The organism is Corynebacterium genitalium ATCC 33030, assembly GCF_000143825.1.
GTDB classification, from domain to species: domain Bacteria; phylum Actinomycetota; class Actinomycetes; order Mycobacteriales; family Mycobacteriaceae; genus Corynebacterium; species Corynebacterium genitalium.
This window is the reverse complement of record NZ_CM000961.1, coordinates 113,589-228,196: the sequence shown is the minus strand read 5'-3', so window position 1 is coordinate 228,196 and position 114,608 is coordinate 113,589. Positions and strand designations below refer to the sequence as shown.

Genomic DNA, 114,608 nt, shown 5'->3' with positions numbered 1-114,608 from the left:
CGCGACATCATCGGCACTCGAGTGGAGCTCAAACTCACTGAGTCGATGGATTCTGTAGTCGACCGCAAAAAGCAGGAGAAACTTCCCGCATTGCCCGGCCGCGGACTCACTCCCGACGGGATGAGCATGCTGGTGGCGGCAACCGCAAAGGAAGATATCGCACACATTGCAGCCACGACTGCGCACCAGCCGCGTGTACCTGCCTTGAGGGTTCTGCCGGAGAGGGTGACGGTGGGGCAGGCGCGCCAGACTCAGACGTCGATAAGCGACACGCCGCTGTTGGGCATTGGTGGACGTGCACTGGAACCTGTGCACCTGGATGGCCAGCATCTCGTCGCTATCGGCGCGGCGGGCTCTGGCAAATCGACGCTGGTGAACACTGTGATCACACAGATCGCCGAGCTCCCGCGGGAACAGGCGCGCATGGTGGTCATCGATCCACGGCGTGTCCACCTGCGCCACGCGGACCACCCCATGGTCGCAGCGTATGCGGGCTCTTCTGACGCGGCCGCTACAGCGGTGACCGACACCGTGGCCACGATGTCGTCGCGTCTGCCGGGGCCAGATGTCACGGCCGAGCAACTCGCCGCTCGCAGTTGGTGGACTGGTCCAGATATCTACCTTGTGATCGACGACCTAGAACTTGTTCCCGACGAGCACCTGCGTCCGCTCGTCGCGCTCCTTCCTCATGCCCACGACATTGGGCTGCACATCATTGCCGCCCGCAAGTTCGGCGGCAGCGCCCGCGCTTTGTTCTCTCCGTTCTTGTCCACGTTGAAAGATCAGCTTCCTGACGCTGTTCTGCTCTCCGGGAACCGGGAAGAAGGACAGCTTTTCGGTGTTCGACCGATGCCGCTTGCGCCGGGGCGCGGGATCCTCGTGCGCGACAACGACAACGCCGGCCCAATCCAGATCGCAGTAGGTGACGCAGCATGACTACACGGTTGACCACACCGCAGCTCACGGTGACTATCCGCCCCGACAGCGTCGTTTTCGAAGGTGCTGCCAACGTGCATCGCCACGACAGTCCGAGCACCAGCGAGATCGCCGCCGCGATCTGCAAATGTTTGGGTAGTGATCCTGCCGGTGCCCACGTGCACATTGTCGGGGATGAAGAAACCATCGACGACCTCGTTGTTCTGATGAGCGGATACGACGTCGTGCTCACCAGCGAGACCACGAAACCGCGCGGAAAGCATGCCCTGCGCCCCAATGCGAAAGCGGGCGCTGCCGAAACGGCGGATTCGAGTACGGACTCCGAAACTGAAACAAATCCGTCCACAAACGAATGGGAGGAAATCACGCTGCGTCGCCCGACGCTTTACGACGGCTCACGCGACACCTTCCTACCCGCACGCCCCCTCCTCATTGTGGCGGTGGTCGTCATCGGCGCACTCTGCGCTGCCGCTGTGTGGGCCGTTGCGCGGTCTGGTTCCGATGCGTTAGAGCACGCGGCCGGATCTGGCGCCTCCATTGGCGCGACGACGAGTGAGGTGACATCGGCTCCTTCGCTTGATTCATCCGCGCCTTCTACGCAGCCAGCCCCGCAGCCCGAGTTCGTCACTCTCACCCAGGACGGTCTGAGCGTGGAGGTGCCGGTCGGCTTCACCCTCGAGCCCGATGAAGATATGTGGCGCGCGACCGGCCCTGATCCGGATTTCCGCTTGCAGCTTGCCGTTGATCCGCTCTACGGAGTGGCAGGAGAAGCCGTGATCGCCCAGATTGAGCAGGAGATTCTCGGCGACCCCGAGTTACGCCTCATCGAGCGTGATGAGCACAGCATCACCTACAGGCACTTGCTTCCAGACGGCTCCCAAGCCCACTGGCGCGCCTGGGTCGATGCAGACCACCAAATCTCCATTGGTTGCCACACCCGGAAAGCTCCCACGTCAGTCCAGCAGGCCACATGCACCATGGCTAACGACTCGGCCCGGTACAGCCCTCCTTAACCGTCTCACCAAAGGGGCAGGTACCGGCCCGCACGGAGAAAAACTCCAAGAATTTTCACCGCCGAGGGAACCAAACAGGGGCCTGCGGCAGTCCAATAAGGGTGGAAAGGTCACGAACGGCTCGCAAAGGTGCTTCACCGACTACGCGCCACGTGCCCGGACCGGCCTTTGTCCGTTAAGTCACACACCGATATCGGGGGAAAACATGAGCAACATGCAAACAGAAGCCGACGTGATGCGCGCCGCCGCCAAGGAAGTCGAAACGACCAATGAAGAAATCAACGGTGAACTCAACCGTCTGCAGACTCTCGCAGAGGGGGCGCGCAGCCACTGGGGCGGCACCGCACAGGTCAGTTTCAACGAGCTGATGATGCGTTACGACGATGCCGAGCGCCGTCTCGGGGAGGCACTGACCGCCATCGCAATGAACATCCGCGATAACGCGGGCAACTACGAAGACGTCGAGGCCACTAACGCGGATAGCTTCTCGTCGATCGCGCCGTCCTCAGGCCTGGCCCTGTAAGCCCACGAAGAGAATTCAGAGAGTTAAAGGAGAACACCATGACTGTCATCAAGTACCAATTCGCCTCGATCTCAAACACATCCCAGGACATTCTGCAGTCGGCACTCACGATCGACGGCCAGCTCGAGGACCTGAAGGCGCGGTTGCGCCCCATGGTGGACAGCTGGGACGGTGAAGCAGCTGAGGCGTACCAGATCCACCAGGCGAAATGGGATGCCGCGGCAGAGGAGCTGAACGAGATCCTCACCGTCATCGGCAACACCGTCGAAAACGGCAACTCCCGGATGAAGGCGGTCAACACCGCCGCCGCTAACAGCTGGGCCTAAGTACGCCACACACTGCCGTTCCCTTTTTGCAAGCGTCTTAAAGCTGCACTGACCGTTCCTATTCGGTTGGCGTGGGCGGACGCGACGTTGGGCACCGACGCGTGGCGCGGACAGAGGGGGATCAGGTTTTGCCGCGCCGCCGCAGGGAAACTTCTGCGGCGGCGTTTTGGTGTTTCGGCAGGTGGTGCTCTAGGGTTAACGGTCTGTGTGTTGTCTCCGACCGGCGCTCGCTCTGCGGTAGCTGGTCACCTCACATCCGGGTCTCCACCGGCCGCCGGAATGTGAGGGGGGAGCGGGCGCACATGGCCGGCAGCCTCTAGATACAGACTTCAAGGAGTCCATGTATGTCTACTTACCACCCGAAGAGCGGTGACATTACCCGTCAGTGGTACGTCATCGACGCTACCGACGTGGTGCTGGGCAAGCTTGCTTCTACCGTGGCAGACCTACTGCGCGGTAAGCACAAGCCGCAGTTCGCACCGAACGTCGACACCGGCGACCACGTCATCGTGATCAACGCCGACAAGGTCCACATTTCGTCCAACAAGCGCGATCGTGAGATGCGCTACCGCCACTCCGGTTACCCGGGTGGCCTGAAGTCCATGACCCTGGGCCGTGCTCTCGATGAGCGCGCGGACCGCGTCATCGAAGAGGCTGTCAAGGGCATGATGCCGCACAACCGCCTCTCCCGTGAGTCCATTAAGAAGCTTCACGTCTACGTCGGTGCCGAGCACCCGCACGAGGCGCAGAAGCCCGAGAACTTCGAGCTTAAGCAGGTGGCGCAGTAATGACCGAGCCGAACAACACCCCCGACAACATCGCTGACGCAGCCCTTGAGACTGACCTCACCGACGTCGACGCCGCAACCGCTGCGACCGAAGAGTTCAACTACACCATCGGCGACGCCGTGGCAGTCGAGGATGAGACCGCTGGCGCTGAGGAGACCGTCGAGGTCGCGTCCTTCCACGAGGGCCCGATCCAGACCGTCGGCCGCCGCAAGCGCGCCATCGCCCGTGTCACCGTCGTCGAAGGCGAGGGCAAGATCACGGTCAACGGCCGCGAGTTCGAGGACTACTTCCCGAACAAGCTGCACCAGCAGGACATCCTGTCCCCGCTGACGCTGCTGGAGCGCGAAGGCCAGTTCGACATCAAGGCCAACATCAACGGTGGTGGCCCGACCGGCCAGGCTGGTGCTCTGCGCCTGGCCATCGCCCGCGCCCTGAACGTGTACAACCCGGCTGAGCGCCCGACCTTGAAGAAGGCTGGCTACCTCACCCGCGACGCACGTGCCGTCGAGCGCAAGAAGGCTGGTCTGCACAAGGCCCGCCGTGCCCCGCAGTACTCCAAGCGTTAATCGCGGTTACTGCTTCACAAGCGCCGTCACCCTTTGCGGGTGGGGGCGCTTTTCGCTTATCGACGCATTACCAACCTGAAAATCCCCTAAGGCATAATGGTGTCTCATGACTCGACTGTTTGGAACTGACGGTGTCCGTGGCTTGGCCAATGAAGCTCTGACCGCGCCTTTGGCGCTGAAGCTGGGCCAGGCAGCGGCCACGGTGTTGACGCAGACGAAGCGTTCCGACCAGCGTCGTGCGACCGCCATCATCGGCCGCGACCCGCGCGTGTCGGGGGAGATGCTGGCGGCGGCAATGGCAGCCGGTATGGCATCGAAAGGTGTGGACGTGCTCCGCGTCGGAGTCATCCCGACGCCGGGCTTGGCGTTCCTCACTGACGACTACGGCGCGGATATCGGCGTGATGATCTCCGCGTCCCACAACCCCATGCCGGACAACGGCATCAAGTTCTTCTCCGCCGGCGGCAAGAAGCTCCCTGACGACGTGGAGAACGACATCGAGGAGGAGATGGCCCACATCGATGAGGGCGGACCAACCGGCACCGGCATCGGCCGCATCATCGAGGAGTCCCCGGAAGCCCACGACCGCTACTTGGACCACCTCAACGCCTCGGTGACCACTCGTCTCAACGGCCTGAAGGTCGTCGTAGACTGCGCCAACGGTGCCGCCTCCCGACTTGCGCCGGAGGCCTACGCAGAAGCCGGGGCGAAGGTCATCCCGATCTTCAACAAGCCCAACGCCTTCAATATCAACGACAACTGCGGATCTACTCACATCTCCCAGGTGCAAAAAGCCGTTGTCGAGCACGGCGCTGATTTGGGCCTGGCCCACGACGGCGATGCCGACCGCTGCCTGGCTGTCGATGCCGAGGGCAATGTTGTCGATGGCGACCAAATTATGGCGATTCTGGCTTTGGGCCTGAAGGAGAAGTCGTCGTTACGCAAAAACACGCTCGTGGCTACCGTGATGAGCAACCTCGGGCTGAAGCTTGCCATGGAGCGCGAGGGCATCGCTGTGCTGGAGACGAAGGTGGGCGACCGATACGTGCTCGAGGAACTCGCGCGCGGCGATTACTCACTCGGCGGCGAGCAGTCCGGCCACATCGTGCTGCCGTCCCGCGCGACGACGGGCGATGGAACGTTGAGCGGCCTGATGATCATGGAGCGCATGGCCGAAACCGGCGCGACACTGAAAGAGCTGGCCAGCGTGATGACGGTGCTGCCGCAGGTGCTCATCAACGTGCCCGTGTCGGACAAGTCGCTCATCCTGGACAACCCCGAGGTCAAGGAAGCCACCGCCGCCGCAGAGGCCGAGCTTGGCTCGAGTGGCCGTGTGCTGCTGCGCCCCTCTGGTACCGAAGAGCTCTTCCGCGTCATGGTGGAAGCAGCGGAGGAGGAGCATGCGCGCAAGGTAGCTGGCAAGCTCGCCGCCACTGTCGCCTCTGTCTAGCGCGAGTGCGCTGAAAATGCCTTAAAGTAATTGGGGCAGCAGGGAACCAAAGGGGGGTCCGCGGCAGTCTAACTCTGTGTGAGGAATTCGACTGCCGCATGCGCGGCTTCATTTACGCGGGGGGATTGAACGTGAATGCACCTTTAGAGCTAGACACGGGTGAGATGCGGGAAGCGCTACGGGGCGCGATATCCCGGTATACCGAAGCGGTGGAGCTGCTCCGCCAGCAGCGGCCGAGCGTGGATCCGGCCTGTTTGGGGGAGGGGTTCACTAGCGACGCGGAACGCTTGGGGGCGGCCATGACCGCGGTCCATGAGAACACTCTCGCGCGTTTGCAGGAGCGGATACGCCATTACGAGTCGATTCTCGCGCTCACCGACGATGTCGAGTCCACGGATGAGGGCAACGCCGCACCGATGGAGGCTGTGCTGAGGAGGTTCACCCGTGGGTAACGCGCAGGTCAAAGACCGCCTCAACGCTGTCACGCGGGAAGTAGCCGCAATAAATGGTGTCTCCTCCGGAGACTTGAACCAGATCAACGCCAAGGTGAGTGACATCTCGGCGAAGTTGGACTATACCAACGGGAAAGACACCAGCGCCCTGCCCACCGAAGCCGCGCGGGTCAACCCCAAAGGGGACCAACCAGGCGGCAAGTCACTCCCTGGCGGCCGCTCGGGCGGCTGGGGCATTGTGGGCCTTCTCGTCGAGCTGGCGCCATTGGCGTTCGGCGCGATCAATTCCGCAGGCGACTGGCTGCGGGATATTGGGATCACCGGCCATGAGGATGACCTCGATGAGGGCCAGCGCGAACTAGATCGCTGCCTTGAGGATCTGCGTACCGAAACAGGAGAGTGTGTCAATGCCGTCGATGAGATCGATTCCAACGCGGAAGACGGCGTGCTGGCGATCCTGGATACGTTGCTCAAGTTCCTCCCCTTGGCGCGCGCTGTATCGTCGCCGCAGAACGAGGCTGCCGCGCTCTTGCCCGTCGTCAAAGCGCTGATGTACGTCGAGAAAACCATCGACGACCGCAATGAGAGCATGCGCCAATGCTACGAACACCTGGAGTCCCTCTACGACGAAGTTGGCCAGCTCCCATCCCCGTCCGCGAAGGAGTACTACCCGCCTAACGGCGGCGCACCTACTAGCCCAGAGGGCGAACCGGACACGCCAAAACAAACCGAACAGCCGGAGCAGAAGGAACCGCCGGTTGATGGACCACCGCTGAAGGAGCAGCCCCCGACTGGAGCGACGGAAGCGCCCGTGAAACCGGCTGGACCCCAGGCAGCACCTGCCCCAGAGCCCGCCCCGGGACCTGCTCCGGTTGCTGCACCTGCCCCGTCGGTTCAGGCCGCGCCCCCAAGCGCCGAGTCTGTGACCATGCCGACTATTCCGGCGAGCGTGGCGACGGAGCCCGCAGGGTTCACCGCGAGTGCTGGCGGAGCGAACCTCAACGTGAATATCAACGTCGGCCTGGGTGGTGATCTCGGAGGAGTCCCACCCGCTCCTGCGGCTCCAACGGCACCTCCCGTGCTTCCCACACCGCCCTCTCTTCCCGCGGTCCCTCCGGTGGGGCCGGTGGGCCAAGCCGCAATCGGCCAGTTCATTGCTGGGGTGGAGGAGTTCAAGAACATGGTGATGGACTGTCTCTCCGAAACGGAACTCCCGCCGGCGGCAGACTGCGAATGCCCGCCGGAGGCGCCCGAGACGGAATCGGACACCCTGCCTGAAAAACCGGCACCGGACCACCAGGCACCGGAAAAACCCGCACCGGAGAACCCAGCAACTGAACAACCAGCAACTGAACAACCGGAGGAGAAGCTGGCCCCGCCACCCGAGCTTGCTGAGGTCAAGGAGCCTCCGCCACCGCCGAAACAGTCAGTGGCACCCGCCGGTGCGGGCGAGCCGGGCCAAACGAGCGACGCAACCGACGTTGCCCCAGAGGAGCCGCACCAGCCAGCCGAACCTGCAGCGCCGCACACCGACTCCAGCGGCATTGACACCGGTTCTGACACAAACGAGCGCACGAGGAAGACGAGGACGTGGTGATGGACTTCAAGGATTTTGTCGATCAGTTCAACCAGCGCACCGCGCGCCGCATGGCGGAGTTCGAACTGGTGCTGCAGCAGACTCAACAGCAAATGGAGCAGACTGCACGGCAGCAGGCTCTCGCCAAGGAAATGAATATTCAGAAGCCGCCGACCACCACCCCGCGCGGAGGTTACCGTGGTGTCCGCCACGGCAAAGTGCAGGGTGTGCTGCGGAGGGAAGGGCCGACAGGGGCCGGATCCGAGCAGGGCTAACGCCAGGCGGCAGGGCGAACCCGCACGCTGGAGTTAGAAGATGCTCTTCGTGTCCGAGCGTGCGAAGCCGGCGTGATCGGCGAGGTCCTTGCCCACGATGGATTCCACACCCTTGCCGGCGGCATCCATCTCGGAGAAGTCTGCATACTTCTTCTCGTCAGCGAGCTGGTGCAGGAAGAACCCGGTTAACAGGCCGCGGATGGTCTCTTGGACGCTGGTCTTGGACTTGCCCACGCCCAGCAGCATCTTGCGGAAGTTGTCCTCGGTGAGTGCTTGCTGGTTGCCCTTCTTCACCGTGCGGTAGGCGACGGGGCCAGCCCAGTTGTAGGCCAGCTTGGCGGGGTTGCCCGGATCGAAGATCGCGTCCGAGTCCTCATCGGGGCCGATGATCATGCCCGGCTTGAACATGGTGCGGGACGCCTCAACGGCGGAAGGGGCGACGGATGCCGGGTAGACAGGTGCAACTGCCTTGACCTTGTCGTTGTCCACGCTGGCGAGGACGGCGCAGCCGCCGCCCATGCCGTGGCCGGCCACACCGAGCTTGCCCGGGGAAATGGTGACGTTGCCGTTGCCCATGCGCACCCCACCCAGGATCTGCAGGCAGGTCTCCAGGTCGGCGGCGTAACCGGCGTGGTTCGGGTTGAAACCGCGCTCCGTGTCCGGCACGGCGACGGCGATGCCCCAGCTAGCCAGGTGGCGCAGCGTCTTCTCGTAGTTGGCGGCGCTCGTCATCCAGTCGTGGCCGAATGCCACGCCGGGGATGGCGGTGCCTTCGGCAGGCAGGTAGACCTTGCCGGGCAGGCCGGTGTATCCAAGGTCGCCCTCCATGACGCGGTAGGGGCCTCGCTTGGACAGTTCGCTGAGCTTCTTCAAGTTCGCAGACACGCCCCCAAGACTACTGCATACGCCGGGCGGAGGGAGCAGCTGACGTTGGTTAGTAGTGATGGGTCAGACATGGCTATCCTTAAGCGCATGTGTGGAATCGTGGGATACGTAGGAGACCAGCAGGCACTCGGCATCGCGCTCGACGCCCTGAGGCGCATGGAGTACCGCGGGTATGACTCCGCCGGTATCGCTGTAGTGGGTCAAGGCAGCTTGGACGTCGCAAAGCGTGCGGGCAAACTGCAGAACCTCGAGGACAGAATCGAAGAAATTGGCGCAGAGAACCTGGCTGGCACCACGGCGATCGGGCACACCCGCTGGGCTACGCACGGCCGCCCGACGGATGAGAACGCCCACCCCCACATGTCGTTCGACGGCAAGGCTGCCATCGTCCACAACGGCATCATCGAGAACTTCGCGTCCCTGCGCGAGGAGTTGGAGCGCTCCGGGATTGAGATGCAGTCCGAAACCGACTCGGAGGTCGCTGCCCACCTGCTCGCTCTCGCCTATAACGAGGGGGAGACGGCGGGGGACTTCAAGGAGTCGTCGCTAAGCGTGCTGCGCAAGCTCGAGGGCGCGTTCACCATTCTCTTTGTGCACGCTGACCACCCGGACCAGATCATTGCCGCGCGCCGCTCGACCCCGCTCATGGTCGGTGTGGGCGAGGGCGAAATGTTCCTCGGCAGCGACGTCGCCGCATTCATCGAGTACACGAAGAACGCCGTGGAGCTCGAATCGGATTCCGTCGTGGTGATCACGAAGGACGACTACGAGGTGCTGCATTTCGACGGCACTCCGGCCCAGTCCAAACCCTTCACCATCGACTGGGACTTGGAAGCTGCAGAAAAGGGCGGCTTCGATTCCTTCATGATGAAGGAGATCTACGAGCAACCGGCAGCTGTGCGCGACACCCTGGCCGGCCACTGGGACGGCGAGCGCGTCATCCTCGATGAGAACAGCATCTCTGAGCGTGAACTGAAGTCCTTCAACCAGGTCTTCGTGATCGCTTGTGGCTCCGCCTACCACTCCGGACTGGCTGCGAAGTACGCCATTGAGCACTGGGTGCGCATTCCGGTGCAGATCGAGGTGGCGTCCGAGTTCCGCTACCGCGACCCGGTGCTGGATGAGCGCACTTTGGTGCTGGCCATCTCCCAATCCGGCGAGACCGCCGACACCCTCGAGGCTGTCCGCCACGCCAAGACGCAGGGCGCGAAAGTGCTGGCAGTGTGCAACACCAACGGCTCCCAGATCCCGCGCGAGTCCGACGCTGTGCTCTACACCCACGCCGGGCCCGAGATCGGTGTGGCGTCGACGAAGGCGTTTTTGGCGCAGGTCGCCGCGAACTACATCGTCGGCCTGGCACTCGCCCAGGCGAAGGGCACGAAGTACCCGGATGAGATCCGCGATATCTGGGCGGAACTCGAAGCCATCCCGGAGAAAATCGAAGCCGCGCTGGGCAACCACGACACGTGCAAGCACATCGCGGAGACCCTCGGTGCTGTGAAGACCATGCTCTTCCTCGGCCGTGGCGTCGGTTTCCCGATCGCACTCGAGGGCGCGCTCAAGCTCAAGGAGCTGGCGTACATCCACGCGGAAGGCTTTGCCGCCGGCGAGCTCAAGCACGGCCCGATCGCGCTGATCGAAGACGACCTGCCCGTCGTGGTCATCGTCCCGAGCCCGCGCGGCGTGTCCCAGCTGCACTCCAAGATCGTCTCCAACATCCAGGAGATCCGCGCCCGCGGTGCCAAGACGATCGTCATCGCGGAAGAAGACGACACCGCCGTCGAACCGTACGCGAACTGGCTCATGCGCATCCCGCAGTCACCGACGATCATGCAGCCGCTGCTGGCCACCGTTCCGCTGCAGTTCCTCGCGGCGTTCATTGCACGCGAGTGCGGCAACGAGGACATTGACAAGCCGCGCAACCTGGCCAAGTCGGTCACTGTCGAGTAGCGCTTACAGATGCTTTCGGCCCTCGGGTTCGCCTTCGTCGACTCGATCAACCTCCTACTCATCGGGGTGATCGTGGCGGTGGGCATCATTGTGCCGCGCGGCAGCAGCCAGTACGCGCGCACGGTGAGTCTGCTCATCGCCGGGGACTGGCTGGGTGTGGCGTCGCTCGCCTTCATCATGCTGGCGCTTTTCGACGGGCTCGGCTCGGTCGTCCACCGCTTCGTCGAAGGACCGATCTTCGGAATTCTGCTCATTGCCACCGGCCTGGTCACAGGGCTGTTGGCGCTGCGCGGTGGGGACAACTCCGCCCTGGTGTCGCGCATTCTGGAACCGCTGCGCACCCCCTCGCCGACGACTGTTGTGGTCGGTTTCATCCTCGGGTTGATCCAGTCGGCCACGTCCGTGCCGTTCTACGGCGGATTGGCCGTGCTGTCGACGGCGGGGGTTGAGCTGGCGACCCGGTACACCTTCCTCATTCTCTACGCCACCGTTGCGTTGAGCCTGCCCACCGTGTGCGCTCTGCTCGTGGGGTGGGTGCGACGGGCCCCGCTCAGCCCCGCTGGCCGCGCCTTCGACTGGGCTCGCGACAACTCCGAAAAGGTCTCTCTTGGCGCGACCTGGTTCGTGGCGGCACTGCTGGTCTTGCTCGGTGTGATCCACTTCGTGTAGCCCGTGCGGGTGCGTGTGCGTACGCGGCGGGCCCTAAGCCTGCTCGCGGCGCCTAGAAGACTGCTGGCGCTTATTAGCCGCATCGCATACTTCTGACCAGCAGGTTCAGTTGAGCAGTATTCTGAAAAAGCCCGAGCAGTATTCCGGCAAGCGGGCCTTTGGCACAATATTCCCCATGAGTCCCGCCACACTCCACATCGACCTGGACGCGATCGCGCACAACACCGCCCTGCTCAAACGGGGTGCCGGTGCCGCGAAACTGATGTGCGTGGTCAAGGCGAATGCGTACAACCACGGGGTGGAGCGCGTCGTTCCGGTCATGGACAAGGCTGGAGCGGACGCGTTCGGGGTGGCCACCCTCGCCGAAGCCTCCCAGGTCAAACGTCTCACCGACAAGCCAGTCCTCGCATGGATGTGGGCCCCCGGCGAACCCATTCCTGCAGGCATCGAGGTCGGTGCCCCCACACTGACGCACCTGCGCACGCTTATCGACGTTTCCCCCCACACCCCCGTCCACCTCATGCTCGACACAGGCATGAACCGCTCCGGAATTGACGAGGAGGACTGGGCCGATGCGTTCGCGATAGCCACGAACGCTGGCCTCACTGTCAGGGGCGTGATGTCCCACCTTGCCTGCGCTGATGAACCGGGCAACCCGTTCAACACGGAGCAGTACGAGTCCTTTCAGCGTGGCATTGCCCTGGCCCGCAGCATGGGGCTGGACGTGCCGTGCAACCACCTGGCGAACTCTCCCGGCACGCTGTCCCGCAAGGAGCTGGCCTTCGAGCAGATCCGGGCAGGAGTGGCGCTGTACGGGCTTGACCCCGTCGCGCCGGAAACAGGGCCGGAAGCAGCGCCCGGAACCGCGCCGAACACCGACTTCGACCGCGCCCAGCTGCGCCCGGCGATGACGTGGTCGGCGGAGATCGTCGCCGTGAAACTCATCGGAAAGGGTGAGGGTGCGAGCTACGGGCTGACGTGGACTGCGCCGGAGGACGGGTACACGGCGGTCGTGCCTGTTGGGTATGCCGACGGGCTTCCGCGCGCCTGGCAGGACGCGGTCGAGGTGACGGTGAACGGTGCGCGATATCCGCAGGTCGGACGGATATGCATGGACCAGTTCATCGTCTGGCTCGGCGACAACCCAGCCGATGTGCAACCAGGAGACACCGCCGTCATTTTCGGCGAGGGCGGCATGACTGCGGCTGAGCTGGCGGACCGCGCCGGGACGATCCACTACGAGGTGGTGTGCTCCCCCTGCGGGCGAGTTGAGAGACAATACAGCCATGAAACCTCCCTTTGATCAGCCCGGGCGCACGGAATGCGCCACCGCCGAGGACACGCGCGCGTTCGGTAAGCAGCTCGGTGCGAGCCTGGAAGCAGGGGATATGGTCATCCTCGACGGCCCACTCGGGGCGGGCAAGACCACGCTGACGCAGGGAATTGCTCAGGGGATGGGGGCGAAAGGCCGGGTGACCAGCCCGACCTTCATCATCGCCAGGGAGCACAAGAACACCGGTGACGGCCCAGCGCTCGTGCACGTGGACGCCTACCGTCTTCTCGACAGCGTCGGTGGAACTGGCACGGCGGATCCGCTGGGAGAGCTCGACGCTCTCGACCTCGATTCGGAGTTGGAAGATGCCGTCGTGGTGGCGGAATGGGGTGGTGGGCTGGTGGAACAGTTGACCTCCCGCTACCTGTTGGTCACCCTCAACCGCGACGCTCTCGACGAGGGGCGGGTTATCTCGTGGGCGCCAGCGGGGTAGGGTTGGACGCATGCAAAAGCTCTCAGCAAGCCAGAAGGGCTGGACGGGAATCGTCATCGCTCTGTGGATCATCGCGTTGGTGGCCATGATGTTCCTCATGCCTAAATCCTCGTCGTCGAAGAACGCTGCCGGGGAACCGACGCCCGTGTCGGAGGCGGATGCATCCGGTTCGCTTGTTTCTACGTTGGAGGAGATGGAGCCGTCGACGAGCGATGCGGTTGCGGCCGAGGTGATTGACCTGCGCTATGTCTACGGTGAGGACATCACGGCGTTCATTCCGCTGTGCAAGGAAGAGCCGCAGGAGCTTATCGACGCAAAGTTGAAGGCCGCTGAGAGCGTCAAGGACCAGATCGATCTCGAGTCCGGCAACAGCTACGTCCTGCTCACCTCGGATGTGGAGAAGGGTTTCGAGGCCGTGGACACCATCCCGAACGACGTGATGGACCTGTGCAACGGCAACTACTTCAACCAGTACGTCAGCACCGAGAACGGGTTCCCGGTGCACTGGGACGGCGGCAAGTGGCGCTTCGGGCCGCGCGTGCAGTAGATGAACGTTCTGGCGATCGACACTGCGACGACGGATCTTGTCGCCGGGATCGTCGACACGGATACCGGCGCTGACGCCCGCGTTCTCGCGGAGGCGGTGACGGAAACCCGCGCGCACAACGAGCTGCTGGTGCCCACCGTCATGGAGCTGCTGTCGCAAGCAGGGCTCGAGTTCAGTGATCTTGACGCTGTGGTTGTCGGCTGTGGCCCTGGCCCATTCACGGGCCTGCGCGTGGGCATGTCCACGGCTGCTGCTTTTGGGCAGGCGCTGGGCATTCCGGTGCATGGTGTGTGCACCCACGATGCGGTCGCGGCGCTTGCGCAGCAGGAGCACTGGGAGGGCAGCAGCCTGATCGTCACCGATGCCCGCCGCCGCGAGGTGTACTGGGCCCGCTACGAAGCCGCGCGGCGCATGGCGGGGCCAGATGTCGTTGCACCCGCCGCGCTGGACGTGGCCCGTGCAGACGTGATCAGTTGCCCGGAAAGTTTGCGCGGACAGTTGCCCGCCGAGCTTATCGACGTCGCCCGCCACATCACCTACATCCCCCCGCATCCCGCGGGCCTTGTCGCAGCGGCTGACTTGGCCGCAACTCCCGAACCGCTGGCGCCGCTGTATCTGCGTCGTCCGGACGCGAAGGAACCGGCTCCGAAGCCGAAGTCGCCGGCGATCCCGGACGTGGACGTGTAGATGTTCCTGCGTGAGTTGAAGAAGGCCGACGCGTCTGCCGTCGCCGCAATCGAGGCCGACCTGTTCGCTGACGAGAGTCCGTGGTCGCGCGATGTTTTCCTGGTACAGTTCGCGCACCCGCACACGTTCTACGTCGGAGTGTTCGCAGGGGCTGAGCATGCGGAGGCGGAGCTGGTCGGCTACGCGGGCCTGGCTAAGCTCGGCCCCCGCAACGATCCCGAGTTCGAAGTGCACACCATTGCCGTGGCCCGCGAACACCAGGGCGAGGGGATCGGGCGGGTGCTCATGGAGGAGCTCGTGCACGTTGCGGATGCGTACGACGGGCAGATGTTTCTCGAGGTTCGCGTGGACAACACCGCGGCGATTAGGCTTTATGAGCAATTCGGTTTCACCGAGATCGGCCTGCGCAAGGGTTATTACCAGCCATCTGGCGCGGACGCGTACACCATGATGCGGCACAGTCTGAGCGAAAGGAGTGGAGCATGATCATTCTCGGCATCGAGTCCTCCTGCGATGAAACAGGCGTCGGCATTATCCGTCTCTCACCGGACGGCTCGATGGCGGTGCTTGCCGACGTTGTCGCGTCGTCGATGGCCGAGCACGCTCGCTTCGGCGGTGTCGTCCCGGAGATTGCTTCGCGTGCCCACCTGGAGGCTATGCCGCCGGTGATGGAGGAGGCGCTGGGGCAAGCGGGCGTCGATAAGCCAGATGCTGTCGCCGCGACTGTCGGCCCAGGGCTCGCCGGCGCTTTGCTCGTGGGGGCCTCTGCCGCGAAGGCGTACGCCGCAGCGTGGGGTGTGCCGTTCTACGGGGTCAACCACCTCGGCGGGCACGTCGCGGTGGCCAACTTGGATGGGGCTGAGGAATTGCCGCACTCCATCGCGCTGCTTGTCTCCGGCGGGCACACGCAGATTCTTGAGGTGGATGCCGTGGGCAAGCCGATGCGCGAATTGGGCAGCACGCTTGACGACGCTGCTGGCGAGGCCTACGACAAAGTCGCCCGGCTTTTGGGACTCGGGTATCCGGGCGGGCCGGTGATCGACAAGCTGGCGGCGCAGGGAAATCCGGACGCGATCCGGTTCCCGCGCGGGCTGTCGCGTGCCGAGGATCTGCGCGGCGAGCACCGCTACGACTTCTCCTTCTCCGGATTGAAAACTGCTGTAGCGCGGTACGTTGAGGCGGCGGAGCGGGACGGCGCCGTCATCTCCATCGAGGATGTGTGCGCCTCGTTCCAGGAGGCTGTCGTCGACGTGCTCACCGCGAAAGCAATGATGGCCTGCGAGGACACCGGTGCGCGCACGCTGCTGCTTGGCGGGGGAGTCGCGGCGAACTCCCGCCTGCGGGCAGTAGCTGAGCAACGCTGTGCGGCTGCAGGAGTTGAACTGCGTGTGCCGCGATTCAAGCTCTGCACGGACAACGGGGTCATGATCGCGGCGTTGGCCGCACAGCTGATTCACGAGGGTGCAGAACCGTCGCCGCTGTCGACGGCCACAGACACTGCCCTCGAGGTGGAAACGCCACTGGTCACCGGCTAGGTGGTGCCAGCGATGCGCTTGCCGAGCGCACGTGGGCATTTAGAGCTAACGTGAAGATGATTCACGCAGAAACACCACCCATAAACTGTGAAAGGACCTCTAGCTATGAGCTCTCGTAAGGACCACGAGCGTTTCGGTTTCCTGGTGTACCCGGACCTGACCTACCACCGCATTGTCTTCGGCACCGGTAGCGCCGAGCAGTTCCTCGGCCCGACCGTGCAGGAGCAGGTCGAGGTCGCATTCGTCCAGCAGGACAACGAGTTCCAGGCGATCTACTCCCCGGAGGCCCGTGAGCAATGCGCAGCCCCGAACCCGGTCGCGTCGATGGCCCGCAACCAGGCAGCCACCGACAACCCGAACTTCCTCACCGACCCGGTGCACGCTATCTCCGGTCCGGTGATCTTCACCGGCCGCGGCGGCAAGAGCATTGACGACGAGATTGTCACCCAGATCAAGCAAGCCATCCGTGCTGTGCGCAACTTCATCAACGACAACGGTGAAGAGTACGAGCTGTGGCGCAACGCCGTGCTCAACATGGGCTCCCCGCAGGAGTAGACCTGCTGTAGAGCTTCGGGCCTTAACCTTCGGGCCGGGTAGACGTGGAGTTCGCTGCAGGCGGACACTGCGGACTCGGCCCTTGTTGTTACCTAGCACTCGCGAGGGTAGAGTGCTAACCAGGTTTTGGGCACAGTTTGTTCACCCGCGACGACGGCTGCGCACCGACCGAAGAAGAAACCAAGTCTGAAACGAAAGGTTTTCAAACCGTGGCAAACGTCAACATCAAGCCCCTGGAGGACAAGATCCTCGTCCAGATCGTCGAGGCTGAGACCACCACCGCCTCCGGCCTGGTCATCCCGGACTCCGCTCAGGAGAAGCCGCAGGAAGCGACCGTCATCGCCGTCGGCCCGGGCCGCTGGGACGACGAGGGTGAGCACCGTATTCCGGTGGACGTCAAGGAAGGCGACACCGTGATCTTCTCCAAGTACGGCGGCACCGAGCTGAAGTACGACGGCGAGGAGTACCTCCTGCTGTCTGCTCGTGACCTGCTGGCCGTCGTCGAAAAGTAAAAGGCGGGATTAATCCCCAATGGCAAAACTGATTGCATTTGATCAGGAGGCCCGCGAGGGCATCCAGCGCGGCGTGGACACGCTGGCTGACTCCGTGCGCGTCACGCTCGGCCCCCGCGGCCGCAACGTCGTGCTGGACAAGGCTTTCGGCGGCCCCGTCGTGACCAATGACGGCGTGACCATCGCCCGCGAGGTCGACCTCGAGGATCCCTTCGAGAACCTCGGTGCGCAGCTGGTCAAGTCCGTCGCTGTGAAAACCAACGACATCGCCGGTGACGGCACCACTACCGCGACACTGCTCGCTCAGGCCCTGGTCAACGAAGGTCTGCGCAACGTCGCTGCTGGCGCCAACCCGATTGAGTTGAACAAGGGCATCTCCGCAGCCACTGAGAAGGTTGTCGAGGAGCTCAAGGCCCGCGCCACCGATGTCTCCTCCAGCGAGGAAATCGCGAACGTGGCCACCGTCTCCTCCCGCGACCCGGAGGTCGGCGAGATGGTCTCCGGCGCCATGGACAAGGTGGGCAAGGACGGTGTTCTCACCGTTGAGGAGTCCCAGTCCATCGACTCCTACGTGGACGTTACCGAAGGAATCTCCTTTGAGAAGGGCTTCTTGTCCCCGTACTTCATGACCGACCCGGAGGCCGGCCAGGCTGTCCTGGAGAACCCGCTGGTTCTGCTGGTGCGCAACAAGATCTCCTCCCTGCCGGAGTTCCTTCCGGTGCTGGAAAAGGTCGTGGCCACCTCCCGTCCGCTGCTCATCATTGCCGAGGACGTTGAGGGTGAGCCGCTGCAGACCCTCGTGGTCAACTCCATCCGCGGCGCCCTCAAGGTCGTTGCCGTGAAGTCCCCGTACTTCGGTGAGCGCCGCGCTGCATTCATGGACGACCTCGCTGTGGTCACCGAGGCCACCGTGGTCGATCCGGAGCTGGGCATCAACCTCAAGGACATCGAGCTCGACGTCCTGGGTAGCGCTCGCCGCGTCACCGTGGACAAGGATGACACCGTCATTGTCGACGGCGCAGGTTCCGCCGAGGCAGTGGAGAACCGCCGCGGCCAGATCCGCCGCGAGATCGAGAACACCGACTCCACCTGGGACAAGGAAAAGGCCGAGGAGCGCTTGGCCAAGCTCTCCGGCGGCATCGCCGTCATTCGCGTCGGCGCGCCGACCGAGACCGAGGTCAACGAGCGCAAGTTGCGCGTCGAGGACGCTATCAACGCTGCCCGCGCCGCCGCGCAGGAAGGCATCATCGCCGGCGGTGGTTCCGCACTGGTGCAGATCGCGAACGAGCTGCAGAAGTATGCGGAAGAGTTCGACGGCGAGCAGAAGGTCGGCGTCCAGGCTGTCGCGCGCGCACTGACCAAGCCCGCTTTCTGGATCGCCGAGAACGCCGGTCTGGACGGATCCGTGGTCGTGTCCAAGATCGCTGAGCTGCCCAACGGTGAAGGCTTCAACGCCGCCACCCTCGAGTACGGCAACCTCATCGAGCAGGGCATCATCGACCCCGTCAAGGTCACCCACTCCGCAGTGGTCAACGCTGCGTCTGTGGCACGCATGGTGCTCACGACCGAGGCATCGGTCGTGGATAAGCCTGCCGAAGAAGACGAGCACGCAGGGCACCAGCACTAGAGCTGCACGCCCGCGCGTGATCGCGCAGCAAACGCCCCATCGGAACACGGTGGGGCGTTTTGCTGTGCCGGACGCGCCTAGCGTGCGGCGACGGCGACCTTCTTGCCGCCGCGGCTGCGGTTGCCGCGCAAAGTGGCGTGACGCTCAGACTCGCTCATACCGCCCCAGATGCCGTACGGTTCAGCGACAGCGAGAGCGTGGGCGCGGCACTGCTCGAGCACCGGGCAGCCCAAGCAAATAGCTTTCGCCCGGTTCTCGCGCTGGGTGCGGGCACGGCCGCGCTCCCCGTCCGGGTGGTAGAAGACATCGGACGCCTCTCCGCGGCAAGCGCCGTGGAGCTGCCAATCCCAAAAATCAGCGTTGGGGCCGGGCAGTTGCGAAGGCATGGACATCGTAGGCATTCTTTGCGGTCTCCTGAGGTAGCGATCCGTTCGTGCTTTGCTTGATGGGGAGCCAAGCACCGACAAGGGAGTGTTCACTGTGCGGGTAAACAACGGGTTTCTGTCAGGTGTCGCCCAGTTTGAACACAGAGAGTTCGGCATTCTGGCGCGTCGATGAGCAGCGAAAATGTGCCAAGGTTAAAGCTCGGTGAATTATTCTTAGTTTTCCAGTTGGGGGTGTCGGGGAGTATGCGTACGATGGACGGGTCCCTGGCAACGAGCGAGCAAAGGAGAGGCGTGTCAGGAGTAGACACCGACAGCCGGCTGGCTCATCTTGTGCCGCGAGCACAAGAGGGGGACCGTCGAGCGTTAGAAGACATCATTCGAGTCGTGCACCCCATGGTGCTGCGGTACTGCCGTGCGCGCATCAACGGCGGCCGCACACCCACGGCGGAAGACGTCGCTCAAGAGGTGTGCCTCGCTGTGGCAACGTCTGTGGACAAGTACAAGGACACGGGCAAGCCGTTCATGGCTTTCGTTTACGGCATCGCGTTCAACAAAGTCACTGACGCTCATCGGGCCCTTTCGCGCGACAAAACAAACCCCACAGATGAGGTTCCTGACCAGGAGTTTTCCGGTCTCACGCCCGAGGATGCGGCGATGCAGATGGAAGGTAGTAACGCTGCGCGTGAATTGCTCGATCAACTAAGTGAGAAGGCGCGTGAGATTATCGTTTTGCGCGTGTTTGTCGGTCTTTCCGCCGAAGAGACAGCGGAAATCACCGGCAGTACAGCCGGTGCAGTCCGCGTCGCCCAACACCGAGCCTTGGCCACCCTGCGCAAGGCTCTCGAGAAGAAGCAAGGAGGGTAGCCGTGAAACCTCAAGATGCACACCGCAGCGATGAATTCCTGACAGCGCTGTCCCACGGTATTGACCCGTCCGACGGCCAAGACCAGCTGGCTACTCTCTTCTTGGAGCTGCGCGACGACGTTGAAGCGCCGATGCCGGAGGCTCCGACGTTGGAGGCCCCAGCGACGGAGGAGCTGATGCCGGTGGCCCCGATGCCGGAGGACCCGACGGTAGGGGAGCCTCTGGCGGGGGAACCGTTCTTGGACGAGTCGCTCTCGGACGAGCTGCTTGACGACGACTTGCTTGATGACGACGTGGATGCGGCCGTCGCCCCGGTACCGCTCGACGTTGAGCGCAAGAAGCGCCGCAGTTACCGCACCAGCCCATGGATGGCAGGTCTGGTCGGTGCAGCCGCCGCCACGGTCATGGTGGCCGGCACCGGTGCTGCGCTGTACAACGCCACCCCGGATTCACCGCTGTGGGGCCCGTCCCAGAAGCTGTTCGGTGGAAATACCGATTATGTGGAGCTGGCCAGCACGCTCGATGAGATCGACTCGAAGGCTGAAGAAGGCGACATCGAAGGTGCCCGCAGCCTGATCGAGCAACTGCGCTCGAGTTTGAAGGCGGAGCGCAGTGACCGCGGCGATCGCGGCAACTCGCAGCGCGGTACCACCTCGACCCCGCGTCCGGACAAGGAAACGGTCACGGTCACCACTGAGCGGAAGAAAGACGACGCAGAACGTCCGGCTTCCCAGCCGCCTGCACCAGATACCGTCACGGTGACAGTCGTGGTCACCGAGCCAGCAGCGACTGCGAACCCGGGCACTCAGCCGGCACCATCCAACGCTGCAACGCAAGCCCCGGCGCCGGCGCCGGCACCTGCGCCAGCTCCGTCTTCGGCCCCATCCGGGCCAGCACCGTCAGCGGCCCCGTCGAGCCCGGCCGCATCCTCCGACCAGGCAGGCTAACTAGCTGCGGTCTCGTGCTGCGTTAGCGCGCGTCGAGTCCGTCCAGGTAGCCCAGGGCGTAATCCCACGGCACATAAGCACGCTCGTTCGGTTCCGCGCTCGGCTCGTGGACCGGCGGCAGCTCGTTGTTGAGGTTGGCGATCATGTTGTTGATCATGATGTCCCAGTCATAGAAATGCACTTCATCGCAGTCTTCGCACATGAAGTAGATGCCTAGGATTCCGCGGGGGCCCAAGACTTCCTTGAACTCGCGGGTCTGGGCGAGGTCGCGGATGACGGCCTGGCGCTCCTCGGGCGTCAGTGGCTCCACGACCTCGTCGTCTTCGATGAAGGATGCCGGATCGTTGGGATCGTCGGCGAAGGGGTCGCGCGGCATCATGGAGTCAAAGTTCACGCCTTTCACCCTATTGCGGATCGGGGCGGAAGGACAATCGCGGGGTGTGGGCGCAAGGCACTATGCTATCTGCGTAAGTGCTTGAAGCGGTTGTAAGAAAGGGAGCGATAGGGCATGTCCAGCGAAGCCAATCAGCGAGTACACACCGGTGGGGACGACCCGAACAAGATCGCCCTGCGCGGCCTGACTTTCGACGACGTGCTGCTGCTCCCGGCAGAGTCCCACATCGTTCCCGGTGAAGTGGACACCTCCGCCCAGTTCAGCCGCAACATCCGCCTGGGCATCCCGGTTGCTTCCGCCGCAATGGACACCGTCACCGAGTCCCGCATGGCTATCGCCATGGCCCGCCAGGGCGGCATCGGCGTGCTGCACCGCAACCTGTCCGCCGAAGATCAAGCAGAGCACGTCGATGTGGTGAAGCGTTCGGAATCCGGCATGGTCACCGACCCGGTCACCGCGTCGCCGGACATGACCATCGCTGACGTGGATGCGCTGTGCGCCCGCTTCCGAATCTCCGGCCTGCCGGTCGTCGACGGCGACGGAGTGCTCGTCGGCATCATCACCAACCGCGACATGCGTTTCGAGCCGGACTTCTCCCGCCCGGTTGCCCAGGTCATGACTCCGATGCCGCTCGTCGTCGCCGAAGACGGCGTGAGCAAGGAAGAGGCGCTGAAGCTGCTGTCCGCCAACAAGGTGGAGAAGCTGCCAATCGTCGATAAGCAGGGCAAACTCACGGGCCTGATCACCGTGAAGGACTTTGTGAAGACCGAGCAGTTCCCGAACGCGTCCAAGGACTCCGAGGGGCGTTTGCTGGTCGCTGCGGGCATCGGCACAGGCGAGGACTCCTACTCCCGCGCGGGGCTGCTTGTCGACGCTGGCGTGGACGCCCTCATCGTCGACTCCGCCCACGCCCACAACAACCGGGTTTTGGACATGGTGGCGCGCGTGAAGAAGGACTTCGGCGACCGCGTCGATGTCGTCGGCGGTAACCTAGCCACCCGCGAAGCCGCCGCCGCGATGATCGAAGCCGGTGCGGACGCCATCAAGGTCGGCATCGGCCCGGGCTCCATTTGCACCACGCGTGTTGTCGCCGGTGTGGGCGCCCCGCAAATTACTTCCATCCTTGAAGCGTCCGTTCCTGCCCACCAGGCTGGCGTGCCCATCATCGCCGACGGCGGTATGCAGCACTCCGGTGACGTGGCTAAGGCGCTCGCGGCTGGTGCATCGACCGTCATGCTCGGCTCGATGCTCGCCGGCACGAAGGAAGCCCCAGGCGAGATCGTCGTTGTGGGTGGCAAGCAGTACAAGCGCTACCGCGGCATGGGTTCCATGGGTGCGATGCAGGGCCGCGGCCTGACAGGGGAGAAGCGTTCCTTCTCCAAGGACCGCTACTTCCAGGCTGACGTCACCAGCGAGGACAAGCTCGTGCCAGAAGGCATTGAAGGCCGCGTGCCCTACCGCGGCGAGCTGGACTCCATTACCCACCAGATCGTCGGCGGCCTGCGCGCAGCCATGGGCTACACCGGCTCCGCCTCCATCGAGGAACTGCAGACCAAGCGCTTTGTGCAGATCACCGCCGCCGGCCTGCGCGAGTCCCACCCGCACGACATCACGCAGACTGTCGAAGCTCCGAACTACAAGGGTTAATGCATGCGCGACTACGTTGAAATTGGCATCGGCCGCGAAGCCCGCCGCGCCTACAACCTGCGGGATATCGGGATCGTGCCTGCGCGCCGCACTCGTTCCTCGAAGGACGTGGACCTGAGCTGGCATATCGATGCCTACACCTTCGAGATCCCTTTCGCCTCCCACCCGACCGACGCTCTGGCCAGCCCTGAGTTCGTCATCGAGATGGGCAAGCAGGGTGGGCTAGGCGTGATCAACGCAGAAGGTCTCTGGGGCCGCCACGCCGATCTCGACGAAGCGATTGTGAAAGTGATCGCCGCCAAGCTCAATGCGGACGACACTGGCAAGCGCTCGACCTCTGCCGAGGACAGTGCTGTGAAGACCCTCCAGGAGCTCCACGCGGCGCCGCTGAATCACGACCTCTTATCGGAGCGCATCGCCCAAGTCCGCGACTCCGGTATTACCGTTGCGGTTCGCGTCAGCCCCCAGAACGCCCGCGAGCTAGCTCCCGTCGTGGTCAAGGCCGGCGCTGAAATCCTATTCATCCAGGGCGAGATCATCTCCGCCGAACACGTCCAGGAAGGCGGCGAGCCGCTCAACCTGAAGGAATTCATCGGCTCACTCGACGTTCCCGTCATCGCCGGCGGCGTGGCCGACTACACCACTGCGCTGCACCTGATGCGCTCTGGCGCAGCAGGCATCATTGTCGGGCAGGGGACAACGACGTCGGGTTCCGCGTTGGGCATCGGGACCCACATGGCCACCCAGATCGCCGACGCGGCCGCCGCCCGCCGCGAGTACCTCGACGAGACGGAAGGCCGGTACGTCCACATCATCGCTGACGGAGGAATCCACACCAGTGGAGATATTGCTCGGGCCGTAGCCTGCGGCGCCGATGCAGTCATGCTGGGCACCGCCCTCGCCTCTGCATCAGAGGCCGCAGCGTACGGTTACTACTGGCAGGCGCAAGCTGCGCACCCGCGGTTCCCGCGCGGCATCATCAAGAACACCAGCAGCTCATTCAGTTTCGGTTGGGGCCTCGACGACGCCGATGCCACCCAGGACGTGCTGAGCAATCTCCGAGAGAACAGCCCGAGCCTGAAGACCATCCTCCACGGCCCGAGCACCAGCACCTGGGGCGGCCACAACCTCGCCGGCGGCTTGCGCCGCGTCATGGCCAAGTGCGGCTACACCGACATCAAGAGCTTCCAGAAAGTCGACATCACCGTTTCCGGTTAGCGCGCCTGCTTCGGCGCGCTCCCGCGGTCTGGATCACCGACGCGCTGACCACCAGCACGATCGCCACCGTCTTGAGCCCCGTAATGGTCTCTTCGAGCAGGAGCCAGCCGAAGAATGCGGCGAAGACGGGTTCAAGGGAGAGCAGGATGGCGAAGGTGTTGGGGGTGAGGCGTCGTAACGCGATGAGCTCGAGCGAATAGGGGATGAGCGACGCGAGAATGCCCGTGCCCACTGCGAGGGCGAGGAGATTACTGTCGCTGAGGATAGTCAGCGAGCCCTGCCAGCCCAGCGGCATGAGCACAAGGCCACCGACCGTCAGCGCGACCGCGAGCCCGCCCTGGCCGGGGACAAGGCCGCCTGCGCGTTTCGACGCCAAAATGTACATCGCCCAGAAAAACCTGCAGCCAGGACAAACCCGACCCCGACAGGGTCCAGGGGGTGGCCGTTGTACGAGTTGATGCCCAGCAGGACCATGCCCGCGAGCGCGAGGACGACGCAGACAATGTCGCGCGCGGTGCGCGACAGCACCGCCGCAAGCGTGAGCGGGCCCAAGAACTCGATGGTCACAGCTGTGCCGAGCGGGATGCGTTCGATTCCGGTGTAGAAGCAGCCGTTCATGAAACCCATGGATAGACCGAAGGTGATGATCGCCCACCACTGTTTGCGCGTCCACGTCCGGAACTTCGGGCGGGTGACCAGCACCAAGATCACCGCCGCGATGAGCAGACGCAGCGACGCCGTCGCCCAACTTCCCGCGTGCGGGAACAACTGCACTGCCAGCGCTGCGCCGAGCTGGAGCGCAATGCACGAACCGAAAATGCAGGCCACGCCCATAGCGGTGCCGGTGGGCGCGGTGGTGCTAGCGGTTGAGGTGGGGGCCGACATGGCGACGATCTTGCCCGAGGTGTCGCGCTCCGTACAATTTCAATATCGCCTTCTAGCGCGTTCACGGAATTCTGACCTGCGGAAACGTCTTGGGTTAGGTGCGAAAGGCGATACTAAAAATCTATCTCCGGTCACAAGAAGCGAGATTGGGTATCGCACGAGCTGTGCACGGGAGCATCAGAATGCCCCAGCGGGCCATGCGATAGGATTTGGAACGTGACCAACCCCGCGCAAGACCCTGCAGAGACCCCGACCGCTAACGCGCATCCGCGCCCGGTTCTCGTTGTCGACTTCGGCGCTCAGTATGCCCAGCTCATCGCCCGTCGCGTGCGTGAAGCGCGCGTCTATTCCGAGGTTGTCCCGCACACCATTTCGGCGGCAGAGTTGAAAGAAAAGGATCCGGTCGCCCTTGTGCTGTCTGGCGGCCCGTCCTCCGTCTACGAGGACGGCGCGCCGCAGCTCGATCCGGAGATTTTCGAGCTGGGCCTGCCGACCTTTGGCATTTGCTACGGGTTCCAGGTGATGACGCAGGCGCTCGGCGGCACCGTGGCCAAGACCGGCTCGCGCGAGTACGGCCGCACGAACATGGACGTACGTGGCGGGGTCCTTCACTCTGGCCTGAATGAGCAGCACCCAGTCTGGATGAGCCACGGTGATTCCGTGACTAAGGCTCCGGACGGTTTCGATGTCACCGCCGCGACCGAAGGCGCGCCCGTCGCCGCCTTTGAGAACGCGGAGTCGCGCATGGCCGGTGTCCAGTACCACCCGGAGGTCATGCACTCGCCACACGGTCAGCAGGTGCTTACGCGATTCCTCACCGAGATTGCCGGGCTGGAGCAGACGTGGACGGCGTCCAACATTGCCGACCAGCTTATCGACGCGATCTCCGAGCAGATCGGCCCCGACGGCCATGCCATCTGCGGCCTGTCCGGCGGTGTGGACTCCGCTGTGGCCGCCGCTTTGGTCCAGCGTGCGATCGGCGATCGTCTGACCTGTGTCTTCGTTGACCACGGCCTGCTGCGCAAGGGCGAACGCGAGCAGGTAGAGACCGACTTCGTCGCCGCCACCGGTGCGCGACTTGTGACGGTCGACGAGCGCGAAGCTTTCCTGTGCAAGCTCGCCGGTGTGACCGATCCGGAGGAGAAGCGCAAAGCCATTGGTGCTGAGTTCATCCGTTCGTTCGAGCGCGCGGTGGCTGATGTCGTCTCGCACTCCGCTAGCGGGCAGCAGGATGTCGGTTTTTTGGTGCAAGGCACCCTGTACCCGGACGTTGTCGAGTCCGGCGGCGGCACGGGTACCGCGAACATTAAGAGCCACCACAACGTCGGCGGCCTGCCTGATGATGTTGAGTTCGAGCTCGTCGAGCCCCTGCGCACCTTGTTCAAGGACGAGGTTCGTGCTGTCGGCCGCGAGCTGGGCCTGCCGGAAGTGATCGTGAACCGCCAGCCCTTCCCAGGCCCGGGCCTGGGCATCCGCATCGTTGGTGAGGTCACCGCTGAGCGGCTGGAAACCCTGCGCGCGGCTGACGCCATTGCGCGCGAGGAGCTTACCCGCGCCGGTCTCGACGACCAGATCTGGCAGTGCCCGGTCGTCCTGCTTGCAGATGTCCGCTCCGTCGGTGTCCAGGGTGACGGCCGCACCTACGGCCACCCGATCGTGCTGCGCCCCGTCACCTCCGAAGACGCGATGACTGCGGACTGGGTTCGCGTCCCGTACGAGGTCCTGGAGCTCATCTCCACCCGCATTACCAACGAAGTCGAGGACGTCAATCGTGTGGTTGTGGATATCACGTCCAAACCGCCGGGAACCATTGAGTGGGAGTAAGAACCGGCCCGCTCGGCTTACCTGGTTTATTCAGGTCACGTGACCTGGATCCTGCCAACTCCTTCGTGGATGTTGAGCGTCAGCGTTTCCCCTTCGCCCTGTGTGCTTGACGGCGGGCATGCGGTTTCGCCGATGTTGATGGAGCAGTTCACCTCGTAGGGGATCTTCGCCTTCGGCATGGTCACGTTGACGGTGCCGACTTTGTGGTTGATGTCCAGCGTCGCAGGTTCTTTCAGCGGAGGCAGATCGGTTAGGTCGACGTTGAGTTCGCCGACGTAGCCGTCGATGGGGAAGATTGTCTCTTCGTCGCTGACGACGACTGTGGTTTGCCCGAAGCCGGACCAATCGCGATTTCGTAGATTGCTGCCGACGGCCATGGTGAGGAACACGCTCACGGTCAACAGCACCGCGACCGGAATCCAGATCCACAACGGCCGGTTCGGCTTCATGCGGGCCTGTTGCGGGGGTTCGTAACCCGGGTCCGGGAGGTGCCACAGCTGGGGTGCTGTGCCCAGCGGGTCCCACGACGGGGGAGTGGTGCGGCCGTGGGCCGGGTGGGGGTAGCCCTCCGGGGCAGTGAACCGGGCGGTGACAATCGGGTCCACGGGCTGTTGCTGCTCGGGTTGCGGCTCGGGCTGGGGCTGGGCGCCCGGCTCAGGCTGCGGGTGCCGGACGCGCGATGGCACGATGAGCCCGGCCGGCGGTTCGGGTTGGCGCTGGTGCAGCGCCCACCAGGCGAGGGCGGAAAGGGCTAGCCCGGCGAGCGCGGAGGCGGTTGCTTCGGCCCAGGTCCACGCGCTGATCGTCGGGAAGAAAATGAACAGCAGGACCAGCAAACCCCAGCCCGTGTCTCGTTCTTTGACCTCCACGGCGTCGAGCTGATGCTTGGGGGTTGAAATGGCTTGGGCGGGGGACGTCGATAAGCCGAAGCGCGGCATGAGGAAACCGCACAGGGTGTAGACGAACAGCCCCACTCCGAATACGAGGGACAGCGCGGCGAACGCAACGCGCACGAGGGTGGGGTCGATGTGGTAGCGGACGCCGATTCCTTCGCAGATGCCGGCGACCATGGCGTCTCCGCCTTGTTTCTTCGGGATCCGCGGTGGGCGGGTGTCCCACATCAGTTTCAGTGTCTCGTTCATGGCTTCAGTATGCGAAGTACTGGGTGCAAGCGGTATCGGGATTCACCCTGAAATCCCAAGTTCAGGGTTTGCCCTGATTCCCCGCCGCATGCCGCGTGCCAAGATGAACAGCATGCCCCAGCACTATGCCTCCGAGCCGCCCCGGCCCTACCCGCGCTTTGTGCGCGAGCAGGAGCACCGGGTTGTCGCTGGTGTCGCGGCGGGGTTGTCTACGCATCTGAACATCGAGGTCGTGTACATCCGCCTTTTCCTCTCCCTGTCCTCCCTCTTCGGCGGGCTGGGCGTCATCCTGTACGCCGCTCTGTGGATCTTCACCCCGCAGGGTGAACCGGAGCGGCCTGTCGTGGACGGCAAACGGATCGGAGGGATCCTCAACCTGCTGCTGGTCGTCACGGCGTTTGTGCTGTGGTCGATGTCGACGTCGGCGGTGGGGGATCCCGGTAATGGCGCGTTCGTCGCGGTGGTGGTCATGGTCGCGGTCGGCGCGGTGCTGGCCTGGCGGGCGTACGACCGCGACATGCGTACCGCGGGTTCGATCGCCTCTCTGCTCGTCGGCGGTGTGCTGGTCATGGGGGGTGTCATTGTCATAGCGCTCATGGGCGACCGCGGCGGGATCATGGGCGTGGTTGTGGCTGTGCTGGTGGCTGTGCTCGGGGTGGGCATTCTCGTGGTGCCGCTCATTGCGCGTCTGCTCCGCTCGCTCGTCGAGGAGCGCCAGGATAAAGCTGTCGCCGCGCAGCGTGCCGACATCGCCGCTCACCTGCATGATTCTGTGCTGCAGACGCTTGCGCTCATTCAGAAGCGCGCCGACGACTCTGAGGAGGTCGCCCGCCTTGCGCGCCGCCAGGAACGCGAGCTGAGAGCATGGCTTTACGACGCTTCGCCCGCCCCCGGCTGGACCACCCACACCACCAATCCCGAACCCGCGCCGACTGCTGCTGCGCCACCCACGCCGGCTACCTTCTTCGCCGCGATCAACACCGCCGCCGGAGAAGTCGAGGACCTGTTCAACGTGACCATCCGCCCCGTCACCGTCGGCGACGACACAGCCTTTGATGAGAACGTCGAGCCCATAGTCCTGGCGGCCCGGGAAGCCATGGTGAACGCGGTGAAGCACTCGGGGGCAGACGGGATCGATGTGTATGCCGAAAACCTCGCCGGTGAGCTCTCCGTGTTCGTCCGCGACCGCGGCGCTGGGTTTGACCCAGCGGCGATCCCGGCCGACCGCCACGGCGTTCGCGATTCGATCACCGGCCGCATGGAGCGCGCCGGGGGCACAGCGACAATCAAGACCGCCCCGGGCAAAGGCACCGAGGTCGCACTGACTTTGGCTGCGTGACCCAGCACCTTCGGTGCGGGGTAGTGTCGGGTTCATGGCAGTCAAGGTGTTCCTCGTCGACGACCACTCGGTCTTCCGCTCCGGCGTCCGGGCAGAGCTGAGCGCGGCGCCCGGCATTAAGATTGTTGGTGACGCCGGCACGGTCGCCGACGCGGTCACAGGAATCGGGGACACCCAGCCTGACGTCGTGCTTTTGGACGTTCACATGCCCGATGGCGGCGGCCTCGCCGTGATCACCCGAGCACCCGGGCCGCAGTACCTGGCCCTGTCCGTCTCCGACGCCGCCGAGGACGTCATTGCGCTGATCCGCGCCGGTGCCCGCGGGTACGTGACCAAGAACATCGACGGGCCTGAGCTGGCCGAAGCGATCACCCAGGTGCACGGCGGGGACGCGTACTTCTCGCCGCGGCTGGCCGGTTTCGTGCTCGATGCGTTCGCGTCAGGCGGGGTAGTCGAGGATCCTGCGGGGGAGCCAGAGAAGGCGGGGGAGGATGAGGCGGTCGTCGATAAGCTGACGCGGCGCGAGCTCGAGGTGCTGCGGTTGCTCGCGCGCGGGTACACGTATAAGGAAATCGCGTCTGAGCTGTTCATTTCCGTCAAGACGGTGGAGACGCACGCGTCGAATGTGCTGCGCAAGACGCAGACATCGAACCGGCATCAGCTCACGCGGTGGGCGTCGGAACGCGCGCTGGACTAAAGATCAGCTTGGCGCTCGCGAGGTACTCGAAAGCTACTCGAAACGTACTCGAAACACGTTGTATCTAGTCTGACCTGCGCAGATCAATCTACTTGAAACCTACTCGAAACGGTTTCAAGTAGAGTTGCTGCTGTGAAAGAAAGTCCCTCTTTTCAGGATGACCCCGCGCTGCTGTTGACTCTTGACGAGGATCAGTGGTTTGAGCGGAAATCGTTCCGCATCGCCCCAAAGGACCTTGCCAAAACAGTTGTGGCCATGGCTAACGCGGAAGGCGGTGTGATTGCGGTTGGAATCACTGATCGCCGGTTTGATGGTCAACCGACCTCTGCGCAGGAAAATGATTTGCGCCAAGTGACGTTCGATCACACGGATCCGACCGTTCGTGTTGGTATAGAAGCTCTTGATACGGAAGAAGGCGCATCTGTTCTTCTCTTCAATGTCCTGCCGAGCGACAGGGTGCATTACTTGAAATCGGGGGAGTGCTTCTTGCGTGTTGGCGACGAGTCCAAGCGGCTGAAGGCGGACGACATCCTCGAGCTCCGGTACACCAAAGGGGAGCAGCAGTTTGACGCGTCGGTGCCGCCCCGTGCGACCGCCGAGGACCTCAATTGGGAACTGGTGGAGAACTACGCCGAGGTTATAGGTTCATCGTCCGTGGTCGATGCGTTGAGGGCCCGCAACTTGGTTGACCGTGATGGTCGACCTCGCACGGCAGCGATTCTTTTGTTTGGTAAGAACCCGCAGGAGTATTTCCCGAATGCGCATGTGCGTGTGCTTCAGTTCGGCGACGATGAACGGCTCTCCGGTTACCAGCAACAACTCATGGCTGATCGGCGTTTCGATGGCCCGCTGCCGCAGCAGATCGCTCATGTGCAGAATGCGATCAGCGAAATGCTGCCCAAGGTCCGCAGGTTGACCGGAGAGGGGCTGTTTGAAGATGAAAATCTGATCCCTCACGATGTGTGGCTTGAGGGGTTGGTTAATGCGGTGATCCACAGGTCCTACAGCATGAGCGGTGACCACATCCGTTTCGAGATGTACCCGGGCCGGATTGAAGTCTCTAGCCCTGGCCGTTTTCCGGGACTCGTGGATCCTGACAAGCCTGAGTCGATTGCGCGGTTTGCCAGGAATCCTCTCATCGCAAGGGTTACCGCGGAGCTTCGCATTGGCCAAGAGCTCGGCGAAGGTATTCGCCGTATGTTCGCCGGTATGCGCCGAGTTGGTTTCACGGATCCTGTGTACAGGCAGACTAGTGGAAGTGTGATTCTCACCTTGAATGCTGTTCAGCGCCTGAACTTGGAAGCTGTCGACGCTTTGCCGCCGCATTCTGCGGATGTGCTTTCCGTTCTTCAAGCAAGTGGCAGGTCAATGTCGACGGGTGAGATCGCTGAGGCCTTGGGCTTATCGACGCCTCCTGTGCGTCGCGCTCTGCAAGCGATGCGGGACAAGGGAATCATAGAGTGGCGTGGAAACAGCTCCCGTGATCCGCGCGCAGTGTGGTCGGTAGCGGGCCCGCTAGGCTAGCTCGAAAGCTACTCGAAACGTACTCGAAACACGTTGTATCTAGTCTGACCTGCGCAGATCGATCTACTTGAAACCTACTCGAAACGGTTTCAAGTAGATTGCGTCATGCATGGTCTGAAGTCGCTAGGCCATTCCGCCGCATAGAAAGCATGTTCGATATTTTCGATTGACCTTGGTTACCCCGGCGAGCATAATCATCTTCGTGAGTGGAACAAGTGTTCGCAAGGTGGATGTGGAGGCGCTGGCCGGGTTGGCTGCCGCCTCCGGCTCCGCTGCGCCTGCTGGTCCCGCCAGTTCCGCTCGCACCGAGCAGATCGCGCAGCTGCGCGCCCGCATGGCGCAGATCGGCGGGGAGGTTCCGGACCAGCTCGGCGGGCCTCATGCTGGCCACATTGCAAGGGCTGATGTCCTGGAACTCGGTACGCAATTCGAGAATATTCTGCCCGGCGGCGGCCTGCCGCGCCACGCGGTGACGCACATGAGTGACACCCCGGCACTGGTGGTGGAGATGCTGCTGCAGATCACCGAAGTGGGCGGGTATGTCGGCGTGGTCGGCTGGCCGGAGCTGTCGTACGCGGCGCTTCCGCCAGAGTGTTTGAATCGTGTCATTGCGGTCCCGGACCCCGGGGTGGACCCGTTGGGGATCACCGGGGTGCTGGTGGAGGGGCTGGATCTGGTGGTCTTCCGCACCCGCGCGCGCGTCGAGCTATCCCCGGTGCGGGCGCGTCCGCTGCTGGGCAAGCTGCGCAAAGGCCGGGCCGCGCTCATGCTCGTCGGCGCGACGGTGCCGTCACCGGCGCTCACTGTCACTGGTGACGTGCAGGAGTTCCGGGGGATCGGCCGGGGCACAGGGCGCATCACGGGGCTGGATATCCGGGTGCGGGCGCAGCCGAAAAGCGCGCATCCGGCATCGGGCACGGTCACCGTCGGTCAGGCTCGGGAGACGGTGGCAGCCCCGGCAGCTCCGGCGCTCAAGGTGGTGACGTAGATGCGCGTCGCCGCCATATGGTTCCCCGATTGGCCGGTGCAGGCTGCATGCCTCGAAGACGATCTGGCAGAGCCGTTGGCCGTCGCGCGCCAGCACCGCATCAAGGTCGTTTCGCACGCCGCCCGCAAGCTGGGCATTCGCCGCGGTATGAAGGTGCGCCACGCGCAGTCGGTGTGCCCGGGGCTTACGGTCGTCGACGACAATCCGGACCGTGACGGGCGCATCTTCGCTGCGCTCGCGGCCAGTTTCGATGATGTGGCTTCGTCGGTCGAGGTGTTGCGCCCTGGGCTTATCGTCGTGGACATTGCGGCTGCAGGCAAGTTCCACGGCGGTGAGGAGCGCGCTGCCGAGATGCTTATCGACGCTGCATCACGCCCCGGCATCAACCCGCTCATCGGGATCGCAGACGAGATTGCCACGGCCGTCGTCGCCGCGCGCACCTGCGCGGTGGTCCCGCCGGGCGGGTCGGTGGACTTCCTGGCCAGCCAGCCGTTGCGTGTGCTCACAGCGGAGACGGCGCTCGGTGCAGATGCAGAGACGGTGAAGTCGCTGGGGCAGCTGGGGATTAGCACGCTGGGGGATCTCACTGCCGTACCCGCCACCGCAATCTCGACGCGTTTCGGCCAGACGGGGCTGCACTGCCACCGGATTGCGCGGGGTGCGCCGGACCGCCGCGTCGCCCCGGAGCTGCCTACGACTGATCTCGCGGTGTCCGTGACACCCGAGGATCCGATCGACCGCGTCGACGCCGCTGCCTTCGCCGCCCGCGCGCTGGCCGCCAGCTTGCACGAGCGGCTTGCTGACGCTGGGCAGAACTGCGTGCGGCTCAAAGTGAAAGCGGAGCTGAGCGACGGTACCTCCCTTGAACGCATCTGGCGCACCCGCGATGCCCTGACCGAGAGGGCCACTGCCGACCGCGTGCGCTGGCAGCTCGACGGGTGGCTCACCGGCGGGGGAGCGGGCGCGATCGCCTCCCTCATCCTGGAGCCGCTGGAGGTCGCGCCACCTGAGCCGGCCGGTCAGCTCTGGGGCGGTGCTGCCGCGGGGCCGGAGGAGGCGGCCCGGGAGGCCCGCCGCGTCGCCGAGCGGATCCAGTCCTCGCTGGGCATTGATGCCGTTGTGCAGCCCCGCCCCGCCGGGGGCCGTGGCGTGGTCGAGCGCATCGCCCTCGTCCCCTTCGGCGAGCAGGGCAGTGAGGCTGCCAGTGCCGCAGCGGCTGCCTCGTGGCCGGGCGCGATCTTGGCCCCGCTGCCTGCCCGGATCGGCGGCGGTCTGGACCACCCAGCGTCGCGGGTGAAGCTGATCAGCGTGGATGCGAGGCAGATCGGTGTGACAGCGGAAGCGCTGCTGACGGGAGAGCCGTACGCGTTGGGATGGGGTGAACACCGCTACGTGGTCACCGGCTGGGCGGGGCCATGGCCTGTGGACGAAGGGTGGTGGGGTGATAACCCGCAGAAGGTCGCGCGCCTGCAGGTGGTAGGGGAGAAGCCCACGGGCGGTGAGCGCGCGGCGTGGCTGCTGTTGTGGTCGAAGCAGCAGTGGCGGATCGAGGCTTTATATACCTGAGAGCGAGATAGGCTACCCTAAGAAGTATGCCCGCTCCCCGCCAGCCAATGTGTTCCGATGTCGAAGTCGAACCGCTGCCCGGCACCGCCAAAACGGCGGGGACCTATGTCCTGTTCGAGCACCCTGGCCCCTGGAGCCACGATGTTCTCGACGGTGGAACCTTAGGTGAGGAGCTCACCGCGAAGCTCAAAGCGCACCTGAAGAAATTCGATGCCTCGCTTCAGCTCATCCGTCACCCCACGCGGGAGGGGCGCGACATTGACAAGCCGCACCTGTACACCGTCTTCTCGGATGTCGGAATCACGGAGGTCCACCACGTCGATGGTGTTGAGGACCTTCTGGAGATGGATTTCTCCGCGCCGGGCCTCAACGGTGGGCAGACGCGCATCGCGCCACTGTTGCTGGTGTGCACGCACGCGAAGCGCGACCGCTGCTGCGCTGTGAAGGGACGCCCGTTGGTGATGGAGCTGGAGCGGCGCTATCCGTTCCGCCGCACCGGCGACATCGTGTGGGAGACCTCGCATGTCAAGGGGCACCGTTTCGCCCCGGCAATGCTGCTCATGCCGTGGGGGTACAGCTTCGGGCGGATGAATCTGGAGGCCACGGAAGCGATGATCGGCGCGGCGATGCGCGCGCAGTACTTCGTTCCCGGCAACCGAGGACGCGGAACGTTGTCGGCGTCGGCGCAGGCCGCCGAGATCGCCGTGGCTGCCCACTTGCAGAACGAGGGCGAGGATGTCGCCTACGGCCAGTTCACGCTCGTGGACGAAACCGTTGGCGACGGTGCAGCCACAATCGTGTTTGCCGACGATACGCACCGGGGGCCGCGCCAGTTCGCAGTCACCCTTACGCAAAACGAAGCCGCAGGAGTGATTTCCTCCTGCGGCGACGAACCGAAAACGGGTACGTACTGGGGCGTCGAAAAGCTCGAACTTATCGGCGCATGACCTTCCGCGACAGCACGTTGCCCAGCAACTGGGCGAGCTGAACGATGACCACAATGGTGATCACTGCCAGCCACGTCACCTGCGGCTCAAACGCGCGGTAACCGTAGACGATGGCGAAGTCACCCAGACCACCGCCGCCGATGTAGCCGGCCATGGCGGACATGTCGATCACGGCGATGAAGATGAAGGTGAAGCCCAAGATCAGCGGGCCGAGTGCCTCCGGGACGATCACGGTGCGGATGATGCGCCATGGGCCAGCACCCATCGCGCGGGCTGCTTCAATCACGCCGGGGTCGATGGCGACGAGGTTCTGCTCCACGATGCGTGCCACGGTGAACGTCGCGGTCACGCACATGACGAATGTGGCTGCCCCGCGTCCGATCGTCGTGCCCACCACCGACAGAGTCACGGAGTAAAGCATGGCGATCATGATGATGAACGGGATAGGGCGGAAGAAGTTCACCAGGATGTTCAGTGTCCAGTAGACAAACCGGTTCTCCAGCACACCGCCAGCGCGGGTGGTGTAGAGGAACATGCCGATGATCAGGCCGAAGAACCCGCCGACGAGCATGGTGATGATCACCATGAACAGCGTGTCCTGAATGGCCTGGAGGTATGTGGGGCCCAGGCGGTCCCAGTCCATTTGGGCGAGGATCTGCTCAGTCATTTACTTCTCCTCCCCAATCTCAGCAGTGGTGTTGCCGGTGATTTCGTGAATGGTGGTGGTCTCCTGCATTCTGCGGTAGAACTCCTCGATGGCGCGGTTGTCGCCGGTCAGGCGCACCGTCATTTTGCCGAAGGACTGTTCCTGCAGGGTGGTCACGCTGCCGTGCACGACATCGAGCCCCACGCCCTGCTCCTGCAGCTTCGCGGCCGCGGAGAAGACCCCGGAGTTCGACGACAAGTCGACGGTGAACAGTCGGCCGTCGCCGCCCAAGAGTTCGCGCTCTTCGCTTTTCGACGGAGTGTTGCGCAACGACGTCGACACAAACCGCTGCGCCACGTGCGTTTTCGGATTAGAAAACACGTCGTAGACAGAGCCGTATTCGACGACCTTGCCGGCCTCCATGACAGCGACCTTGTCCGCGATGGCGCGGATGACGTCCATCTCGTGCGTGATCACGACGATGGTGATTCCGGTGCGCTGGTTGATCACCCGCAACAGTTCCAGGACTTCCTGGGTGGTTTCGGGGTCGAGGGCGGAGGTGGCCTCGTCGGCAAGCAAAAGCGAGGGATCCGTGGCAAGCGCACGGGCAATGCCGACGCGCTGCTTCTGGCCGCCGGACAGCTGCTCCGGGTAGTTCTTGCCGCGCTCACCCAGGCCGACGAACTCGAGTAGTTCCTGCACGCGGGCGGCGCGCTCGGACTTGCTCATGTCCGTCATCTTCAGCGGGTACTCAACATTGCCTGCCGCAGTGAGCGAGGTGAGCAGGTTGAACTGCTGGAAAATCATCCCGATGCTGCGGCGCACGTCGCGCAACTGCTTGCCAGGCATGCCGACAATGTTGGTGCCGTCGAGCAGAATCTCACCGGAAGTCGGGGTGTCCAGCCCGTTGATCATGCGCACGAGGGTGGACTTGCCGGCACCCGAATATCCGATGACGCCCAAGATCTCACCGGGTTCAACGGTGAGGTTGACGTTGTCGAGTGCGACGACATCCGCCCCGCCTTTCTTGGAGCGGAACGTCTTGTGGACGTTCCGGAACTCAATCCGGGTGCCGGTGGGTGCCATTACTTGAAGTCCTCTTCCAGGCGCTTGAGGATCTCGTCGAGCTCCTCCTTGGTCTTCTCCACCTGGACAGCGGTGCCGTTGGAGTCCTCGTTCAGAGCCTCGGTGACCTCGTCGGACTGCCAGATCTCCACGAGCTTGTCGTAGGTCGCGTTGTCGACGTCGTCTGCGCGGACAGCGAAGATGTTGATGTACGGCTCCGCCAGCTCAGAGTTCGGGTCGTCCGCGAAGACAGAAGTGGACGCGTCGATGCCGGCGCGGCCCAACCAGGTGTTGTTGATCACGGCCGGGTCGCCCTGGTTGTAGGCGGTCGGGGTCTGGGACGCGTCGACCGGGGTGACCTCAACCTTGGAGGCATCCTTGTCGATGTCGGCCGGGGTCGGGTTCAGCGTGTCAGCACCGTCCTTGACCTTGACCAGGTCAGCCTGGACCAGCACGTTGATGGCGCGGCCCTGGTTGGACGGGTCGTTCGGGATGGCGACTTTCTGGCCCTCGATGTCGTCGAGGCTGTCGTGGTCCTTCCAGAACAGGCCCAGGGTGTTGATTTCGCCGGAGCCGACGATCTTCAGGTCGTCGCCGGAGGAGGCGTTGTACTCAGCCAGGTACAGGATGTGCTGGAACTTGTTGATGTCGATCTGGTCCTGAGCCAGCGCCGGGTTGACCGGCGGGTACTCGGTGAACGGGGTGAGCTCGAGGGTGATGCCCTCCTTCTCAGCCAGCTCCATGAAGACAGACCAAGCCTTCTGGTCGGAGTCGGTGGTGCCGATCCGGACAACCTGATCGTCGCCGCCGTTGTTCTTGCCGGCTGCGTTGTCTGCCGACTCGTCAGAGCATGCGACCAGGCCGGTTGCCGCCAGAACGGAGGCTGCGGCGGTCGCGATGATGCGGTTGAAGCGCATATCTTTTCCTGCACTTTCTTGCTAGGGGTGGTCAAATATGACTTCGAAAATCTAACACCTAACGGACCGCTTAGTCTAGTTTGGGTTCACACCAACCATTGCTATGCCGGCACTGGATACAGCCCCGTGCCCGTTGCTGATTGGAACAAAGTTTCGACCGCGATTATTCTGGGGGCGTGCGTTTCCATGGCGGCGAGAGAATGTCCTGGTCGCGGCTGGAGAGAATCCTCTCCGGCCGCCCCGGGCCTACTCCTGTGCCCGTCAACCACACGGGCACGCCCGCCGGGGCGGTCTATGCGCCAGAGGGATCCGAAGCAGAAGGCGGCGCCGCGCCGGGGGATGGGTCGGCAGGCACCGCGCCCCGCCGTGCACCTGCCGTCCCGTTCGCCGAGCTGCACGCCGTGTCCACCTACAGTTTCCTCAGTGACACCGGCGGTGCGAGCGAGCCGGAAGAGATCGTGGCCCGGGCGCAAGAACTGGGCCTATCGGCAGTCGGCTTGCTGGACCGGGACGGTTTTTACGGCGCCGTCAAATTCGCTGAGGCAGCGGCAGAAGTGGGCATGCCCACAGTCTTCGGTGCGGAGCTGTCGCTCCCGCGCGACGATGGCGGCCCAGGCGATGACTCGGTGATTCCGCTGTCCGTCATCGCCCGCGGCCCCGAAGGCTACCGCCGCCTGTCGCACCTCATGGCCGCCGCCCACATGGCAACGGGGGAGAAAGACAAAGTCCTCTATCCGCCCCTGCCGGTGATTGCCGATGAGCTTGCCGGGACGTGCACCGTCCTGGCCAGCTGGCAGTGGGCGGACCGTATCGATGATTTGATCGAATACTTCGGCCCCGACCGGGTTGTGCGCGAATTCACTGCCACCATGCTCCCCGAAGACGCCGACCATAACGAGGCGTTGCGTGCATACCCGCACGTCCCCGCGATCATCAGTGCGGCACCCGGGGCGGCTACGCGCCAGGGGGCGAGGTTGGCGGGGGCGAAGAGGTCGCTGGCGCGTCGTCAAGCAATGGGCGTTGCGTACTGCGACCTGCACCCAATGGGCGCGAACTGGCTGCGCAGCGGCGAGCAGCTGCTCGCGATGGCACCGGGGTGCGCGGACATGCTTGCAGCCACCGTCGATCTGGCGGCCGAGTGCGCGTTCACACTCAACCTTGTCGCGCCGCAACTGCCGCTCTTTCCCACGCCCGACGGCCACGACGAAATGAGCTGGCTGCGCCATCTCGTGCGTGTCCGCGGCGAGGAGCGCTACGCCTCGCGTCCCGCTGACGTGCGTGAGCGGGCGTGCACACAGATCGAGCACGAACTGAACGTCATCGAGCAGCTGGGGTTTCCGGGCTACTTTCTCATCGTCAACGACATTGTGGACTTCTGCCGCGAGTCCGACATCCTGTGCCAGGGGCGCGGGTCGGCGGCGAACTCGGCGGTCTGCTTCGCCCTGGGGATCACCAATGTGGAGCCGATCTCGGCGCAGCTGCTGTTCGAGCGATTCCTCTCGCCGGACCGCGACGGGCCGCCGGACATTGACATTGATATCGAATCCGGCCGCCGCGAGGAAGCAATCCAGTACGTCTACCGCACCTACGGCCGCGACAACGCCGCGCAGGTGGCCAACGTGATCACGTACCGGTCGAAGGGTGCGGTGCGCGACGCCGCCCGCGCGCTCGGATACCCGCAGGGTGCGGCAGATGCCTGGTCAAAGGGGCTCTCAGAACCGCCGAGTCTTGTCTCTTCGCTAGCCGAGCAATTGCGCGGCCAACCCCGCCACCTGGGCATCCACTCCGGCGGCATGGTCATTTGCGACCGCCCGATTGCCGACGTCGTGCCCGTCGAATGGGCCCGTATGGAGGACCGGTCGGTGGTGCAGTGGGACAAGGACGATTGCGCGTCGGCAGGCTTGGTCAAGTTCGACCTGCTCGGCCTGGGCATGCTCGAGGCGCTGCACCACATGATCGACCTCGTGCGCGAGACCACGGGCCGCGAGGTGCGCTTGTGGGAGCTTCCGCTTGACGACGCTTCCGTGTACGACATGCTCGCCCGCGCCGACGCCGTCGGAGTCTTCCAGGTGGAGTCCCGCGCCCAGATGAACACGCTGCCGCGGCTGAAACCGCGCGAGTTCTTCGACCTGGTGGTGGAGGTCGCCCTGATCCGCCCCGGCCCGATTCAGGGCGGGTCGGTGCACCCGTACCTGCGCCGCCGCGACGGGCGCGAGCCAATCGAGTTCGATCACCCGGTGCTGGAGAAATCCCTCGGCCGGACGCTGGGCATTCCGCTGTTCCAAGAGCAGCTCATGCAAATTGCTGTCGACGCCGCAGGCTTCACCGGCGCCGAAGCCGACTCTCTGCGCCGCGCCATGGGGTCGAAGCGGTCACCGGCGAAGATGGAGGCGCTGCGGCAGCGCTTTTTCGACGGCTGCCGTGAGACGAACGGCATTGACAGCGCCGTCGCCGACCGACTTTGGCAGAAGATCGTCGCGTTCGCCGCCTACGGGTTCCCGGAGTCCCACTCCCAGTCGTTCGCGTCGCTGGTGTACTTCTCCGCCTGGTTCAAGCACTACTACCCGGCGCAGTTCTGCGTCGGTCTGCTGCGCGCGCAGCCGATGGGGTTCTACTCGCCGCAGTCGCTCATCCAGGACGCGCGCCGCCACGGCATTGACGTGCTGCCGGTCAGCGTGAATGAATCTGGGTGCGAAGCGCGCTGCGTTGTGGATGCTGTTTCCGGTGCGGATCCTGCCATCCGGGTAGGCATGAACCTGATCAAGGGGCTGGGCGACAAAGCCGCTGAGCGGATCGAAGCTGCCCAGCCGTTCACTGGCATTCCTGACCTGTCGCGCCGGGCTGACTTGTCGGTCGAGCACGCCGAGGCTTTAGCGCGAGCCGGCGCGCTGGACTGTTTCGGGGTGGACCGCAGGCAAGCACTGTGGCAGGCAGGTGTTGCCGCCACCGAGCGAGACGGGATGCTTCCTGGGCTTTCTGCGATCTCGGCACCGGCACTGCCCGGCATGAACGCCTTCGAGCTCATGGCTGCCGACGTTGCCGCCACCGGTGTCACCCCCGGCTTGATGCCGATGGAGATGCTGCGCGGGGCGCTGGGCGCCACCGGAGTCGTCGCCGCCGCGGACCTCATGAGTGTTGAGGACGGCACCCGCGTGCGCATCGCCGGTGTGATCACCCACAGGCAACGCCCCGTCACCGCCGGTGGGGTGACCTTCATGGGTCTGGAGGACGAAACCGGGCTGATGAACGTGGTCATTCCCGTTGGGCTGTGGAACCGCCAGAAAGTGCTTGCCCGCACCGCCAAAGCACTGATCATTCGCGGCATAGTGGAAAACGCCACCGGCGCGGTGAGCATCATCGCCGACAAATTCGAGCCGCTGGAGATGGGTGACTGGCTCGCCCGCGGGGCGCGTGACTTCCACTAGCGGGGGCAGGTGCCAGGTGGGCGCCGGGGGAGGCAGTCAGTCGGGGTAGAGCCAGACCGGAATACTGCTCGATTCTGGGGTGGAATACTGCTCGGCAATATCAACCGAAACGCATGCTTTTGACCTGCACGTTTGCGTGAGCAGTATTCCGGAAAACCGCCAACAGTATTCCAAGGCCGATCCTGCAAGAGGGGAGTGTGAATCTAAAGGCCACCCAGAGCGACTTAAATTCAGAGCACCCCTCGAGGTTGGATAGTCTGATTCTGTAATGACTGGAAACAACATCCCCAAAGCGGGCGACACTCCGAACGCCAACGTTCCTGCAGCGCCCAAACCCCCGGCCGCCCCAAGCGCGCCGGCTGCACCGGCTGCACCGGCTGCACCGGCTGCACCGGCTGCACCGGCTGCTCCCGGAGCGCCGAAACCCCCGGCTGCTGCACCGAAACCGTCCGCTGCGCCTACAACACCTGCAGCTCCGAAACCTCCGGCAGCGGCACCAGCGGCTCCCGCAGCGCCGAAGCCCCCAGCGGTGCCAGCTGCACCAGCGGCACCTGTCGCGCCACAGCCTCCTGCTGCGGCGGTACCACCGGCGGCACCTGCTGCACCGAAACCGCCCGCTGCGCCTACAACACCTGCAGCACCTGCTGCACCGAAACCGCCCGCTGCGGCACCAGCTGCTGCTGCACCGAAACCCCCGGCTGCTGCGCCGGCTCCCGCCGCACCCAAACCGGCTGCAGCCAAACCTGCTCCCACCACACCCGCTGGGGAGAAGAGTGGTGGGGGGACGACGGTGGCGCGGGGCGTCGATAAGCGGAGGCGCTGGGTGTGGATCGCTGCGGTGGTCGCACTGGTGTTGCTTGCACTGGGTGTCTGGGGCGCCCGAGCGTTCCTGGGTACGGAGACGGGCCAGGAGTTCGTGGAGAAGTACCCCGGTTATGCACCGATGCCGGAGAGCGCGCCGGTGGGCATTCCCGCGTGGCTGAACTGGTCGCACTTTTTCAACATGTTCTTGATGGTGCTGATCATCCGGACGGGCATGCAGATCCGCACCGAGCGCCGCCCTGAAGCGTACTGGCGGCCGAAGAAGGGCGGGCGGAAGATCAGTTTGACGCTGTGGTTCCACCAGGTGCTCGATATCTTGTGGGTGGTCAACGGGCTGGTGTTCGGTGTGCTGCTGTTTGTAACGGGGCAGTGGATGCGGATTGTGCCGACCAGCTGGGGTGTTTTCCCGAATGCGGTCTCGGCCGGGCTGCAGTATCTGTCCTTGAACTGGCCCACGGAAAACGGCTGGGTCCACTACAACGGCCTGCAGCAGCTGGCGTACTTCATCACAGTGTTCGTGGCGGCACCGCTGGCGATCCTGTCGGGTGTGCGCATGAGTAGCTTCTGGCCGGCCAACTCGGCCCGATGGAACAAGGTCTTCCCTGCGCAAGCGGCGCGGGCGATGCACTTCCCGGTGATGATCTACTTCGTGGTGTTCATCGTGATTCACGTCGGGCTGGTCTTGGCTACTGGCGCGCTGCGCAACCTCAACCACATGTACGCGGCGCAAGGCTCGACGGACCCGTCGGAGTACGCGGGGAACTGGACGGGCTTGATCATCTTCCTGGTGTCGCTGGCGGTGGTCGCGGCGGCGTGGGTGGCGGCTCGTCCGGCGACGCTTGCACCGCTTGCCCGGCGCTTCGGTGAGGTCACCGCACGCTAGGCTGAACCGCATGCAGGGCGCCCACGAAGCAGAATCGCCGGATCGCCGCCGTTCGCACCTGAACCAGCCAGCACAGATGCCTACTGATGTCAGTGGCATGAATCCGGTGAGCCGCAAGCTCATCACCGCGCGCTATATCTCGCAGACGATCTGGGCTGCGGTCCTAGCTGGCAGCTTCGGCCTTGCCCAGTTTCAGCTTGGCGGCGTGTGGTGGTGGGGTGCTGCCGCCATCGGCCTCTGGTATGTCTTTCAGCTGATCATGATTCCGTTGCGGGTGCGCAATACCGGCTGGTTGGAGACAGACAATGAGCTGCTGATCACCAAAGGCAAGATCACCCAGAATTTCACAGTGGTGCCGTACGGCCGGATCCAGTACGTCGATGTCAGCACCGGCCCATTCACGCGTCCGCTGGGGCTTAAAGAGTTGGCACTGCACACGGCCTCCGCGACAACGGACGCGACCATTCCGGGGCTACCCGCCGAGGAAGCGGATGCGCTGCGTGAGCGGCTTGCGTTCCAAGCTCGTGAACGGATGAGCGGGCTGTGAATACTGTCCCGCGGTACCGCCGCGTCCACCGTCTGACTCCGCTGCTGCGCGTGTGGGCTGGCGTGGCGGCGATTGTCACGCTGATCGTGTTCAACTTCTTCACGTTCGTGACCGATGCGTTGCGTGAGCGCGACCTGACATGGGCCACCATCGGCCAGGTCGCCGGCGGGGCAGGGGTGGCTCTGTTTCTGGTTTTCCTCGGTTCGCAGGTGTGGTGGTACCGCACGACTTTCCGCCTCGGCACGGATGAGGTGGAGCTAACACGGGGCGTCATCTCCACCAAGGTGCGCGCGGCGCGGTACGACCGTATCCAAGCTGTCGACGTGGTCGAGCCGCTCGCCCCACGCCTTATCGGCCTTGCGGCTGTGCGCGTCGAGGCAGCCGGAGGGTCCAACTCTGCCATCGAGATCGGCTACCTACCCCGCACGGAAGCAGAGAATGTCCGCACGGAACTACTGCGAAAGATCGCGCAGCAGGGCACCGACGAGCAGCTGGACACGCTCACACAAACTGCGGGTGCCTATCTCGTTGAACCGATTCCGGTTGCGCGCTCGCTCGCCGGCGCGGCACTGCGTCTGACCACGGTGTTCACGGTCGCATGGTCGTTCATTCCGATCTTCACGGAGCTCACCCTGGCGGTCATCCTCCCGGTCCTGGCCGGGTTCATCCCGCAGATCTGGCGGCAGATCGACCAGTCATGGCGCTACACCGCGACGCTGGACGGCGACGTTGTGAACTTGAGCTACGGCCTAGCCAACCGCCGCCGCCAAGCAGTGCCGCTGGATCGGATCCACGCGATCGGACTGTCCCAGCCGGTGCTGTGGCGCATCTTCGGGTGGTGGTCGGTCACCGTCAACATCGCCGGTTACGGCCGCGAGTCGAATAAGCAGTCCGGCACGTCGCGGCTGCTTCCCGTCGGTTCGTACGAGCAAGCGGTCGCGCTCATCGAGGCGATCAGCCCGCTCACCCGCACGCACATCACAGAACCCGACTGGGATCTCCGCTCGCCGAAGCACGCACGGATCCCATCGCCAATTGACGCGTCCCACCAAGCCGTCTCCCTCGACCTCATGGGCGGCATCCCCATGGCGACCACGAGGTACGGCCTGCTGAGCCGCCGCTTCGCATTCATCGAAGTGCCGCACATCCAAGAAATCACGTTCCGCCAGGGCCCGATTCAGCGCCGTCTCAACCTGGCGCACGTGCGCTTCGAGCTTGTCCCCGGCACCGTGAAGATGTGCGCGCGCGACCTCGCTACGTCCGACGCCTGGGCGCTTATCGACGAGCTCCGCACCCGCAAACTTCCCCCTCACACCCCGCCGGGGAACCCCAACTGCCGCCACGCCTCGTAGGAGGCCACGGCAGCCGAGTTGGCCAGGTTCATCGACCGGCGCCCGGGCAGCATCGGGATGCGCAACTGGTCTGTCACGCGCGGGTGGTGGGAGTGCTCCTCGGGCAATCCCGTCGGCTCTGTGCCGAAGAGAAGCGCATCTGTGTCCCGGTACTCCACGTCTGTGTAGTGGCGGGTGGTGTGGGTGGTGAAGGCGAAGATGCGTGCGTCGATAAGCGACGCGAAGCAGGACTCGATGTCCTCATGAATCTGCACGTCGGCGAGGTCGTGGTAGTCCAGGCCGGAGCGTTTCAGATGCTTGTCATCCAGCAGGAAGCCCAACGGTTTGACCAGGTGGAGCGTGAACCCGGTGCCCGCGCAGAGGCGGATCGTGTTGCCAGTGTTGCCGGGGATGACGGGGTTGTCGAAGATCACGTGCACGCCGCTTAGTCTAAAGCTCGGTCTAAGATGACGGGTGTGACTGCGATCAAACTGGACGGAAAACTCTACCGCGAAGAAATCTTCGCCGACCTTCAAGCTCGTGTAACTCGCTTGAAGGAGAAGCATGGTGTGACGCCGGGCTTGGCCACGGTGCTTGTCGGTGAGGATCCCGCCAGCCAGAACTACGTGCGCATGAAGCACAAGGACTGCGAGGAGCTGGGCATCGCGTCCATCATGAAGGAGCTGCCGGGGGATTGCACCCAGGAAGAGCTCGACGCGGTCATCGAGGAGCTCAACAACGACGACGCGGTCACCGGCTACATCGTGCAGCTGCCGCTGCCGAAGCACCTCGACGAGAACCGTGTGCTGGGTCTGATCGACCCGGATAAGGACGCTGACGGCCTGCACCCGGTCAACCTCGGCCGCCTCGTGCTCAACGAGCCCGCCCCGCTGCCGTGCACCCCCAACGGGTCGCTCGCGCTGCTCGAGCGTTTCGGCGTGGACTTGGACGGCGCAATCGTGTGCGTTATCGGGCGCGGCGTGACCGTTGGCCGCCCGATCTCGCTCATGCTGACCAAGCGCGACGTCAACGCGACCGCCGTGCTCTGCCACACCGGCACCAAGGATCTCGCCGCGGAGACCCGCCGCGCCGATGTCATTATCGCCGCCGCGGGCAAACCCCACATGATCACCGCCGACATGATCAAAGACGGTGCCGCAGTGCTCGACGTGGGCGTGTCGCGTCTCGACGGCAAAACCACCGGAGACGTCCACCCCGACGTGTGGGACAAAGCCGGCTGGGTGTCGCCCAACCCCGGTGGTGTTGGCCCGATGACGCGCACCTTCCTGGTGCGCAACATCGTGGAGAGGGCAGAGCGGATTGCCCACGCCGAGTAGCTCACGCCCAGCAAGACGCCCCCCAAGGCGCCCTGACGTAGACCCGGCGGGGCGGGCCACGACCGCGCCGGTAACCGCGCCTGGGTCTGTTTCGTCGGCTCCTCCGCCGAGCCTGGATAACCCGCACGACATCGGCACCCCACCGTCCCGGCTGCCCGTGCGTGTCCAGCAGATAATGATCGTGCTGTTCGTCCTCGGCTTCGTCGCGGCCTCGCTGTTCTCGGTGACAGAGCACTGGCGCCGAGCGGCATTCACTCTCGGCGTATCTATGCTGTGGCTCACCGCGTGCCGCTTGACGTGCGACTCGCAAGTGATGGGGTTGTTGGCGGTGCGGTCGCGACGTTTCGACGCGCTATTCTCGGCGTCGACAGGCGCACTGCTGCTCTGGTTGGCGCTGTCGGTGGATGCGTTGGGGAGCTAGAGCGCAATGGATATGACGTCTCGCGAAACGCAGGAAGCTTACTCGGACGTGGCGGGCAGGTACATCGATCAATTGGGGAGCATCGATTCTGTCGACGAGGCGGATCGTCTGTTCATCGCGGAAGGTTTCAAAGGCGTCACCAACAGCATTCTCGATGTGGGTTGCGGTCCTGGTCACCTCACGGCGTACCTCAACAGTCTGGGGCATCAAGCTGCTGGAATAGACCTAGTTCCTCAGTTCGTGAATCATGCGCGGAGGGCATATCCAGGCATTGAGTACTCGGTGATCGACATTGAGAGTTTCGAAGGGGACGTCGAGAGCGCGGGTGGGGTGCTGGCGTGGTACTCGCTCATCCACATGACGCCGGAGGACATGCTGACGACCCTCGAAACGCTCTCGAGGATTCTCGTTCCTGAAGGCGTGCTCGTTTATGGCGGGTTCCTTGCCGATTCCCGAAAGCTCTTCGCTCACAAAGTTTTCCCGGCGACGGCGTACTCGGAAGACGACATCACATCCCTTATTGAATACGCAGGCTTTCGGGTTAGCAGAGTGGAAACTCGTCCTGCCACCGCACAGAAGCGTGCACATATTGCTGTGACTGCAGTGCGAGCCTAGCAGTGGGTTCTAGTCATCAACAGGCGTTGGCTGGGGCTGTTGGCGGACGCACTGAGGTCTAACTGGAGGGTTTCAGATATTTCATAATCTGTTCACTGCGAATCCATAGTTTATTTCATTGGCCACCCCTAGTGTAGGACCGTTAGTTCTTAACGCTGGAGCAGGTATGGATAGTTCGCACGTCTCATTGCGCGGAGTGCGCCGCGAGTTCGCTGACGGAACGGGGTTGCACAAAACCTCGCTGGACATCGCGAAAGGTGAATTTGTCTCAATACTCGGCCCGTCTGGATGTGGAAAGTCGACGCTATTGAGGTGCATCGGTGGACTTGAGACACCGGACGACGGAGTTATTGAGTTTGCAGGCAACGAAGTGTTCGGTCCCAACACCAATGTCCCAGTAAACAAACGCAACCTGTCGATGGTGTTCCAAGATCTCGCGCTATGGCCGCATATGACGGTGGCCAAGAACGTGGAATTCCCGCTGACCACTGGAAATCAGAAAGTGGCAAAAGCGGAGCGCGAAGAACGCGTTGCGCGGGCAATGGACATGGTGGGAATCGGCGCCAAAGCCGAGCAACGCCCGAACGAATTGTCCGGTGGTCAACAGCAGCGCGTTGCTATTGCACGTGCATTGGTGTCCGATCCAGAGCTGTTGCTCATGGACGAGCCGCTGTCTGCCTTGGATGCGGCCCTGCGCACACAGATTCGTTCGGAGCTGACCCGCTTGGCGTACGAGCTGAACCTGACCGTCATTTACGTCACGCACGACCAGTCCGAGGCGTTGGCCATGTCGGACCGCGTCGCCGTGATGAATGCTGGCAACGTCCGCCAATTCGCCGACCCGGTCGAGCTGTACGACCACCCGGCAGATGACTTTGTCGCCGGTTTCGTCGGTGTGACCAACACCCACGAAACGCTTCCGACGAACCGCCCCGAGGACCTCGAGGTCACTCCCCTCGATGGAAAGCGACCGGACACGCAACCGGCGAACTCCATCATCGGCGAGGTGGTGGAGAGCCAATACACCGGTGGACGCTACGAGGTCCGCTGTGTGGTGCCCGGTGCCGCCGATCCATGGCTGGCTTACTCGCGGCACCGCCTCGGCCGAGGTGACAAGGTCCTGCTGACGGTCACCTCGCATTCCTAAATTTTCCCGTTTTTCAACAAGGAGTTTGCTTTCATGAAGAAGTTTGCTGCTGCACTCGTCGGCATTGGTACCGCTCTCGGCTTGGTCGCCTGCGGATCTGTTGAATCGAACGATGATGCTGGATCCACCGGCAACGATGACACCGCCTCCACTGCTGAACAGTGGCAGGCACCGGACGGGTTGTCCGGTTCCATCGACTACTACTCGGCAAACCCGCAGGGTCTTACCGATGCTCTGGTGGAAGCGTTCCAGGAACGCACTGACGTGACCGTCAACGTCTTCGCTGGTACGACCGGTGAAGTCACTGCGAAGATCAAGGCAGAAGAGGCTAACCCTCAGGCTGATGTCGTTTACCTCGCTTCCTGGAGCGCAGCGGACAAGCAGTCTGAAGGTGGCGCACTAGAGGAGTACAAGCCGGAGAATATCGACTCCGCGAACGCTGATTGGAACGCATCCGACGACACGTTCCATGGTCGTGACGGCTCTGCCTTGGCTCTAGTTGCCAACACCGATGTAGTCACTGACATGCCCAAGGACTGGGAGGATCTCGCTGACGAGAAGTACAAGGACCAGGTGATCATGCCGGATCCTCGCGAGTCTGGCACCGCGGCTGACCTGATTGCCGCCATGGTGTCCCAGTGGGGCGAAGACAAAACCTGGGAACTCTTTGACAATCTCTTTGACAACGGCATGATCGTTCAAGGCGCCAACGGCCCGGCTCTTGACCAGGTCACCTCTGGTTCCAAGGGCATTGTCCTCGGCGGCGTGGACTACTCGGCTTACTCCGCTAAAGACAAGGGTGAGCCGATTGAGGTCATCATCCCGTCCTCCGGTACCACGGTGACCCCTCGCCCGGTCATGATCATGAAGTCTTCCGACAACATGGACGCAGCAAAGGCGTTTGTCGACTTCATGTTCTCCGAAGAAGCACAGCAGATTTCTGCTTCCAAGAACATGATTCCCGCTAACAAGAACGTGGATCCGAAGAACGGCCCGAAGCTCGACGAGATTGATCAAATCTCCGACGATTGGTCTGCAATTTCCTCTGAATCGAAGGATCTCCGTGACAAATTCGCTGAGCGCTACCTCTCCTAGGCCGCCAGAGAGTAAGGACAAGTTCTAAGGCGATGAGAACGAGAGCTAAAACTAACGCCGGTGTGTACCCGGTGCTGCTGATCTTGCTAGTGCTGGTTGCGGCGCCGCTCGTGTCCGTCCTGGTCACCGCAGTGACGGGCTACCGGGACGAGGATTCTGCACTGCACACCCTCTTCCGTCCCGAAATGCTTCGGGTCATCTGGAACACAGTTTGGCTTTCGTTCCTCGTCGTCATGTTCTCCACCCTCTTCGCTGCTCCGCTAGCCTTCCTTCGCGCTTGGACACCCATGCGGAAGGCAGAATGGGTAGAGGTCATGATCATGATCCCGTTCATGACGCCGCCTTTTGCCGCAGCTCTGGCGTGGATGGACTTCACACGCCTGCGCGGCGTTGCGGACATGCTCCTCGGCCCCGCGCTCGGTGACGCGGTCCGTTCCGCGATCAACTCGGTGTGGGGTATGGGCTTCATCATGGCGGCGGAACTCTTCCCGTTCCTGTATCTCATCCTCAGAAATGCCTTCGCCTCTATTCCGGCTTCGCAGCTGGAAATGGCGCAAGTGGCAGGGGCGAGTCGCTGGCAGCAATTCAGCCGTGTGGTCGCTCCCATTGTGCTCGGGCCGTACTCGCTAGGAGCACTCATTGTCTTCATTAAGGCCGCGGGTGAGTTCGGTACTCCGGTCACGCTCGGTAACGCGATCGGGTACCCGGTTCTCGTTTCCTCTATCTACCAAGATGTGACCATCGATCCGCTGAACTTCTCAAAGGCTGCTGCATCCTCGAGTGTTCTGTTCACACTGGGCGTGCTCGCTTGGGGTACTCAGCAGTGGGTTGCACGTACTGACTTGGTGAGCGGTGGCCGGGTCTCCCGGGCTGTGCACCTGAACCCCTCGCGCCCCGCGATGGTTGTGGCTTGGATCTACGCTGCGGTGGTGTTCATCCTGTGTGTGGTGATTCCCTACATCTCTATCATCCTCGCGTCGATGACGATCCTGCGTTCAAAGCCGCCGACACTCAACAACCTGACTTTCGATTACTTCAAGATTGTCCTCCAGATGCCGTCCGGGCAGGAGGCGCTAACGCGTTCCATTGCGCTTGGTGCAATTGGTGCAACGACAGCGGTTGTGCTTGCTCTTGCAGTAACGATCTTCACATTGCGTAACCGCACGCTGTCTTCCCGCTTGAGCGACTTCCTTGCAGTGGCTCCCGATACTGTTCCCGGAATCGTGCTCGCGATCGGTTTCATCTTGCTGTGGAACTCTCCGCGTTTGCCGTTTACCCCTTACGGCTCGCAAATCATCCTTGTGATGGCATTCACTGTGCTGTTTGTCCCCATGGCGGTGCAAAACATCAAGACTTCAGCGGTGTCCATGTCGCCGACACTCAGCGAGGCATCCGCCGTTTCGGGTGCTACGCGATGGCAAACGTTCACACGCATCACACTCCCCATGCTTGCCCCAGGAATTTTCGCAGGCTGGCTGCTGGCGTTCTTCGTGGGCATCCGCGAGCTGGTCATGTCGTCTCTGATTAGGCCGTCGAACATCAACCTGCTCGCACCCTGGATCATGAACCAGTTCGAGCAGGGACACAGAGCCGAAGCAATGGCGATGACCCTGATCGGTGTGGGTACATCGACTGCGGTCCTGGTGCTCATCCGATGGTGGCAGGGGCGTGCAAGCCACCAAGCCCGCTAGAGGAACCCTACAGTTTTCGGTTACGGTTCATCTTGTGAGTTCTGTAGCAGTCCTTGCTGACGTACACCTTGGCCGCAAACAGACCGGAGACAAGAAAACCGGGCCCGGAATTGAATGGGCCCTAGAGACCCTTGATCATGCGGCCGCTGCCGGGGCGAGCCACCTTGTCGTGGTCGGTGACATCATCGACCGCAAGCGCTACACCGAGGCCACGTACTCTGAGGTGGCTGCATTCTTCAGCCGTGGGCTCGAACTGTTCGAAACGGTGGTTTTCACCGCGGGCAACCATGACGTCTACCACGATCTCGGCGCCGTCATTCCGCGGGGAGTCATTGTCTCCGGCACACAGCCACACACCATCGAGGTGGGTGAGTGGGCATTGCATTCCGCTGCTGTTGAGGTAGATAGGGACCCGCGCTCACTCGTGAGCGACTTTCCGCACCCTTTACCTCATGCCGTGAACCTTGGGTTGCTTCACACTTCGGTTACCGGCGAGTACTCCAAACACGATTGCCTTCCATGCACGACAGAGGAACTCCTCGCATGCGGGTACGACGCGTGGATCCTGGGCCATGTCCACTCGCAAATCACACTGAACCCTGAGCCTTTTATCGGCTGGGTAGGTATGGGGCGGGCGTATCTCATTGACGTGAACGACGGAGACGTCCGTGTGCAGAACCTGGTGGTGTAAGCACAGGCTGGCACCGCGTTACCTTTTCCGGAGGCTTTTGGTGCGTTCGAACGCATGGAGGGCTAAGCCCCTAGATGTCGTAGTTGCCCTGCTCCTTCGCTAAGTCGCTCGCGGACGGGGTCTGGTCCGCCATGGCAATGAAGTTGCGCAGGATGTGGCCCATTTGGCGGGTTTCCACTAGGAAGGCGTCGTGGCCGACGGGGGAGACGATCTTGTTCATCGCCAGCAGGTTGCCGATGTTGCGCGAGATGTGCTCTTGCTGGTGGAACGGGTAGAGGATGTCGGTGTCCACGCCGACGACCATCGTGGGCACGGTGATTTGTGCGAGCGCCCGGTTCAGTCCGCCGCGTCCGCGGCCGATGTCGTGGCGGGAGAGGGACTCGGTGATGGTGACGTAGGAGCCGGCGTCGAAACGCTCCACGAGCCGCTGGCCCTGGTAGTCGAGGTAGCTCTGCACGGCGAAGCGCTGCTGCCTGTCGCGGAAGGCGCCGAGGGGGTTCTCGCCTGGCTGGGCCATGGTGCCAAAACGCTCGTCAATCTCCAGCTCACCGCGGTAGGTCAGGTGCGCCAGCCTGCGTGCGGCGGACAGGCCTGCATCGGGGGAGCGGCCGGTGCCGTAGTAGTCGCCGCCCTGCCAGTCCGGGTCGCGCTCGATCGCGGAGATTTGCGCGGACTGGATGCCGATCTGCCAGGCGCTCGCGCGCGCAGACATGGCGATGACGCAGGCGTAGTTCGCCCAGTCCGGGTACATCAGCGTCCACTCGAGGGTGCGTGCGCCGCCCATGGAGCCGCCGATCACGGCGTGCATCGAGGTGATGCCGAGCGCCTCTAAGAAGTGGGCTTCGGTGCGCACATGATCGCGTATCGACGTCGCCGGGAACCGCGAGCCCCACTTCCCGCCGTCCGGGTGGTCGCTCGACGGGCCGGTCGTGCCAGAGCAGCCGCCGAGGACGTTCGTGCAGATGACGCAGAAGCGGTCCGTGTCGATAGGCGCGCCGGGGCCGATCAGCCCGTCCCACCACACGACGGCGTTGGAATCGCCGGTCAGGGCATGTTCCACAAGGATGAGGTTGTTGCGGCCATGGGGATCCCCGTGGAACTCACCCCACCGCTGGTAGGCGACAGTCACGTCGCGGATGACGGCACCAGCCTCCGTCTGGAAGTCACCGATCGGTTGGTGGGTGAGTTCGCCTTCGGGCGGAAGCGGGATCATGCGATGGCCGCGAATCCGTGCTCGAGATCGGCGATGATGTCGCGGACATCTTCAATACCGACGGACAGGCGGATCGTCGCCTGCGTGATGCCCGCGCGCGCCAGGCCCGCTTCGTTGGACTGCGAGTGCGTCGTCGACGCCGGGTGCACGACCAGCGAGCGCACATCGCCGACGTTGGCCAGGTTGGAGTGGAGCTTTAGTGCATCGATGAACGCCCAGGCAGACTCGCGGGACGCGTCCGCGATATCAAAGGACAGCACGGACCCGGTGTACTTCAGCCCGAGCTTCTCCTTCGTGGTGTAGTGCGGGGAGCTAGGCAGGCCAGCGAAGTTCACGGTGGCAACTTGCGGATTCGCATCCAGGAATTGTGCGACTTCCAGAGCGTTCGCGTTGTGCTTTTCGACGCGGAGGCCCAACGTATCCATCCCCTGCAGCGCCAACCACGCGTTGAAGGGGGAGATCGCCGCACCTGTGTCACGCAGGATGCCTGCGCGCGCCTTCACGGCATAGGCCGGCGCACCCAGATCCGCGTAGACGAGACCGTGGTACGCCGGGTCGGGGTTGGTGAAATAAGGGAAAACGTCTGCTCCGTCGCGTTGGACGGTCCAGTCGAAAGATCCGCCGTCGATAATCGCTCCGCCGAGCGCCGAGCCGTTGCCGGTGTAGAACTTCGTCGTGGAGACGACAACGATGTCCGCTCCGAGCTCAAGCGGCTTGACCAGCGCGGCTGTGGCCATCGTGTTATCCACGATGAGCGGGACACGGTTAGCGTGGGCGACGTCCGCGATGGCAGGAATGTCCAAGATGTCCGCGATCGGGTTGCCGAAGGTCTCGCCGTAGAACGCCTTCGTGTTGGGCTTGACTGCGGCCTCCCAGGAGGCCGGATCATCCGGATTGTCCACGAACGTGAACTCGATACCGAGGCGGGGGAGGGTGACCTCAAACAGCGTCTCGGTGCCGCCGTAAAGGCGCGGGGAGGTGACAATGTGGTCCCCGGCGCTGGCCAGGTTCGTGATTGCTGCAGTCTCCGCCGCCATGCCGGAGGCGAACGCCACTGCCGCGACACCGCCCTCCAGGGAGGCCAGACGGTTCTCGAACGCGTCCTGCGTCGGGTTGGTGATGCGGGTGTAGATCGGCCCCGGGTCAGCCAGCGCGAACCTCGCCTGCGCGTGCTCCGTGTCGTTGAAGACGTAGGAGGTGGTCATGTAGATCGGCTGGTTGCGTGCACCGAAGTCAGAGTCGACATTCTGGCCGGCGTGGACAGCGCGGGTATCAAAACCCCACTCGCCTGCAGCGCTGTTGTCGTATTGAGGCATATTTCCAACCTAGAAGCCCCCTGGTGCAGGGTGCAAGAAAGCCACGTGAATTTTATTCGTGGCTAACAGACGGCGGCAACAGCGAGCCAGCGGCGGGGGAGATCGCTCACGTCGGCGCGGAAACGCCCGTCGAACCCGCGGGTGCCTGCCGCGGCGGCATCGGCTAACCGCTCGAGGAGGTCCGCCCGGTGTCCGCTAGCGTGCGCGCGCAGCCAGGCGGCATCGGCCATGAGACGGTCACGGTTGGTTCCCGTCGCCCCGCGCCGCCCCTGCCTGGCGACAGCATCACGCCAGCGCCGCAGCACCGTCGCCGGCTCCACCCGCGATGATGCCACCGCCTTCGGCGCGACGTTTTGGGGGACACCGAGCCAATGCTCATTCGGCCGGTCCAGCCCGGGAAACACCCAGGTGCCGTCGTGGCCGACTCCGATGAGCACCCACGGGGACCGGCCCGGTTCTTCCGGCCGCCGCTCCCGCAGGCGCAGTTGGACTTGTGTTCCCACAGCGCTGGCCAGCACGCGCAACGCCGGGATGCCCAGCCGCTCAGCCGCCGTGGTGACCTGGCAGCGTAGCGGTCCATCTTCAGTCTCAACAACGAGTACCGGGTGCTGGCCGTCGTCTTCCACTCCAGCCAGGACGCCGTCACCGATCCACCAGCCCTGCGCTGGCACAGCGGTCTCATCCGGGGTGCGAGCGCTCGCGCGGACCTTCGCGCCACGGCCCAACCTGCCGTCGGCCGAGGCGGTGGCGTGGGTGAGCAGCAGCCCGCCGCGAGCAAGATCATGGTGGCTCAGCCCAAGTTCAGCAAACCCAGCGCTGGCGCGGTACGCCTGATCCACCTGTGTCTCATCCCCGGGAACCACAGACGGCAGCTGCCAGACGTAGCCGTCGCGTTCATCGACAAGGTAGGTGATCACGCCGGCGTAGCCAGACTTGGTCAACACTGGCTCGCACGCCCATCCGCGCAGCTTCAAACCACCCACCGGTTGGTAGGTTCGCCGCGCTGTGCCGACGGCATCGATGCTCAGTGTTTTCGTTTCGTGACCGTGCCGCAGTTGGTGGGTCGCTAACGTGGCATCGACCAATAGCGAGATGGCAGCCTCCGTCACTCGCCCGTCTGCACTACTCAATTCACCGTGCAGTCGGGCGAACGCCCCCGCCAATAACGGAAGGCGCTGCACTCGCCCAGCGGACACAGTCCAGAGGACCGACGAACTGTCCATCGCGGTGAGGCCGCCCAATCCGCGGTCAAGCAAGCCCCTTAAGCATTCTTCAGCGAGGGAAAGGGTGGCCAACTGGTCATCAGTGAGCGATAACGGCTCGTCGACGGATGCGGGATCTGCGGCGCCGTCCACGTCGGCGGGCTCGGACAATTCTGCGGGATCTGCGGTGTCGTCAGGGCTGGCCGCTGCAGGCGGGCAGGCCATGAGGACCTGGGCGAGGTGGAGACATCGTGGGCTGAGCAGGCAGTCGCATTCCGCACTGGCAGGCGGGTTCAGCGTCACAGTGGCGGTGCCGACGGTCGCGGTGGTGCCGCTGATCGTCCAACTGTCCGGGTCGGCGGAGCCCAGGCGCTTCTGCAGGCGGCCGGGGAGTGCCTCGATCGTGGCGGCGACAAAGGCCGGGTCCATGCCAGGCAGGTCGTGGCGGGAATCCGTGTGCGTCATTGCTGCACCTGCTCTGCCACCCACCGGGCCAGGGCTGTTGGGGAGACCGCGGAGACAGCCATGCCGACGTCCGCGAGCTGCCCGGCGATTCCTACGTTGTACCGGGCCTGCCCTGTGTCATCCAGGGCGGCGCACCCGAGTAGCCGCACCCCTGCATTGTTGAGCGCCTGAACGCGGGCCAACAACCTTTCCACGGAGCCGTATTCGTCGAAATCGCTGATGGTGATCAGCAGCGTGCGCGACGGCACAGTCACGTGCTCGTGGGCCACTGCCAGTGCTCCCGCGATGTTCGTGCCGCCGCCGATGTGGATCTCCAGCAGCAGAGATAGAGGGTCCGAGACATGCCCGCTGAGATCAATTACCTCGGTGGAGAACGCGAGGAACGTCACCGATAAAGCGTCTACCCCGGACAGGATGGAGGCAGTGAGCGCCGCGAACACTGTCGATGGCTCCATCGATGCAGACACATCCACGACAACGATGACATGCCACTCGGACCGTTTAGCGATGGGTTGGCGGAAGATCGGTGTGGCCACCACCAGCTGGGGTGCGCCGTCGCTGTCAAGCACAGCGTGGCGCAGATTGCGGTGAATCGTGCTCAGCGGGTCCAATTCCGGGGAGGGGCGTGTGCTGGGACGCCATCCTTGCAAGCCGCGCAGGGCGGGACGCAGCTGGCTGGCCAGCACCTGTGTCAGTTCCTCGACCATGCGCCGAAGCACCGGGCGCAGTTTGTCCAGGACGGATTCGGGCATGCCGCCAGCGAGGGTGAGAACGTCGCTTAGCAACTCCACGGATGCGCGCGGCTGCGTCTCTGTGAGCAGCTCCATGGCGTACGGGTGGCGCGTGTCTACCGCGGTGGCCGCGATGTCCTCGCGCACCTCTTCACCGAAGAGCGCGTCGAGCTCGTCGACCCAATCGCGTGCTGTGGGGTAGGGCGGTTCGTTGCCGGCGCGCCCGCCCATGGACCCGGCGGTGGAGCCTTCACCTTCGCCGCGTCCGTAAAGCTGGTCGAGACTGCGCGCCAAGCGGCGCTGGGTAGGGGACGGGTTTTCCTCACGTCGCCGTCCCAGCACCAAAGACCACCGCTGCGCCGGCGTCAGTGCCGCAGACGCCAGCCCGAGCCGCTGCAGGCGTTCCCAGGCGGCGATGTCGTCGGCTGCCCAGCGGCCGAGCTCTTCGACCGGCACGTTGACAGGGCGCGCCCGGTCAGCACCGACAGCGTCCATGAGACGTTCACGTTCGGCGGCGGACAGCGGGTCGAAACCGCCGCGCAACGCGGGAAGGCGGGCGATGAACACAGCCTCTTCGAGATCTTCGACGCCTTCGCGGAGGTCGTCGAGGAGGTCGGAATCGTCGGTAAGCAATTCGGGGCTCGCACTGATGAACCCCGTCAACCAGCGGCGCAGGTCCATCCGGCCCGAGGAGGTGGCGGCAGCACGGATTCGCGTAGCGATGCTGGGCAGATCCTCCGGTTGTGCCCCAAGCCGGTGCAATAGTGCGGTAGCTGCGCCCTGCATCAGCGGGGACGCATCTGCGACGAATCCTGTGAGGGTGTGCGCAAGCCGCACTCCGAAGTCGGTGTGCTGCAGCGCGACAAGATGCCCTAACGCGGCGGCATCGTCCGGTTCGTCGCTGCCTGCAAGCCCGCTGACTTGGGCGACCGCGGCGCGCGAGAGGATGTCCAGCGCTTCCGCGATCGCTTTACGACGCTCCGGCCCCACCCCCAGCATCCCCGCCACGGTTCCTTCGCTCATGGCCACTACGGCAGTGAGCACGCCTGCCAATGTGCTCACTCCGGCGCGACCTGGCAGCGTGTCTGCCACCGCACCCAGCCACCAGTCGAACTCGTCGAGCAGGCCCGCGGCGGCGGCATCCGCGAGACCCGTGGCGAGAACATAGTCGGCAGTCACGTCATCCGCATCGTCCACCGGGTTCGGCCGGCGTGCGCGCAGCGTGCCCGCCGCGACTTGTTCCACGGTCACTCCGTAGCGGGAGGCACGGGCGAGACTGGCATCGGTAGCGGCGTCATACAGCACCGTCCACCGCGTACTCACTGCCTGTGCGCCTCCGACACCAGCGACGTGGTCGGGAACGGCATAGCCGATCGCGGCGACTCGGCAGCGGTGTAAGAACACCTCGCGGCGGGTGTCCAGCGTGTCTTGCGGCGACGAGTTTTTCAGGCGCAGCGGCTCCAACGTGAGTTCGCGCGAGGGCTCCCCCGGTCCGGGCAAGCGCAGATCCTCAATCTGTGCGAGGAATTCGGGGGCCAATCCGGACTTCGGAGTACCCGGCGCAAGCTGGCCCACGTCAGCGCCCACGAGAATGCTTTGGGCGACCCGGGCGACGACGCGCCCGCGCCCGAGCACATCACCCTGGGCGAACACGCTTGTGCACGCTTCCAACAGCTCGCGGCGCCCCGGCACCGGGAGTGCCCGTAGCGCCGCGAGATCGAGCGCCATGCGGTGCGCCTCTTGGATCTCACCCGGGCCGCAGGGGTGCCCCTGCGCGCGGATGCCGGACGCCATGCGGGTCAGCAAAGTAGCCACGGCGTCCTCGAACGCAGCCCGGTCGCCCCCGTACTCCAGCACCGCCTCCTGCCAGCGCGGGTCGCGAATGCCCGAGGGATAGCCCGACCGAGAATCCAACAGCGCGTGAGAATACGGGACCAGGCTCGCCGTTGTTGTGCGGCTGTTCCGCAGCGGCTGAAGTTCGCTGAGCAGCGCGGCGTCCACTGTCGCGTCTTCGCTGATGCGGGTCTCGGTGAGCGCCGGGCTGTGCCACGCGCCCGTAACTGCCGCGATGCGGGGGCCGTGTTCGGCGCGGGCGCGGCGGATGCCCTCACGCATGGAGGCTTCGCGGGCAGCGGTACGGGCATCAAGCGGCTGGCCCTGCCGGTACGCCCAGCCGAAGGCCAACGCGGCGCGCCGGACCGCCTCGCCGCTCGCCCCGGCAGAAGGCACTTCGACTAGGCGGTCCCACGCGTCGTCGTGGTGGTCGGCGCCTACGTAGGTGTCAAGGAAGCGGCCCACGCTCGAGGTGGGGTGCTCGCTGACATCGGGTGTATCCCCCTCGGCTGGGCTCGCGCCGGGGGAGAGGTCCGCGCAGATAACCGGCACCCCGTGCGCGTGTGCCCAACGCAGTGCGGTGAGCTCCGGGCTGAAGTCAGCCAACGGCCAAAAACTGATCCCGCCGCCGTCATCAGCAACTGCGAACGCCATCGGTGCGACAGCATCGGGGTGGGTGATCCATTCGCACCACGGCGCTGCTTCTTCCGGTATTTCCAGCACCAGCGCATCCGGTTGCGCGTGGTCTAACAGCTCCGGCAGCACGCGTGAGAGCGACGGCGAATGGTGGCGCACACCGATCAGGTACACAGAATCGCCGGCGAGCTTATCGACGGCCCCCGCAACCTCCAGCTCCGCCCTTTCCGCGCGAATCACGTGGTCGGTGGCCATATCAGGCGAGTTCTTCGCGCTGGTCCCACAGGGTGCGCCACGGAGCGGCACCCTCCTCGGCCCGGCGGTGGACAACCGCATCCCAGTAGCCGCGCAAACGGTCAGCGTCAGCGGGGTCATCTTTGAGGACGACGCCGAGCAGGTGGCCGGCCAGGTCGCGCAAACCGTCGCTGCGGGCGGGGAAGTAGGCGGCCGACAAGGCGATCGAGGTGCTCACGGACACAGCTTCTGCGGTGGAGAGAACCGTGGTGGGCTTTTCCACGGGCCACCCTTCGCGGCTCACACCGGCGCGCAAGTCGCGGAACGCGGTGACCAGCACTTCCACCACGACATCGTCGACAGGCGTGTCGATCTGCGCAGTCTCCAGCGCCCGCTTTGTTTGGGCTGTCACGAGGGCGACTTCGGCGTCCAGGTCGGCGATCGGGTGGACCGTCTCAAAACTGAAGCGGCGCTTCAGAGCAGCACTCATCTCAGACACCCCTCGGTCGCGCAAGTTCGCTGTGCCGATGAGACCGAACCCTTCGGTCGCGGCGACGGACATATCCCCGAGCTCGGGGACAGCGATGCGGCGCTCCGACAGCAGCGACACTAGCGAGTCCTGGACCTCCGGCAGGCAGCGGGTGATCTCCTCGATCCGGGCGATCTGGCCTTGCTCCATGGCGCGCATCACAGGGCTGGGCACCAGCGCCTCCCGCGTCGGCCCCTGGCCCAGCAGCATGGCGTAGTTCCAGCCATAGCGCAGCTGATCCTCGGTCGTGCCGGCGGTGCCCTGCACGACCAGCGCGGAGGTTCCGCAGATCGCGGCCGACAGCAGCTCCGAGAGCATGGACTTGGCGGTGCCGGGCTCACCGACGAGCATGAGTCCGCGCGAGCCGGCGAGTGTGATCACGCAGCGTTCCACAAGTGCGGGATCGCCCACATATTTCGGCGCAATGGTCAGTTTCGAGCGGCCGGCCTTCAAATCGGCCCCGCCCATGATGAACGTGACCACGGCACGCGGCGTGAGCCGCCACCCCGGCGGACGCGTGCCGGTGTCCCAGCGCTCCAGAAACTCCAATTCTTTGGCGTAGCGCTCTTCAGCGAGCACGACCTGTTGCGTCATCGGCGTCTCCTTCGGGTGGTTTCCAGTTCGGCGAAACGCGGTGCATCCTCACCTTGCGAGCGCTCCCAGCACGCGGCGAACCAATCCGGCGGCGGCAGCGGTGCCACCGGAATACCCAACTGGGGTTCGTACACGCCACGGTATCCCGTCGGCTCGATGGCGAACGCACTGAGCTTCCACAGCTCGATGGGCAACTCCGGAGCAGTCGCATCGATCCAGCCGCCCATGAGGAAGAAACTGCGCCCTGAACGGGGCCGTTTCCCGGCCACAACGACATCGGCGGCGACCAGCTCATCACCCGCGCGGGTGATGTCGGCCTTCTTCCAGTTGTTCCAGCGGCGCACGTTGGCGTCTGTGGGATCCGGCCATGCCAGCAATTGCAGGTAGTAGCGGGCGGCATCCTCGCTGACGCCCAGTGCAGCAGCCGCCTCCGCCACCAGGCCAGGCGCGGAGACGAGAGGGTCGCGCGGCTCGCCGTCGCCCGGTTGCCGCAGCCACTCGGCGAAGGCAGTCAGAGCCCCGCGCACATGGTAGACGGCCGCCTGGACAACCAACCTCCGCTCGGAGTCCCTCAAGTCCCTGGCCCACTCACGTGCCACTGCCAAGTCGGGGTCAGCCGGGTCGGTGATTCCGGTGAAGTCGAGGTACACCCAGTCTGACGAGGACTCCTGGAACAGGGTGAATCGACCCGACTGGATGGTCTTGTGGCTCTCATCGCCGGGCACCCTCTCCGGCACACCGATGGCGCGGCGCAGCTTGCTGCAGGACTTGTCGCCCCAGGCGACACCGATCATTACGTGGTCGATTCCCCTCGGGTTCGCGTGCAACCGTTCAGCGTAGTCCGCTAGCACGGGACGCAGCGGGTCAGAAAGATCCAGCTCGCTCGCTACCCAGAAAAGGGCGGCCATCTCCTCAGCCCACGCGGTCTCCGAGTCGTCGCCGTCCGCGTGCCGGCCAGCGACCACGCGCTGCGTCACCTCTTCCGGTAGCGTCTTCGGTTTCCGGTCCGCGATGTGGGGTGGCAGCGCAGGAAGGTAAGCGGGTCCGTGTTGGGACCAGAACTGGGCCATGGATGCGGTGTCCAAACCGTCGTCAAGCAGTGTGCTGGCATCTTCGGGCACACCCGCAGCCAACACACCAAGGAATTGCTCGCTTTGGTCCCACAGCCGCTCCCGGGCGAGCTTCGCTTCATCCACCTTCAACCCCATGGCGGTGCGCAGTTCCTTCGACAGGAAGTTGACCTCAAGTGCGCGGAAGTTGGGAAACCCGGCCATGATCAAGTGCGCATCCGCCAGCGGCGATCCAGTGGCGGCGGCGAAAGCTTCGCCTGGCTCCGGCGACCACGGCAGCGGGCCCTCGGCACTGATCCGCTCAAGCAGAGCATCGAAAACCGGCTCAAGATCGGTGCGCGAGGCAGGGATCTCCGCACGATCCTTCAGCGGAACCGCTTGACCACCCGCCGTCACAGGTTCGCTGCCCGCAGCCCGAACAATCACCTCGTCACGCGTGAAGGGCGAGAGAAGGTTCTTCGACTGAGGCGGTAGTTGCTTGTCCCGGCTTGCCGGGTACGGGATGCTTTGATACGTCTCCACCACGAGGTTCTCTGCTCCCAGAACACCTGCGTCACGCATCACCGTCCATAGTTCCTTCAACCCCTGGACTTCTTCTGCAGTCCGGCCGGGGATCGCCGCGAGGGCGAGCAAAGCATCGCCGAAACCGAGCAGGTGCATCCAGTCGCTGCTGCCATGACGGCGGTAGTCGAATTGCGGTTTTGTGGATACGTGACGGTCGTGCAGCCCCAGCTCCGACGCGCCTTTCCAAATGTCAACGGCATCGAAGGCATCCAGCTTAAACCGTTTGACGGGATCAACAACGTGCCGGTGCTCCGCAAAGGTCGGGGCCGGTGTCAATGTTTCTGCCTGTGTCTCCGCGTCCGGCTGCGGCCAGGAGTTAGTCACGTCATGAACAACGCACGCGATGGCATAGCGCAGTACCGGATCTTCCAGACCAAGCAGGTCGCCGACCGCTGTGCACAGCTTCTCGGTGACCCTCGCAGCTTGCTCGGCGTGCGCGTGGTCAATCAGCGGGCGCACGTCGTCGGCGGTGATCGACCGCAAACGGTCGCTTACCTCCTGTTCGCGTACGCGAGTGTGGTGCCACCACATAGCGCAGTCGGAATCGGTGCCGCGCAGCGGGATCGGCGCGAGATCGTCTGGGTCTACAACTGCCGGGTCCGAAGCCCATGTGGAAAGAATCCAAGTACCCCCGCCTGGGCGGCGCAAAGTGCCCTGCGCAACTCTGGCGGAGGCACCGGTGACGGTGTATTCGGTTCCGTCTGCGTCCACGATCAGGCAGAAGTCCGGGTCATCTGGGCGAGTGAACACCGCGTGCCGGTGATAGCCTGCCGCAGTGGAAAAGGGCGAATCGGCCGTCACATCTGTCACCGGGCGATGCTGCGAACGCTGCGGATCGAGCACAAGGTCTGGGTGACGGCGGCGTTGCCCCTCCATCCAGTCAGGTAAAGAGGCGCGCCCTGTCGCACCGGTGTTTGGGTCAATCTCCAGCACCTTTTCGTCCGTGACCAGCCATACTCGCTCACCATCCACAAAGAAGTGCTCGCTGCCCCTGGCCCACGTCGATTGACCGGGGCGCATGATCACTCCCTCGGCGAACAACCGCCCGCCGGGTACCGGCACGGAGACGTTCAACCATTGGCTATCAAAGTGTTTCAGGTTGCTCGACATGCCCTTCGGGGCCTCGGGCCACCACACCCGGGGGTTGTTATCGTGATACGTCGCCAGCCCGAACTGGCCGTCGACTTCCTTCACGTCGAAAATGCTGTTACCGGTCCAATTTGGGATCGTGGTGGAGGTTCGGCCGCGCAGGTATGTGATGCCAGATCTGTTCTCCACAATGACACCGGGCCAACAATCGCTGGAGTCAAGCCACGTGGAAAGTTGTCTGCACTCCCCATAGTCTTTCTGGGCCTGTTCCAGCTCAGGCCAGCCGAGTTCGTCGGGCAAGCCGCGGCGCAGTGACTCGGCCAGCGGTACGGCCGGGTCGCGGTGGATGACCCGGACTCGGTCGAGGAGCGATTGGATTTCAGGGTCATTGACGTGCTCAAAACCCCGGACGAACCCGGTGATACGTGTCAGCAGTTCGACTGGCGGGATACCAGTTTCAAGCTTTTCGACGCGCTCACCGAGCAGTTCCAGCACCAAGGGGCGAAGGTGCGGATCGGAGGCGAGCGTGTCCACTATCTCGGGGTAGGCCAGGCAGGCGGTAATTCCTTCGATCATGTCTTCGCGCAGTGACTCGTCTGCAGCGAGATGGGGCAGGGGTTCCCGATCCGGTCGGCGGGCCCACCTCCCGAGAGCAATGTATTCAGCCTGTTCGTGATGAGAGAAGGCGAAGGGGATGCCGGAGGCGGCAACTTGCTCGACTACGGCGGCGGGAAGATAGCTCAGCCGGTCGTGGGGAAACGGCACCTCCTTCAGCCCGGCGTGCGGCAGGATGTCGGCCAGCACCGACGCTAGGTCCTCAGATTCGGTCGGGGGCCAGTCCCGCAGGATGGATTCAAACCACAGAATGCGCGGGACGAAGTCGGGGTGGTTGCCTTCTTTGACCTTGTCGAGCGCTCCTGTCTTGCTCAGCAGGTTCAACCACACGTCGGTGTCCACACCGTAGGGAGTGAGCGAAAGGAGACGGTCTACTAGGTCGTCCTCTTCCGCGACAGCCTGGCAAATCGCTTTCTCGTAGTTCTTCCAAAAATGCGCGCCGGCGTACTGGATTGATGCTGCCCGGAGCATCTCCTTGGCGATGGTGCGCTCTTCCGCTGCCGGATCCAATCCGGCAGCGGAGGCGAGCTTGGCCAACTCTTTTTTCATTCCGGCATGCGGTGTGAGACCACCGCGCACCCGTTCCACGCACAACGTGCGGTAGGTCTGGTACGCCTCGGCCGGCTCCATGCTTTCTGCGAGACGTTTCGCTTCGTTGCTGAGCTCCTTGGTGTTCATCGCACCCGCGTAGGCGAATTCCATCACGGCTTCGAGGTGGCGCTCTTCGTCGATAGGCAGCCGGTGGCGCTTTTCTGCATCGCGTGCGAGCGTGAACATTTGCGCTGCGAACCGGGGGTTCTCGGCCGCGATGCAGATTCGCCCGGCCTCTTCCAGGAACGTGGGTAGGAAGTGCGGCGCACTGTTGTCCAGCTTGGTCGCCAGTTCGTCGACGATCTCTTTGAAACGCTTTGGTTTCGTGTGCGCGTATCGGCCGGCCCGCTCAAGATCGGTGATCAAATTCAGCGCGTGGTGCGCGTTGGCTGGGTCGGTGAGAATCGGCCAGGCCGGAAAACCGATCGCCCGGCGGCGGATGTGGCCGACGTTGACTCGGTCGCGGGGGATGAGTCCGGTGACACCGAGGGCGAGATCCTCAGCTTTCACTAGAGCCTCTGGGACGAGCCGGACGATGGTGCGGTTCGGCAGCGCCGGGTGGGTGTAGCTCGCCGCGACGAGCGGTACGGACGTGTCCGTTGCATCGATTGTGATGCCGCCCTGTTCAAGGCGGACTGCACTGGGTTGCGTCATTGGCGCGTCCTCCGGGTGGTTTCCAGATCGCCGAACTGCGGTGTGTCATCACCACGGGAGCGTTCCCAGCACGCTGGGAGCCACAACGTGGGCGGAAGGGGCGCCACGGCCACTCCCAGCATTGGCCGGGGTTTGGTGAAGTCAGGCAAGACGGCCATGCCGAAAGCCTCCTTCTTCCACAGCTCCAGCGGCACGTGCGGGGGAGCGGCTTCAAGCCATCCGCCCGGCAAGAAGAAGTTGCGTCCAGAGCGAGTCCGCTTCGCTTCTAAGACGAGGTCTACCGCAGCGAGTTCTTTGCCCGCGCGGGTGATGTCGGCTTTCTTCCAGTTGTTCCAACGGCGCACGTTCGCGTCGGTCGGGTCTGGCCACGCAATCAATTGCAGGTAGTACCGCGCGGCGTCCTCACTGACGCTCAGCTCTGCGGCGGCGTCGGCAACAAGCTCAGGCACAACGACGAGCGGATCGTGAGGATCCCCCTCACCGTGTTCACGCAGCCACTGCGCATACGCGGACAGCCCGCCCGACAACCGCACATCGACCGCTGCAAGCGTCTGGACGTCACCGCCGAACGCGATACCCCACTGGCGCGCCAAGTTCAGATCGGGATCGTCCGGGTCAGTGATGTCGCTCAAATCCGCGTGCAAACTGTCTTGCCAGCGATTGGATTCGACGCGGAACCGTCCTGCCTTTTGCTGTTGCGATCCGATGCTCGCCTCCTCCGGGCCGGGAAGTCCGAGACGCTGGCGAACATGGGCGTAATCGCGAATGCGGCCGAGGTGAACGGAGTCCAGGCCAGCGGGGGACTGCGCCAACTCCTCGGCGTAGTCCGCCAAAGCGATGCGAAGTGGGTCGGACAGGCCCACATCGTTGGCGATCCAGAGCAGCATAGCCACCTCCTCGCCCCAGAACCTCTTGTCGTGCTTGCCCGCGATGACATCTCTGAAGGTGGTATTCCACATAGACTTCGGTCTGCGGTCGGCCAAAGTAGCGGCGGGCTTTTCGCGGGCAGAAGTGTCAGCGTGGAGCTGTTCGGGGGCAGGAGGGTGCCCGGGCCAGCGTGCCGCCATAGTCTGGCTGTCCAGTCCATGCTCCAGCAGTTCAGTTGGGTCTTCGGGGACACCGGCAGTAAGCACAGCCAAGAAGTGCTCGTTGACTTCTTGCAGCCTTCTTTTCGTATCCAGCGCTTCTTGGACTTTAAGGCCTAGTGCTGTGCGCAACTCTTTTGGCAGGTAGTTGTCTTCAAAATCAGCAAAGTTGGGGAAGCCGGCCATGATCAGGTGCGCATCGGTCACCGATACTCCGCTGGCGGCGGCGAACGCCTCGCCCGGTTCCGGTGACCACGGTTGGGGTCCGTTGGCCCTCACACGCTCCATTAGTGCATCAAAGAGTGGTTCAAGATCTGTGTGCCCTGGCGCGATCTCGCGCCGTTCCAGCAGCGTGAACGTGCGCCCTCTGCGGGCCACGGGCTTGCCGGAATCAGCACGCAACAGGGTGATCGTGTCGATGCCATGGTCAATCTCCAGTGTCCGCGGGGGAGCGACGTGGAGGAACGGGTCAAACCCGTCAGGTATTTGCAGGACATCAACAAACAGATTATCGGCGCCCACAAGGCCGGATTCGCGCAGCACGGACCACAGCTCCTTCAGGGCCCGGATCTCGCCAGCGGTGCGGCCCGGAATAGCGGCGAGAGCGAGAAGCGCATCGGTGTTGCCCAGCAAATCGCCCCACGAGTGCCGCAGACTAGGAAGGCGATCTTTTTGGGCGTGCTTGGGCAGCTCGCGGTCATGCAACCCGAGCGTTGCTGTGTCGCGCCAAATGGACATGACGTCGAACTTGGTCAAGTGCGTGTGCATTGCCGACGTGAGCACGCGCAGGTGGTGCTTCAGCGTTGGAGCGTCCAGAAGTGCGGGGGTCGGGGCTGAGGTGGCCCAGCCCGGCCACGAGTGCACCAAAGCATCGGCATGCTTGGCGACGGCATCGCGTACCGCAGAGTTGGGCAGCCCGAGCAGCGTGGAGACCGCCTCGTGGAACACGGTAATAGGGAGGCCAGGCGCCGAGATACGCTCGATCAGCGGGCGTAGCTCCTCTGCAGTGATCTGGCGTAACCGTGCACTGAGTTCGGGGTCACGCGGAACTGCGTGATGCCACCACAGGGGTGTTTCGAAGCCGATTCCATGGTGAACCGTGGGCATGAGGTCATCCGGGTCGAGGAGATATATGGTGCGGCCGTTTCCGGCAAGAACACGAGGTTGCCCGTCGGGTAAGCGAATGACACCGCGTACTAGGGGAGCGTACGTGCCGGTCACGTGATACTCGGCGCCGTCGGCATCGATGACGAGCTGGACATGCGGATCATCCGGCCGATAGAACACGGCGCTTCTGTGATAGCCGTCCGCAGTTGAGAAGAGTGAACCCGTGGTCTCGTCGGTGACGGGTCGCAGCTGCGAACGAGTCGGGTCAAAGACGAGATCGGGGTGGCGGCGGCGTTGTTCCTCGAACCAATCCGGTAAGGATTCGCGGCCCTTGGCGCCGGTTTTCGGATCAATCTCAACGACCTTGACGGTCTTGCGGTTGTCTTGGACCATCCAAAAGCGGTCTCCCTCGTTGAAGAACTGCTTGCTGCCGTCGCTCCACGTTGATCGGTCAGGGCGAATGATCGTACTCGCGTCGACAAGCCGCCCACCGGGAACGGGAATAGATTCATCCGGATCGTGGAACCAGGATTGACGTGTCCGGGCCACGAGCCGCTCGCCAGAACTAGACCAGTTGACGTAATTCTTTCCCGTGGAGAAGTCATGATCCATGATCGCGAACTGCCCCTCGACTTCAGTCACACCGTATATGGATGCGCCGGTCCAATTCTGGATGTCGTGGCTCGTGCGTCCGCACACATACGTGGCCTTGCTGTCGTTGTATGCCACGACACCCGGCCAGCACTCTTGCAGCCGTGCCCCATGGCGACCGTTGCCAGCGGTGTTGTTTTTGTACGCCTCCTCGAATTCTGGCCAGCCCAACTCATCGAGCAAACCGCGGCGCAGAGTCTCGGCGAGCACTTCGGCGAGATCGCTGTGATAGGCCCGCACACGGTCCAGCAAGGCTTGCACCTCCGCATCAGCAATGAACTCGAAGTGACGGACGAATGAGGTCACCGCGGTCAGCCTGTCAACCGTCGGCGGGGCCGACTCAAGTAGTTCAACCTGCTCAGTGAGCATTTCGATTAAGACGGGACGAAGGTCGGGGTCGGTGGACACAATCGTCACAACGTCCGGGGACGTGAGCGCACGCTCTATGCCGTTGATGAGATATTTCCGTAAATCCTCATGGGCGGCCAGGTGCGGCAAGGGGGCACGATCGTCGCTGTCTGCCCATGCCTTCACATCGATGGAGGTATTGGCGTCAGCATCGTTTACCTCGACCGCAACGTCGTGAACTGCCAACTGTTCGAGCGCTGCGGCACGCATCTCAGTGATTGTGCGACTGCACAACGTCACGGAGGTGCATCCTGCGTGCGGAAGAATGTCAGCAAGTACCTGCGCCAGCTTCGTGCTCGGTTCTTGATAATCCCACCACCCCCACCTGTGCCTGGAGGCGAATGACACAATGAGGGGCACGAACTCTGGATGGTTGCCATGTTTGACTAGTTCGAGTGCCCCGGAGGCGTCGAGAAGCTCCAGCCAGTTGTCATTCTTCGCTTCTTCCGGTGCCAGCGTCAGCAGGACGGCGCGCAGCTCCTCGTCCTTCGCTGCAGCCTTGCGGATCGCTGATTTGTAGTTCTTCCAAAAGCTCTCATTCGCGCGCTCGATGGAACCGATCCGCAGCAGTTCGGAGACGATGCGGACTTCTTCGTCGGCTGGTTTCAGTCCAGCTGCTTTCGCTAGTTTCGCCAGGTCCTTCTTCATTCCGGAGTAGGGAGTCAGACCACCGCGGATGCGTTCCACGCACAAGGTGCGGAACGTCTCGTAAGCGTCAGCCGGCTCTAACCGTTCGGAGAGGCTTTGAGCCTCAGCAGAGAGCGCTTTCGCACTGATGGCGCCAGCGTACGCGAACTCCATCAGGACGTCGCGGTGGCGCTGCTCGTCGATAGGTAGCGCGTAGCGGCGTTCGGCTTCACGCGCCCTACCGAACATTTGCGCGGCATAGGCGCTGTTTCCCACGCTCAAGTAGACGCGGGCAACCTGTTCTAGGAACGTCGGCAGAAAGTGCGGGGCGCTGTTCTCCAGCGATGCTGTCAGCTCTAAGATCTCTCGCTTGGTGGCGCCCGGCTTCGGACGTGCACGACGCATCGTTCGCTCCAAGTCGCCAACGAGGTTCAACGCATGCTCGGCATTGTCAGGATCGTTGAGGATAGGCCACGCCGGGAACCCGACCCCTTTTCGGCGCGTGTGGCCGACCGGAGTGCTTCCCTGTAACTCAACCCCGGACACCTCTAAGGCGAGGCGTTCTGCTTCCAGCAGTGGCTCCGGGATCAGCCGGACGATTGTGCGGCCGGGCAGGACAGGGTGCGTGAAGGTAGCCGCAGTCAGCGGGTAAGTAGTGTCGTCTGCCTGCAGCGTGATGCCGCCTTGTTCCAGGCGAGCTCGGTTGTCACTCATTTCCCTCCCCTTCGACTGACCGGCCTGCGTAAATGAATGTGGCCATGCGGACACCTTCGCTGTAGGCGACGGGGCCGAGTTCGCGCACGGGGACGGTCTCGCCGTCAACCTCCCACTGCAGTTCACCGGTCCAGGTTTCTACCTCTGGGTTCTCGTTCGCCCCGATCCAGTACCGGGCTTCCACAAGGCGGCCGGCTTCATGAATGCGTGCCACCGCGAATCCGCCCTTTATTCCGAATCCGGCGGTTTGTGCACGGCCGGTGGCAAAACGTCCTTGTTCGAAGCGACCATTCGCCCACGTGTCCAGCTTGGTCACGGCAGGCTCTGGAAGCGGGTCGGGCAGTTCATAGACAGCGCGTTGTAATTGGTCGAAGCGCTGCTCCACGCCGAGATCTGCGGCGAACTCCCGCAAATCAGCAAGATCTTCGAGCAGCGCGGGGTGGGGGATGAGGATCTCGTCCGACACGATGGTGCGGGTTTCGCCGTCTAGGTCGACGATGCCGAGGTGAATCTGGTCATCCGTCGCTGATGCATCCCGCAGAAACCCCGTTTCTTCAGCACCAGGATCTTCACCGTCAACCTGCTGGATGATGAGGTCGCGCAGCCAGGACTGCCATGTCTCATCCGGCCACACAGCCGCAATGACGGCGGTGGGGACAGGCAGCGAGCGCAGCAGCCAGGTTTCCACTGTTGAGCCGCATTCAGCGTCGTGGGACTGCAGCCACGTCAGCAGGTTGTCTAGCTCTAGGAATTCATCAGTTTTCTTCACCTTTGCAGGCACCGACTTCAGTACCTTGCCCTTGGCGTTACGTGCCCGGATCGCACCGTCTGCAATGGTCAGGGCGTATCCGTCGGGGGCTTGAATCCAAGTAGAGTCTGTGGGCTCAGTCATGGCCACAAACTTACCTGCTTCTCAGCTTCGGGGTGGGAGAGAAAAAGTGCGCCGCCAGCACCCCAGGCGGGGCTCCGGCGGCGCTAGTTGGCGCTCGTCGTTCTAGTCGTCTTCGGTTTTGTCAACGATCTTGTTGAAGGTCTCCGAGGGGCGCATGACCTTCGTAGTCTTGTCGTTGTCTGGCCAGTAGTAGCCGCCGAGGTCGGCGGGCTCACCCTGAACGTCGAGAAGCTCTTGCAGGATCTGCTCCTCGTTGTCGCCGAGGTCCTTTGCGATGGTTTCGAAGCCGGAGGCCAGTTCCGTGTCGTCCTCCTGGGAGGCGAGCTCTTCGGCCCAGTAGCGGGCGATCCAGTAGTGGGAGCCGCGGTCGTCGATCTCGTTCACCTTGCGCGATGGGGAGCGGCCCTCGTCGAGGAAGGTCTCAATCGCGCGGTCGAGAGTGTGGCCCAGAATGCCGGCGCGGGCGTTGTCGTTCTTCTCTTCCTCGTGGAAGAAGGACTCGGTCAACGCGAGGTATTCGCCGAGGGAGTCCCAGCGCAGGTGGTTTTCTTCCTGGACCTGCTGGACGTGCTTCGGGGCGGAGCCGCCGGCACCGGTCTCGAACAGGCCGCCGCCGGCCATGAGCGGGACGACAGAGAGCATCTTCGCCGACGTGCCCAGCTCGAGGATGGGGAACAGGTCGGTGTTGTAGTCGCGCAGGACGTTACCAGTGACGGAGATGGTGTCCTCACCGCGGCGGATGCGGTCGACCGTGGTCTGGGTGGCTTCCTCCGGGGACTGGGAGGAAATGTCCACGCCCTCGAGATCGTGCTCTTCGAGGTGCTTGTTCACCAGCGTGCGGATGTTGTTGTCGTGGTCGCGGGCCGGGTCGAGCCAGAAAATGGTCTTCATGCCGGACTTGCGTGCGCGGTCGACGGCCAGCTTGACCCAGTCCTTGATGGCGGGGCCGCGGGTGTGGCAGGCGCGCCAGATGTCGCCCTCTTCCACCTCGTGCTCCATGAGCACGTCGCCGCTCGAGGAGACGACCTGCATGGTGCCGTCGAAAGGCATCTTGAAGGTCTTGTTGTGGGAGCCGTACTCCTCTGCCTTCTGTGCCATGAGGCCGACGTTGGGGGAGGTGCCCATCGTGGTCGGGTCGTAGGCGCCGTTGGCGCGGCAGTCGTCGATGACCACCTGGTAGATGCCGGCGTAGGAGGAGTCCGGGATGACAGCCAGGGTGTCCTGCGGCCTATCGTCGGCGTTCCACATCTGGCCGGAGTTGCGGATCATGGCGGGCATGGAAGCATCCACGATGACATCAGAAGGCACGTGCAGGTTGGTGATGCCCTTGTGGGAGTTGACCTGCGCCAGGTCTGGCCCCTCGGCCATGGACTTGTCGAAGGCCTCACGGATCTCCGCGCCGTTCTCGAGGTTTTCCAGCCCGGAGTAGATAGCACCCAGGCCGGACTCGCCGTCCAGGCCAGCCTCCATGAGCTGCTCTCCGTACTGGTCGTAGACATCCTTGAAAAAGGCGCGTACTACGTGGCCGAACATGATGGGGTCCGAAACCTTCATCATAGTGGCCTTCAGGTGGATGGAGAACAAAACGCCTTCATCCTTTGCGCGCTGAATCGCGTTCAAAAGAAAGGCATCCAGTGCCTTGGCGGACATGAACGTCGCGTCCACAACATCGCCGCTATCGACCTGCATGTCGTCGCGGAAGACCTCTTCGCGGCCGTCTGCGCCCACGAGCTTCATGGTCAGGGTGTCGTCGTTGTCGAGGATGACGGACTTCTCGTTGTGGCGGAAGTCGTTGTCCTCCATCGTGGCCACGTTGGTCTTGGAATCGGAGGACCACTCACCCATGGAGTGGGGGTTCTTGCGTGCGAAGTTCTTCACCGAGCGGGGCGCACGACGGTCAGAGTTGCCCTGGCGGAGAACCGGGTTCACAGCGGAGCCCTTCACAGCGTCATAGCGGGACTTGATGTCCTTCTCCTCGTCGCTGGACGGGTTAGCTGGGTAATCCGGAATCTTGAATCCGGCGTCCTGCAACTCCTTGATGGCGTTCTTCAGCTGGACCAGGGAAGCAGAGATGTTCGGCAGCTTCACAATGTTGGCTTCCGGCGTCTCCGCCAACTCACCGAGCTTTGCTAGGTCGTCGTTGACGCGCTGGTCCTCGTCGAGGTAATCCGGGAACTGCGCAAGGATGCGGCCTGCCAGCGAAATGTCGCACGTTTCCACGTCCACGCCAGCGTTCGACGCGAAGGCTTCGACAATCGGTTTGAGGGAGTAAGTTGCCAGCAGGGGGGCTTCATCCGTCTGCGTCCAAATGATCTTGGCCATGGTTCACCTCAATTAATAGGAGCTATTCGTTTCGCTCCCACACTACCTATTTGGTCAAACCTGCGCCGAGTACCCTGGCTTCCTATGAGTCTCACTATCGCCTCCGTGAACGTTAACGGCATCCGCGCCGCCACCAAGGTCCGCAACGAGTCCAACCCGGGCATGCTCGCCTGGTTGACCGACACGACCGCCGATGTGGTGCTCATGCAAGAAGTGCGCGCGACTGAGGAGCAAGCCCAGGCAGCACTCGCGCCCGCCATCGATCAGGGGTGGTATGTGTACACCGCGCCCGCAGCCGCGAAAGGACGTGCGGGGGTAGCCATTGCATCGCGCACACCGCTTATCGACGTCTCTTGCGGCATCCCCGGCTTCGAAGACTCCGGCCGGTTCATCGCCGGAACGACACCCGGTGGAGAACGCGTCGCATCCCTGTACTTGCCGTCCGGGTCCACCGGCACAGAGAAGCAGGACGAGAAATGGCAGTTCCTCGATCAGTTCGAGCCGCTGCTAGCCACCTGGCCCGACGTGTACCCCGACATGGTCATCGGCGGCGACTGGAACATCTGCCACCGACGTGAAGACTTGAAGAACTGGAAGACGAACCAGAAGTCCTCCGGCTTTCTGCCGGGCGAGCGCGCCTTCATGGACTCCGTCTTCGGTTGCTTCCCGGACGACGAGGCCCAGGACACCGCCGCCAAGGATGAGGCCGGTTTCTTCGGTGCTGTCGACTATGTCAGCGATGCGCGCCGTTCCGCCTGCGACGAGCCGCGCTGGTTCGATGTCGCCCGCCGCCTCCACCCGGAAGATGCTCCCTACACGTGGTGGACCTACCGCGGCCAGGCTTTCAACAACGACGCTGGCTGGCGCATCGACTACCACGCCGCCACCGCGAGCATGCTCGAGCGCGCCGAGCGCACCTGGGTGGAAAAGGCGCCGACGGTTGAGCAGCGGTGGTCGGATCACTCACCGCTGCTTGTGGAGTACCGCTAACTAGCGGCGCTGTCCTTTCATCACTGTCCTGTATCTACCGCGAAGTTCTACCAGTCGTCTGGGCTTTACCGTCGCAGGCGCGGGGTGCGGGCGATCATGTATGTCGAAGCGGACAGCATGATTAAACCGGCGATGGATGCGGCGGCGATGGGAACAGACCTTGGTTCGGCCAGCGGAACGATCATGTGCGCGGGATCAACTGGGTCTACCTGCCCGCTGGTGTACGGGAAGGCGAGCACGGTGTAGGTGATGGCGTACGCCACGATCGCGATGACCACGGCCGCCGGGAAGAGTAAACCGCCCCGGCGCTTCATGGTCAGACCGAGCGCGAGGCCCCCGACGCAGCACAGCGCGAAGAAGGTGAACGTGAGCAGGGCCGTCAAGGCGACGGTGAGGATGCTCTGGCCAGCGTTTTCCACCAAATACGGTTCAGGAACGAAGCTGGAATCGGCAAAGGGGCCCGGGGAAGTCGCCCACTCGACCGGTTTGTCGGTGGTGAACAGGAAAAAGTCGTAGCCCTTGTAATAAGGATTGAGCTTTTGGTTGATCACCGAGGAAGCTGCCGTCACAAGTGCGAGCACTCCGGAGCCGGTGATCATCGTGAAAGCGGCGGAGTTCATCCACTTGGTGAAGCTCGCTCCGAGTTGGTCCACGGCCTCCCAGTTCCTCCCTGCAATTGCGAAGAGGGCGAACATGCCCGCACCGCCCAGGAGTGTCCACACGGTGCCGTCCCCGGCGAGGAATCGGCCAAGGGGCACAATCACGCACAACACGGCGAACGGCGCGAGGTATTTAACGGGCTTGTGCGGGCTGAGGAAGAGTTTCATAGTTAGGCCTTTCCTGCTCGTGCCGGGGTGGCGGAGGAATGTTTTGACACGGGACGAGTATTTCTTTGGTTTATAGGTTCACCACTCATGTGGGTAACCATATAACTGGTTGGCTCAGTAGCGCAAGCGGCAGGAGGATGCGAAAGGTTTGCTGCGCGCAGAAAAAGGCCCAGCCTGCGCCGATAGTCGGCGAGGCTGGGCCTTGAGGGGACTAGTGGAGGGGCACTGGAGGGGTGCCAGGCATTAATGGCATCCAGGGATAGCCAAATTAGTAGCGCGCGAAGTTCTGGGTCGCGTAGCGCTTTCCATCGGGGTGATCGGCGACACCGACACCAATGCGGTTGATCTCCGGGTCGAGCATGTTCTTGCGGTGGCCCGGGGACTTGGCCCACTGTTCCACGAGGTCATCAGCGTCAGCATCGGTCATGTTCTGCAGCACGTTCTCTGACGCGTTCTTCCATCCCTCCGGGTAGCTCTCGGCAAAGTCGGGGCGGTGCGAGATGTCGCCCCCGGTGCGGGCGAGCTGCTCAGACCAGTCTTGGGCGAGGTCGTTGAGCTCGGGCATCGGTTCGAGCTCTGGGAGTTCGTTTTGGACGCGGAAGCGGTTGGCCGCATCGATCAGCGCCTCCTGTAGATCGCTCAGCTCCTCATCGGAAACCTGTGCGGCATCGTCTGCAGGGACTTCTGCGGAGTCGTTCGCGGCCGGCACGGGGGCACCGCCCTCGACGAGCGGCTCATCGGCTTCCTCGCTCAGCTTCGCAGGGGCAGCTTGTACTTGCTCTGCGGTGCCGGTGTCGGGCTTGTGGTCCTTAGCCAGTTCACCAAATGGGAGCCCGAAGATGGGCAGGATGGAGGCAATCAGGCTAATGAACGATTGCAAGATGAGGTTCGTCATCGGGTCACTTTCTCAGTAGGCGCTGCTCCGGTAGGAGCGGTGTCTAGGCGGTAAATCGCGCTACCGTCAAACTGACCGTACCGTCTCCAAATTGTTATGAAAACGTGTCTTATTGAATTCGTAAATATTTCTCAGCCAGGATGCTCGGCTGTGGCCGGTTCCAACTCGCCAGGGTGCTTCTTGAACAGTGTTCAATCATTGCTCTAAGCTGGCATTGAATACGGACCGATTGGAGACAGATACATGCACGACATTCTCGTAGTGGCACGGGAGAAAGCTCTCGAGAACGGGGAGGGACTGGGCGAGCAAGAGGTGCTTGCTGTCCTGAACGCTGAAGACGATCACCTTACTGAGCTGCTGGGCATTGCTCACCAGACACGCATCAAGCACTGCGGTGTGGATGTCTCGCTCGAGGGCATCATTTCGCTGAAGACCGGTGGTTGCCCAGAAGACTGTCATTTCTGTTCCCAGTCGGGCTTGTTTGAGTCCCCGGTGCGTGCGGTCACTCTCGACATCGCGGAGTTGGTGGAGGCCGCGAAACAGTCGGAGAAAATGGGTGCGTCCGAGTTCTGCATTGTCGCGGCGGTGAAAGGGCCGACGCAGAAACTCTTGGATCAGGTCGCCGAAGCGATCGTGGCTATCACGGACGAGGTGGACATTTCCATATCAGCGTCATTGGGCATCCTCACCCGCGACCAAGCGCGCCAGCTGCGGGAAATGGGCGTGAGCCGCTACAACCACAACCTTGAAACGGCCCGCTCCTTCTTCACCAACGTGGTGACCACCCACACCTGGCAAGAGCGCAAGGACACGCTTGAGCATGTGCGCGCAGAAGGGATGGAGACCTGCTGCGGCGGCATCATCGGCATGGGCGAAACCCTCGAGCAGCGCGCGGAGTTCGCAGTTCAGCTCGCCTCCGTCGAGCCGGAGGAAGTCCCGTTGAACTTCCTCGACCCGCGCCCCGGCACGCCATTTTCGGACCGCCCGCTCGTTCCGCAGGGAGAAGCATTGCGCATGGTCGCAGCAATGCGGCTTGCGATGCCGCGCACACAGTTGCGGTTTGCAGGCGGCACTGAGCTTGCGCTTGGCGACGACGGAACCGAAGCCGGTCTCCTCGGCGGCGCCAACGCCATCATCGGAGGGAACTACCTGACCACCTTCGGCCGCCCGATGGAGCGCGACCGCGATGCCGTCGACCAGGCCATGGAGGCCGGTGCGAAACCTGGAATGAAACCGGGTATGAACATAGGCATCACACCGGTCGGGCAAAAGCGGGACTCTGGCAACGGGGCCCTCTACGACACCCTGACAGCGCTCTAGAGGCTGCGCTGAGAACCGTGAGGATTCCCGATAGCGACGAGCTGGCCAGCGCTGTCCTCTCCGGAGACATCGCGCTACCGGCTGACCCGGCCCGGCCGTACGATGCGCCGCGGATCTGCCCCCTGTGTCAGCGGCGCATGGTGGTGAAGATCAGCCCGATGGGGTGGGCGGCAGCCTGTTCGCGCCACGGGGAGCTGCGCTCGGAGTGGTTAGAGCGTTGAACGCCGAAAAAGCCCGCCACTGCATGGGAGCGATTCCCTCGTGGCGGGCTTTTCGGTGGGTTAGCGGATGAAGCGCGGCGCGCGAGCAATTGAGAAGGCCGAAGCTGCTGCCGCAATGAGTGTTGCGACCGTGATAGTGAGCAATCCTGTGTAGGTGGGAGGAAGCGACACGAATTCTCCTCCGATCTCCCTCGTGCTGTAGGCCATGATGAGCACGTTGCAGTACAGGGCGGTGGCGACGGCGGCTATTGCGGCGACGATCGGAAGCCAGCGGTACTCGGTTTTCGCTGCGAGACCCGCCCCAACGCCGATCAGGCATGTAAGGAAAAGGAATGTGAAGGTGACAGCGAACGTGGCCATGATCGTCCCGGCGTTCTGAGCGGCGGCGTCGAGCAGATATGCCTCCCCGTTCGTGTCTCTCCATTCGACGGGGTCGTTGCTCACCACGAGGAATGCGTCATAGGCCTTGTAGTAGGGGTTTTGTTCTTGATTGACGACAGATGAGGCGGTAGTGACCACGGCGAGCACTCCGGACACTGCCGCTGCGGTGACCGCGGCAGATTTCAGCCACGTGCGGAAGCTTGTGCCCAATTGGTTGATTGCGGTCCACTGCATTGCCCCGATGGTGAACAGAGCCACTAAGCCGAGTCCGCCGAAGACGGTCCACACAGTCCCGTCGCCCGCGTAGAAGCGTCCGAGGGGTACTGCAGCGACGAGCGCGGCCAAAGCGAGCAGATAGGTGTAGCTAGAGAATGGGCTCAAAAACAGTTTCATGGCTGGGCCTTTCGGGTCATTGCTTCGGAGGTTGCGGCGGGAGCGGGAGTCGTTGCCAGGATGTCGAGGAGCTGTGCATCGTCGGGATACTCGACGCTTAGCCCTGGCATGGAGTCCAGATCTAAGGGTGTTTCCGCGAGCGTGACCCGCGCGGTGGGGCCGAGGGTCGACCGTGTCAGCTCACCGTAGCGTTCAGCGAGCGCGTTCACGTCCTTGATGGGGCCGGTGACGGTGGGGAAGAGGGTGCGGAGATCGTCGATAAGCACCGGCTCGCTGATCTCATGCTCGAACGCTTGGATGACGTGCGTGGCCAGGCCAGCGAAGTCTTCAGTGCGGTGAGAGGCCATGACGATCGTGCGGTCGGTGTTCTCTGCGAGGTAGGCGATGAGGTTCTCCCGGGCGGTGCGGCGCGAGGTGACGTCGAGGCCGTCGAAAGGTTCGTCAAGAAGCAGAAGTGGCGCGTCGACGGCGAACGCGAGATTGATCGTGAGCAGGCGGCGTTGGCCGACGGAAAGGTCGCTGAAGCGGGAGGATTCCTGCACCTTGTCCGGGAGCGATACCGAACTCAGCTTCCTGATCGTGGTGGCGGCGCGAAGATGATCGGCCACGGTGCGGCCAGCGAAGTGGATGTCTGAACCGGCGGGAACGAACGCCGCATCCGGGCCAATGAGGCTGTGGAGGAAGTGGGTCTTGCCCGCGGCGTTGGGGCCCACGAGGGCGTAGAAGCCGGGGGAGAGGGGAAGTGTCGGTGTCATGATCGGCGCTCCTTAGCAATCAAATCAGTCAGCTCATCAGCGGAAATGCCTAGTTGGTCCGCTTCCCGCAGGAGCGGGCGGATGAAGGTAGCGGCAAAGGCGTCGCGCCGGGTGCGCAAGACCTGGTCACGCGCAGAATCCTTGACGAACATGCCAAGACCCCTGCGTTTTTCCACCAAGCCGTCGTTGAACAGCTCGGTTAGGGCTTTTGCGGAGGTGGTCGGGTTGACGGAATAGAACTGCGATAGCTCGTTGGTGGATGGGACTCTTTCGCCCGGCGGATAGGTTCGGGATGCTATGTGATCACGGAGTTCGTCCGCGATCTCTTGGTATAAGGGTTTGCCACTCATGTGGGTAACCATATAACCCAGGGGCCTAAAGGTCAAGAAAAAATCCCCACCAGCCGCATGGGCGTGAGGTGGGGAGTGCGGAACGAGCAGGTCAGCCTGTAGGCGACTACCTCTTCGGGGCGAGGAAACCGATGTGGCGGTAGACGCTGTCGAGCAACGGTGCTGCGACCTCGCGTGCGCGCTGCGCGCCCTGAGCCAGGATGTCCTCGAGCTGGGCGCGGTCGGCCATGAGCTCGTCGTAACGCGCGCGCAGCGGGGTGGTGAACGCCTCGAGCGCATCGGCGGTGTCAACCTTGAGCGCGCCGTAACCTTGGCCGTCGTACTTGGCCACGAGCGCGTCGATCGATTCACCCGTTAGCGCGGACTGGATGGCCAGCAGGTTGGACACGCCCGGCTTCGTCTCCCGGTCGAAGGCGATAACGCCGTCGTCATCGGTGACCGCGGACCTGATGCGCTTAGCGGAGGTCTTCGGCTCATCCAGCAGGTTGATGATGCCCTTCGGGTTCGAACCCGACTTGCTCATCTTCGCCGTCGGTTCCTGCAGGTCGTAGATCTTCGCCGAGCCTTCCGGAATGAAGCCCTCCGGGACAACGAAAGTCTCTCCGAAGCGGGAGTTGAAGCGCTCCGCTAGCGTGCGGGTGAGCTCGAGGTGCTGGCGCTGGTCCTCGCCGACGGGCACGAGGTGCGGGGAGTAGAGCAAAATGTCTGCCGCCATGAGCATCGGGTAGGTGAACAGGCCGACGGAGGTGCGGTCTTGTCCCTGCTTGGCCGACTTGTCCTTGAACTGCGTCATGCGGCTCGCTTCACCGAAACCGGTCAAGCACTGCAACACCCACGTCAGCTCCGCGTGCTCCGGCACATGCGACTGCACAAACAGCGTGGACTTCTCCGGGTCAATGCCCAGCGCAATGAGCTGCGCACAGCCAGCGATGGTGCGGGTGCGCAGCTCCTCAGGGTTCTGGTCCACCGTGATGGCGTGCAGGTCCGGGATGAAATAGAACGCGTCATAGGAGTCCTGCAGGTCGATCCACTGCTTGAGCGCACCAAGGTAGTTGCCCAAGTGGTAGGAGTCCGCCGTGGGTTGGATTCCTGAAAGGACGCGCTGCTTTTCATCGTGAGTGCTGGAGCCAGTCATGTGGCCTAATCCTACTCAGCGCATGAAAACTGGGGAATTTTGCGTGCACCGGAATGCCCTACGGAGAGCGTTTGCACGCTACTGTGGGAGACCGATGTCATCACACCCTGTCGTGTACCCCTGAAAGGAACAGAGACGCATGGCCACCTCCACTTCGCCCCGTACGGGCTTCACGGATGAGCAAGGGATTGAGCGCGCCCACCCGACCCAGCAGGACGAAGGGTTGATGGGGGACGTCAAGGAGAAAGCTCCTGTCGTCGGCCACGCGATGCGGATGAACGAGCGCTTTGGGGCCAACGGCGGCAACCAGTTCGCTGCTGGCATCACCTACTTCTCGGTGCTGTCGCTCTTCCCGCTGGCTATGCTGCTGTTCGCGGGCCTTGGTTTCTTCCTGGCAGCGCGCCCGGACCTGCTGGATCAGATCACCGAGCAGATTTCCAACTCTGTCGAGGGTGAGACTGGCGAGATGATCAACAGCGTCGTTGAGTCAGCCATCGATCAGCGCGGAGCTGTCGCTGGTATCGGTTTGCTGACCACCCTGTGGTCCGGCCTGGGCTGGATGAACCACCTGCGTTCGGGCATCAGCGCGATGTGGAACCTCGACGCCAACGAAGGCGGCAACTTCGTGGTGAAGAAGTTCTGGGACCTGATCGCCCTGATCGGGCTGCTCGTCCTGTTCATCGTCGCCTTCGCGGTCACCGCCATCGGTGCGTCCAGCTTCACGTCCACGCTCATGGAGCGCCTGGGCATCGGCGACTTCCCCGGCGCACGCTTCCTGGTCTGGCTGGTCGGCTTGGCCGTCGGTATTTTGGCGAACTTCCTGGTGTTCTGGTGGATGATCGTGTTCATGCCGCGCACCAAAGTGCCTATGCGCGCTGGTCTGAAGGGCGCACTGATCGGCGCGATCATTTTCGAGCTGCTCAAGCAGTTCTCCACCGTGGTCATCGGTTCCGCCACCGGCAACCCGGCCGGCGCCATTTTCGGCCCGATCATCTCGCTGATGGTCGTGCTGTACCTGGTCTGGCGCATCGTCTTGTACGTCTCCGCCTGGACGGCCACGTACCAGGAATCCCTGGCGCTTGAGGAGCCGAACGTTCCGGAACCCGCCGTGATCAACATCCGCGCCGGCGTCAGCGACGAGGACAACACTGGGCGCAACATCGGTGTCGGTGCCGCGATCGGTGCGATTGGTGTGGCTGCGGTGTCGCTGCTCACGCGCTAGTTGCTTATCGACGGCGCGACCGTACCGACAACCACGTCCCCACGGCCGCCAGTACGAGCCCTCCGACGAACACAGCCGCGGCCTGCCACGGAATTCCAGTAGCGGCGAAGCGCCCAGTACGTGAGTCGGTGCCGGGTTCGTCGGTGATGGGGGTGCCGGTTTCTGTGGGGTCGGCGGAGACGTCGTCAAGCGATGCGACAGCCTCGGACGAGGTGAACCTGTAGCTTTCGTGCAGCAACCGCTGTGCCTGCTCCCACGCGCGCGCCTCGTCCGCGGTGGTGTCTAGGACGACCGCCATGAGCCTGCGCCCGTCGCGGTCTAGCGCGCCGACGAAGGTGTGGTGTGCGTCATCGGTGTAGCCGGTCTTGCCGCCGATGCCGTCCGGGTCGTTCAAGTAGAGATGGTTGTCGTTGTAGACGTCGAACGGTTCGAAGACGGTGCCGTCTGCTGCGATGTAGCCGGGGAAGGGGTACATCTCCGTTTTGATGATGTTCGCGAACGTGCCATTCTCGTACGCGACCCGGTACGCCAGACCCATGTCCCATGCGGATGTGGACATGCCGGGCGCGTCGAGGCCCGAGTAGCTCGCAGCGTAGGTGTCCCGCAGGTTGAGTTCGCGGGCCTTCGCGTTGATCTTCTCCAAGGTGGCTTGATCGCCGCCGAGCTCTTGGGCGAGGGCGTGGGAGGCATCGTTGCCGGACACCATGAGCAGGCCGTGTAGCAGGTCATTGATGGTGTACTCGCCACCCGCGCCGATACCGACTGCAGAGCCCTCCTGACCGGCGGATTCTTCACTGACCGTGACCTTCTTGTCCAGGGGAAGCTCGTCAATAGCAACGAGCGCAAGCAGCACCTTGATGATGGAGGCCGGCCGGTAGCGGCCATGCGGGTCCTTCATCGCGATGACATCGCCCGTATCGACGTCCGCCACCAGCCACGCCGCGGACACCACCGCTTCATCGACCGTGAAGCCGTCCGGCGTGATGTACCCGCACGGGCCGTCGTAGGTCACCGGCAGCGGCGTCGGCGACGCACTGCCCGGCGCCACGCGTTCCGACGTGCTCACAGGCTCCGGCGGCACCGTCGCCTGGGGGCAGTTGTCCGTGTCCGGGGCTTTCTCGCGCGAGGGAGGGGTGTACTCGGTTTCCGTGACCGTTTCGGTGACGGTGGCGTCGTTCACGGCCTGCCCGTCGTAGCCGAACAGCCCGTCCTGAGCGGCGGCGAACGGGACTGTCAGGGGTGCTGCCGCAATGGACGCTGCGGCAAGAGCAGCTGCTGTGCGGGGTGCGGCATGTGAGTGCGTCTTCATCGTCAGCCAAGTGTAGGCCGTGAGCTGATGGTCCTGGCGGTCGCCCGCACCGAAGCCGAGCCTTACCTCAAAAATACTGCCTGACCTGCAGTTAGTTAGTGCTTACTTGCTTGCGCCCCAAGTTGGCAGCGGGGTAGACCTTGAAGCATGAAGACAACCGAAAGCACGAACGCCGATCACTCCGCGGACGAATTCCCGGAAGTCGAGGTGAAAACCCACGGCATGGGCGAGAAACTGAACCGCCTGCGCGCAGCCGTCCTGGGCGCCAACGACGGCATTGTCTCCGTCGCAGCCGTGGTCGTCGGCGTTGCCGGAGCGACGTCGAGCATCCGTGAGATCTCCACTGCCGGTATTGCGGCGCTCGTCGGTGGCGCGATCTCCATGGCGCTAGGCGAGTACGTCTCCGTCTCCTCCCAGCGCGACGCCGAAAGGGCAGCGATTGAGACCGAGCGGAAACTGCAAGAAGCTGACCCGGATGCAGAACTCACCCATCTGGTGCAGGCCTACAAGAATTCCGGCCTGTCCGAGGAAACAGCTATCGCAGTGGCACGGGAGCGTACCGCCCTCAACCCGCTGGCCGCCCACTTGGAGATCCACTACGGCATCGACGAGGAAGACATTGTCAGCCCTTGGTCGGCCGCGATCGCATCGTTCTTGGCGTTCTTCGTCGGCGCGGTTGTGCCGCTCATCGCCATCGTGCTCGCGCCGGCATCAGTGCGCGTTGCGGTCTGTGTGGCCGTGACCTTGGTGGCTCTGGCGATTACGGGTGCGATCTCCGCGAAGCTCGGTGGCGCAAAGGCCAGCCGGGCAGTGGTCAGGCTCGTCGTCGGCGGCGGGTTGGCACTGGCTGCGACCTTCTTGGTGGGCATGCTCTTTGGCACCACGGTTGGCTAAGCGCAGACCCGTTGGGTTCGGGGCGCAGACCGGGTAAGCGGATTTAGATTGCATCGTTGTCTCGGCAACGAAATCTGACCTGGGGTTTTGGCGCTACATAGAGCGCTCAATGTGAACGAGATCTTGGGGCCCAGGACGCCCCTAGAGCCGCGCGCTCAGCCCGCCCGCGTGAGAACCTAGAACTTGGAGAACCTCTTGACCAGCATCTCCTCGAGCTCCTTCCACGCTTCCGCCTTGTCGGTGAACGGGGCGGATGGCACGTAGCCGGCGGCCTCGGTGGAGCCCATCATGTAGGCGAGGTAGTCCTGCATGCGCGGGTTGGACAGCAGGAAGGAGTTCAGGGAGTCGTCCTTGGCCCAGTCGGCGGCGTCAGCCATGAGCTCGTAGGCCTTGGTCATCTGCTGGGTGTCTACAGCATCGACGCCCTTTTCAATGTCGGTGGCGATGCCGTTGAGGGAGTAGGAGTTGTCGGCGTGGACATCGACCTCGAGTTCGCCGGCGTTGGCAAGCGTCATGATGTCTTCCCAGGTGGACACGCCTGCCAGGTCGTGGTCGTCATTATCGACGATCCAGCGCAGCAGGTGCTTGGCCGTGGGGAAGGTGAAGATCTCCCCGTACTTACCCAGGAACACCGGAGCGCCACCCACGTACGTACGCAGCGTGTACACGCCCTTGCCCTGGACGGTCATCTTCACCGGGTCGATACCGGCATCGGCCCAGGGAGAAACGTCGTACGGGTCGGCGGCGGCGCGGGCTTCCTCGGCTTCCTGCTCCGCCTTGGCGCGTGCCTCTTCACGGGCGGCGGTGGCGGCGGCGATGCTCTCGCCCGCCTTCTCCACGCGCGTGGAGTCCAGTTCCTCGTCCTCCACCACGCGCACAGCGCCGTCGAGGGATTCGACGACGTCTTTCCAGTTAGTCAGCACTGCACGGCCAACACCGGTCCACTCGTCCATCCCGTTGGGGCCCGAGTAGTGCTCGTGCCCGCGGTGAATGTTGTTCAGGATGGAGTGGGACGCGAAGAAGATGGATGCGGTCTCGGCGCCCGCGACGTCGGCAAGCGAACGCGAAATCTGGAACACGCGCGAGGCGGCGGAGACGTTTTCGTGGCTGGGGCGGCCGGCCAGGAAGTGGGGTAGGCCGATGATGTCGTACTCGTTCTTCTCCGCGGGCACGACGCGGTCGTCGCCGCGCGCCTGGAATGCGTCCCACTGGGGGTGGTCTGCCAGGTCGTGCTCGGCGTGGTCCTCGAGGTACACCAGCAGCGCTTCGGGGCTGGTGAACGCCAGAATGTCATCCTTGTCGCCGAAGAAGGCCTGCCACTCGGAGCCGCCCTGGCGCCATGTGGGAGCCCAGAGGGTGTAGAAGTCGCCGTCGGTCAAGGAGATTTTCACCGGCAGAATTGCACGCGTCGTCATGGGCAATCACTTTACCTAGGGTCATGCCGTCGGTCGCCAGAACCCCTTGAACGGCATGCCGATGTTTTCTGTGCGGACCGGGTTCATTTGCACCGGATCGCCAGCTTCAACCATCATGCCGTCGCCGGCGTACATAGCCACATGCCCGGACCACACCACAAGGTCGCCGGGTTGTAGCTCCTCATAACTGACTTGTTGTCCCACCGCCTGGTTCTCCGCGGTGCGCGGGATCTCCACCCCGGCCTGCTTGTACGCCCACGACGTCAATCCCGAGCAGTCGAATCCGCCCGGTTGCGATCCGCCCCACACGTAGGGCGTTCCCATCTGCGATTTCGCCGCTTCCACGGCTGCGCGCCCGGCGGCACTGCCTCCTTCACTCTCCCCATCGGGAGGTGCCGTGTCGCCAGCCGGAGGTGGAGGAACTTCGGCGGATGCTGCGGCCGGCGCAGTCTCCGGGGCGTCTGCCAGTTCGCGGAGTTCCTGTTCCGCCGCCTGCGCTTCCGGCGGTGCGACAAGCGGCGGGCGTTCCAACGCGCGCGCCACCACCGTGTCCAGGCGCTCAGTGAGAGGAGCGAGGTCTTGCTCGAGTTGCTCCACACGCTTGACGACGTCCACCAGCGCCTCTCCCACCAACCCCGCCATCCGCCCTATCGCCATAGGGGCGGTGAGCGGAAACATGGCTCCGAGCGCGAACGGGGCGGCGTCAGTGAGGAAGCGTTGCCCGATCATGACGATGTCCGCGGAGGCCGTAGCGACATGCGGTACTGCCTCGCGCACAGCGGCGTCGATTGTTTCACGGTCGGCGGTGAGCGCTGTCGCGGCGTTGTTGATCGTGCTCGGGTCCGCCCCGACAATCTCCGCCAGTGGTGTTACCGAGGTGAAGTCGGGTGTTGCGGGAAACGACATGTGCGGCAGCGGCTCTGGAACGGCCTGCATGATCGCGTGGATGCCCTGTTCAATCTGCGAGGCCCAGGGCGCCGTACGTGTCGGGGACAGAAGTTCGTTCAAAAGTTGCGTCATTGCTGGATTCTCCCGAACGCGTCGCCGGTGGCCCAGTCGGTTCGCTCAGCTGCCGTGACCAGCGTATCCATAGTGCCTGCGGTGCGGCGGGCTTCGGCGGCGAGGAGTTCGGCCTGATGGTTCGCGGCATCAACGGCGGCAGATAAGGCCGCCGCGAATCCGGCGACGGGGCCGGTCGTGGGTAACGGCGGGAGGGTGGTGGGGGTGGTCGAAGAAGCGTCGTTAAGCAAGCGCTCGATGTGGCTGCGTGCGGTGGGCGGATCCAAGATGAAAGTGTGCATGCCATGTTGGACTGCTTTTGACCCGCTTTCGGTTCCCTGCAGCGCGAAATTTCTGGTTAGCATGTCGAATATGCAGATCACAGTGATCGACCACCCGCTGGCCACCGCGCGTTTGACTAAGCTGCGCGACGCGCGCACCAACAACTCCGGTTTCCGCGCCGCGTTGTCGGACTTGGGCGCAATGCTCATCTACGAGGCGTCCCGCGCGCTGGAGGCCGAGACATTCGACTGCATCACCCCTGTCGGCACCGCCGTAGGTACGCGGTTGAAGAACCCGCCGATCATCGTTCCCGTCATCCGCGCCGGGCTGGGGTTGGTGGATCCGGCGCTGTCGATGATCCCGGACGCGCAAGTCGGCTTCATCGGGCTGGCGCGCAACGAAGAAACGCATGAGCCCGTGCCGTACCTCGAAGCGCTTCCCGACGACTTAGCGGGCCAACCCGTCTTCCTCGTCGACCCCATGCTGGCCACCGGCGGATCGCTCGTGCACGCGATCAACCTGCTCACCGACCGCGGCGCCGACGACATCACCGTGATCACTGTCGTTTCCGCGCAGCCCGGCGTGGACCGCATCGCGGAACTTGACGCCCCGATTCGCCTGGTCACCACAGCGATCGACCCGGGGTTGAACGAGGACGCATATATTGTGCCGGGCCTGGGCGACGCCGGTGATCGGTTGTACGGCCCGCGCAACATCGATCTGTAGTAGTCTCAGAGCGGAAACAATCGATGGGGGATCGGTAAAGGGGGGCACCACCGTGAGCGATGCCAGCGCAGCTAGCGGGGCCAGCGAGAACAGCGAAATCTTGCCGGACGCCAAATGGGCGAGCTACGGGTACAGCCTGTCCGCGCGGCTGAAGTCGGTGCGCACCATGCGCGGCGTGAGCCAACAGCGCCTGGCTGACTTATCTGGCCTGTCGCGCAGCCAGGTGTCCAACTTAGAGCGCAACCACAACAACAGCCGCCGGTCCAACGACCCGAACTTGAGCACGATCTACCGCCTGGCGTACGCGCTGCGCGTGCCGCCCGTGCTGCTTCTGCCAGGCGCTGGGGAAGAAGTGGGGGAGATCTGCTGGGACAGTTTCGGCCCGCAGGACGTCAGCGCGCTCAACCTGGAAATTCTCTGGCCAGCCCGCCCCGAGGACACCCGGCCGTTCGCGCTGTAGAAGCCGGCCAACCCCAACTGTCTGTACAGCTTGGTCTAGTACTACACTTCCACAGGTACCTGTCGCACTGTCGTGCATTGTCCGGGAGGGTTGTTCCGTGGAAAAAGTGGGGTTGTCGGCCCAGATTGACTCGTGGTTTGCCGCGCACCGCGACGAAGTCATTCAGTGGCGCAGGCACCTGCACTCCCACCCGGAGGTCTCCCACCACGAGATTGACACCACCCAGTTCATCGCCGAGTGTCTCCGCGAGCGCGGCTTGGAACCGCACCTGTTCCCGGAGACCGGACTGTACGTCGATATCGGGCCGGAGAGCGACGAAAAGCTCGCCTTCCGCGCCGACATTGATGCCCTGCGCGTCGAGGAAACGACCGGCCTGCCGTTCGCGTCGCGCACCCCGGGTGCCTCCCACTCGTGCGGCCACGACGTGCACACCGCGATCTCCCTGGCGCTGGCGTGCGCGCTGGCGGAGATTGACGTGCCCTTTGGCGTGCGCGTCATCTTCCAGCCGGCGGAGGAAGTCATGGACGGCGGCGCGCCCGACGTGATCAAGTGGGGCGGCCTCGATGGCGTGGCCTGCATTTATGCCGTCCACGCGGAGCCGAAGCTGCGCGTCGGCCACATCGGCGTGCGCACCGGTGCAATCACCTCAGCCGCCGACGTGCTGCGCATCAACGTCACCGGCCCCGGCGGCCACACCTCGCGCCCGCACCTGACCAACGACGTCGTTTACGCCCTGGGCAGCCTGGTCACGCAACTGCCGGCGCTGCTGACCCGCCGGATCGACCCGCGCACCGGCACCGTGCTGGTCTTCGGGCAGATCGAAGCCGGTTTTGCCCCCAACGCCGTGCCAAAAACCGGTCGCGTCTCCGGCACGATCCGCACCCAGGACATTGCGACGTGGCGCACGCTTGAGCCGCTCATGAGCGAGCTTATCGACGCGATCATCGCCCCGACCGGCTGCTCCCACGAGCTCGCCTACACCCGCGGTGTGCCGCCCGTGATGAACGACGACGTGGCTACTGCCGCTCTCGTCGAAGCGGTGCGCAGCGTCGATCCCCACGCCATCGTCCAGGCCCCGCAGTCCAGCGGCGGCGAAGACTTCTCCTGGTATCTCGAGCAGGTGCCCGGCTCCATGGCGAGGTTGGGGTGCTGGCGCGGCACCGGCAAGAAGTACGACCTGCACCAGGGCGACATCGACATCGACGAACGCTGCCTTGATGTAGGCGTGCGCTTGTTCGGCACCATCGTTGAGCGCTTCGCCGATGCGGACCGGGTGCCCACCGGCGCGTAATGGACTTCGTGGCTACAGTGGTCTAGCGAGAATCTGACAGTTCGCAATTCGCTTTTCGCAATTCGCTTTTCGCAACAGGAGTTTTCGCATGTCCAAAAAGATCGTGATCATCGGCGCCGGCCCCGGCGGCTACGAGGCTGCGTTGACTGCGAGCCAGTACGGCGCGGACATTACCCTGATTGAGGCGCTCGGCATGGGTGGTTCGGGCATTCTGCGCGATGTGGTGCCGTCGAAAGGCTTCATCGCCGGCACGAACATCAAGACGGACCTGCGCCGCGCAGACGCCATGGGTCTGCGCCACGGCTTGGGTCAGGTCGATCTGTCCATTCCTGCGCTGAACAACCGCGTTGTCGCGCTCGCCTCTGAACAGTCCCGCGACATCCGCGCCCAGCTTGAGCGTTCCGGCGTGCGCATGGTCACCGGCCGTGCCCGCTTCGCCTCCGAGCAGGCGGGCCACACCACCCACCGCGTCAAGGCGGAGCTTGCCGACGGCACAGAGGAGACCTTCGACTGCGACATCGTCCTCATCTCTACCGGCGCTTCCCCGCGCGTGCTGCCGAAGGCGAAGCCCGACGGCAAACGCATTCTCAACTGGCAGCAGATGTACGACCTCATCGAAACCCCGGAGCACCTCGTCGTGGTCGGTTCGGGCGTGACGGGTGCGGAGTTCGTCTCCGCCTACGCTGAGCTGGGCGTCAAGGTGACCATGGTGGGCTCGTCCGACCGCATCCTGCCGCATGACGATGCTGACGCCGCTGACGTCCTCGAATCCGTCCTATCCAACCGTGATGTCACCCTGGTCAAGGATGCCCGCGTGGAGAGCGTGGAGAACACCGGCCAGGGCGTCATCGTGCGCACCAGCGACGGCCGCGAGATCGACGGATCCCACTGTCTGATGTCCATTGGTTCGGTGCCGAACACTAAGGACCTCATGCTCGAGTCCCAGGGTGTGGACGTCACCCCGTCTGGCCACATCCACGTCGACCGCGTCTCCCGCACCAACATCTCGGGCATCTACGCCGCCGGCGACTGCTGTGACCTCATGCCGCTGGCATCGGTAGCTGCAATGCAGGGCCGCATCGCGATGTATCACGCGCTGGGGGAGGGCGTGGCACCGCTGCGCGTGCGCACCGTCGGCTCGGCCGTGTTCACCCGTCCCGAGATCGCCGCTGTCGGTATCACCGAGGCGGAGATCCGCAACGGCGACTATGACGCCGACATTATCAAGCTGGACCTGCCCACCAACCCGCGCGCCAAGATGCGCTCGTTGAAGACTGGTTTTGTGAAGATCTTCTCCCGCAAGGGTTCCGGCCAGGTGCTCGGCGGCGTCATTGTCGCCCCGACCGCGTCCGAGTTGATCCTCTCGCTCACCATCGCTGTGACGAACAACCTGACCGTGGCGGACCTGGCCAACTCGATGGCGGTCTACCCCTCCCTGTCGGGTTCGATCACGGAGGCAGCGCGCCGGTTGGTGCACAAGACCGACCTCAACTAGCGGCCGTTCGCCTTTCACAGTTCGCCTTTCACGCCGACCTGCGGGTTTGTCCGTCGGCGAACCGCGATAGGCGAACCATGAAAATCGAACCCGGCCCGGCCAAGAAAACCCGGCCATTCCTCTGTGCGAAATTATTAGTTCACGCATACTAAGCGCACGAACTCCCGGCTGTCCGGCGTTGTCGGCGCAGCCCCACCCGAAGCGCTTGAGGAGGCCCGCTCACCATGATCAACCACAAGGTGCGCACGCACCGATCCGCCGAAAACTTCCCGTATGAGGAACACCTGGCCTACAAGGTCGCCCAGGTCGCCGCAGTTGGTCATGGGCTTCGGTCACCGCGTGTACAAGAAGGGCGACTCGCGTGTGCCCACCATGGAAGCGGCCTTCAAGAAACTCGCCTCCGAACACCCGGAGAAGAACGCCGATAAGTGGGTCGAGATGTACGACATCATGGCCAAGACCATGTATGACAACACCTCGATCAAGATCATGCCGAACTTGGACTTCCCCGCGGGACCGGCCTACTACATTCTGGGCTTCGACATCGAGTTCTTCACGCCGCTGTTCGTCATGGCGCGAATCACCGGCTGGACCGCGCACATCATCGAGCAGTTTGAGAACAACTCCATCATTCGCCCGCTGGCCGCCTACAACGGCCCGGATGAGCGCCACGTGCCAGGCGTGTAGCTTGCTTATCGACGCCCCCTCCCACCCCGGCTCACTATTGCCGCGGGGGAGGGGGGCGAAACTCTAAGGAGTATAAAAACGCTTGGCGCGGGGTAGTATAAGGAGTATAAAAGGCTGGTAGGCCTCGTAGGTGGCGTGTGAGAGGAGATCATCGTGGCTAACCCGTTCATTCCGACATTCGGTGTCTCGCCGATGGTCTTTGCCGGCCGCGCGAGCGTCGTGTCGTCCTTCGGCCGCGGGCTCGACGGCGGGGTCGGCGACCCGCGCCGGGTGCTGTTGCTGAGTGGCCCGCGTGGCATCGGCAAGACCGTCACCCTCAACGAGCTTGAAGACGAAGCGAAACGCCGCGGCTGGATCGTGCTCCGGGCCCACCCCAACGCGGTGGTGCATCCCCTGGTGGACACCGTCATCCCGCAAACGCTGGCCACGCTCCGTGAGCGGCCGACCGTCAAACGGCGCATCACCGGGATCAGGGCCAGCGGGTGGGGCATTGAGACGGAAGTGGACACCAGCCGCAAACCGTCTGCGTCTCTCATCTCCTCGCTCAACGAGCTCTCGCGTGAACTCGGCCCGGACAGCGGCATCCTCATCACCGTCGATGAGGTGCAATCGGCTGACCCGGAGCAGTTGTGGGAGCTCACGGCGGCGATCCAAGACCTCATGCGCGACAACCACAACGTCGCCTTCGCCGCGGCGGGGCTGCCGGAAGGAATCGGGGCGCTGCTGCAGCACCCGGGCACGACGTTCCTGCGGCGCGCGCAGCACGCGAACCTCGGGCCCATGACCCCGCAGGACGCCGCCGACGTGCTGGTCCAAACCGCCGCAGAAGGCGGGGTGAGGTTCAATCAAGGCGCGCTCGACGAGGCAGTGCAGCTCACCCGCGGCTATCCGTACCTGGTGCAGCTCGTCGGCTTCCACCTCTTTGAGCGGGCGGCAGCAGGTGGCAGTGTGGTCGAGTTGAACGACACGCTCGCTGTGACCCCGGACGTGCTGGAAACACTCGGGCAGCTCGTGCATGAGCCGGCGCTACGCGGTGTCCCGCCGAAGCAGCATGAATTCCTTGTGGCTATGGCTCAGGTGCAGCACGGCAACGAGGCTGTCTCCGTCAGTGACATCGCCGATGAACTGGGTGGAACCTTGCAATCGCAGTCGATGGCGCGCAAGGCGCTGCTCGACCGGGAGCTGATCTACAGCCCGCGGCGCGGGTTCCTCAACTTCACCATCCCGCATATGGGGTACCACCTGGACAATGAGGGGATCAAGGACACCGGTTGGGACTAGGATCGGGAAGACAGTCCATTCTTTACCGATCCAGGGAGACGAAACCCCACCATGACCACCCCGCAGACGACGAGCCTCCCCGATCCGACAGATCTTCCCACCTTCTCCAAGGTGCTCGTGGCTAACCGCGGTGAGATCGCCGTGCGCGCCTTCCGTGCCGCCGTGGAGACCGGCGCGAAAACTGTCGCCGTGTACCCGCGCGAAGACCGCCACTCCTTCCACCGCCCGTTTGCGGACGAGGCAGTGCTGATCGGCACGGAAGGCCAGCCGGTCAAGGCGTACCTCGACATCGAGAGCATTATCGACGCCGCGAAGCAGACCGGCGCCGACGCGATCTACCCCGGCTACGGCTTCCTGTCGGAGCGCGCAGAGCTGGCGCGCCGCTGCCGCGAAGAGGGCATCAAGTTCATTGGCCCGTCCGCGGAAACGCTCGACCTGACCGGCGACAAGGCCGCTGCAGTCCAGGCCGCCGAGCGTGCCGGCCTGCCCACGCTGAAGGACTCCGAGCCATCCTCTGACCCTGCTGAGCTGGAAAAGTTCGCTGGGGACTTCGAGTTCCCCGTGTTCGTCAAAGCGGTTGCGGGTGGCGGGGGACGCGGGATGCGTTTCGTCGAAAAGCGCGAGGACCTGGCTGCACTGGCAGCAGAAGCCAGCCGCGAAGCTGAAGCCGCATTCGGCGACCCGGATGTCTACATCGAGCGCGCCGTGATCAACCCGCAGCACATCGAGGTGCAGATCATGGCTGACGCGCACGGCAACGTGGTGCACCTCTTCGAGCGCGACTGCTCTGTGCAGCGCCGCCACCAGAAGGTCGTCGAGATCGCGCCCGCGCAGCACATCACCGAGGAGCAGCGCCAGCGCATCTGCCAGGACGCGGTGAACTTCAGCAAGGAGATCAACTACGAAGGTGCCGGCACCGTCGAGTTCCTTGTTGACGAAGCCGGCAACCACGTCTTCATCGAGATGAACCCGCGCGTGCAGGTGGAGCACACGGTGACGGAGGAAGTCACCGGCATCGACATTGTGAAAAACCAGATGTACATTGCCGCCGGCGCCACCTTGAACGCACTGCACCTGCGCCAGGAAGAGATCTCCGTCCATGGTGCTGCGCTGCAGTGCCGCATCACCACCGAAGACCCGAAGAACGGCTTCCGCCCCGACGCAGGCACCATCACTGGCTACCGTTCGCCGGGCGGTGCGGGCGTGCGTCTCGACGGCTCCGTCGCCGTCGGCACCGAAATCACCCCCAACTTCGACTCGTTGCTAGTGAAGATGACCTGCCGCGGCCGCACCTTCCAGGTCGCTGTCGACCGCGCGTTGCGGGCGCTCAAAGAGTTCGCCGTGGACGGTGTGTCCACCAACATCGGCTTCCTGCGCGCGCTGCTGAGCGAGCCGGACTTCCGTTACCAGCGCATCAACACCGGCTTCATCGCCGACCACCCGCTGCTTCTCGATGCCCCATCCGCCGACGACGATGCCGAGAAGATCCTCAACTACCTGGCCACCGTCACGGTGAACCAGCCGAACGGGCCGTGCCCGTCGACGCTGCAGCCGTCGAAGAAGTTGCCGCCGCTGGACTATGGTGAGCTGCCGCGCGGTTCCCGCGACGACCTGCTCGAGCTCGGCCCCGCGAAGTGGGCGGAGAAGCTGCGTAACCAGACCGCGCTGGGCGTGACCGAGACGACGTTCCGCGATGCGCACCAATCGCTGCTGGCCACGCGCGTGCGCACGAACACGCTCGTCGCCGCGGCAAAGCACGTCGGCCACCTCACCCCGGATCTGGTGTCGGTGGAGGCGTGGGGTGGGGCGACCTTCGACGTCGCCATGCGCTTCTTGCACGAGTCGCCGTGGATGCGTCTCGACGAGCTGCGCGAGGCCATGCCCAACGTCAACATCCAGATGCTGCTGCGCGGACGCAACACCGTCGGTTACATCCCGTACCCGGAGTCCGTCACGCGCGCGTTCGTGAGCGAGGCTGCCTCCAGCGGCATCGACATCTTCCGCATCTTCGACGCGCTTAACGACGTCTCCCAGATGCGCCCGGCCATCGACGCCGTCCTGGAAACGAACACGACGGTCGCCGAGGTCGCGATGGCTTACTCCGGTAACCTGCTCGACCCTGCAGAGGACATCTACACCCTCGACTACTACCTGCGACTGGCCGAGGAGATCGTTGAGACCGGCGCCCACGTCCTGGCGATCAAGGACATGGCTGGCCTGTTGCGCCCGGCGGCTGCCGCCAAGCTGGTCACTGCGCTGCGGGAGCGTTTCGACCTGCCCGTTCACGTGCACACCCACGACACCGCAGGCGGCCAACTGGCCACCTACCTGGCGGCGGCGAACGCTGGTGCCGACGCTGTGGACGTCGCCTCCGCGCCGCTGGCAGGCACGACCTCGCAGCCGTCCATGTCGGCGCTTGTGGCCGCCTTTGCCAACACCGAGCGCGACACCGGCATCCCGCTGCAGGCTGTCTCCGACATGGAGCCGTACTGGGAGGCAGTGCGCGCCGTCTACGCGCCGTTCGAATCCGGCATTCCCGGCCCGACCGGTCGGGTGTACAAGCACGAAATCCCCGGCGGCCAGCTGTCCAACCTGCGCACTCAAGCCAGGGCCCTGGGCCTGGCCGACCGCTTCGAGCTCGTCGAGGACTACTACGCCGGCGTCAACGAGATCCTCGGCCGCCCCACGAAGGTGACGCCGTCGTCGAAGGTCGTCGGCGACTTGGCCCTCTACCTCGTCGGCGCCGGTGTCACCCCGGAAGAGTTCGCGGAGAACCCGCGCAAGTACGACATTCCCGAGTCCGTCATCGGCTTCCTGCAGGGCGAGCTGGGTACCCCGCCCGGCGGCTGGCCGCTGCTGCGCGAGAAGGCGCTGGCCGACCGCGCGCCGGTGGACCGCACGGTGCAGGTGCCCGACGACCTCGTAGCCGAACTCGCTGCAACGGACGGCGAGGCGCAGAAGCGCCGCCGCGTCGCCCTGGACAAGCTGCTCTTCCCGAAGGAGTACGAGTCCTACCTGGAGCACCGTCGCCTTTACGGCATCACCGACCAGCTCGGCGACAAGGCCTTCTTCTACGGCCTGGAAGAGGGCAAAGAAGTGATGATCTACTACGGCGAGATCGACTCGAAGCAGACGCCGCTGGTCGTGCGCCTGGACGCGATGAGTGAGCCGGACGAGAAGGGTATGCGCCAGGTCATCCTCACCGTCAACGGCCAGGTCCGCCCGATGACGATCCGTGACGAGAACGCAGAGTCCACCGTCGCCGACGCCGAGAAGGCCGATCCGGGCAACCCGAACCACGTCGCTGTCCCGTTCGCCGGGGTGGTCACCATCACCGCGAAGGTGGGCGACACGGTCAAGGCGGGCGACCCGATCGCCACGATCGAGGCGATGAAGATGGAGGCGGCGATCTCCGCGCCGCACGACGGCACCGTGGAGCGCCTCGCGTTCACCCAATCGACGAAGGTGGAAGGCGGCGACCTCGTGGCTGTGGTCACCGCGGGCAGCTAGATGATTCTGCGCTCCCGCGCCTTATCGACGGCCGCCGTGCGGTTATCCACGCCCAACTTCGCATAGATGTGGATCAGGTGAGTCTTCACCGTCGCCTGGGAGATGAACAAGGCCTCGGCGATTTCTCGGTTGGACATGCCGGTCTGCAGGGCTTTGAGTAGTTCGATCTCACGGCCGGATAGCGCCTCGTCCGGCTTGAGCACCCGCTCGGCGAGCGTGTTGGCGACCTGCGGGGACAGGGTGCGCTCGCGCTGGGCGGCGGCGACGACGGCGTCGTGCAGCTCGTCCTCCGGCGCGTCTTTAAGCAGGTAACCCATCGCGCCGGCTTCCATGGCCGCAACGACGTCCGCCTGGGTGTCATACGTGGTCAAGATGAGCACCGGCGGCCCGCCCTCAGCCACGAGCCGGCGGGTCAGTTCGATCCCGTCGACGCCGGGCATCTGGATGTCGCTGACCACCACATCGACGTCCGCCGGGACCTCGGCCGTGCCGTCGGAAGCCTCGGCGACGACGTCAATGTCGCCGAATGAGTTCAGTACGGCGCGCAGGCCGGCGCGGACGACGGGGTGGTCGTCGATAAGCATGACGCGCATTAGGCTCCTTCCAGCGGCAGCGATGCTGCGAGCACGTTGCCTTCGACGGTGAGGTCGCCGCCGGCTTCTTCCACACGCGCCCGCAGCCCTTTCAGCCCGTAGCCTTCCGGCCCGGTGATGCCGCGGCCATTGTCGTAGATGTCGACGGTCGCGTGCGCCCCCAGCTTATCCACCGTCACCACCGCCAGCGTCGCCCCCGCATGCTTGACGACGTTACTTAGCCCCTCCCTCACAACCCGCTCCACCACCGACGCAACCGGCTCCGGCAGGTCGACCGCGTTCACGCGGACCTCCAGGGGAGTGCCGAGAGCCTTCTGGCGGGCTTCAGCGGAGCGGGCGAGACGCTCGATGCGCGCGGTCAGCGTTTCCCCGGCACCAGGGCCACTTACCGCCCCCACGCCAGCCCCAGTGCCGCCTGCCGAGTTGCCGGTGACGAAACGGCGGGCCTCCGCCAAATTGTCGGCAGCTGTGTCGTGGATGATGGCGAGGGTGTCGCGGGAGGGGGCGTCGCTAAGCTGCTTGTCCAGCGAGCGGGCGAGCAGCACGATCGAACTCAACCCCTGCGCCATGGTGTCGTGGACCTCGCGCGCCAGGCGCGCGCGTTCCTCCGCACGTCCTGCCTCGTGCTCGGCGGCGGCGAGCTCCAACTGCGCGGCGCGAAGATCCGCGGCGACCTGGCGGTAATGCTCCGCCTCCGCACGCAGCGCGCGGTACGCGTGCACGATGCCGACCGCCAACACCGTGCCGATCGTCGGGCCGATCAACCCGCCCACCCCGTTCGCCGGGACCGTCACCGACAGCGTGAACGCCAACAACCCCGCCGTCACGGCGATGCCCCACCACGTCGGCAGCACAAAGCACGCCACCATCACCAGTGGGAACTCCAGCCACACGAACGACGGCGACAGCAACGCCAGCGCCACCCACACCGCAATGACCACCGCCAGCCACACCGCCGCCTGCGCCTGCGTGTACGCGCCACCGCGGTTCTGGTGCACCGTGCCGAACAAATACACAGCCGCGAATGTGCCCGCGGCAGCGACAGTGAGCCAGTCCCGCGTACCTGCGAGACCGACAACCAACAGCACAGCCACCAACACGTGCAAGCTCACGCGCAAGGTGGCCAGAATCCGGTGCGACGTCATGCGCGCCACCCTATCCGCTTGCTGGTGCATGCTTGATCAACCGATCGGTTGACCGCGTTTTCAACCACCCGCCCGATGTCTAGTCGTGCAGGTCAACGCCACAATTGAGGCATGTTCGTGGGAATCAGAGAAATCAGGAAAGCAAAGGGGCGCTTCGGGCTCATCGTGGGCGCCGTCGCGTTGATCACCCTGCTCGTCGCTGTGCTCACCGGGCTGACGTCGGGCCTGGGCAAGCAGAACACGTCCGCGCTCGAGGCGCTTGCACCGCAGTCCGTCGTTTTCGAGGATCCGTCCGAGCCGTCGTTCACCACCTCGCGCGTTGAGGCGGAGGCGGGCACGGAACCGCTCGGCACGGGTCAGACCCTTATGCAGGTCGACGGCGGCGACGAAGAATCCGTCGCCGTGCTCTCCCTGCCGCGCGGCACCACGTTGCCCGGGGGAGAGGTCCTGGGCGACGGTGCGGTCGCCTCGGAGTCGCTCGGCCTTTCGCGTGACGACGCCCTGCGCCTCGGGTCCGCCACCACCACCGTCGACGCCGTGACCGCGGACCTCCACTTCTCCCACACCCCGGTGCTGTGGGTGCCCACCGAGACCTGGCAGGAAGCCTTCCACACCGACGCCGACGGCACCGTGCTGCTGTCCAACGACCCCGACCGCGCCGACGGCGTGTCCCTCAAAGAATCCTTCCAAGGCTTGGCGGCGTACTCCTCCGAGCAGGGCTCGCTGAAGATGATCCAGGGCTTCCTCTACGCCATCGCCGCGCTGGTCATCATCGCCTTCCTCACCGTGTGGACGATGCAGCGCACCCGCGACCTGGCCATCTTGAAGGCCATCGGCGCCTCCAACACGTACTTGCTCAAAGACGCGCTCGGCCAGTCGGCTGTGCTGCTGCTCGTCGGCGTGCTCATCGGTGGGCTGGCGGCCTTCAGCATCGGCCTGGCCATGGCCGGCACCGCGCCGTTCACCCTGTCGGCGTCCGTGATCGGTGTGCCCCCGGTTGCCGTGTGGCTCCTAGGCATGGCCGGCGCCCTGGTGGCCACCCGCTCGATTACCAAAGTCAACCCCCAAAGCGCACTCGGAGGTGTCGCATAATGCTCGAACTCACCAACGTCACCGTGTCCTTCCAGGACGGCGAAGAGCGCCGCACCGTCCTGGACAACATCAACTTCACCGCGCAACCGGGCCAGCTCACCTTCATCGTCGGCGAATCCGGCTCCGGCAAGTCCACTCTGCTGTCCATCGCCGCCGGCCTTATCACCCCGGACTCCGGCACCGCCACCCTGAACGGCCGTGAGGTCAACGACGCTGTGCGACGCGACCACATGGGCATGATCTTCCAGCAGGCCAACCTGATTAGCGCCCTCAACGTCCGCGACCAGCTGCTGGTCACTGATCACATCCGCGGCATCAAACCCCGTAAGGACCGCGCGGATGAGCTGCTGGCCACCGTCGGTCTCGACGGTCTCGGCGACCGCGACATGCAGGCGCTCTCGGGTGGCCAGCGCCAGCGCGTCGGCATCGCGCGGGCCTTGATGGGCTCCCCGGAGCTCATCCTGGCCGACGAGCCGACTGCCGCCCTCGATTCCGACCGCTCCCATGAGATCGTCGCCCTGCTGCGCCGGCTTGTCGACGAGCATGGCGTCGCCTGCGGGTTTGTCACCCATGACCGCTCGCTCATCTCCACCACCGACGAGGTCTTCGAGATGGACGAGCACACCCCATCCTTCGCTTAACTCTTCTGTCAGGCACGCCGACTAGCCCGTCTGCCGCATGCGCGGGACGGGTTTCGGTGTTTTCGGCAGCAGTGCGTTCGCGTGATACGGCAAGTGTCAAGTGTTGCGGGCGGCGGCCGCGTTTCTTTGCCGGGCTAACTGGTGGCAGTCGCGGGCCGCTTCCTCCAGTGGCCGAAGAGCGTGTGCATCGCGCCGAACGGGTGGCGGGTGTTGGTCCGCGGGTAACCGGTGGGGGAGACCCAGACGTGGCGGGCGTTGCGGATTTCGATGCGGCCGCGTTTGCGAATGTGGTCATCGTCGTCGTTAACGCGGTTGTGGTACTCGCACAGGACCGTCAGATTGTCCATATTGGTCAGGCCGCCGTTCTTCCAGGCTTGCGCGTGGTGGATTTCGCAGTGGTCGGCGGGCCGGCGGCAGTCGGGGCTTGCGCAGATCGGTTGGGTGGCCTTGGCCAGGGTGCGCTGCTTTTCGCTGGCGAAGCGTTTGTCCCGGTAGTGGTTCAGCGGCCCCTTGGTGGGGTGGAACAGTGCGGCCTCGATACCGTAGGCAGGGCCCGCGAGGAACCGGTTCACAAAGTCCGCGCCGCTCATCGTGGTGCCGTCGCTCAAGCCCAGGACAACATCATCACCGTCGCCGGCGATAACGCGCGCGAGCTCCGGCGCCGGGACGAGGACGAGCGGCCGGGGAGCAGCGGCAGGCACCCCAGCCCCGGAGCGCATCAGGTCTTCGAAGGCGGCGGCCATCTGCGGCGCGGCAGGCTTGTCACGGTTGATGCTGCCGCGTAGCGACGCCTCCAGGTCGGCCATGACGTGCTCGTCAGCAGTGATGATCGACGTGCGCAGGCCATTGCGCGACAGGCCGAAGTGCGCCCCCTTGACCGGCTTTGCCTCCTTGGCGGGGACGATGGTCTTGGCGTAACGCGCGAGGGAGGCGCAGGTGGTGGCTGTGGTGGCGGCGGCGTCGATAAGCGCCAGGCGATAACGCGCGCGGGCGCTGTCGGAGGCGATGTGGCGGATGCAGCGCTCGATCTGGGCGAGCATGTCGATGCACACACCCGATTCGACCGCAGCCGTGACCGTCTCGGGGGTGGCGGTGGTGCCATAGTACGCGGCGTGGACGAGGTGCAGCTCCGTCACCCTGGCAGGCGACAGGCCGGCGGCGAGGAACGCGGCGCGGTTGAAGCTGGAGAGGTCCTCGAGGCCGATGCCGGTGAGGAGCTCAAGAAGCGGGCTGGATTGGCTCATGTCTCGGACGCTAACCCAGCTCCACCGGGAAGGAAAGGCCTAGCGCCAAGCTGTGGAAAGCGCACAACGCGGCAAACAAAAGTCCCAGGACCTGCGGAAAGTTATCCACATCCCGCGAACTTTTTTGGCCCGCAGGGAACCGAAACTGCCCCGCGGAGGTCTAATAAGGGTTTGGGGGTTTAGAGCGCCTCTAGAGCTGCTTGACCATCACTTCCGGGTGGTGGTCCGACTGCACGAAACCAAAATCTTCGTAGACCTGGCGGGCGCGGTCGTTGCCGGGCTCGACGTGCAGCGCAATGGTGCGGGCGTGGTGCTCGGCGGCGAGGTCGCACGCGGCCTGCAGCAAGATGCGGCCCAGCCGGTGGCCGTGGGAGCGGTTCTCCACGGCGATGGCTAGCTCAGGAATGTCGGGGCCCAGGTTGGCTTCGGAGTAGTCCTCGCCGGGCTTCCAATAGCGCAGCCACACGCCGCCGGCGGGGACGAGTTCGTCGTCGTAGGCGATGAAGCCGCCGTCGTGCTCGGGGGACCACTTGCCCACGTACTCTTCGGCGCTTTGGACGCTTCCGTGGCGGCGGTGCGACTCGTCGCCGAAGACGTCGGCAAGGTAGTCGAGCCGGCGCAAGTACGTGCGGTCGGACTCGGTGGCGGGAACAAGCGTGAATTTCATGGTTACCTCCGCTGACGTTGTTGGCCGTGGATTTCTTCTCTCATGTCTACCCCTTGACACCGCCGGCGGTCAGCCCGGAGATGATGCGCCGCTGGAAAATCAGCACCATGATGATCAGCGGCACGGTGACCAGCGAACCCGCCGCCATGATCGAGGCATACGGGTACTCGAATGCGCTCGGGCCAGCGAAACGGGCGATGGCCACAGTCACCGGTTCGGTGGCCTCGGTGGACAGCTGGCGTGACAGCATGAACTCGTTCCACGTCGCAATGAACGCGATGATCGCGGTGGTGAAAATCCCGGGCGCCGCCAAGGGCAAGAGCACGAGGCGGAACGCCTGGGCGCGCGTTGCCCCATCGACGCGGGCGGCTTCTTCCAGCTCCCACGGCAACTGCCGGAAGAACGCGATGAGCGTGTACACCGTCAACGGCAACGCGAAAGAAATGTTCGGGATGATCATTGCGCGGTACGTGCCAATCCAGCCAATGTCACTGAAGAGCTGGAAAAGCGGGGTGACAAGCGCGATTCCAGGGAACATCGACGCGGCCAGAATGATACCGGTGACAATGCCTTTGCCGGGAAAGTTCAGCCGGGCTAGGGCGTAGCCGGTGAAGACACCCACAGCGACAGCAAGTGCTGTCGTCGTGAGTGAAATGATCAGCGAGTTGCCGATTGCGCCAAGAAAATCGTTGCCTTTGTCCGTGACCAGCGCATCCCGGAAGTTGTCCAACGTGACGTGCGTGGGCCATGGGGTGGTGTCAAAGGTGAATTGCTTGTCCCGCAGTGCGGTGACCAGCATCCAGTAGAACGGCGCTAGGCCCCACAGCAGAATGAAGGCCACGCCAATGTAGTGTCCGATTTTCTTCATCGTGCTTGCTCCCGTTCCACTGCGTTGTGTGCGTCGGCAGGTGCTCCGGCCGAGTCTTTCTTGCTGGCTGCGCGGGAGCGGCGCTGACGGCGTGCGCGTTGCTTGTCGGTCTTGCTGCCCCCGTCAGCATCCCCACCTACATCTGCACCGAGGAAGCGGATCATGATGAACGCCACTGCGAAGATGAGCAGGAAGATCAACGTGGACAACGCGGCGGCCGAGTTGAAGTTGCTCTGCCGCATGTCCTCGACCACGAGCTGGGAGATCGTGGCGGTGGGGGAGTTGGACGAGTCAGAGATCATGATCACTGGCAGGTCGTACATGCGCAGGGCATCGAGCGTGCGGAAGAGCACAGCCACCATGAGTGTCGGGCGCACTAAGGGGAGAGTGATGCGGGTGAATGCTTGCCACGCAGAGGCTCCGTCTACGTGTGCTGCTTCGTATACATCCTTGGGCACCATTTGCAGCCCCGCTAGGATCAACAGGGCGACGAAGGGGGTTGTTTTCCACACGTCGGCGATGATCACAGCGACACGTGCCGCCCAGGGGTCCGTTGTCCACGCGATGGATTGTCCAAGCAGCGAGTTCACCAGACCGTTGGGAGCGAACATGAACTTCCATAGCTGTGCGGTCACTGCGGTAGGAATGGCCCACGGAATGAGCACTGCCGCGCGAATCAGGGAGCGGATCCGGGAGGGGTGGTTCATGATCAGCGCCATGATCATGCCCAGCACGACTTCGAGCGAAACGGTGACCACGGTGAAGAACAACGTGACACCCACGGCAGGCCAAAAGTCGGTGGACAGCACGCCCGGCGGGCAGTCACCGACGGTGCCGGAGGGAGTCATGCATTGGTTGTTGATCCAGTAGAGGTAGTTGTCCAACCCGGCGAATCCGCCTTCGACGAAGACTCCTGTTGCTGGATCGAGGTGCCGGTTGGATTGGAAGGATAACCAGATCGCCCGCACAATCGGATAGCCGATGACAACGGCGAGAAACAGCATTGCCGGCGCTATGAGCAGGTATGCTCGCCGTGCGTCGGGGGAGTTGCTGCGGCCGCGGCGCTGACGCGGATCAGGCGCGGCGGTGGAACTGGTTCGGTCGGGCGTCCGCGTAGTCGTCGACGACGCGGCTTCAGCGTTGATAGGGGTGCTCATCGGGGAATGACCCTTCATGCGTTGGCTGGTGAGAAGGAAGAACGGGCGAACGCCCGCAACGGGGGGCAATCCGTTGCAGGCGTTAGTCTATGGGGGCTGATTCGAAGTCAACGTGGCTCAACGCAGGCCCGCGCTGTCTGTCACGTTGACAGTGCGCGCTGCGAACAGCCGCACGCCCCATGGACACTCTTACTGTGCTTGCTTGATAGCTGCGGCCATGTCCTTGGTGGCTTCGTCTACGTTCTTGTTGCCGTTCAGGGCGGCGTAGGCGTTGTCCTGGATCGCCTTCGAGATGGCTGGGTAGAACGGGGACACCGGTCGCGGCTTGGCGTTCTCCAGGGATTCTTTCAGGGCAGGCAGGTAGGGTTGCTGCTCAATAAGGTCTGGGTCGTCGTAGACGGATGCCAGCACCGGCGGGAAGGATGCTTCTGCGAAGGAGCGCTGGTTTTCCTCGTTGATGATGAACTGGATGAAGTCGTGCGCGGTGGCCTTGTGCTGCGAGTTGACGTTGATTCCGTTGTTGTAGCCGCCCAGGGTGGACGTGCCCACTCCGTCTGCGCCGACGAGCGGCTGGACCTCGAAGTTGATGCCGTTTTCTTTGGCGTTGGCGTACATGTACGGCCAGTTGATGGCCAGAGCAGTCGTGCCTTCGGTGAAGGCGATGTTGGTCTCTTCTTCCGTGGCGGAGGTGGAGTTCTTGGAGATTGTGCCGTCCTTGTAGGCATTCACCAGCGCTTCCAAGCCTGCCTTTGCTTCGTCCGATTCAACTGTGGGTTCGCCGTTGCTGTCGAGCACCTCACCGCCCCAGCCGTTCATGAAGCCGACCGTGTTCACGGTGAGGCCTTCGTATTGCTTGAGCTGGGTGGTCAGGCAGTCACCTTCAACTGCCTCGCAGGCGGAGGTGATGTCGGCGAATGTGTCCGGCTTCGAGTCGATCTTGTCCACGTTGCGGAACAGCAGCTGGCCATTGGTGTTCTGCGGCAGTGCGTAGAGGGTGCCGTTGTAGGTGGCGGACTCCACCGTGGGCTGCAGCAGCTTGGAGGTGTCCACTGCGAAGTCGCCTTCCAAAGGCACGAGCCATTGGTTCGCTGCGAAGTCTGCGGTCCACACAACGTCGAGGGCCATGACGTCGTAGTCGGAGTTGCCTGCCTGAAGCGACTGCACGAGGGTGTCGCGCTGATCGTCGGCCTCACCGGCGAGCTCCTTCAGAGTCACCTGTTCGTCCGGGTGCTCCGCATTCCACGCATCGATGATCGGGGTCAGCTTGTCCGTGTCATTGCGGCCCATGGCGAAGGTGATGGGGCCTCGCTCGCCGGCGCCTTCCGAGCCGCCGTTGGAGCCGGAGGAATCGCTGGAGCATGCTGCGAGAGTAGTAGCGGACAGTGCGATTGCGCACAGCGCTGCGCCAGTCCGACGACGGGTTGCGTGAAGTTTCATGCGTAGACCTTTCAGATAGGAGGTTTCCCCAATGTTAAATAACGCGTGCCTTGAAACCGGGATTCAGTGAATTTTCAGTGAACAACCCTGCAGAAATACCACACCCGTCACCCCCGACCCGGGGGTTTCATTCCGGATAAGGCCCGTTTGGTCGCAGCCGTCACACGAAAAACGTGTATTTCTTCCCGTCGCGCACCCCGCGGTTAGGGGGAGAGCCAGCCGCGTGCAACGCGTGCAATACGAAAACCGCCGCGGCCCGAAAGCGGGCGCACGGCGGAATATCGGTGATGGTGAGAACTTAGACCAAGTCGCGGTACATCACGTTCGGGTTCTCCTTGGTGGGGATGAAGCCGAACTTGTCGTACACGTAGCGCGCACGCTTGTTTTCTGGCATGACCTCGAGCGCAATGCGCTTCGCGCCCTGGTCGATGGCAAGCTCGCACACGGAGTGCAGCAGCACGGCACTGAGGCCGTAGCCGTGGGAGCGCTCCTCCACAGCGAGGATCAGCTCCGGCACGTCCGGGCCCAGGTTGGCCTCGCTGGTCTTGTCGCCATTTTCCCAGTAGCGCAGCCAGATGCCACCGGCCGGGGTTTGGTCCTGGTCGTGGGCGATCCAGCCACCGTCATTCTCGGGCGACCAATCGTCGACAAATGCCTTGACCTTCTCCTGGCCGCTGCTGAGTCGCTTGGACTCGTCTCCGAAAACATCTGCCAAGTAGTACAGACGACGGATGTAGGTGCGGTCCGATTCGGTGGCGGGCTTGAGTCTGAATTCCATAAACGCCAATTATAACGAAACGCACGATTAATAGACGCCACTTATGAGAATCTAATTATCCTTAATGACATAGAAAACTGCCCCTTCGTCTCTGGTTTCCGCGGCAGCGGCAGAGACAGAGGGGCAGTGGCAGTTGTGATGGGGGGCGGGCTGCTTAGTCCTCTTCGAAGTACAGCTGCTTGTTGACGAATTCGTCCATGCCCAGCGGTCCGAGCTCGCGACCGAAGCCAGAGCGCTTCACGCCACCGAATGGAATCTCTTCGCCCTCTCCTGCGGGGGTGTTCACGTTAGCCATGCCGGAGTTGATCTGGCGGGCGATTGCGCGTGCGCGCTCCGTGTCCTGGGAGAAGACGGCGCCGCCGAGGCCGTACTGGGTGTCGTTGGCCAGCTCGAGAGCTTCCTCGTCGGAGGAAACCTTGAAGACGAGGGCGATCGGGCCGAAGAGCTCTTCGCTGTACACCGAGTTGTCCTTGCCCAAGTCGGTGATCACGGCCGGGGCAAAGTAGGCGTTGTCACCGAGGCCGCCACCGGCGCGAAGCATTGCGCCTTCCTTGACGGCGCGGGTGACCTGCTCGTCGAGACGCTCGGCGGCGTCGCGGGAGGACAGCGGGGAGTAGATGCCGTTCTCGCCAGCTTCCTCAGGCGTGCCGGGCTTCGCTTGCTCGGCCAGCTTGACCAGCTCGTCGACGAACTCGTCGTAGATGTCATCCATGACGATCATGCGCTTATTGCCGTTGCAGACTTGGCCCATGTTGTAGATGCGGGTCTCCCACGCCAGCTCAGCGGCGGCCTTCACGTCGTCGGTGTCCAGCAGCACGTAGGGGTCGTTCCCGCCGAGCTCCAAGACTGCCTTCTTCAGGTTCTTGCCTGCCGTCGCGCCGACAGCGGCACCGGCGCGCTCGGAACCGGTCAAAGAGACGCCCTGAACGCGAGGATCCTCGATCATCGTGGTGATCTGATCGTGGGAGGCGTACACGTTCTGGTACACGCCCGCGGGGACACCAGCATCCTCGATGATCTTCTGGATCGCGGCGGAGGACTCCGGACAGATCTCAGCGTGCTTGAGAATGATGGAGTTTCCGTTCATCAGGTTCGGCGCCGCGAAACGTGCGACCTGGTAGTAGGGGAAGTTCCACGGCATGATGCCCACCAGGGCACCGAGCGGGAGGTGACGGATCACAGCGGTGCCGCCGTTGAAGCTCTCGATCTTCCGGTCGGCGGCGAACTCTTCGCCGTTATTCGCGTAGTAGCGGAAGATATTGGCGGACAGCTCCACCTCGTCAATGGCGTGGGGGCGCGACTTGCCCATTTCGCGGCCGATGATCTCCACGAGCTCGTCCTGGCGCTCGTCGAAAAGCTCGGCGATGCGCAGCACGTACTTCTTACGCTCAGCAATGTCGAGGGCGGACCATTCTTTAAAGCCCTTTTCCGAGGCGGCGAGCACCTCCTGGATCTCATCGTCGGTAGCGGTGGGGAAGGTCGTGATGACCTCGCCGGTGGCCGGGTTTTCTACCCGGTAGGACATATCTTTCTCAGCCATGTTTCTCCTTAATTCGTAGAGCTTTCGTTATCTGTGCTCGTTGTCTGTGTTCTTTTGTGCGGCCCAGTGTAGGGAGGCGCCCTGTGAATCAGATGTGCCTTGTGCGCTGCCTAGATGGTCAACATCTCGCCTTGTTCATCGTCTTCAGCCGTGGTCCGTGGCAGGGTCTCGTTGCGGAAGAATGCCGGGTGCCGTAGGCGTGTGAACAGCATGAGCACGGCGCCAAGCAGGAGGATGCCCATGCCGAGCACGAACACGGTTCCCACGCCAAAGATCGAGGAGCCGGAGCCGTAGGACGGATCGATCGAGTCGAATGCGGTGACGAAGAACATCGCCAGAAGCATCGTGCCGCCGATCAATGGCAGCAAGAAGCGGAAGATGAAGCCGCGCACCGAATCCGTGATCTCCTTGCGGAAGAACCACACACAGGCAAACGCGGTGATGCCGTAGTAGAAGCAGATCATCAGGCCCAAGGCGGTGATCGTGTCCCACAGCGCATTTTCCGACGCGATTCGGGTCACGGTGTAGAACCCGCCTGCCGCGATAGCGGAGGCAGCAGTGGCCACTGCCGGGGTGTGGAACTTCGGGCTAATCTGCGCGAAGATCGGCGGCAGCGCCTTGTAGAAGCCCATCGCCAGCAAGGTGCGGGCAGGCCCGACCATCGTCGACTGCAGGGAGGCGAATGAACTCGCCAGCACCGAAATCGACATCAGAATCGCCCACGGTCCCATGACCGGGCTCGCCAGCGCGGCGAAGATCGATTCTTGGTTCTCCGGGTTGCCGGCGCCTAAGCCGGTGTCGCCGGTGCCTGCCCAGGCCACGACCGCGACAGCGGTGAGGACATAGACGGTGATGACCACGAGCACGGTGAGCGTCGCCGCGCGGCCCGGGGTCTTCTCCGGATCCTTCGTCTCCTCGTTCATGGTCAGGGTGACGTCCCAGCCCCAGAACATGAAGATCGACAGGGAAATGCCAGCTGCCACTGTCGAGAAGTCACCGATGGTCAGCGGATTGAACCAATCCGCCTCAACCGGGTGAAAATCGAAGCCTTTGCCGTGGTACGCGTTCCAGAGCGCCATTCCGCCGAAGAGCACGAGAGTGAACAGCTGCAAGGCGACCAGGAAGTACTGGAGTTTCTCCGTGGACTCGAGCCCGCGGTACGAGATGTATGCGGCGACTGCGAGTAGTGCGATCGTCGTCGGAATATTCACCCATAGGTTGCGGGTGAGATCCGCGATCGCCTCATTGCCGGTCAGCTGGGCGAGCAGGATATAGAAGAAGTCCACGGCCACAGCTGCGAGATTCGACAGCACCAGGATCGTCGCGGTGATCAGGCCCCATCCGCCCATCCAGCCGACCCAGGGGCCGAATGCTTTCGTTGCCCACGTGAACGAGGTTCCCGAGTCGGGCACTCGGTTATTCAGCTCGCGGTAGGCAAACGCGACGAGCAGCATGGGGAAGAAACCCAGCAGCAGGATAGCGGGGACGTGGTCGCCGACTTCAGAGATCGTCGGGCCGAGACCGGATGTCAGCGTGTACGAGGGGGCGATGCAGCTCACGCCGATCACGACGGCACCGATGAGGCCGACACGTCCTGCGATGAGGCCCTTTTCGCTTTGCGACGGCTGGTGTGCCAGGTTCTCTACCTTCTTACGCTTGCTCATTCACCCGCCTCCTCGGACTCGTCCTTCTTTTCCAGTGCGGGAGTGATCACGAGCGGGATCGGCAAGGTTCGAAGCACCTTCGCAGCGCGCGGGCCCATGAACACTCGGCCTGCAGTGGCCAGGCGCGACGACCCGGCGAGCAGGATTTCGTCGTCGTTCCACTCCAGTTCGGTGGCTGCCTCAGCGACCGTCTTTCCGGTGACGATCTCGGTGGAGGCAGACCCGGCGTCGACAAGCTGCTTTGCTTGTTCCGCGAGGTAGCGGTTCGCGTTCGCCTCGACGTTTTCCAGCACCTTGTGGCTGACTTCCTGGTTGAGCGCGCCTGCGTCTTCCTGGGTGAGGAAGGAGATGAGGCGGAGCTCGCTGCCGGACTTCTTCGCTGTCTGGATCGCGGTGTCGATTAGCTCGTGCGACCCGGAGAGCGTGCCGAACATGCAGGAGATGCGGCTGATGCGCTCGGGAGCCTCGTAGCGTGGCGGTGCCAGTGCGACGGGGATCGACGACGAATGCAGCAGCGTGTTCGCCGACGACCCGATGCTGAACCGACGGAGTAGTCCGCCACCGCGGGTCCCCAGACTGATCAGGTCGCAGTCCAGCTCCTTCGCAGTGCGGTGGAGTGAGCGCGCAGCGTCGCTTCCCGACACGACCCGGCCGGTGGCGTTGATCTCGTCGGGAACTTTCGCGAGCGCGTCTTCCAGCCATGTGCTCAGCTTGCGGCTGATCACCGTCTCATGCGCCCGTGTGTGCGGGTACGTGCCGGAATGTGCCTCGGAGTGGGGGACGACCATCGCGATTTCGAGGTCGGCATTCCAACTCCGCGCCAGGCCGATGCCGAGGTTCAAGGCATCGCTGCCGGACGGAGTGGCGAGGTATCCGACCAGGATCTTCGCCGGTCCCTGGTCAGTGGGTTGTGGTGACGGTTGTGTCATATCACCTATTCCTATCCGTTATCGAGGAGGGCGTTCGCAGCGCGCTCGCCCTGGCGGATAGCGCCGTCGACGTGCTGGTAGCCCTCGTCGGCGATATCGGAGCAGGCGAAGTGGATCGGTCCGACCGGCTGGTTCTGCAGGTGGCCCCAGCGGGACAGGCCGCCCAGGTCGTAGCTGGTGGCGTAGGCGCCACGAGTCCACTCCTCAGCAGCCATGTCGGAGAGGTAGAACGCGATCGGCTCCATGGTCTCCGGCCCCAGGTACTCGGCCATGGCGGACAAAATGCGCTGCTTGCGCTCTTCCTCCGGCAAGTGCCACATCTCCTCGGCGTAGACATCGGAGACGAAGCCCACGAGCGTGCCGTAGGCGTCCTCTTCGCCAGCGGTGCCACCAGCGATGTTCTGGCCGCGGTTGGTGTTGTCGTAGACCTCCTGGACCAGACGACCGCCACCGAAGCCGGTGCCGGACAGGCCCTTGTCGCGCCAGAACGGCGTTTCGTAAATGGCGTGCACCTTGATGACCAGGCCCATGGAGATGTGCTGGTGGGCGATATGCAGGTCGCGCGGCATCGGCGGGACGTAGGAAATGCGGTTGTACAGGTTCGGCGGAACAGCGATGACGACGTTCTTGGCGCGGACGGTCACCTGGTCGGAGACGACGGTGACCTCACCCGGCTCGCCGTTGTTCGGGATGCCGTTGCGCACGTCCGGCTTGACGTTGTTCAGGCTGTCTTCGGTGGACGGGTCAGGCTGAGCCCACTGGATCTCGCGGACCGGGGTGCCCAAGAAGACATCGTCGCCGAGCTCTGCGGCCAGGGTCTCGGAGACAGACATCATGCCGCCTTCGACACGGCGGTCGAGGATGAAGTCCTCATCCACGAGATTGGAGAAGGAGCCAGCGGAGGCGGCCATCAGCACGGCCTGCAGGGCGGAGAACGTGAAGGACGGCTTGGTCAGCATGCCGGACGCGACGTAGATGGAGATGTTGTCGATCGCCTCTTCGTCGTCGGACTGCTGCTCGAGCCAGTGACGGAAGGAGATGGAGTCGAGCTCCGCGGCCTTCGGGTGCGCCCACGGCTCCTTGGCTCCGATCTCGGCTGCCAAATCGTCGAGAATCTTGATCAGTTTGTCCATCTCGGCCTGAGTGCTGTCGGCAGCCGGAAAGACCGGGCCCTCGTACTCGTGGCGCTCACCGTTGGGGGAGAGGTAGATGGACTTGCCTTCGCGGTAACGCTGGAAGGTGGACAGGCCCAGCTCGTCGACAAGCTCGATGAGGCGGGTCTGGTCGGGGGAGATCCACTGACCGCCGAGCTCGACGAAGTGGTCGACGCCGTTGTCGTCGCGCACGCGGCCGTTCCATGTGCGGCCACCGACTCGCTCGCGCGCCTCGAGGACGGCAACGGACTTGCCGGCCTTGGACAGGGTGCGTGCCGCCATCAGGCCCGCAGGGCCAGCGCCGACGACGACAACGTCGCGCTCGATTTCTGTGCGTTGTGCGCTAGGATTCATGCTTCTGCTCCTGTTCTTGAGGCCGGATGGATCCGACCGTCGCGGGTAATGAACGCCATTCATTAATGGTGTGATTCAGGATACATTCGAGTTCGGGTAGAAGGAAGAGTCACATGGGAAATGAACGTGGTCGCCCGGCTGAACCCCTGGTCAGTCGCGAAAAAATTGGTTTCGCCGCACTAAGTATTGCCTCCGAACGGGGCTACGAGACGTTGACAATGGCCGCAGTAGCTCGCGAAATCGGGGTGGCGCCCAGCGCTTTGTACAACCACATCTCGGGCAAGGGAGAGCTGCTTTATTTGCTCCAGGATGCGGTCATGCAGCTTGTCGACGTCACATCGCTGCAGCACGCCATCGCCGCAGGCGAAGGCTACCGGGAGGCGCTCGAGGCGTGGGCACACTCTTACCGCGATGTGTTCGCCGGGCATACCCCGTTGATCCCGGTCATCGCACGGCAGCCCATCGGCGATTCGCCACGTACCCAGGAAATGTACGAGATCGTCGCTCGCGCAGTCTCTGCCGCCGGCTGCCCGCACGAGAAGGTGATGGAGCGCATCATCGCGCTCGAATCCTTCATCTACGGCTCCGCATGGGATGCTACTGCGCCGGCGGACCTCTTCGATCCCGCCGCGATTTCCCCGGAACACGCGGAGTTGCGCCGAGTGGCGGATGCCATGCGTGCCCGGGCAGCAAAAAAGGGTCAGCATGACGCTAACCCTTATGCCGACCAGCCTTTTGAAGCTGGCCTGAAAGATCTGTTGGACGGAATTACGGATCCGTCCAACTAGCTGTAATTAGGCGTTGTTGCGCACGGCCTCAGCCATGACACGCAGGCCGTCGCGGAGCAGCTCCTCTGGGATGACCAGCGACGGCAGGAGGCGGACGACATTTCCGTCGAGGCCGCATGTGAGGATGAGCACGCCAGCAGCCTTGCATTCGGCGGCGACCTTGGCGGTCAGCTCAGCGTTCGGCTTGCCGTCCTTGGTGACGAGCTCCATAGCGATCATCGCGCCGCGGCCGCGGATCTCAGCGACCTCGTCCAGCTCGGTCAGCGGGTCGAGCTCCTCGTGGATGATCTCGGCGATCTCCTTGGCGCGCAGAGCGAGGTTGTGCTCCTTCATCTCCTCGATCGCGGCGATAGCGGCCGCGCAGGCCACCGGGTTGCCGCCGTAGGTGCCACCCAAACCGCCGACCATCGGGGCGTTCATGATCTCGGCGCGGCCGGTCACAGCGGACAGCGGCATGCCGCCGGCGATGCCCTTTGCGGTAGTGACCAGGTCCGGCTCGATGCCTTCGAAGCTGGAGGAGAACCACTCGCCCGAACGGCAGAAGCCGGCCTGGATCTCGTCGGCGACGAAGACGACGTTGTTCTCGCGGCACCAGTCGACGATGGCGGGCAGGAAGCCTTCGGCCGGCTCGATGAAGCCACCCTCGCCCTGGATTGGCTCGATGACCACGCAGGCGAGGTTCTCGGCGCCGACATTCTGCTCGAGGAAACGGATGGTGCGCTCAGCGGCTTCCGGGCCCTTCAGGCCGTCGCGCAGCGGGTAAGACATTGGCGCGCGGTGCACCTCGCTGGCGAACGGTCCGAAGGTCGACTTGTACGGCTTATTCTTCGCCGTCATGGCCATCGTCAGGTTGGTGCGGCCGTGGTAGGCGTAGTCGAAAACGGCCACACCCGTCTTGCGGGTGTGGGAGCGGGCGATCTTCACGGCGTTCTCCACTGCCTCCGCACCGGAGTTGAACAGGACAGTGCGCTTCTCGAAATCGCCTGGGGTCAACTCGTTGAGCAGCTCAGCGACCTGCAGGTAGCTCTCGTAGGGGCTGACCATGAAGCAGGTGTGAGTGAAGTGGCCGGCGGCATCGGCGACTGCGCTTGCAACACGCTTATTGGAAGCGCCCACCGAGGTCACAGCGATGCCGGATGCGAAGTCGACGAAGGAGTTGCCATCGGCGTCGACAAGCACACCACCGTCGGCGTCGACGATGTAGCCGGGCAAGCCCGGGCTCAAGGCGGAGGCCACGCTCGCTGCGCGGCGCTTGTCCAGTTCTGCGCTTGCCGGTCCCGGCAGCTCGGTGTCGATTCGACGGACCTGGGGGAGGCGATACTCGAGATCCTGCATGGTGCGGGTTCCTTTCCAATTCAATCCAGCGGGCTGCCCGAAAACGGACAGTGGTTCATGGCTGTAGTATCCGTCCCCCGCCCACCCTCAAAGCAACCGACACAGTGTCGATCTTCTTCGTGAAACTTCTACACTGTGTCCATGAGCAAGGATGTGCTTGACGACGCACGAAGCGGTCATCCCGAGTGGGAGACCGCCGTTGATCTCCTAGATCTCAGTTGGTTGTACGGAATCAGAGCCTTGAACCTCGACCCCGTCGGAGACCTCAGGCGGGGGCGATTCGAGTCTGTCCAAGCCAGTGAGATTGTGGAGACCGCTGAGTTCTTCCGGCCTTTCTCTGTCATTCTCACGTTGGGCCTGCGCATTCAGCCGGACGATGAAGCAGGCATCGCTCACTACGTGGAGCAGTTGAAAGATTCCGGGGTGGCGGCCCTTGGCTTCGGTACGGGGCTGCAGCATGCCGAGATTCCTCCCGTCCTCATCCGGGCCTGCACCGACGCGGCTCTGCCGCTATTCGAGGTGCCGCGGGCGACCCCCTTCGCCTTGATCTCAAAGGTGGTGGGGGAGGAGTATGCGCGATTGCAAGCAGTCGCGGCCAACGAGATTCTCGAGGCTGCGGAAGGTCTCAACCGCGCAGCATGGAATGGCGGAGTCGATGCACTCGTTGGACGCACCCGGACAGCAGTCGGCGCCGATGTGCTGATCGGGGACAACACCGGCAGAATCATCTCCTCAGCCCCTGCGAAGCCAACGGAGCGCGCGTTGAAGGCCCTTCGTCTGGCCGTTGCCGATAACGGGCGGAGCCGCGCGTACCGGACGGAGAACCGCACCATGATCGTCCAGCGGATGCGGGCGATGGGAGGAAAATACTCCGTCGCTGTGGTGGATTCCCCGCGCCCTCTGCCGCCGCTCGCGCGCAGTGCCGTGAAGCATTTCGTGGGGCTCGCGGAAATCGTATTGAGAGATCCGCAGGCGCTCAGGAGCGCGGAAACGCAACTGCACGGGTCGGCCCTAGAGACTTTTCTCGAAGGCCAGGAGGCTTCTCCAGCAGCCGCGCGTTTGCTGGATCGTGCCGCGGACGCTGACGGGGCTGTCGTCCCAGTCGCGATCGTCGCCGCGAATAAGGCCGCGTCTAACAGGTCGCTAGCTCGTTTGGATGAAGGACTCAATCTGCGCGACAACCCGTTGGCGCATGTGAGACTCGCCCCGGACGGCTTCGTGTTCTTATCACGCAGGGTGATCTCCGAGGCCGCCGTGACGGAGCTTATCGGTGATTTCGGGGCCCGGCTGCGCGTCTTGTCCGGTCGGCAACAGTCCTGGCGCGAGCTAGGCCGTGACGAGCTGCAGGCATTGCTCGACCGTGCGCGCTCGCTTCCGCCGGGCACCGTCGACGAATATCTCCCTCGGCGGCTCGACTGGACGGAAGACACGGGGGTCAGGCAAGTGCTGTCCCGCCGCTATAAGGAAGTGCTCGCGCCGCTCGCAGAGGATGACCCAGCCCTGCTCGATGCAGTCCAATCCTATTTGGTGCATGGTTGCGAGATCCGTGCTGCCGCTGAGTCTCTCAGCATTCACAGACACACCCTGAAGGCGCGCATCGACC

Annotated in this window: 98 protein-coding genes and 2 pseudogenes (2 of these 100 cut by a window edge); 59 read left to right on the top strand and 41 right to left on the bottom strand. The window is 63.7% G+C overall.

What is annotated here, in order from left to right; translation table 11 throughout:
* From HMPREF0291_RS01040 to HMPREF0291_RS00995, 10 genes are all read left to right on the top strand, one after another.
* On the top strand, positions 1 to 936 hold the final stretch of the coding sequence (locus HMPREF0291_RS01040) for a type VII secretion protein EccC (RefSeq protein WP_005286603.1). It extends 2,697 nt beyond the left edge of the window; the window shows 936 of its 3,633 coding nt (coding positions 2,698–3,633); the start codon falls outside the window, past its left edge; the stop codon is at positions 934 to 936.
* On the top strand, positions 933 to 1,949 hold the full coding sequence (locus HMPREF0291_RS01035) for a type VII secretion-associated protein (protein WP_005286600.1): 1,017 nt from the start codon (positions 933 to 935) through the stop codon (positions 1,947 to 1,949). The genes HMPREF0291_RS01040 and HMPREF0291_RS01035 overlap by 4 nt, the downstream gene beginning before the upstream one ends.
* Positions 1,950 to 2,154: 205 nt before the next feature.
* Positions 2,155 to 2,472 carry a WXG100 family type VII secretion target gene (locus HMPREF0291_RS01030; protein WP_005286596.1) on the top strand — a complete coding sequence of 106 codons (318 nt, stop codon included), beginning with the start codon at positions 2,155 to 2,157 and terminating at the stop codon, positions 2,470 to 2,472.
* A 38-nt stretch (positions 2,473 to 2,510) separates the two neighbouring features.
* On the top strand, positions 2,511 to 2,798 hold the full coding sequence (locus tag HMPREF0291_RS01025) for a WXG100 family type VII secretion target (protein ID WP_005286593.1): 288 nt from the start codon (positions 2,511 to 2,513) through the stop codon (positions 2,796 to 2,798).
* A gap of 344 nt (positions 2,799 to 3,142) precedes the next feature.
* Positions 3,143 to 3,586: a 50S ribosomal protein L13 gene (gene rplM, locus HMPREF0291_RS01020; protein WP_005286590.1), complete on the top strand. Its 444-nt coding sequence runs from the start codon at positions 3,143 to 3,145 to the stop codon at positions 3,584 to 3,586.
* Positions 3,586 to 4,152: a 30S ribosomal protein S9 gene (rpsI, locus tag HMPREF0291_RS01015; protein WP_005286588.1), complete on the top strand. Its 567-nt coding sequence runs from the start codon at positions 3,586 to 3,588 to the stop codon at positions 4,150 to 4,152. The genes rplM and rpsI overlap by 1 nt, the downstream gene beginning before the upstream one ends.
* A gap of 106 nt (positions 4,153 to 4,258) precedes the next feature.
* Entirely contained in the window at positions 4,259 to 5,602 is a 1,344-nt protein-coding gene (gene glmM / locus HMPREF0291_RS01010) for a phosphoglucosamine mutase (protein ID WP_005286584.1), read from the top strand.
* Between the two features lie 131 nt (positions 5,603 to 5,733).
* Complete coding sequence (locus HMPREF0291_RS01005; protein WP_156774777.1) at positions 5,734 to 6,054, top strand: hypothetical protein; 321 nt, start codon at positions 5,734 to 5,736, stop codon at positions 6,052 to 6,054.
* Entirely contained in the window at positions 6,047 to 7,651 is a 1,605-nt protein-coding gene (locus tag HMPREF0291_RS01000) for a hypothetical protein (protein WP_005286577.1), read from the top strand. Before HMPREF0291_RS01005 ends, HMPREF0291_RS01000 begins: the two co-directional genes overlap by 8 nt.
* A complete protein-coding gene (locus HMPREF0291_RS00995) occupies positions 7,651 to 7,905 on the top strand; it encodes a hypothetical protein (protein WP_005286575.1) in 255 nt (84 codons plus the stop codon). Before HMPREF0291_RS01000 ends, HMPREF0291_RS00995 begins: the two co-directional genes overlap by 1 nt.
* Before the next feature lie 33 nt (positions 7,906 to 7,938).
* On the opposite strand, the gene HMPREF0291_RS00990 is transcribed toward HMPREF0291_RS00995, so the two are convergent.
* A complete protein-coding gene (locus HMPREF0291_RS00990) occupies positions 7,939 to 8,790 on the bottom strand; it encodes a poly(ethylene terephthalate) hydrolase family protein (RefSeq protein ID WP_005286573.1) in 852 nt (283 codons plus the stop codon).
* 87 nt (positions 8,791 to 8,877) lie between these two features.
* Here HMPREF0291_RS00990 and glmS point away from each other — a divergent pair, with 87 nt between their 5' ends.
* From glmS to groL, 11 genes are all read left to right on the top strand, one after another.
* A complete protein-coding gene (glmS, locus tag HMPREF0291_RS00985) occupies positions 8,878 to 10,740 on the top strand; it encodes a glutamine--fructose-6-phosphate transaminase (isomerizing) (RefSeq protein WP_083770339.1) in 1,863 nt (620 codons plus the stop codon).
* A gap of 9 nt (positions 10,741 to 10,749) precedes the next feature.
* Complete coding sequence (locus HMPREF0291_RS00980) at positions 10,750 to 11,409, top strand: hypothetical protein (protein ID WP_005286566.1); 660 nt, start codon at positions 10,750 to 10,752, stop codon at positions 11,407 to 11,409.
* A 175-nt stretch (positions 11,410 to 11,584) separates the two neighbouring features.
* Complete coding sequence (alr, locus tag HMPREF0291_RS00975) at positions 11,585 to 12,712, top strand: alanine racemase (RefSeq protein ID WP_040423420.1); 1,128 nt, start codon at positions 11,585 to 11,587, stop codon at positions 12,710 to 12,712.
* The gene (gene tsaE / locus HMPREF0291_RS00970) at positions 12,696 to 13,175 is read left to right on the top strand and encodes a tRNA (adenosine(37)-N6)-threonylcarbamoyltransferase complex ATPase subunit type 1 TsaE (protein WP_005286561.1); all 480 of its coding nucleotides are present in this window, start codon (positions 12,696 to 12,698) and stop codon (positions 13,173 to 13,175) included. Before alr ends, tsaE begins: the two co-directional genes overlap by 17 nt.
* Positions 13,176 to 13,185: 10 nt before the next feature.
* Complete coding sequence (locus HMPREF0291_RS00965; protein ID WP_005286558.1) at positions 13,186 to 13,722, top strand: hypothetical protein; 537 nt, start codon at positions 13,186 to 13,188, stop codon at positions 13,720 to 13,722.
* Positions 13,723 to 14,409 (top strand): tRNA (adenosine(37)-N6)-threonylcarbamoyltransferase complex dimerization subunit type 1 TsaB, encoded by a 687-nt coding sequence (gene tsaB, locus HMPREF0291_RS00960; protein WP_005286556.1) that lies wholly within the window; start codon positions 13,723 to 13,725, stop codon positions 14,407 to 14,409.
* A complete protein-coding gene (gene rimI, locus HMPREF0291_RS00955; protein ID WP_005286553.1) occupies positions 14,410 to 14,895 on the top strand; it encodes a ribosomal protein S18-alanine N-acetyltransferase in 486 nt (161 codons plus the stop codon). It begins immediately after the preceding gene.
* Entirely contained in the window at positions 14,892 to 15,944 is a 1,053-nt protein-coding gene (gene tsaD, locus HMPREF0291_RS00950) for a tRNA (adenosine(37)-N6)-threonylcarbamoyltransferase complex transferase subunit TsaD (protein ID WP_005286550.1), read from the top strand. The genes rimI and tsaD overlap by 4 nt, the downstream gene beginning before the upstream one ends.
* A gap of 105 nt (positions 15,945 to 16,049) precedes the next feature.
* On the top strand, positions 16,050 to 16,499 hold the full coding sequence (locus HMPREF0291_RS00945; RefSeq protein ID WP_005286548.1) for a hypothetical protein: 450 nt from the start codon (positions 16,050 to 16,052) through the stop codon (positions 16,497 to 16,499).
* 209 nt (positions 16,500 to 16,708) lie between these two features.
* Positions 16,709 to 17,011 (top strand): co-chaperone GroES, encoded by a 303-nt coding sequence (gene groES / locus HMPREF0291_RS00940; RefSeq protein WP_040423912.1) that lies wholly within the window; start codon positions 16,709 to 16,711, stop codon positions 17,009 to 17,011.
* A gap of 19 nt (positions 17,012 to 17,030) precedes the next feature.
* Positions 17,031 to 18,638 (top strand): chaperonin GroEL, encoded by a 1,608-nt coding sequence (groL, locus tag HMPREF0291_RS00935; protein WP_005286542.1) that lies wholly within the window; start codon positions 17,031 to 17,033, stop codon positions 18,636 to 18,638.
* Positions 18,639 to 18,715: 77 nt separating this feature from the next.
* Here groL and HMPREF0291_RS00930 read toward each other — a convergent pair whose 3' ends face one another.
* Entirely contained in the window at positions 18,716 to 19,030 is a 315-nt protein-coding gene (locus HMPREF0291_RS00930; RefSeq protein ID WP_040423419.1) for a WhiB family transcriptional regulator, read from the bottom strand.
* 246 nt (positions 19,031 to 19,276) lie between these two features.
* Here HMPREF0291_RS00930 and HMPREF0291_RS00925 point away from each other — a divergent pair, with 246 nt between their 5' ends.
* Positions 19,277 to 19,888, top strand: a complete 612-nt coding sequence (locus tag HMPREF0291_RS00925) for a sigma-70 family RNA polymerase sigma factor (protein WP_156774776.1) — start codon at positions 19,277 to 19,279, stop codon at positions 19,886 to 19,888.
* 2 nt (positions 19,889 to 19,890) lie between these two features.
* A complete protein-coding gene (locus HMPREF0291_RS11155) occupies positions 19,891 to 20,835 on the top strand; it encodes a hypothetical protein (protein WP_005286535.1) in 945 nt (314 codons plus the stop codon).
* Between the two features lie 22 nt (positions 20,836 to 20,857).
* On the opposite strand, the gene HMPREF0291_RS00915 is transcribed toward HMPREF0291_RS11155, so the two are convergent.
* Positions 20,858 to 21,229: a DUF5319 domain-containing protein gene (locus HMPREF0291_RS00915; protein WP_040423417.1), complete on the bottom strand. Its 372-nt coding sequence runs from the start codon at positions 21,227 to 21,229 to the stop codon at positions 20,858 to 20,860.
* A 114-nt stretch (positions 21,230 to 21,343) separates the two neighbouring features.
* Here HMPREF0291_RS00915 and guaB point away from each other — a divergent pair, with 114 nt between their 5' ends.
* Together guaB and HMPREF0291_RS00905 are read left to right on the top strand one after the other, a co-directional pair.
* Positions 21,344 to 22,876, top strand: coding sequence for an IMP dehydrogenase (guaB, locus tag HMPREF0291_RS00910; RefSeq protein WP_005286529.1), 1,533 nt, complete (start codon positions 21,344 to 21,346; stop codon positions 22,874 to 22,876).
* A gap of 3 nt (positions 22,877 to 22,879) precedes the next feature.
* Positions 22,880 to 24,094: a GuaB3 family IMP dehydrogenase-related protein gene (locus HMPREF0291_RS00905; protein ID WP_005286526.1), complete on the top strand. Its 1,215-nt coding sequence runs from the start codon at positions 22,880 to 22,882 to the stop codon at positions 24,092 to 24,094.
* Here the strand turns inward: HMPREF0291_RS00905 and HMPREF0291_RS12180 are convergent.
* Positions 24,078 to 24,979 (bottom strand): annotated as a pseudogene (locus HMPREF0291_RS12180) (EamA family transporter). The gene HMPREF0291_RS00905 and the pseudogene HMPREF0291_RS12180 sit on opposite strands and share 17 nt — an antisense overlap.
* 216 nt (positions 24,980 to 25,195) lie before the next feature.
* Between HMPREF0291_RS12180 and guaA the strand changes: the two are divergent.
* The gene (gene guaA, locus HMPREF0291_RS00895) at positions 25,196 to 26,803 is read left to right on the top strand and encodes a glutamine-hydrolyzing GMP synthase (RefSeq protein ID WP_005286517.1); all 1,608 of its coding nucleotides are present in this window, start codon (positions 25,196 to 25,198) and stop codon (positions 26,801 to 26,803) included.
* 35 nt (positions 26,804 to 26,838) lie between these two features.
* On the opposite strand, the gene HMPREF0291_RS00890 is transcribed toward guaA, so the two are convergent.
* Entirely contained in the window at positions 26,839 to 27,945 is a 1,107-nt protein-coding gene (locus HMPREF0291_RS00890) for a PspC domain-containing protein (protein ID WP_005286514.1), read from the bottom strand.
* A gap of 112 nt (positions 27,946 to 28,057) precedes the next feature.
* On the opposite strand from HMPREF0291_RS00890, the gene HMPREF0291_RS00885 reads away from it, so the two are divergent.
* The 6 genes from HMPREF0291_RS00885 to HMPREF0291_RS00860 all read left to right on the top strand — a co-directional run bounded on the left by HMPREF0291_RS00885 (position 28,058) and on the right by HMPREF0291_RS00860 (position 35,006).
* Entirely contained in the window at positions 28,058 to 29,284 is a 1,227-nt protein-coding gene (locus tag HMPREF0291_RS00885) for an ATP-binding protein (protein ID WP_040423908.1), read from the top strand.
* A 34-nt stretch (positions 29,285 to 29,318) separates the two neighbouring features.
* Complete coding sequence (locus HMPREF0291_RS00880) at positions 29,319 to 29,981, top strand: response regulator transcription factor (RefSeq protein ID WP_005286508.1); 663 nt, start codon at positions 29,319 to 29,321, stop codon at positions 29,979 to 29,981.
* Between the two features lie 132 nt (positions 29,982 to 30,113).
* A complete protein-coding gene (locus HMPREF0291_RS00875) occupies positions 30,114 to 31,505 on the top strand; it encodes an ATP-binding protein (RefSeq protein WP_005286505.1) in 1,392 nt (463 codons plus the stop codon).
* Between the two features lie 202 nt (positions 31,506 to 31,707).
* Positions 31,708 to 32,493 carry a hypothetical protein gene (locus HMPREF0291_RS00870; protein WP_232210311.1) on the top strand — a complete coding sequence of 262 codons (786 nt, stop codon included), beginning with the start codon at positions 31,708 to 31,710 and terminating at the stop codon, positions 32,491 to 32,493.
* Complete coding sequence (locus tag HMPREF0291_RS00865) at positions 32,494 to 34,059, top strand: Y-family DNA polymerase (protein WP_005286498.1); 1,566 nt, start codon at positions 32,494 to 32,496, stop codon at positions 34,057 to 34,059.
* A gap of 26 nt (positions 34,060 to 34,085) precedes the next feature.
* The gene (locus HMPREF0291_RS00860) at positions 34,086 to 35,006 is read left to right on the top strand and encodes a sucrase ferredoxin (RefSeq protein ID WP_050748763.1); all 921 of its coding nucleotides are present in this window, start codon (positions 34,086 to 34,088) and stop codon (positions 35,004 to 35,006) included.
* Here HMPREF0291_RS00860 and HMPREF0291_RS00855 read toward each other — a convergent pair.
* The 3 genes from HMPREF0291_RS00855 to HMPREF0291_RS00845 are packed head-to-tail and all read right to left on the bottom strand — an operon-like array spanning position 34,993 to position 37,634.
* On the bottom strand, positions 34,993 to 35,673 hold the full coding sequence (locus HMPREF0291_RS00855; RefSeq protein WP_005286491.1) for a methionine ABC transporter permease: 681 nt from the start codon (positions 35,671 to 35,673) through the stop codon (positions 34,993 to 34,995). The genes HMPREF0291_RS00860 and HMPREF0291_RS00855 overlap by 14 nt on opposite strands.
* The gene (locus tag HMPREF0291_RS00850) at positions 35,674 to 36,738 is read right to left on the bottom strand and encodes a methionine ABC transporter ATP-binding protein (RefSeq protein ID WP_005286488.1); all 1,065 of its coding nucleotides are present in this window, start codon (positions 36,736 to 36,738) and stop codon (positions 35,674 to 35,676) included.
* Positions 36,738 to 37,634, bottom strand: coding sequence for a MetQ/NlpA family ABC transporter substrate-binding protein (locus tag HMPREF0291_RS00845; protein ID WP_005286485.1), 897 nt, complete (start codon positions 37,632 to 37,634; stop codon positions 36,738 to 36,740). Before HMPREF0291_RS00845 ends, HMPREF0291_RS00850 begins: the two co-directional genes overlap by 1 nt.
* A 200-nt stretch (positions 37,635 to 37,834) precedes the next feature.
* On the opposite strand from HMPREF0291_RS00845, the gene HMPREF0291_RS00840 reads away from it, so the two are divergent.
* The 4 genes from HMPREF0291_RS00840 to HMPREF0291_RS00825 all read left to right on the top strand — a co-directional run bounded on the left by HMPREF0291_RS00840 (position 37,835) and on the right by HMPREF0291_RS00825 (position 44,663).
* A complete protein-coding gene (locus HMPREF0291_RS00840) occupies positions 37,835 to 41,059 on the top strand; it encodes an error-prone DNA polymerase (RefSeq protein ID WP_005286484.1) in 3,225 nt (1,074 codons plus the stop codon).
* Positions 41,060 to 41,849: 790 nt separating this feature from the next.
* On the top strand, positions 41,850 to 42,764 hold the full coding sequence (locus HMPREF0291_RS11935) for a cytochrome b/b6 domain-containing protein (RefSeq protein WP_005286476.1): 915 nt from the start codon (positions 41,850 to 41,852) through the stop codon (positions 42,762 to 42,764).
* Positions 42,765 to 42,861: 97 nt separating this feature from the next.
* Entirely contained in the window at positions 42,862 to 43,311 is a 450-nt protein-coding gene (locus tag HMPREF0291_RS00830) for a PH domain-containing protein (RefSeq protein ID WP_040423902.1), read from the top strand.
* Positions 43,308 to 44,663, top strand: a complete 1,356-nt coding sequence (locus tag HMPREF0291_RS00825; RefSeq protein WP_005286467.1) for a PH domain-containing protein — start codon at positions 43,308 to 43,310, stop codon at positions 44,661 to 44,663. The genes HMPREF0291_RS00830 and HMPREF0291_RS00825 overlap by 4 nt, the downstream gene beginning before the upstream one ends.
* Here HMPREF0291_RS00825 and HMPREF0291_RS00820 read toward each other — a convergent pair.
* The gene (locus HMPREF0291_RS00820) at positions 44,621 to 45,082 is read right to left on the bottom strand and encodes a tRNA (cytidine(34)-2'-O)-methyltransferase (protein WP_005286463.1); all 462 of its coding nucleotides are present in this window, start codon (positions 45,080 to 45,082) and stop codon (positions 44,621 to 44,623) included. The genes HMPREF0291_RS00825 and HMPREF0291_RS00820 overlap by 43 nt on opposite strands.
* Before the next feature lie 36 nt (positions 45,083 to 45,118).
* Between HMPREF0291_RS00820 and HMPREF0291_RS00815 the strand changes: the two genes are divergently transcribed.
* From HMPREF0291_RS00815 to HMPREF0291_RS00785, 7 genes are all read left to right on the top strand, one after another.
* Positions 45,119 to 45,979, top strand: coding sequence for a bifunctional methylenetetrahydrofolate dehydrogenase/methenyltetrahydrofolate cyclohydrolase (locus HMPREF0291_RS00815; protein ID WP_040423900.1), 861 nt, complete (start codon positions 45,119 to 45,121; stop codon positions 45,977 to 45,979).
* Positions 45,980 to 46,091: 112 nt separating this feature from the next.
* Positions 46,092 to 46,400 carry a DUF3017 domain-containing protein gene (locus HMPREF0291_RS00810; protein ID WP_050748844.1) on the top strand — a complete coding sequence of 103 codons (309 nt, stop codon included), beginning with the start codon at positions 46,092 to 46,094 and terminating at the stop codon, positions 46,398 to 46,400.
* A 6-nt stretch (positions 46,401 to 46,406) separates the two neighbouring features.
* Complete coding sequence (locus tag HMPREF0291_RS00805; protein ID WP_005286455.1) at positions 46,407 to 47,015, top strand: class I SAM-dependent methyltransferase; 609 nt, start codon at positions 46,407 to 46,409, stop codon at positions 47,013 to 47,015.
* A gap of 166 nt (positions 47,016 to 47,181) precedes the next feature.
* The gene (locus tag HMPREF0291_RS00800; RefSeq protein WP_005286452.1) at positions 47,182 to 48,162 is read left to right on the top strand and encodes an ABC transporter ATP-binding protein; all 981 of its coding nucleotides are present in this window, start codon (positions 47,182 to 47,184) and stop codon (positions 48,160 to 48,162) included.
* 33 nt (positions 48,163 to 48,195) lie between these two features.
* Positions 48,196 to 49,257, top strand: a complete 1,062-nt coding sequence (locus HMPREF0291_RS00795; RefSeq protein WP_005286449.1) for an ABC transporter substrate-binding protein — start codon at positions 48,196 to 48,198, stop codon at positions 49,255 to 49,257.
* A gap of 32 nt (positions 49,258 to 49,289) precedes the next feature.
* The gene (locus HMPREF0291_RS00790) at positions 49,290 to 50,948 is read left to right on the top strand and encodes an ABC transporter permease (RefSeq protein ID WP_005286445.1); all 1,659 of its coding nucleotides are present in this window, start codon (positions 49,290 to 49,292) and stop codon (positions 50,946 to 50,948) included.
* Positions 50,949 to 50,982: 34 nt separating this feature from the next.
* The gene (locus HMPREF0291_RS00785) at positions 50,983 to 51,639 is read left to right on the top strand and encodes a metallophosphoesterase family protein (RefSeq protein WP_050748762.1); all 657 of its coding nucleotides are present in this window, start codon (positions 50,983 to 50,985) and stop codon (positions 51,637 to 51,639) included.
* A gap of 70 nt (positions 51,640 to 51,709) precedes the next feature.
* On the opposite strand, the gene metX is transcribed toward HMPREF0291_RS00785, so the two are convergent.
* The 9 genes from metX to HMPREF0291_RS00735 form a co-directional block, all read right to left on the bottom strand.
* On the bottom strand, positions 51,710 to 52,852 hold the full coding sequence (gene metX / locus HMPREF0291_RS00780) for a homoserine O-acetyltransferase MetX (RefSeq protein ID WP_005286439.1): 1,143 nt from the start codon (positions 52,850 to 52,852) through the stop codon (positions 51,710 to 51,712).
* Positions 52,849 to 54,168 (bottom strand): O-acetylhomoserine/O-acetylserine sulfhydrylase, encoded by a 1,320-nt coding sequence (locus HMPREF0291_RS00775; RefSeq protein WP_005286436.1) that lies wholly within the window; start codon positions 54,166 to 54,168, stop codon positions 52,849 to 52,851. The genes metX and HMPREF0291_RS00775 overlap by 4 nt, the downstream gene beginning before the upstream one ends.
* Positions 54,169 to 54,230: 62 nt before the next feature.
* Positions 54,231 to 55,835 carry a hypothetical protein gene (locus HMPREF0291_RS11150; protein WP_005286432.1) on the bottom strand — a complete coding sequence of 535 codons (1,605 nt, stop codon included), beginning with the start codon at positions 55,833 to 55,835 and terminating at the stop codon, positions 54,231 to 54,233.
* Positions 55,832 to 59,290: a DUF5682 family protein gene (locus HMPREF0291_RS00760; RefSeq protein ID WP_005286429.1), complete on the bottom strand. Its 3,459-nt coding sequence runs from the start codon at positions 59,288 to 59,290 to the stop codon at positions 55,832 to 55,834. The genes HMPREF0291_RS11150 and HMPREF0291_RS00760 overlap by 4 nt, the downstream gene beginning before the upstream one ends.
* 1 nt (position 59,291) lies before the next feature.
* Positions 59,292 to 60,392: an ATP-binding protein gene (locus HMPREF0291_RS00755; RefSeq protein WP_005286427.1), complete on the bottom strand. Its 1,101-nt coding sequence runs from the start codon at positions 60,390 to 60,392 to the stop codon at positions 59,292 to 59,294.
* Positions 60,389 to 64,975: a hypothetical protein gene (locus HMPREF0291_RS00750; protein ID WP_005286424.1), complete on the bottom strand. Its 4,587-nt coding sequence runs from the start codon at positions 64,973 to 64,975 to the stop codon at positions 60,389 to 60,391. The genes HMPREF0291_RS00755 and HMPREF0291_RS00750 overlap by 4 nt, the downstream gene beginning before the upstream one ends.
* Positions 64,972 to 69,567, bottom strand: coding sequence for a hypothetical protein (locus tag HMPREF0291_RS00745; RefSeq protein ID WP_005286421.1), 4,596 nt, complete (start codon positions 69,565 to 69,567; stop codon positions 64,972 to 64,974). The genes HMPREF0291_RS00750 and HMPREF0291_RS00745 overlap by 4 nt, the downstream gene beginning before the upstream one ends.
* Complete coding sequence (locus HMPREF0291_RS00740) at positions 69,560 to 70,459, bottom strand: DUF4132 domain-containing protein (RefSeq protein ID WP_005286419.1); 900 nt, start codon at positions 70,457 to 70,459, stop codon at positions 69,560 to 69,562. Before HMPREF0291_RS00740 ends, HMPREF0291_RS00745 begins: the two co-directional genes overlap by 8 nt.
* Before the next feature lie 102 nt (positions 70,460 to 70,561).
* Positions 70,562 to 72,781 (bottom strand): NADP-dependent isocitrate dehydrogenase, encoded by a 2,220-nt coding sequence (locus HMPREF0291_RS00735; protein ID WP_005286416.1) that lies wholly within the window; start codon positions 72,779 to 72,781, stop codon positions 70,562 to 70,564.
* 84 nt (positions 72,782 to 72,865) lie between these two features.
* Between HMPREF0291_RS00735 and HMPREF0291_RS00730 the strand changes: the two genes are divergently transcribed.
* Positions 72,866 to 73,771: an exodeoxyribonuclease III gene (locus tag HMPREF0291_RS00730; RefSeq protein ID WP_005286411.1), complete on the top strand. Its 906-nt coding sequence runs from the start codon at positions 72,866 to 72,868 to the stop codon at positions 73,769 to 73,771.
* A 65-nt stretch (positions 73,772 to 73,836) separates the two neighbouring features.
* Here the strand turns inward: HMPREF0291_RS00730 and HMPREF0291_RS00725 are convergent, their stop codons facing one another.
* Both HMPREF0291_RS00725 and HMPREF0291_RS00720 read right to left on the bottom strand, forming a co-directional pair.
* Entirely contained in the window at positions 73,837 to 74,598 is a 762-nt protein-coding gene (locus HMPREF0291_RS00725) for a hypothetical protein (RefSeq protein ID WP_005286408.1), read from the bottom strand.
* Positions 74,599 to 74,866: 268 nt separating this feature from the next.
* Positions 74,867 to 75,493, bottom strand: a complete 627-nt coding sequence (locus HMPREF0291_RS00720) for a CAP domain-containing protein (protein WP_005286405.1) — start codon at positions 75,491 to 75,493, stop codon at positions 74,867 to 74,869.
* Between the two features lie 243 nt (positions 75,494 to 75,736).
* On the opposite strand from HMPREF0291_RS00720, the gene bioB reads away from it, so the two are divergent.
* Both bioB and bsaP read left to right on the top strand, forming a co-directional pair.
* Positions 75,737 to 76,813, top strand: a complete 1,077-nt coding sequence (gene bioB / locus HMPREF0291_RS00715; RefSeq protein WP_005286401.1) for a biotin synthase BioB — start codon at positions 75,737 to 75,739, stop codon at positions 76,811 to 76,813.
* A 17-nt stretch (positions 76,814 to 76,830) separates the two neighbouring features.
* Positions 76,831 to 77,034, top strand: coding sequence for a biotin synthase auxiliary protein BsaP (gene bsaP, locus HMPREF0291_RS11440; protein WP_005286398.1), 204 nt, complete (start codon positions 76,831 to 76,833; stop codon positions 77,032 to 77,034).
* Between the two features lie 60 nt (positions 77,035 to 77,094).
* Here bsaP and HMPREF0291_RS00710 read toward each other — a convergent pair whose 3' ends face one another.
* The 4 genes from HMPREF0291_RS00710 to trpS form a co-directional block, all read right to left on the bottom strand.
* The gene (locus tag HMPREF0291_RS00710; RefSeq protein WP_005286395.1) at positions 77,095 to 77,808 is read right to left on the bottom strand and encodes a hypothetical protein; all 714 of its coding nucleotides are present in this window, start codon (positions 77,806 to 77,808) and stop codon (positions 77,095 to 77,097) included.
* Positions 77,805 to 78,563, bottom strand: coding sequence for an ATP-binding cassette domain-containing protein (locus HMPREF0291_RS00705; RefSeq protein WP_005286391.1), 759 nt, complete (start codon positions 78,561 to 78,563; stop codon positions 77,805 to 77,807). The genes HMPREF0291_RS00710 and HMPREF0291_RS00705 overlap by 4 nt, the downstream gene beginning before the upstream one ends.
* A complete protein-coding gene (locus tag HMPREF0291_RS00700; RefSeq protein WP_156774774.1) occupies positions 78,560 to 78,913 on the bottom strand; it encodes a GntR family transcriptional regulator in 354 nt (117 codons plus the stop codon). The genes HMPREF0291_RS00705 and HMPREF0291_RS00700 overlap by 4 nt, the downstream gene beginning before the upstream one ends.
* Positions 78,914 to 79,019: 106 nt before the next feature.
* Positions 79,020 to 80,048, bottom strand: coding sequence for a tryptophan--tRNA ligase (gene trpS / locus HMPREF0291_RS00695; protein ID WP_005286385.1), 1,029 nt, complete (start codon positions 80,046 to 80,048; stop codon positions 79,020 to 79,022).
* Between the two features lie 139 nt (positions 80,049 to 80,187).
* On the opposite strand from trpS, the gene HMPREF0291_RS00690 reads away from it, so the two are divergent.
* Entirely contained in the window at positions 80,188 to 81,270 is a 1,083-nt protein-coding gene (locus tag HMPREF0291_RS00690; protein ID WP_005286382.1) for a YhjD/YihY/BrkB family envelope integrity protein, read from the top strand.
* 4 nt (positions 81,271 to 81,274) lie between these two features.
* Here the strand turns inward: HMPREF0291_RS00690 and HMPREF0291_RS00685 are convergent, their stop codons facing one another.
* Positions 81,275 to 82,579 (bottom strand): D-alanyl-D-alanine carboxypeptidase family protein, encoded by a 1,305-nt coding sequence (locus HMPREF0291_RS00685; RefSeq protein WP_005286379.1) that lies wholly within the window; start codon positions 82,577 to 82,579, stop codon positions 81,275 to 81,277.
* A gap of 147 nt (positions 82,580 to 82,726) precedes the next feature.
* Between HMPREF0291_RS00685 and HMPREF0291_RS00680 the strand changes: the two genes are divergently transcribed.
* The gene (locus tag HMPREF0291_RS00680; protein ID WP_005286376.1) at positions 82,727 to 83,473 is read left to right on the top strand and encodes a VIT1/CCC1 transporter family protein; all 747 of its coding nucleotides are present in this window, start codon (positions 82,727 to 82,729) and stop codon (positions 83,471 to 83,473) included.
* Positions 83,474 to 83,649: 176 nt separating this feature from the next.
* Here HMPREF0291_RS00680 and HMPREF0291_RS00675 read toward each other — a convergent pair whose 3' ends face one another.
* The 3 genes from HMPREF0291_RS00675 to HMPREF0291_RS00665 are packed head-to-tail and all read right to left on the bottom strand — an operon-like array spanning position 83,650 to position 86,189.
* Positions 83,650 to 84,888 (bottom strand): hypothetical protein, encoded by a 1,239-nt coding sequence (locus HMPREF0291_RS00675; RefSeq protein WP_005286372.1) that lies wholly within the window; start codon positions 84,886 to 84,888, stop codon positions 83,650 to 83,652.
* Positions 84,889 to 84,909: 21 nt separating this feature from the next.
* Complete coding sequence (locus HMPREF0291_RS00670) at positions 84,910 to 85,908, bottom strand: C40 family peptidase (protein ID WP_005286370.1); 999 nt, start codon at positions 85,906 to 85,908, stop codon at positions 84,910 to 84,912.
* Positions 85,905 to 86,189, bottom strand: a complete 285-nt coding sequence (locus HMPREF0291_RS00665) for a hypothetical protein (RefSeq protein WP_040423413.1) — start codon at positions 86,187 to 86,189, stop codon at positions 85,905 to 85,907. The genes HMPREF0291_RS00670 and HMPREF0291_RS00665 overlap by 4 nt, the downstream gene beginning before the upstream one ends.
* A gap of 70 nt (positions 86,190 to 86,259) precedes the next feature.
* Between HMPREF0291_RS00665 and upp the strand changes: the two genes are divergently transcribed.
* From upp to HMPREF0291_RS00630, 7 genes and pseudogenes are all read left to right on the top strand, one after another.
* The gene (gene upp, locus HMPREF0291_RS00660) at positions 86,260 to 86,895 is read left to right on the top strand and encodes a uracil phosphoribosyltransferase (RefSeq protein WP_040423412.1); all 636 of its coding nucleotides are present in this window, start codon (positions 86,260 to 86,262) and stop codon (positions 86,893 to 86,895) included.
* A 52-nt stretch (positions 86,896 to 86,947) separates the two neighbouring features.
* The gene (locus HMPREF0291_RS00655) at positions 86,948 to 87,355 is read left to right on the top strand and encodes a helix-turn-helix domain-containing protein (RefSeq protein WP_005286363.1); all 408 of its coding nucleotides are present in this window, start codon (positions 86,948 to 86,950) and stop codon (positions 87,353 to 87,355) included.
* 106 nt (positions 87,356 to 87,461) lie between these two features.
* Entirely contained in the window at positions 87,462 to 88,646 is a 1,185-nt protein-coding gene (locus tag HMPREF0291_RS00650; RefSeq protein WP_040423881.1) for an amidohydrolase, read from the top strand.
* A gap of 88 nt (positions 88,647 to 88,734) precedes the next feature.
* A complete protein-coding gene (locus HMPREF0291_RS00645; RefSeq protein ID WP_005286357.1) occupies positions 88,735 to 90,141 on the top strand; it encodes an NAD(P)H-quinone dehydrogenase in 1,407 nt (468 codons plus the stop codon).
* Between the two features lie 312 nt (positions 90,142 to 90,453).
* Positions 90,454 to 90,828, top strand: a pseudogene (locus tag HMPREF0291_RS00640) (citrate/2-methylcitrate synthase); the annotation flags it as partial.
* Positions 90,829 to 90,981: 153 nt separating this feature from the next.
* Positions 90,982 to 92,109 (top strand): ATP-binding protein, encoded by a 1,128-nt coding sequence (locus tag HMPREF0291_RS00635; RefSeq protein WP_005286351.1) that lies wholly within the window; start codon positions 90,982 to 90,984, stop codon positions 92,107 to 92,109.
* A gap of 51 nt (positions 92,110 to 92,160) precedes the next feature.
* Complete coding sequence (locus tag HMPREF0291_RS00630; protein WP_005286348.1) at positions 92,161 to 95,619, top strand: pyruvate carboxylase; 3,459 nt, start codon at positions 92,161 to 92,163, stop codon at positions 95,617 to 95,619.
* Here the strand turns inward: HMPREF0291_RS00630 and HMPREF0291_RS00625 are convergent.
* Positions 95,616 to 96,212: a response regulator transcription factor gene (locus tag HMPREF0291_RS00625; RefSeq protein ID WP_005286346.1), complete on the bottom strand. Its 597-nt coding sequence runs from the start codon at positions 96,210 to 96,212 to the stop codon at positions 95,616 to 95,618. The genes HMPREF0291_RS00630 and HMPREF0291_RS00625 overlap by 4 nt on opposite strands.
* Entirely contained in the window at positions 96,212 to 97,357 is a 1,146-nt protein-coding gene (locus HMPREF0291_RS00620) for a sensor histidine kinase (RefSeq protein ID WP_156774773.1), read from the bottom strand. Before HMPREF0291_RS00620 ends, HMPREF0291_RS00625 begins: the two co-directional genes overlap by 1 nt.
* A 111-nt stretch (positions 97,358 to 97,468) precedes the next feature.
* Here HMPREF0291_RS00620 and HMPREF0291_RS00615 point away from each other — a divergent pair, with 111 nt between their 5' ends.
* Positions 97,469 to 98,449 (top strand): ABC transporter permease, encoded by a 981-nt coding sequence (locus HMPREF0291_RS00615; RefSeq protein ID WP_005286339.1) that lies wholly within the window; start codon positions 97,469 to 97,471, stop codon positions 98,447 to 98,449.
* Positions 98,449 to 99,090 (top strand): ABC transporter ATP-binding protein, encoded by a 642-nt coding sequence (locus HMPREF0291_RS00610; protein ID WP_005286336.1) that lies wholly within the window; start codon positions 98,449 to 98,451, stop codon positions 99,088 to 99,090. The genes HMPREF0291_RS00615 and HMPREF0291_RS00610 overlap by 1 nt, the downstream gene beginning before the upstream one ends.
* A 134-nt stretch (positions 99,091 to 99,224) precedes the next feature.
* Here HMPREF0291_RS00610 and HMPREF0291_RS11145 read toward each other — a convergent pair whose 3' ends face one another.
* The 10 genes from HMPREF0291_RS11145 to HMPREF0291_RS00560 all read right to left on the bottom strand — a co-directional run bounded on the left by HMPREF0291_RS11145 (position 99,225) and on the right by HMPREF0291_RS00560 (position 110,882).
* The gene (locus tag HMPREF0291_RS11145) at positions 99,225 to 100,334 is read right to left on the bottom strand and encodes an HNH endonuclease signature motif containing protein (protein WP_005286333.1); all 1,110 of its coding nucleotides are present in this window, start codon (positions 100,332 to 100,334) and stop codon (positions 99,225 to 99,227) included.
* A gap of 190 nt (positions 100,335 to 100,524) precedes the next feature.
* Positions 100,525 to 101,001 (bottom strand): GNAT family N-acetyltransferase, encoded by a 477-nt coding sequence (locus HMPREF0291_RS00600; protein ID WP_005286330.1) that lies wholly within the window; start codon positions 100,999 to 101,001, stop codon positions 100,525 to 100,527.
* Positions 101,002 to 101,047: 46 nt separating this feature from the next.
* Complete coding sequence (locus HMPREF0291_RS00595) at positions 101,048 to 101,869, bottom strand: carbohydrate ABC transporter permease (RefSeq protein WP_005286327.1); 822 nt, start codon at positions 101,867 to 101,869, stop codon at positions 101,048 to 101,050.
* Positions 101,866 to 102,873: a carbohydrate ABC transporter permease gene (locus tag HMPREF0291_RS00590; RefSeq protein WP_005286324.1), complete on the bottom strand. Its 1,008-nt coding sequence runs from the start codon at positions 102,871 to 102,873 to the stop codon at positions 101,866 to 101,868. Before HMPREF0291_RS00590 ends, HMPREF0291_RS00595 begins: the two co-directional genes overlap by 4 nt.
* Positions 102,874 to 103,215: 342 nt before the next feature.
* Positions 103,216 to 104,463, bottom strand: coding sequence for an ABC transporter substrate-binding protein (locus HMPREF0291_RS00585; protein WP_005286321.1), 1,248 nt, complete (start codon positions 104,461 to 104,463; stop codon positions 103,216 to 103,218).
* Positions 104,464 to 104,761: 298 nt separating this feature from the next.
* Positions 104,762 to 105,241, bottom strand: coding sequence for a GNAT family N-acetyltransferase (locus HMPREF0291_RS00580; protein ID WP_005286315.1), 480 nt, complete (start codon positions 105,239 to 105,241; stop codon positions 104,762 to 104,764).
* A gap of 154 nt (positions 105,242 to 105,395) precedes the next feature.
* Positions 105,396 to 106,781, bottom strand: coding sequence for an NAD-dependent succinate-semialdehyde dehydrogenase (locus HMPREF0291_RS00575; protein WP_005286313.1), 1,386 nt, complete (start codon positions 106,779 to 106,781; stop codon positions 105,396 to 105,398).
* 110 nt (positions 106,782 to 106,891) lie between these two features.
* Complete coding sequence (locus HMPREF0291_RS00570; protein WP_005286311.1) at positions 106,892 to 108,445, bottom strand: APC family permease; 1,554 nt, start codon at positions 108,443 to 108,445, stop codon at positions 106,892 to 106,894.
* Positions 108,442 to 109,374: a universal stress protein gene (locus HMPREF0291_RS00565; RefSeq protein ID WP_005286309.1), complete on the bottom strand. Its 933-nt coding sequence runs from the start codon at positions 109,372 to 109,374 to the stop codon at positions 108,442 to 108,444. Before HMPREF0291_RS00565 ends, HMPREF0291_RS00570 begins: the two co-directional genes overlap by 4 nt.
* 11 nt (positions 109,375 to 109,385) lie before the next feature.
* Positions 109,386 to 110,882, bottom strand: a complete 1,497-nt coding sequence (locus tag HMPREF0291_RS00560) for a flavin monoamine oxidase family protein (protein WP_005286307.1) — start codon at positions 110,880 to 110,882, stop codon at positions 109,386 to 109,388.
* Positions 110,883 to 110,995: 113 nt separating this feature from the next.
* Here HMPREF0291_RS00560 and HMPREF0291_RS00555 point away from each other — a divergent pair, with 113 nt between their 5' ends.
* Positions 110,996 to 111,670 (top strand): TetR/AcrR family transcriptional regulator, encoded by a 675-nt coding sequence (locus HMPREF0291_RS00555; protein ID WP_005286304.1) that lies wholly within the window; start codon positions 110,996 to 110,998, stop codon positions 111,668 to 111,670.
* Between the two features lie 6 nt (positions 111,671 to 111,676).
* Here HMPREF0291_RS00555 and gabT read toward each other — a convergent pair whose 3' ends face one another.
* Positions 111,677 to 113,005 carry a 4-aminobutyrate--2-oxoglutarate transaminase gene (gabT, locus tag HMPREF0291_RS00550; RefSeq protein ID WP_005286301.1) on the bottom strand — a complete coding sequence of 443 codons (1,329 nt, stop codon included), beginning with the start codon at positions 113,003 to 113,005 and terminating at the stop codon, positions 111,677 to 111,679.
* Between the two features lie 141 nt (positions 113,006 to 113,146).
* On the opposite strand from gabT, the gene HMPREF0291_RS00545 reads away from it, so the two are divergent.
* Positions 113,147 to 114,608: the 5' portion of a PucR family transcriptional regulator ligand-binding domain-containing protein gene (locus tag HMPREF0291_RS00545; protein ID WP_005286298.1), read on the top strand. Its footprint extends 92 nt past the window's final position; the window shows 1,462 of its 1,554 coding nt (coding positions 1–1,462); it begins with the start codon at positions 113,147 to 113,149; its stop codon lies off the right edge, out of view.

Bases quoted from the DNA above. Each gene is read 5' to 3' on its own strand.
- HMPREF0291_RS00620 (WP_156774773.1), bottom strand. From the start codon at position 97,357: ATGACGTCGCACCGGATTCTGGCCACCTTGCGCGTGAGCTTGCACGTG.
- HMPREF0291_RS00760 (WP_005286429.1), bottom strand. From the start codon at position 59,290: ATGGCCACCGACCACGTGATTCGCGCGGAAAGGGCGGAGCTGGAGGTT.
- alr (WP_040423420.1), top strand. From the start codon at position 11,585: ATGAGTCCCGCCACACTCCACATCGACCTGGACGCGATCGCGCACAAC.
- HMPREF0291_RS00890 (WP_005286514.1), bottom strand. From the start codon at position 27,945: ATGAACGAGACACTGAAACTGATGTGGGACACCCGCCCACCGCGGATC.
- HMPREF0291_RS00560 (WP_005286307.1), bottom strand. From the start codon at position 110,882: ATGAATCCTAGCGCACAACGCACAGAAATCGAGCGCGACGTTGTCGTC.
- HMPREF0291_RS00575 (WP_005286313.1), bottom strand. From the start codon at position 106,781: ATGGCTGAGAAAGATATGTCCTACCGGGTAGAAAACCCGGCCACCGGC.
- upp (WP_040423412.1), top strand. From the start codon at position 86,260: ATGCAGATCACAGTGATCGACCACCCGCTGGCCACCGCGCGTTTGACT.
- HMPREF0291_RS00850 (WP_005286488.1), bottom strand. From the start codon at position 36,738: ATGGCACCCACCGGCACCCGGATTGAGTTCCGGAACGTCCACAAGACG.
- gabT (WP_005286301.1), bottom strand. From the start codon at position 113,005: ATGCAGGATCTCGAGTATCGCCTCCCCCAGGTCCGTCGAATCGACACC.
- HMPREF0291_RS00595 (WP_005286327.1), bottom strand. From the start codon at position 101,869: ATGAAGAAAATCGGACACTACATTGGCGTGGCCTTCATTCTGCTGTGG.
- HMPREF0291_RS00585 (WP_005286321.1), bottom strand. From the start codon at position 104,463: ATGAAACTTCACGCAACCCGTCGTCGGACTGGCGCAGCGCTGTGCGCA.
- trpS (WP_005286385.1), bottom strand. From the start codon at position 80,048: ATGACTGGCTCCAGCACTCACGATGAAAAGCAGCGCGTCCTTTCAGGA.
- tsaD (WP_005286550.1), top strand. From the start codon at position 14,892: ATGATCATTCTCGGCATCGAGTCCTCCTGCGATGAAACAGGCGTCGGC.
- HMPREF0291_RS00705 (WP_005286391.1), bottom strand. From the start codon at position 78,563: ATGACACCGACACTTCCCCTCTCCCCCGGCTTCTACGCCCTCGTGGGC.
- HMPREF0291_RS00730 (WP_005286411.1), top strand. From the start codon at position 72,866: ATGAGTCTCACTATCGCCTCCGTGAACGTTAACGGCATCCGCGCCGCC.
- HMPREF0291_RS00670 (WP_005286370.1), bottom strand. From the start codon at position 85,908: ATGACGCAACTTTTGAACGAACTTCTGTCCCCGACACGTACGGCGCCC.
- HMPREF0291_RS00710 (WP_005286395.1), bottom strand. From the start codon at position 77,808: ATGAAACTGTTTTTGAGCCCATTCTCTAGCTACACCTATCTGCTCGCT.
- HMPREF0291_RS00690 (WP_005286382.1), top strand. From the start codon at position 80,188: ATGGCCACCTCCACTTCGCCCCGTACGGGCTTCACGGATGAGCAAGGG.
- HMPREF0291_RS00965 (WP_005286558.1), top strand. From the start codon at position 13,186: ATGCAAAAGCTCTCAGCAAGCCAGAAGGGCTGGACGGGAATCGTCATC.
- HMPREF0291_RS00725 (WP_005286408.1), bottom strand. From the start codon at position 74,598: ATGAAACTCTTCCTCAGCCCGCACAAGCCCGTTAAATACCTCGCGCCG.
- HMPREF0291_RS11145 (WP_005286333.1), bottom strand. From the start codon at position 100,334: ATGAGCCAATCCAGCCCGCTTCTTGAGCTCCTCACCGGCATCGGCCTC.
- tsaE (WP_005286561.1), top strand. From the start codon at position 12,696: ATGAAACCTCCCTTTGATCAGCCCGGGCGCACGGAATGCGCCACCGCC.
- HMPREF0291_RS00685 (WP_005286379.1), bottom strand. From the start codon at position 82,579: ATGAAGACGCACTCACATGCCGCACCCCGCACAGCAGCTGCTCTTGCC.
- HMPREF0291_RS00610 (WP_005286336.1), top strand. From the start codon at position 98,449: ATGCTCGAACTCACCAACGTCACCGTGTCCTTCCAGGACGGCGAAGAG.
- guaB (WP_005286529.1), top strand. From the start codon at position 21,344: ATGTCCAGCGAAGCCAATCAGCGAGTACACACCGGTGGGGACGACCCG.
- HMPREF0291_RS00930 (WP_040423419.1), bottom strand. From the start codon at position 19,030: ATGTCCATGCCTTCGCAACTGCCCGGCCCCAACGCTGATTTTTGGGAT.
- glmS (WP_083770339.1), top strand. From the start codon at position 8,878: ATGTGTGGAATCGTGGGATACGTAGGAGACCAGCAGGCACTCGGCATC.
- HMPREF0291_RS00720 (WP_005286405.1), bottom strand. From the start codon at position 75,493: ATGACGAACCTCATCTTGCAATCGTTCATTAGCCTGATTGCCTCCATC.
- HMPREF0291_RS00700 (WP_156774774.1), bottom strand. From the start codon at position 78,913: ATGAGTGGCAAACCCTTATACCAAGAGATCGCGGACGAACTCCGTGAT.
- HMPREF0291_RS00565 (WP_005286309.1), bottom strand. From the start codon at position 109,374: ATGACACAACCGTCACCACAACCCACTGACCAGGGACCGGCGAAGATC.
- HMPREF0291_RS00800 (WP_005286452.1), top strand. From the start codon at position 47,182: ATGGATAGTTCGCACGTCTCATTGCGCGGAGTGCGCCGCGAGTTCGCT.
- HMPREF0291_RS00790 (WP_005286445.1), top strand. From the start codon at position 49,290: ATGAGAACGAGAGCTAAAACTAACGCCGGTGTGTACCCGGTGCTGCTG.
- HMPREF0291_RS00880 (WP_005286508.1), top strand. From the start codon at position 29,319: ATGGCAGTCAAGGTGTTCCTCGTCGACGACCACTCGGTCTTCCGCTCC.
- HMPREF0291_RS00995 (WP_005286575.1), top strand. From the start codon at position 7,651: ATGGACTTCAAGGATTTTGTCGATCAGTTCAACCAGCGCACCGCGCGC.
- rplM (WP_005286590.1), top strand. From the start codon at position 3,143: ATGTCTACTTACCACCCGAAGAGCGGTGACATTACCCGTCAGTGGTAC.
- glmM (WP_005286584.1), top strand. From the start codon at position 4,259: ATGACTCGACTGTTTGGAACTGACGGTGTCCGTGGCTTGGCCAATGAA.
- HMPREF0291_RS00855 (WP_005286491.1), bottom strand. From the start codon at position 35,673: ATGACTGAGCAGATCCTCGCCCAAATGGACTGGGACCGCCTGGGCCCC.
- HMPREF0291_RS00665 (WP_040423413.1), bottom strand. From the start codon at position 86,189: ATGCACACTTTCATCTTGGATCCGCCCACCGCACGCAGCCACATCGAG.
- HMPREF0291_RS00905 (WP_005286526.1), top strand. From the start codon at position 22,880: ATGCGCGACTACGTTGAAATTGGCATCGGCCGCGAAGCCCGCCGCGCC.
- HMPREF0291_RS00555 (WP_005286304.1), top strand. From the start codon at position 110,996: ATGGGAAATGAACGTGGTCGCCCGGCTGAACCCCTGGTCAGTCGCGAA.
- rpsI (WP_005286588.1), top strand. From the start codon at position 3,586: ATGACCGAGCCGAACAACACCCCCGACAACATCGCTGACGCAGCCCTT.
- bioB (WP_005286401.1), top strand. From the start codon at position 75,737: ATGCACGACATTCTCGTAGTGGCACGGGAGAAAGCTCTCGAGAACGGG.
- HMPREF0291_RS00755 (WP_005286427.1), bottom strand. From the start codon at position 60,392: ATGACGCAACAGGTCGTGCTCGCTGAAGAGCGCTACGCCAAAGAATTG.
- HMPREF0291_RS00740 (WP_005286419.1), bottom strand. From the start codon at position 70,459: ATGACTGAGCCCACAGACTCTACTTGGATTCAAGCCCCCGACGGATAC.
- HMPREF0291_RS00735 (WP_005286416.1), bottom strand. From the start codon at position 72,781: ATGGCCAAGATCATTTGGACGCAGACGGATGAAGCCCCCCTGCTGGCA.
- HMPREF0291_RS00570 (WP_005286311.1), bottom strand. From the start codon at position 108,445: ATGAGCAAGCGTAAGAAGGTAGAGAACCTGGCACACCAGCCGTCGCAA.
- groL (WP_005286542.1), top strand. From the start codon at position 17,031: ATGGCAAAACTGATTGCATTTGATCAGGAGGCCCGCGAGGGCATCCAG.
- HMPREF0291_RS00845 (WP_005286485.1), bottom strand. From the start codon at position 37,634: ATGCGCTTCAACCGCATCATCGCGACCGCCGCAGCCTCCGTTCTGGCG.
- HMPREF0291_RS00680 (WP_005286376.1), top strand. From the start codon at position 82,727: ATGAAGACAACCGAAAGCACGAACGCCGATCACTCCGCGGACGAATTC.
- HMPREF0291_RS00840 (WP_005286484.1), top strand. From the start codon at position 37,835: ATGTCCTGGTCGCGGCTGGAGAGAATCCTCTCCGGCCGCCCCGGGCCT.
- HMPREF0291_RS00615 (WP_005286339.1), top strand. From the start codon at position 97,469: ATGTTCGTGGGAATCAGAGAAATCAGGAAAGCAAAGGGGCGCTTCGGG.
- HMPREF0291_RS00580 (WP_005286315.1), bottom strand. From the start codon at position 105,241: ATGGAATTCAGACTCAAGCCCGCCACCGAATCGGACCGCACCTACATC.
- HMPREF0291_RS00980 (WP_005286566.1), top strand. From the start codon at position 10,750: ATGCTTTCGGCCCTCGGGTTCGCCTTCGTCGACTCGATCAACCTCCTA.
- HMPREF0291_RS00830 (WP_040423902.1), top strand. From the start codon at position 42,862: ATGAATCCGGTGAGCCGCAAGCTCATCACCGCGCGCTATATCTCGCAG.
- HMPREF0291_RS00645 (WP_005286357.1), top strand. From the start codon at position 88,735: ATGTCCAAAAAGATCGTGATCATCGGCGCCGGCCCCGGCGGCTACGAG.
- HMPREF0291_RS00885 (WP_040423908.1), top strand. From the start codon at position 28,058: ATGCCCCAGCACTATGCCTCCGAGCCGCCCCGGCCCTACCCGCGCTTT.
- HMPREF0291_RS00945 (WP_005286548.1), top strand. From the start codon at position 16,050: ATGAGCTCTCGTAAGGACCACGAGCGTTTCGGTTTCCTGGTGTACCCG.
- HMPREF0291_RS01030 (WP_005286596.1), top strand. From the start codon at position 2,155: ATGAGCAACATGCAAACAGAAGCCGACGTGATGCGCGCCGCCGCCAAG.
- HMPREF0291_RS00805 (WP_005286455.1), top strand. From the start codon at position 46,407: ATGGATATGACGTCTCGCGAAACGCAGGAAGCTTACTCGGACGTGGCG.
- metX (WP_005286439.1), bottom strand. From the start codon at position 52,852: ATGATCCCGCTTCCGCCCGAAGGCGAACTCACCCACCAACCGATCGGT.
- HMPREF0291_RS00600 (WP_005286330.1), bottom strand. From the start codon at position 101,001: ATGAAATTCACGCTTGTTCCCGCCACCGAGTCCGACCGCACGTACTTG.
- HMPREF0291_RS00745 (WP_005286421.1), bottom strand. From the start codon at position 69,567: ATGAGTGACAACCGAGCTCGCCTGGAACAAGGCGGCATCACGCTGCAG.
- HMPREF0291_RS11150 (WP_005286432.1), bottom strand. From the start codon at position 55,835: ATGACGCACACGGATTCCCGCCACGACCTGCCTGGCATGGACCCGGCC.
- tsaB (WP_005286556.1), top strand. From the start codon at position 13,723: ATGAACGTTCTGGCGATCGACACTGCGACGACGGATCTTGTCGCCGGG.
- HMPREF0291_RS01025 (WP_005286593.1), top strand. From the start codon at position 2,511: ATGACTGTCATCAAGTACCAATTCGCCTCGATCTCAAACACATCCCAG.
- HMPREF0291_RS00590 (WP_005286324.1), bottom strand. From the start codon at position 102,873: ATGCTGTTTCTCGCCGTTGTCATCGGCTATCCGATTGTGCGGGCGATC.
- HMPREF0291_RS00630 (WP_005286348.1), top strand. From the start codon at position 92,161: ATGACCACCCCGCAGACGACGAGCCTCCCCGATCCGACAGATCTTCCC.
- HMPREF0291_RS00860 (WP_050748763.1), top strand. From the start codon at position 34,086: ATGCCCGCTCCCCGCCAGCCAATGTGTTCCGATGTCGAAGTCGAACCG.
- HMPREF0291_RS00865 (WP_005286498.1), top strand. From the start codon at position 32,494: ATGCGCGTCGCCGCCATATGGTTCCCCGATTGGCCGGTGCAGGCTGCA.
- HMPREF0291_RS01035 (WP_005286600.1), top strand. From the start codon at position 933: ATGACTACACGGTTGACCACACCGCAGCTCACGGTGACTATCCGCCCC.
- HMPREF0291_RS00750 (WP_005286424.1), bottom strand. From the start codon at position 64,975: ATGACGCAACCCAGTGCAGTCCGCCTTGAACAGGGCGGCATCACAATC.
- HMPREF0291_RS00625 (WP_005286346.1), bottom strand. From the start codon at position 96,212: ATGCGCGTCATGCTTATCGACGACCACCCCGTCGTCCGCGCCGGCCTG.
- HMPREF0291_RS00925 (WP_156774776.1), top strand. From the start codon at position 19,277: ATGGACGGGTCCCTGGCAACGAGCGAGCAAAGGAGAGGCGTGTCAGGA.
- HMPREF0291_RS00775 (WP_005286436.1), bottom strand. From the start codon at position 54,168: ATGCCTCAATACGACAACAGCGCTGCAGGCGAGTGGGGTTTTGATACC.
- HMPREF0291_RS00795 (WP_005286449.1), top strand. From the start codon at position 48,196: ATGAAGAAGTTTGCTGCTGCACTCGTCGGCATTGGTACCGCTCTCGGC.
- HMPREF0291_RS00675 (WP_005286372.1), bottom strand. From the start codon at position 84,888: ATGACGACGCGTGCAATTCTGCCGGTGAAAATCTCCTTGACCGACGGC.
- rimI (WP_005286553.1), top strand. From the start codon at position 14,410: ATGTTCCTGCGTGAGTTGAAGAAGGCCGACGCGTCTGCCGTCGCCGCA.